A 94,157-nucleotide genomic window follows, 5' to 3' on the forward strand; every position below is an offset into this window, starting at 1 on the left:
GGGGCGCTCTCCCTGCTGTCGGAGGCCGTCATGGACGCCTCCGACGACCCCGAGGCGGTCATCCGCTTCGCGGGCCGGATGCAGATCGAGGCCACCCGGCTGACCAGCCTGGTCCAGGAGATCATCGACCTCTCCCGGGTCCAGGACGACGACCTGCTCGACGACGCCGAGCCGGTGGCCGTGGACGACCTCGTCGCCGAGGCCGTCGACCGCTGCCGTCACCAGGCCAACACCAAACAGATCACCATGGCTACCGGAACCACCCCTGACCTGCACATATGGGGAAACCGGGGCCAGCTCGCCGCCGCCCTCGGCAATCTCGTCGAGAACGCTGTCAACTACAGTCCGGCCCGTACGCGGGTCGGCATTGCGGGGCGCAGGATCAACGCACCCGGCGGGGATCTCATTGAGATCTCCGTCACCGACCAGGGCATCGGCCTCTCCGAGAAGGACCGCGACCGGGTCTTCGAGCGTTTCTACCGGGTCGACCCGGCGCGCTCGCGGGCCACCGGCGGCACCGGGCTCGGGCTGTCCATCGTCAAACACGTGGCCGCCTCGCACGGCGGGGAGGTCACCGTGTGGAGCGCCGAGGGTCAGGGCTCCACCTTCACACTGCGGCTTCCCGAAGCCGGGATCGCCCGCGACCGCGCACTGCCGCCCGGCACCGATCCCGTGGCCGAGGCGGACGCGGACCCCGACTCCGATCCCGACTCCGACCGCGACTCCGATCTCGATTCCGACCAGGAGTCGCTGGACGAGCCGTCGGACGAACAGCTCTTCCGCTCTCTCCCCGAACACATCCCCGCCCCGGAGGTCCTTCCGTGACACGCGTACTCGTCGTCGAGGACGAAGAGTCCTTCAGCGACGCGCTGTCGTACATGCTCCGCAAGGAGGGCTTCGAGGTCGCCATATCCGCGACCGGGCCCGACGCGCTGGACGAGTTCGAGCGCAATGGCGCCGACCTGGTGCTGCTCGACCTCATGCTGCCGGGCCTGCCCGGCACCGAGGTCTGCCGCCAGCTCCGGCTGAAGTCCAATGTCCCGGTCATCATGGTGACCGCCAAGGACAGTGAGATCGACAAGGTCGTCGGCCTGGAGATAGGCGCGGACGACTATGTGACCAAGCCGTTCTCCTCGCGGGAGCTGGTCGCCCGCATCCGCGCGGTGCTCCGCCGCCGCGGCGAGCCCGAGGAGATCTCCCCGGCCGCCCTGGAGGCCGGTCCGGTCCGGATGGACGTCGACCGGCACGTGGTCACCGTCTCCGGCGGCAAGGTCGACCTCCCGCTCAAGGAGTTCGACCTGCTGGAGATGCTGCTGCGCAACGCGGGCCGCGTCCTGACCCGTATGCAGCTCATCGACCGGGTCTGGGGTGCCGACTACGTCGGTGACACCAAGACCCTCGACGTGCACGTCAAGCGGCTGCGCGCCAAGATCGAGCCCGACCCGGGCGCGCCGCGCTATCTGGTGACGGTCCGCGGCCTGGGCTACAAGTTCGAGCCGTAACCCCGGGTCCGGGCCTTGGACCCGGGCCCTGACACAGCGCGCGGACGGCAGAGCGCGTCCCGGATTCGTATACGGGAAAGGCCCGGTGGCGAGCGTGCCACCGGGCCGTTTCAGGTTGTCCGAAAACCGACCTCAGGAGGTCGGGGTGGCGGTGCCCGTCGGGGTCGCGGTGTCCGTCGGCGTGGCCGAGCCGGTGGGCGTGGCAGAACCGGTCGGCGTGGTGCTCGGCGTCGGCGCCTGGGTGGTCGGCAGCGAGCTGGGACCGAACTGCTGGTAGTCGCCGGTGGCCGGGATCACGTTGAGCTGGATCGCGACGGGCCCGGAGGAGCTGAACTCGAACACGGCGTTCTGCACGTCGCCGTCCCGCAGCGCCTCGGTGCCGCTGTCCACGACGGCGGACGGGTTGCCCTTGCCGCCGAGGAGCACGGTGCCGTGGCCGGGGACGCTGACGGTCTGGCCGCCGTCCTTGTCCGCGAGCGTGACCCTGGTCGAGCCGAGCTGGACGGACTGGAGGGTCTGGGCGTCGTCGCCGTTGTTGAACAGGCGCGCGGAGACCGTCGCGGGTCCGTTGCCGGCGCTCTGGGTGAGCACCACGGCGTTCTGTACCTTGATCACGCCGTGGGTCACGGAGTCGCTGTCCGGTTGGACCTTCAGGGTCTGCGCGTCGTTCCCGGCCGCGCAGGCGGCGAGCGGGGCGAGCGAGAGCGCGAAAACGGCGGCGAGGGCGCCGCGACGGAAGCTGCGGACCACGGCGGCGGCATCTCCTAGATCAGGTTCGGAAGATCTTCCAGCGGCCTTAGATTACCGAGCCGTTGACGCGCCCGCGCACCGGGTGGCCCCTGGGAGCCCGGCTCACCCGCGCGGTTCACCCGCCCGGTGGCGGGCCGGGTGCGCGTACCCATTGCATTCCGCATTCCCCCGACGTGATTACCCGACGTCGTTCATGATCGGCGCGGCCGGTTTTCCGCGAGTGTTCCGCCGTTGTTCCACGACTGTGCAAAATTGGATCATCTGCGGGCAGGTTCCCGAACGGAGTAGCGATGATCCACTCGTCCGGGAGCGACAAATAGGGACGTACTGCCCCTTGTTCGGCGGCGGTAGAGCCTGTAACGGCGACGTTTCAGCCTCCCCGTATACCTGCTCCCACCTGCGGATACCTCGCGCGGGAGGCATGCTCCAGCACGTCCCGGGGGCCGTTGTCAAGCCCTGAGATATGCTCTGACCTGCGAAAACGCCATTCAGATGAGGGCGTTCCCGTGTTACCCTGGATAGCCACGGAAGGGGTACCTGTCACATGACGTTCAAGGTTGGCGACACCGTGGTCTATCCCCATCACGGGGCCGCGCTGATCGAGGCAATCGAAATTCGCCAGATCAAAGGCGTGGACAAGACCTACTTGGTGCTCAAGGTCGCCCAGGGCGACTTGACGGTACGTGTGCCCGCGGACAATGCGGAGTTCGTCGGCGTACGCGACGTGGTCGGTCAGGAGGGTCTGGACCGGGTCTTCGAGGTGCTGCGCGCGCCGTACACCGAGGAGCCCACCAACTGGTCCCGGCGATACAAGGCAAATCTGGAGAAGCTCGCTTCCGGCGATGTCATCAAGGTCGCAGAAGTGGTCCGCGACCTGTGGCGTCGTGAGCGCGAGCGCGGCCTGTCGGCCGGCGAGAAGCGCATGCTCGCCAAGGCCCGGCAGATCCTGGTCAGCGAACTCGCTCTGGCGGAGAACACCAACGAGGACAAGGCCGAGGCGCTGCTCGACGAGGTTCTCGCGTCCTAAGATCCTCGCGCGCGCCCACCACGTGCCATCGAGGTTCTCGTTTCTCGTCTCAATCGGCGTGGCCACGCCGACCGTGACGTACGGCGACGCACTGCCCCCGGAAACACCACCCGAGGGAATTACCGCGGCACCCGGTCGGGCATGACGACCGGGTGCTGCGGCATGCTTGTGCCCGCGTACGGAGACATACGGCCGGAGACATACGGCACCGCTCACCAGGCGGTACCGGGCGTGGCACATCCCCGCGGACTTCACGGAAGGGGTCCGCGGTGAGCGCTTGCCCGGCACTGTCCCCAACCTCGGCTGGGGGTACTCCCAGGCGATACCCACCTCATACAAGGACACAAACCTGCGTACCGCAGCAGTCATTCCCGCCGCCGGCCGTGGACTTCGGCTCGGCCCCGGCGCGCCCAAGGCCCTGCGCACCCTCGGCGGGGTGCCCATCCTGGTGCACGCCGTCCGCGCGATGGCCCGCGCCCGCGCCGTCGACGTGATCGTGGTCGTCGCCCCGCCCGAGGGCGTCCCCGAGGTCAGGGCGCTGCTCGACGCCCACGGCCTGCCCGAGTCCACCGACATACGGGTCGTCCCCGGCGGTGACGTACGGCAGGAGTCGGTACGGCTCGGCCTCGCCGCGCTCCCCGACGACGTGGACGTCGTCCTCGTGCACGACGCGGCCCGCCCGCTGGTGCCGGTGGAGACCGTGGACGGCGTGGTCGAGGCGGTACGCGGCGGCGCCCCCGCCGTCGTCCCCGCGCTGCCGCTGGCCGACACCGTCAAGAGCGTCGACGCGGTCACCCATCTGGTCACCGGCACCCCGGAGCGCGCCCTGCTGCGCGCCGTCCAGACCCCGCAGGGCTTCGACCGCGGCACGCTCGCCAAGGCGCACGCCACCGTCACCCGCGATGTCACCGACGACGCGAGCATGGTCGAACAGCTCGGCGTACCGGTGCTGGTCGTGCCGGGCCACGAAGAGGCGTTCAAGGTCACCCGCCCGCTGGACCTCGTACTCGCCGAGGCCGTACTCGCCCGCAGGAGGGCCACCGATGGCTACTGACGGCCCGCTCGGGCACGGGGTGCCGTCCGACCTGCCCGCGTCCGATCTGCCCGGCGGCGATCCGTCCGGTTCCGGTGTGCCCGGCGGCGGCCTGCCCGGGTCCGGCCTGCCGCCCGGCTACGTGCTTCCCCAGGTCGGCATCGGCACCGACATCCACGCCTTCGAGGAAGGGCGCGAGCTGTGGTGCGCCGGACTCCTCTGGGAGGGGGAGGGGCCGGGGCTCGCCGGGCACTCCGACGCCGACGTCGTCGCCCACGCGGCCTGCAACGCCCTGTTCTCCGCCGCCGGGCTCGGTGACCTCGGCGCCCACTTCGGCACCGACCGGCCCGAGTGGGCGGGCGCCTCCGGGACCGCCCTGCTCACCGAGGCCGCCCGGATCGTGCGCGACGCGGGCTTCGTCATCGGCAACGTCGCGGTCCAGGTCGTCGGCAAACGCCCCAAGATCGGCCGCCGCCGCGACGAGGCCCAGAAGGTCCTGACCTCGGCGGTCGGCGCCCCCGTCTCGGTGAGCGCCGCCACCAGCGACGGCCTGGGCTTCCCCGGCCGCGGCGACGGCCTCGCCGCCGTCGCGACGGCACTGGTGGTCCGCGCTCACCCGCACGAGTGAGCGAGGAAAACCCACGGGCGGGTGAGGGAATTCTCCGCCCGTCCGGCACGTTGCGTAGCCGGAAGATCACCGCCCCGGCATGTGAAAGGACCCGCTCATGGCCGCCCTCCCGGACTCCGCCCGCGCCCTGATCGACGGCAAGAATTTCGCGACCATCGCCACCCTCCAGCCCGACGGCCAGGCCCAGTTGTCCGTCGTGTGGGTGACGCGTGACGGTGACGACGTGCTCGTCTCCACCAAGGAGGGCCGTCGCAAGCACCTCAATCTGCTCAAGGACCCCCGCACCACCGTGCTGGTGACCCCGGTCGACAACCCGTACAAGTACCTGGAGATCCGGGGCACGGCGACCCTCACCCGTGAGGGCGGCGACGACCTGATCAACGCGCTGAGCCGGAAGTACACCGGTGAGGAGTACGGCAACGACGAGCCCGGGGACGTGCGTGTCGTCGTACGGGTGAGCGCGGACCGCATCGTCGAGCACGGCTGAGCCGCGCGGGGCCGCCGTCCGTACAGCCGGGCCGCCGTACAGCCGGGCGGGGCCGGGGCGCGGGGGTCGCCGTACAGCCGATTGTCACCGTTGTGTGTGCCCTGTGTCAGACCGCACAAGGCACCCGCTCCGGGCCACTACCCTTGTGGAGTGACTATTCGCCTGTACGACACCAACGCGCGCCAGGTCCGTGACTTCGTCCCGCTCACGCCGGGCTGCGTCTCGATCTACCTGTGTGGCGCCACCGTGCAGGCGGCCCCGCACATCGGGCACATCAGGTCCGGGCTCAACTTCGACATCATCCAGCGCTGGTTCCGCTACCGCGGCTACGACGTCACGTTCATCCGCAATGTGACGGACATCGACGACAAGATCCTCGCCAAGGAGGCCGACCAGGGCCGCCCGTGGTGGGCGATCGGGTACGAGAACGAGCGCGCCTTCACCGCGGGCTACGACGCGCTGGGCTGCCAGCCGCCCACGTACGAGCCGCGCGCCACCGGCCACGTACCGGAGATGATCGAGATGATGCGCGGCCTCATCGAGCGCGGGCACGCGTACGAGGCCGACGGGAACGTGTACTTCGACGTGCGCTCGTTCCCCGAGTACCTGGAGCTGTCCAACCAGGAGCTGGACAATCTGCGCCAGCCCGAGGGCGAGGGCGAGACCGGCAAGCGGGACCAGCGGGACTTCGCGATGTGGAAGTCGACCAAGCCCGGCGAGCCGTCGTGGGAGACCCCGTGGGGCCGCGGCCGTCCCGGCTGGCACCTGGAGTGCTCGGCGATGGCCCACAAGTACCTGGGCAGCGTCTTCGACATCCACGGCGGCGGGATCGACCTGATCTTCCCGCACCACGACAACGAGATCGCGCAGGCCAAGGCGTACGGCGACGAGTTCGCCCGCTACTGGGTGCACAACGCCTGGGTCACCATGAGCGGCGAGAAGATGAGCAAGTCGCTCGGCAACTCGGTGCTGGTCTCCGAGATGGTGCAGCGCTGGCGGCCGATCGTGCTGCGCTACTACCTGGGCACCCCGCACTACCGGTCGATGATCGAGTACAGCGAGGAGGCGCTGCGCGAGGCGGAGTCCGCCTTCGCGCGGATCGAGGGCTTCGTGCAGCGGGTCATCGAGAAAGCCGGGCCGGTCGAGCCCGCCGCCGAGGTGCCGCCCGCCTTCGCCGAGGCGATGGACGACGACCTGGGAGTGCCGCAGGCGCTCGCCGTGATCCACACCACCGTCCGGCAGGGCAACAGCGCGCTGACGGCGGACGACAAGGAGACCGCGGTCGCGCGTCTGGCCGAGGTCCGTGCGATGCTCGGAGTGCTGGGCCTCGACCCGCTCGACGCGCACTGGACGGGCGCCGACCGCGGCGACGACCTGCACGGCGTCGTGGACTCCCTGGTCCGGCTGGTCCTCGAACAGCGGCAGTCGGCCCGCGCCCGCAAGGACTACGCGACCGCCGACGCGATCCGCGACCAGCTCGTACAGGCGGGTCTGGAGATCGAGGACACACCGACGGGTTCGCGCTGGACGCTGCGCGGCTGACCGATCCCGCGGCCGACCGCCTCAGCGGCCGACTGCCTCCGTGGCGGAACGCCTCCTGGCGGATCGCCTCCGCGGCTCCGGTCGACGGGCCCGACCCGTCGACCCGACCCGACCCGTATATCCGTACGCCGGACCCATGTCCGGCGAGCATGACCGAAGCGAAGTGAGAGTGCCCCATGGCCGGGAACAGCCAGCGCAGGAACCGCCGTACATCCAACAAAAAGGGCGCCACGGTCGGCAGCGGCGGGCAGCGGCGCAGGGGCCTTGAGGGCAAAGGCCCGACGCCGCCCGCGGAGGCGCGCAAGGGCCACAAGAAGAACCGCGTCGCCAACGCCGCGGCCAAGCGGGCCGTCTCCTCGCAGTCCCGGCGCCCGTCGGGCCGCGGCTCCAAGTCGACCTCCGAGCTGGTCGTCGGCCGCAATCCGGTGGTGGAGGCGCTGCGCGCCGACATCCCGGCCACAGCTGTGTACGTCCAGCAGTTCATCGAGAACGACGACCGGGTACGGGAGGCGCTGCGGCTGGCCACCGACCGCGGCGTACCGCTGCTCGAAGCCCCGCGCCCCGAGCTCGACCGGCTCACCGCGGGCCTGAACCACCAGGGCCTGGTGCTCCAGATCCCGCCGTACGAGTACGCGCACCCGGACGATCTGGCCGCAGCCGCGCACGACGCGGGCGAGGACCCGCTGATCGTCGCGCTCGACGGTGTCACCGACCCTCGTAACCTCGGCGCCGTCGTCCGCTCGGTGGCGGCCTTCGGCGGGCACGGCGTCGTCGTGCCCGAGCGGCGCGCGGCCGGGATGACGGCCGGTGCGTGGAAGACGTCCGCGGGTACGGCGGCGCGGGTGTCGGTGGCGCGCGCCACCAACCTCACCCGCACCCTGGAGTCGTACCAGAAGGCCGGGCTCACCGTCGTCGGCCTGGCCGCGGACGGCGACCTCGAACTGCACGAGCTGGACGCCCTGTCGGGGCCCGTCGTCATCGTCGCGGGCAGCGAGGGCAAGGGGCTGTCGCGGCTCGTCAGCGAGACGTGCGACCTGCTGGTGCGGATTCCGATGCCGGGCGGCGCGGCGGAGTCGTTGAACGCCGGTGTGGCGGCGGGTGTTGTGCTGTACGAGGCGTCGCGGCGCCGGGCCTGAGCGGTGGTCGTGGCGCAGAGCCTGAGCCGTGGTCGTGGCGCCGGGACTGTGGCGCCGCGTCTGTGGCGGGTCGTGGTGCCGGGTCGTGGCGCCGGGGCTGAAAAGCTTGCGCGGCGCAGGCTCTGAGCCGCCCTGTGACCCTTCCTGAGGCGTTCTCGGACGCGTCTTCGAATCGTCATCGCCGGGGCGCTGACCGGGCGTTGACGGGTCTCGGACATCGTGGGGGCGCGGAGGCAGTGTCCTAAACGTCCGTCACTCGGTTAGATGAGTGTGGACACCAGAACACCCCGCACTCCTACGGGGGGAGGGTTGCCCGGCTTCGACGAGCCCGCTCCGTTGAGCATGGCCAGGGTGCCGAGCGATCCCGCCCAGGTCATCGTCAATCACGCGAGCTTCCGGGTGCAGCTCGGCGCGACCCCGGGCCGTGCCCTCAGCCTCGACGACACCGCGCAGATCCCCGTCGTGACGCAAGCGCGGCCCGGCGCGGCCGGGCGGCGGAAGCTGTCGCCGGTGGTGTGGTCGGGCCGCTCCACGCCGGGCGATCCGGCGGCCGGGGAACTGCTCCAGGCGGTCCGCCGCGCGGGCGTGGCCGGCGGCGCGAACTCCTCCGGCGCGGCCACCCAGGTGCTGCCGCGGATCGACGACACCACGGTGGCGCCCCCCGTGCCGACCGTCGTGGGCCAGCGCGGCGCGCAGTCGCCTACCGGCCTGCTCAGCGGCGTACGCCCGGCGACCGGCGCGTACGACGAGGGCGCGGACGGCGGTTCCGACGAGCAGCGGGTGGGCTACGTCGGCGACTCCTCCTCCGTCGACGGCGCCGAGCGCAGGCCGCGTACCCGCAACGGCGAACCGGCCAAGCACGCCTGGTACCCCGACCGCCGGATGAACCTCGGCATCGTGCTGCTCCCGCTGCGGATCTTCCTCGGCTTCGTGTCGATCTACGCGGGCATGGGCAAGCTCTGCGACCCCGTCTACTTCGACGGCGGCAAGCGCGGCTCGATGGTCACCTGGCTCAACTCCCTGCACCCGTGGGCCCTCGCGGAGCCGCTGCGCGACGCCGCGCTCAACCACCCGGTGGGCGCGGGCCTGAGCATCGCCTTCCTCCAGGTGGTCGTCGGCGTCCTGACCGTCTGCGGTCTGTGGCAGCGTGTCGCGGCCTTCTTCGGCGCGGGGCTGTCGATCGCGCTGCTGGTGACGGTGAGCTGGCGGACCGTCCCGGTGTACGACGCCCCGGACTTCATCTACCTCGCCGCGTGGAGCCCGCTGATCATCGCGGGCGCGCCGGTGTACTCCATCGACGGTCACCTCGCCGGGGACGCCTGGCGGCGGCTCGGCCCGCGCGTCACGGTGTGGGACCTGCGCCGCCGGGTGCTGCGGCGCGGCACGGTGCTCGCCACCGTGATCGCCGGTCTGACGCTGCTGATCGGCTCGGTGCTCGGCGCCGCCGTCCGCGCGTCGAGCACGCACGACGACAGGCCGCAGCGGCCGACGGTCATCCCGACCAACAATCTGCCCGGCTCCCCGCTGCCCGAGGTCTCGGGCGGCAGCGGGCCGCAGGGCGCGTCGCCGAAGCCGTCGGCGTCGCCGAAGTCCAAGAAGAAGGGCGAGGACAAGAAGAAGGCCAAGGGGCAGCCGACGTCCAAGGCGCCGACGTCCTCGTCGTCCACGTCCTCCTCGTCGACCGGCGGCGGCCACTCCGCGGGCTCCCGCCCGACCAGCGGCTCGACGTCCTCCTCCAGCGGCGGTTCCTCCGGCGGGACTTCGCAGGCCCCGCCGCCCGCCCCGCCCTCCCAGCCGGAGGCCCCCGCCCCGTCCGCCCCGGCCCCCAAGCCCACCCAGGGCGCCATCGGCGGCCTCCTCGGCCTCCACGTCCTCGGAGACCCCTCCGCTCCGTCCCCCACCCGCACCTCCTGACCCTCCCCCACCCCCAGGACCGCGCCCCCGCCCCAGAGGACGCGGTCCTCACGCCACGCCGATCCCCCCGGGAAAGGACCTCACGAGACGTCGTCCAGACCATGCTCGGCCACAAGTCCGCGACCCTCACCCTCGACGTCTACGGCCACCTCTTCCCCGACCGCCTGGACGAGGTCTCCAAGAAGATGCATAAACGCCGGGCCATGATCCTCGCCAGAGGACGCGCTACCGGCCTGACAACGGCCGGACTCCCGTTGGATGTCGTCCCCCCGCTTCCGAGCGGGGGCGGCGTCAACGGCTGCACGCCCGGTCACGGGTGAGCGTTCTCATGGCCGGCACTCGTGGTGGCGTCGCTCTGGACGGCCGGGCAGGATGCACGTCCATGAATGCTCCTCTGCGCGTCGTCCTGCCTGGCCAGGCGTGGAACGTCGTGGCCGATGATCCGGCCGGTCTGCTCTTCGTCATCGGCTACGGCGCGAATCCCATGGAGACCGTCCTCACCGCCGTCAGCCAGACGGGACATGTGGAGTGGCAGCGCTCGTTCCCGGGAACCGGTCACCCCTGGGCGCGGGCCACCGGCCGTGGAACCGTCTGGGTGTCCCGCCCTGAATCGACCTGGCGGGTTCTGGATGAGATCGACGCGGACGGCCGGACCGTCAACTCCGTGGTCCCGCCCAGCCGGCCCGGCGAGGACATCGGCACCTTCGCCCTGTTGCCCGACGGCTTCTGCATCCTGTGGACTGCGGCGCGCGGACCCCTTCGCCGCGAGGGGCCCATGAGTGAACCGCGGATCTCCCGCCACCGCGAAGACGGCACCCGCGTATGGTCGACCCCGATCCGCTTCGGCGACATCTCGTATCCCGGAATAGTCGAGATCAGCGAGGACTCCGGCTGGCAGGCGCGGCAGAAACCCGCGTGGGCGCCAGGTGAGGTCAGCGTGGCTTACCACGAGCCGCTGATGATTGCCGGGGACAGCGTGGCCGCGTCTTTCGAAGACCTAAGAAGCGGACTCGGCCGCACGTTCTTTCTCGATCTACGCACGGGCAAGACATCGGCCGCGACGGCAGCCGCGCCCGGCGGGCACAAAGCGATCGACGGGGACCGGGGCTTCCTCATCGGCGCCCAGGGTTACGGAGCCCTGGAGACAACGCGTTGGACCTCCGAAGGCGCCCGCGTCGCCACCTGGCCTAGCCACGGAACGCTCGCGATCGGTGCTGACGGCGTCGTCTCGATTGTCGAAATGGAGAACCGGCTGCCTTCTCACTCCAGATATCAGCGACTTGCGCCGGACGACACCTTGACCAGCGGCCCGAGCCTGCCCGGCTACTACACCGCACCCGCCGCAGTGGACCAGGAAGGAACCACCGTCTACTGGCGCAACGACCAACTGACCGCCATCGACGCCGGCCTGAAGGCCCACACACTTGCAGAACTTCCTGGCACCGGCGTCACCAGCCGCGTCCTCATTCTGGACAACGGCATGGTCGCCCTCACCCTCGGCAAGGAACTGCACCTCGTACCGACACCGCTCGCCCCGCTCGCCGCAAGCACATGGCCCTGCGCCGACCACAACCTCCAAGGCAACCCCGTCGCTCAAGCGGTGTGACCGTGGGGAGTTGCGGGACAGCCTTGAGTCAGTCGTCTCGGCCCAGGAAGGCGTCCAGAGCGTCGGTCGCGCGCCGCTCGGCGGATCTCGTCGGGCGAGCCGCCCAGCTCCTCGATGTCCTCGGCGTTCAGGACGAGCTGACCGCCGTACCCCCGGTACTCCGGCTCCAGTGACGCGCGCACCAGCGTCTCGACCCGGTCCACGAGCTTGTCGTACCGCCGCTTCGCCAGCTCGTCCTTGGGAGGCACCGCCTGCCGCCTCCCCCGCCCCGTCCGGGACGCGATGTGTGCTGAATGTGTGCCGGACAGGAAAGGCCCCACCGCTCACAAGGGCGGCGGGGCGCCTGACCAGCACAAACAGAGAGCCCCCTGTCGGATTCGAACCGACGACCTTCGCTTTACAAGAGCGACGAAAATCATAATCCGGAGTGACAGGCCGTGCCGTGTGGTGCTGTCCTGGCTGGTCAGCGCCACGCGGCAGGTTGCACCGTCCAGCTCTGGATGGCCTGTCTCAGGGCATCCGCTCACGCAATGCTCACGCAATGTCGTGCGGGCTCTCGGGCAGCGCACTGACCCCGAGCGAACCGGGCCCTCCTGCCCGAACGCCTCACCGAGCGCCACGACGCGGCGTTCAGTCGCCGCTCGTCCTGACATGCGCTCCGTGTTCGTTGCGTTCGGAGGTACGCCGAGGTTTCGTCTCGATCTTCCGAGCGACTTCGGAGTCGAGGTCCACACCCTTCGTCTCCGCCCCAGGCCACGATGTATGGCAGCACCTCGGCCAGTATCTTTCCGAAATCCAGATGGACTTGGGGCCCGGCAGCGCAAGCGTCCTACCTCCGCTGAGTCAAGAGTTCCGGCTCATCCTCGTAGCCAGTGGTTAGCGCTTTCGAGTGGAGCCGGATGGAGGCACCAAAACAACGATGCTGTTCGATTGCCTCGTGGGTCGCAGAAGAGCAAAATGGACCCGCGTTGTAGCGCGGCAGCGGGGGCCCTGGCGCGGTCTCAGTAGGGTGGGGGCATGGGCGGTAGCAGTCAGACATTTGGATCATGGCGCTTGCGAGGCGGCCGGTACGAGAAGCCTGGCCTACCAGTCGAGGTCTTGGCCGAGTTTGCGCGGTACGAACGGCTGGTGGTAGATGTCGCTCGGGGCCTCTACAAGCAACGCCATGCATCGCGCCAGCGCGTACCTAGAGGCTTCGCCTCTTCCTTCTCTCTTCGTCTCTCCGATATCCGCCGTGGCAGCGTGGTTCCCGTTTTAGAGCGGACCACTACTGATACTGAAGGACTCTTCGACGACGGCGACGCAGGAATCTTTGACGAGGCACGCATCGTTATTCAGGATGCCCTCAGATCAATCCAAGCAGGATCGGGAATTCCACGGAATTTTCCACCACATGCATTGCGTGAATTCTCCAGCTTCGGAAGAAGTTTGCACGACGGTGAATCTATCGAGTTCGATGGCGGCACTCCTGACGCCGCCTCCTATTCCCAACCCATTCGTCGCCTCATTCAAGAGCAGGCGCGTTTGGAAAGATTCGAGATCGAAACGCTCGTTTATGGCCAAGTAGTTGGGGTTAGCGCAGATAAAGGAATCTTCGAGTTTCGCTTGATTCAAAGCGAAAAGGTGATCCCCGGGCGATTCTCGTCAGATGATGTCGTAGCCGATCTGAAGCCGTATCTTGACCCCTCAACCATGGCCCCTACTGTGGCGATTAATGCGGTAGCGATTCAGTCAATAAATGAAGAGATCATTGAAATTCAAGATCTTCTATCCATTGAACCATTGCTGCCCACGGCTTGGTCAGATCGCCTAGCGGAACTCCACGACCTTCAAGCTGGTTGGCTCGACGGAATAGGGCAACAGGTAAGCCGAAAAGTGCTGCGTGAAGTCGAATCGCTCTTGCTTGAGTTCCTTGACGAGCAGGTACAACGGCCTTACATCTATCCAACGGAAGATGGGGGCGTGCAACTGGAGTGGCCGTACGCTACAGGCGAGGTAGCGCTCACTGTTTCGGCAGATGAGACTGTGCAAGCCTGCTCATTCTCTAAACAAGACGACGGAGAGAACGAGCATACCTTCCACTGGGGACAGTTGAGCGAGATTACACAGTTCGTAGTCGGGGGGATCGCCGAGTATGTCGACTAATGGTTCACACTTTCGTCCAGGAGAAGCCGAAATAACGGACCAAGAAGAGCGCCTATGGCGTCAGGTTAATCCCGCCTGGATACAGGAAGGCCGAGTCACCAGCCAACTTTTCAGCCCAACCCCTAAGGACTCAGGGGAGGTGTCCGTGTCAAGAGCTTCAATCATCTCCGCCGAGGCTTCCCATCGGCATCACACTGAGGTAATGGGCTACAAATCAGCCGGCGTGTATTGCGTGGACGTAGCCGAGGTGCAAGAACTTGGCCTCAAAGCAATAGATGATTCTCGATCCGAGGGCGCCGAGCAGCGGCCCCCAGGTCATGCATTTGTTGATTTCAAGGACGTCCCCAGCGTTGCGCAGCAGAGAAAACGTGCCAGTATGCTTCGCGACAAGGCAGACAAACACGGCTGGCAGTACAGGCCAACTGCTTGAGGATCGACCGCAGTCGGAGTTTTCTGGTTCGTACGATGTTGCGACCCATGAGCGCAGGGCGTCTGCCACTTATCCATGTAAATAGGTCGCTGTCGCACTGAGCCCTCGGCGAGCGATCCGCACTACCTGACCGCTTCTCCTCGTCACCACCCGTCGAGGCTTTCCGCTGGTAGTCGCGGCCACCTCAGACATGGCCCAAAATCTTTATTCGTCATAATGACACGAAGGTTCGTGATCATACGTCAGAGTGCCTCCGACTCTGGCATGCTGGCCCCTGATCGAGAGGGGCCGCGGCGATGCAGTGGAAGATCCATGGGGAACGTCCGATCTACGAAAACCCCTGGGTGAATGTGTGGTTGGTCGATGTCGAGCAGCCGGACGGGCGGCGGTGGGAGCACCATGTGCTCAAGCTCCGGCATCTGGCGGTGGCGGCCGTCGTGAACAGCGAGAAGCAGGTGCTGATGATGTGGCGGCACCGCTTCATCACGGACTCGTGGGCGTGGGAGCTGCCCATGGGGCTGATCGAGCCCGGCGAGAGTGCGGCCGAGGCCGCTGCGCGTGAGGTGTTGGAGGAGACCGGCTGGCGTACCGGCGAGATGAAGCCGCTGATCTACGCCCAGCCGGCCAACGGCATCACCGATTCCGAGCACTTCGTGTTCCGTGCCGACGCGGTGGAGTGCGTGGGGCCGCCGACCGAACTGAACGAGTCGGACCGGTTGGAGTGGATACCGCTGTCCGAGCTGCGCGGCATGATCGACCGTCGCGAGATCGTCAGCAGCGGTTCGCTGGTCGGGGTGTTGTACCTGCTGTTGGACGCGGCCGGACTGTAGTCAGCCTGCCGCCCCCGCCAGTCGGGCGTCCAGTTCCGCGACTGGAAGGAACGAGCGGAACGGCGTGAGCAGGTGGCGGAACTCCTGCAGGTGCGCGGTTACGCGAGGGGAGTCGACGGTCGTGGACAGGTCCAGGGCGTCGCTCGCCGTCCGGCAGGCCGCTTCGATCTGACCGCGCTGCAACTGAGTCCGGGCCAGCCAGAAGGAGTGGAAGGCCCGGCCTCGCAGGTTCGCCTCCGGCTCGGTGCGTAGCGCTTCTGCGATGAGCGGCTCGGCGGCACCCGCGTCCCCGAGCTGACCGAGGGCAATGCCGATGTCCACGGTGAGCTTGGTCCGGTCGAAGTAACTCACCCATGGCGGATCGTCGTCTGCGGGCCCGACGTGCTCGAAGTGACGCTGCGCCTCGGCGATGGCCGTGTGGGTCGCTGGTCGGTCGTGTGCGCTGGCGTGGCCGAATGCTTCGCGGATGGAGAGCATCGCCATCAACCGTGGGGTGCCGCCGTCGTGTCGGGCGACATCCTGTGCGGTTCGCGCGAGCGTGACGGCTTCCTCGGCGCGATCCTGGTAGGTGGCCTGAAGGCTGAGGCATGCTAGGACGTTGGCGACGAAGGCGCGGTCGTCGATGGCGCGAGCCAGGCGTAGGGACTCGGTGAAGTACGTCCTTGCCGTGCTGTACTGGCGGGCGTCGAAGAACGTCCAGCCGGTCAGGCGTGCGAGTTCGGCAGCGATGCCGTGGAGGCTGCGCCGGTAATTCGGGTCCGTGCTGTCGCCCAGTATGCCCATCACATAACGGAGCTGGCCGATCACCGCTGGCCGTAGTGCCTCGCCGCCGTGTTGGTCGTCCCGTCGCCAGTAGTCTTCGATCGAGGTCTGCAGTGACCGGAGGGTGCTCGGGGTGACCTTGGTGGCCGCCGCGATGGCGAGGATGCTGTCCAGATCCTCTGGCGGTGCGGGGAGGAGCCCCGATCCGGCGGCGTTGTGGTCGGGTGGCCGCTGAGGCCGAGTCGGCGCCGGGCCTTGTTGCTCCCAGGCCCGCGGCGCGAGCCCGAGCATGTGGCCGGGGATCCGCAAGCCGTCTGCGACGCGTTCGATCACGCTCATGTTCGTGATCGTCCGGCGGCCGGACATGACCTCACCCACTCGGCTGGGTGTCAACTCGCACCGGCGGGCGATGCGCGAGGCGTGAAACCCGCCCTTGGCCTTTGCTAGGCCGAAGAGCTTGGGGAAGTCCCTCGTCGCGCAGGCCGCGATCATCTCGGGATCGGCCAGCAGACGCGGGGACAGACCGACTTCTGCTCCGGGCTCGGTCACGCCAGGCGCCTCCTCGTACAGGAAGGTGCTCGCTCACCCTCAACACGAGATCACTGCACGCGAGTTTACCCACCGTGGGTATCCACGCTGGCCTTATCCGGCAACGCACCGGCGGGACAGTCTGAGATCCCTCCAGGAGTCAGCCTCCGGAGGAGACAAAGCCGTGCCGCGCCGAACTGACGGATCGCCACGTCATCTACCGCCCCCGGAAAGGTCCTCAGCGATGTCTGACCTCACCTCAGATGCCAATCCCCCTCCGTTCGGCTTCAGGGTGGCACCCTTTCCGGCGGCCGTGTCCGACGCGCGGCGGCGACTCACGGCGGTGGTACGCGGCTGGCAGTCGGGCATCAGCGAGGACGCGCTGCATGACATGGAACTGCTGGCCGACGAGGTCATTGCGAACGCCGTCGAGCACACGGATGCCTCCTGCGCGGTGTACGTGCGCTGGACCGGCCTCCGTGTACGGGTCGAGGTGACCGACATCGCGCGCGGACCGCTCAAACCCTCGGCACCTGATCTCGATGGCGAGGCGGGGCGCGGTCTGATCCTGGTCCAGGCTCTGGCCACCTCCTGGGGAACCGCTCCGGATCCAGCGGGCAAAGTCGTCTGGTTCGAAGTCGGGCCGCCCGACCCGATACCCCCTGCGCCCAGCAGCCGTCTGGTCGCCCACGTTCGCGCCGCATTCACCTTCGCCCCGCCCACGACGCGCCCTGGACGCGCGCGCCGACTCCGCCCGTTCTCCCGCGCCCTCGTGGCGAAGGTAACCGGTCGCTGACCAGCCCCACCCTCCACACCGGCCAAGCGGTAACGGCGTGGGTACCGGGCGGGCAGCAACGCCATTACGGCGCAAGCCCGTACAGCCTCGATGAAGGAGATCGCCATCCCACCGCACCCCGACACCCCCGCCCCGGAATCCCGCAGGCAGCCACCCCCGTGGAGCACACCGGGGAAGTGGACGATCACGACAGAGGTTGGGTCGGTGAACTCCGGCTACCTCCCTGCCTGGGCCGAGGACGACCCGAGCGAGACCAACGTGCCTTTGGATGTGCTGCCCGCTCGACTGGCCAGCGTCGGTCACCGCGCCTTCTTCGAAGGACAGATGGTGCCCCTCGTGCCTGCGGGCGCCAAGGAAGAGGCAGAGGAAGACGCTGTCTTCGAAGGGAGTATCGACTGCAATCCCTATGATCCGGATCCGCGCCAACGCGTACCCGTCGTGAACATCCAAGTCTGCTTGGAGCACTGGATTCTCGGGCTGGACCCGCAGGGGCTCAAGGATGTCGCCTCGAAGTTACGTGCTCAGGCAGACCGCCTCGACAAGGACGTCCTCCCTGCACTCATCGCCGCACGAGAGGACTGGGACGCCCACCACGCGAGCTGACCGCAACTCCTGGTTCTCGGGCGCCCTCGCTCGGGACCAGCCAGTTGCGTACGACTGGCCGATGGACCGTCGTATGCGACAACTTGCTCCGCCGGGGTAAGGACTCCTTACCCCACAACTTGCTGCGCCGGGATAAGCGCTGCTTATCCCACAACTTGCTCCGCCAGGAGCTGCCTGAAGTTTCTTCTCGTTGTGCGTCGCTGAGCGTGGCCTTGGGGGTGGGCAACTCGTCCCACCCGTTGCATGGCTGGTCAGCCAGGTACGGGTGGATCGCGTGATGCGGGTCGACTCGTCACGGGGAAGTGACCCGTACCCGCACTGAGCTGCGCGGGGACGGGTGGTACGGGTCGGAGTGGGTTACCGCCCGGCCTGGGACAACGCCGCTTCGGGCTGCGGGCAGTAGCGGGACCAGGCGTCGGTGAACTGGTTGCGGGTGAAACCCCGGCGCTGGGTGTCGCCGGGGAAGCGGCGGTTGGCCGAGCTGATCCCGTAGTCCTTCAGCAGCAGTTGCAGGCCGCGCGGGGTCAGGCCGCTGGTGCCGTACTCGCGCCACGGCCCCTCCGGGTCCGCGTTCAGGGCGGCCAGGAGGGATTGCGTCGACAGCGCCTCCGGATCGCCCAGCCCGGCGAACACCGCGCGGACGTCGGCCAGGATGCGGGTCTTCAGGCCCGTCTCCTGGTCGTTGCCCTCCTCGTGCGCGGTCATCACCCGGCACGCGTGCCGCGCCCGCCCCGGCCACGGCCCACCGGCAAGGTCGGCGATGGCGACCAAGGGCTCCCATGTGTCCGCTGCCCGGTCCTCCACCGGCATCACCGGCTCCATCGCCGCCGCCGCGTCGGTCAGCGGCACCAGCCACCCGGCCAGCCGGTCCCGCAGGACGTGGAGAACCGGGGTGTCGTAGCGGGAGCGGAACGACCGCACGCTCTCGCCCGGTCCGCGCCTGCGCATCCGGATCACGACCGCCCGGTCCATGATCGTGTCCGGCAGGTCCCCGATCCCGGCCAGCGCCGCCATCGCGAATGTCGCGAACTTCGTCGGCTTGTGCTCCGGTCCGACGACCCGGGTGGTGGGGCGGTTGCGCTGGTGGCCGGAGTTGAGCAAGCCCCGCATCTCCTCGTTCTTCTCCGCGACCTTCACGCTGCCGAAGATGGTGTCCGCCTCGTCCACCAGCAGCGTCGGCGGCTGCTCGGTGATCGACCGGAAGATCGCCGCCGGAGTCGAATTCACCGTGATGAACGGGTCGTGGACCGTGTCGTGCAGTACGTCCAGCAGGCGCGACTTTCCGCACCGCTTTGCCGGACCGACCACTGCCAGGCGCGGCGCGTGCTGCCACGCGGGCTGGAGGTGGGTCGCCGCTATCCACAGAGTGACCGCGTCGAGGGCCTCGCTGGACGGCATGACCACGTACCGGGCGACCGCTGACCTCAGCTCGGTCAGCAGGTCAGCGCCCTGCGGCGCCGGGACAGCGGCCCCCGGACTGACCGGACCGACCGGCTGACCGGGGTCAGTGACCGCCGCCCGGTCAGCCACCCCGGTCACTCGGTCACCGGTCCCGGTCACCTGACCGGCAGTCGCGGTCACCCGGTCACCTGCTTCCGCTGCGCGGTCAGTGGCTGACAAGGCTCGTGCGGTCAGCCGGTCGCCGGAGGACGGCGAACCCGCCTCTCGGATAGGAGGCGCGGCGGTGTGCCGTGCCTGTCCGGGAACCGCGACCGGGGGCCAGGCCGTTTTCGGGGATGCGCCGCTGACGGCGCGGGTCGTAGGCTGCACGGTGAATCTCCTGGGCCCTCGGCGTCGCAAAGCGCCGGGGCCTTCTTCGTCGGCTGGGCACCGCCTGGGGAGGCAGGCCCCCCCGTGCGGCGACCGGGAACATTACGTCCGAGGCCCGCACCAGTCCAGCAACTTGCGTGCGGTGGACACAAAGTCTCGTCGCTAGGCGATCTCCGACTCAGACTCGGCAAGGCCCAGAAGCGTCAGCAGTTCCGCCGTCACCACTCGGTAGGCGTTCCCCAGCCGCAGCACCCGGCACGGATACAGCCCGCGCCGGGCCAACTCGTAGCCCTTGCTGCGGCCGAGCGCGAGCGCCCTGTTGCCGGTCTCCAGATCGATGGCGGCGGGGAGGGCGAGCAGTTCCGCCCTGCTCATCCCCGTCGTACGGCGGCCGGTCCGGTCCTCGTTCATCTGCTGCTCCATCCGTCGCGGCAGTCGTCGGCCGACGCGGGATGGCGCCTGCTCCGGACTACGACGATGAGGATGAACGAAGCTATTGTGTCACCATGACACAAGATGACGTCCCAGAGTGGCATGCACAGGTAGCCGCCACGGTGGCGGCGGAAGTACGGCGACGACGGAAGGAGCTGGGCATGAGCGCGCAGGACTTGGCCGACGCCTGCGAGGAGATCGGCTACCCGGTCCCCCGCAACGTCATCGCCAACATGGAGTCCGGCCGCCGCACCACGCTCCCTCTACCCGACGTCCTGGTCCTGGCCGAAGCCCTCGAAACCCATCCGATCTGCTTGCTCTACCCCGTCGGCTACGTGGAGAAGTCACCGCTGCTGCCCGACCGCGATCCCACGAACACCTGGATGGCACTGAGCTGGTTCACCGGCGAGCAGAACACCGGCGGCGGGGAACCTCTCGGCCTCTACCGGCTCCACCGCTCCGTCGTGGACAGTGCCGAACGCGCCACCGGAAAAGCCCAGCACCATCGCCACCAGGCCGCCGTCACGGACGACCCCGGCGAACGGGCCGAAGCCCTGCGCTCCGCCGAGCAGTACGAGCGACGGGCCGCAGACGACCACGCCTACCTCGGGCGCATCCGCACCGTCCTGCGCGAGGACTCCCTCTTTCCACCGTTGCTGTCCCCCGAACTGGCCTTCATCGACGAGGAATCAGCCAGCCCGCACAACGCCGAGGAGAACCAACGATGAAGGGATCCACCTACCGCCGCTGCTACTGCCGCGACCCGCAGACCGGCAAGCCGCTCGGCAAGTCCTGCCCGAAGCTCACCACCCGCAAGCACGGCACCTACTCCGTCCGCCAGGAGTTGTCGCCGCGCGCCGACGGCTCCCGCCGCGCCTTCAACCGCGCCGGATATCCCACCCTCAAGGACGCCCAGGCCGACCTTGACCGCATACGCGCCCTGCTCGGCGTTCCCGGCGCCGCCGACTCCGACGGCACCGCCCTGATCGCGGACATGCTGGAGCGGATCGCCGACGACAAGGCGCCCCTGCCAGGCGTCGAGGAGACCCGTCGACGCCTCCACACCGGCCAGGAGTTGACCGGACGCCTCACTGTCGGCGAGTGGCTCGACACCTGGCTCAAAGGCAAGAAGGGCCGCCCCAGCGCCATCAGCCGCGACGAGGGCGTCATCCGGCTGCACCTCAAGCCCAGGATCGGTCACCTCCGGCTCGACCGGCTCTGGGTCAGCCACCTCACCGAGATGTTCGAAGCCATCGCCGAGGCCAACGTCGAGATCGCCGAAGCCAACTTGGCCCGCCGCCAAGCGGTTCAGAACCTCGCGGAGATCCCCTGGAAGGGCCGCGAGGAACGTGCCCGCCGCAAGGCCCTGAACGTCGCCATCGCCGCGATGCCCCCCTTCCGCCGGATCGTCGGCCCCGCCTCACGCCAGCGCGTCCGCTCCACGCTCCGCGCTGCCCTGAGCACGGCCATCGCCCAGCAGTTGATCACCTTCAACCCCGCCTCCCACGTCCAGTTGGAAGCGGGCAAACGCCCCAAGGCGCAGATCTGGACCGACCAGGCCGTCGAGCACTGGCAGCGCACCGGAGAGAAGCCGTCTCCCGTCATGGTCTGGACCCCCGAGCAGACAGGCCGGTTCCTCGACCACGCCCAAAGCGACCGCCTGTACGCCCTGTTCCACCTGATCACCTACCGGGGCCTTCGCCGGGGCGAAGCCTGCGGACAGCGCTGGCTCGACACGAACCTCCCCGCAGCCACCATCACCGTGGCCAAGCAACTCGTCGTCAACGGCTGGGAGGTCTACGAGGACGAGCCCAAGACCGACGCCGGTGCCCGCACGATCACCCTCGACTCGCGAACCGTCGCTGTCCTGGAAAGGCACCGCGAGCAGCAGGACGCCGACCGCGATGAGTGGGGCACCGGCTGGGTCGAGACCGGCCGGGTCTTCACCCGGGAGAACGGTGAGTGGCTGCACCCCGCAGCCGTGACCCGCCGCTTCACCGAGCTGTACGAGGAGATCGGCCTGCCGCCGATCCGGCTGCACGACCTGCGGCACGGCACGGCCACCCTGATCCACGCGGCAGGCGGCGACATGAAGGACATCCAGGAGACGCTCGGCCACTCCTCCATCGCCATCAGCGCGGACACCTACACCAGCCTGCTGCCGGAGTTCGACCGCGCCATGGCCGAACGCGCGGCCGGTCTCATCCCGCGCGCCGCCCACCCGGACCAGCCGAAAAGTGCTCCCACGTTGGCCGTCGTGCCGCAGCCGGACGCGGCGTCCGCTCACGCATCGCTCACGCAGAAGGCCCCGGACGAGGGGTCCGAGGCAGACGGCGAAGCCGCCAGACGACCAAAACTGCAGGTCATCCGGGGTGAAAAGAAGAGCCCCCTGTCGGATTCGAACCGACGACCTTCGCTTTACAAGAGCGGTGCTCTGGCCAGCTGAGCTAAGGAGGCGCAGGAGAAGTGTAGCGGGCACGGATCGGGGGGTGGGAGGGAAAGTGGGGGGCGGGGGGCTGGTGACAAGGGGCGGGGGGCAAGGTAGCGTCACGGGAAGGTTCACACAGTGTGGACTGGACCAATCCTTCCTTTACTCGGATCGTCCGGCACGTTCCTGCCGGTGAAGGGACTGTAATCAGTCATGGCAACTGTCACGTTCGACAAGGCGACCCGCATCTACCCCGGTGGCGACAAGCCCGCGGTGGACGGCCTGGAGATCGAGGTCGGGGACGGCGAGTTCCTGGTTCTCGTCGGGCCCTCGGGTTGCGGCAAGTCGACCTCCCTGCGCATGCTCGCGGGTCTCGAGGACGTCAACGCGGGTGCGATCCGGATCGGTGAGCGGGACGTCACGCACCTGCCGCCGAAGGACCGGGACATCGCGATGGTGTTCCAGAACTACGCGCTGTACCCGCACATGACCGTCGCGGACAACATGGGCTTCGCCCTGAAGATCGCGGGCGTCAACAAGGCCGAGATCCGCAAGCGGGTCGAGGAAGCCGCGAAGATCCTGGACCTCACCGAGTACCTGGCGCGCAAGCCGAAGGCGCTCTCCGGCGGTCAGCGCCAGCGTGTCGCGATGGGCCGCGCGATCGTCCGTGAGCCGCAGGTGTTCCTCATGGACGAGCCGCTGTCGAACCTCGACGCCAAGCTCCGCGTCCAGACCCGTACGCAGATCGCGAGCCTCCAGCGCCGTCTGGGCGTCACGACCGTGTACGTGACGCACGACCAGGTCGAGGCCATGACCATGGGTGACCGCGTGGCGGTCCTCAAGGACGGCATCCTCCAGCAGGTCGACAGCCCGCGGAACATGTACGACCGCCCCGCGAACCTCTTCGTGGCCGGCTTCATCGGCTCCCCGGCGATGAACCTCATCGAGGTGCCGATCACCGACGGCGGCGTGAAGTTCGGCAACGCGGTCGTGAACGTCGAGCGCGAAGCGGTGCAGGCCGCGTCGGACAAGGGCGACCGTACGGTCACCGTCGGCGTCCGTCCCGAGCACTTCGACATCGTCTCCGAGAACGACAGCTCCAAGGCGCTGACGAAGGAGGGCCCGGCGGGTCTCGCCGTCACCGTCAACGTCGTCGAGGAGCTGGGCGCCGACGGTTACGTGTACGGCTCGGCCAAGGTCGGCGACGAGGACAAGGACGTCGTCATCCGTGTCGGCGGCCGCGCGATCCCCGAGAAGGGCTCCGTGCTGCACGTCGTGCCGCGCGCCGGTGAGACGCACGTCTTCGCCACCTCCTCCGGCGAGCGCCTGACCGACAACCGCTGATCCACCGGTTCCTCCACGCCGACGGCCCGCCGGTACGTGACTCCTCACGTACCGGCGGGCCGTCGCCGTGTGCCACCAGTACGTGTCCCGCCGGTACGTGTGCCGCCGCTACCTGAGCCGCGCCGCCGCGTCGCCGCCTCGCCCCCACCCCCGCCATCCGTACACGTTGTCGACAAATACATACGCATATCCGGCCTTTCGGGTGTGTTCGTCAACACCCGAACACCCTCTCCGAGATTTTCACTCCCTCGTCAGGGTGACTAAATGTCGCCAAATCATCACCAGTCGCTACGATCCGATGCGTGAACCAGGTAGCTCGCCGTCTCGGCAAGACATTCGCGCTCGTTCTTCCGGTCGTTCTCGTGCTGTCGGGAACGCTCGCCGTCACCCGCGTCCCGTGGGCGGACTCCTCCTCCGACTCGCAGGTGCTCACCGCATCCGCGAAGACGAAGGAGCAGGTTGCCGCGCAGGATGCCTCCAAGGCACCGCAGGAGGTGCTGCGCCGCCGTCTGTTGGACGAACTCCAGGAGAAGGACCCCGGCGCCGCTCTGACCCAGTTGCAGGTCGAGATGGCGCGTCAGCCGTCGCTCGCACGGTACTGCGCGTCGATCGCCCGGTCGCTGGGGCGCGCCGCCGTCGCCAAGTACGACGGCGCCACGCAGCGCGCCCAGGCGTGGTCGCGCCCGGTGTGCGACACCGCCTTCGCGACGGGCGTCGCCTCGGTCGGCTGACATCGCTGTTGACGGCGGCCTCTCCGGCCGCCTCCCACCACCGGCACGCGCGAGGAACCCCTTGCGGCGTACGGCCCGCCCGGTGCGGGACGTACGCCGCCTTCGCATAGGGTGCGCTGCATGACGCGCGCCGACGACCGTTCCCCCTCGACCGCCCACGACGCCTCGCGCGCCGAGGCCACGCACCACGCCGCCGCGCCGGATGACGCCTCGCGCCACGCCGCCGCGCCGGATGACGCCTCGCGCCACGACGCCGCGCCGGTCACCCAGGCCGTGCTCCTGGCCGGCGGCCAGGGCTCGCGGCTGCGGCCGTACACCGACGACCGCCCCAAGCCGATGGTGGAGATCCCCGGCACCGGGACGCCGATCATCGGGCACCAGCTCGCGTGGCTCGCCGCCGAGGGCGTCACCGACGCCGTCGTGTCCTGTGGCCACCTCGCCGAGGTGCTCCAGGAGTGGCTGGACGGCACCCCGCAGCCGCTGAACGTGACCACGGTCGTCGAGCGCGAACCGCTGGGCCGCGGCGGCGGGTTGAAGTACGCGGCGGCCTCGCTGCCCCGGCCCGACGAAGCCTGGTACGCCACCAACGGCGACATCTGGACCCGCTTCTCGCTCCGCGAGATGGCCGCCTTCCACCGTGAGCGCGACGCGATCGCCACCCTCGCGCTGGCCCGCCCCCGTATCCCGTGGGGCGCCGTCGAGACCAACGAGTTCGGCCAGGTGCTGGACTTCATCGAGGCCCCGCCCTCGCCCTTCCTCATCAACGCGGGCGTGTACGTCTTCGCGCCCGGCTTCACCGCCCAGCTCCCGGACCGGGGCGACCACGAGCGCACCACCTTCCCGCGGCTGGCCCGCGAGCGGAGGCTGGCCGGTTTCCCGATCCCTCAGGGCGCCTACTGGCGGGCCATCGACACCGCCAAGGACCTCACGGAGGCGGCCAAGGAACTCAGCGCCCGCCCCGTGCAGCCGCCCGCCGCCGTCTGACCCCCCGCCCCGCCTCCGCCCTGGGCATTGCGGGGTGTGAAGGGTGGTGCCAGGGTGGCGCAATGTCGAAATCACTGTCGCGATCCCTCTCGCGCCGCACGGCGTTAAAAGTGGCCGGTACCGGCCTGCTCGGAGTCGGCGCGGGCGTCGCGCTGAGCGAGTCACTGGCATCGGCCGACGTCCCGGCCTCCCAACGGTTCGACCTGTCGCAACCGTCGTACGAGCGGTTCCGCGGGGTGTCGCTGCACGAGACGCACCACGCGATGCAGGGCATGGCCTACGACAACGTCAACCGGCGTCTGTACATTGCGCAGATCCAGAACGGCAGCGACGGCGACGACCTGTGCGTCAACCAGTTGAGCATCAGCGGCGAGCTGACCGGCCACATGCACGTCAGCAACGCGGGGCACGGTGTGTCGATCGGGGTGGAGCCGGTCGGCACCGCGTCCTACATCTGGATGGAGTGCGACTCCGACCAGCACAGTGACGCCGGTCGCGGCACGGCGCTCGCCCGCTTCAAATTCGTCAACGGCGGCACCCCGTCGTCGGTGAAGAAGTTCCTCACCGGCAGCAAGACGATCTCCTGCGCCACCGACCCGGTCAACAAACGGCTGTTGGTCCGCCGCAGCGAGAGCGGCGGCATGCACTACAGCCTGTTCTCGCTCGCCGACGCCGCCGCGGGCCAGTTCTCCAGCCCGCTGGCGCACTTCGCCCAACCCACCCTCGGCAACGGCTCCGTGACCTTCCAGGGCTACACGTTCCTCGACAACTACCTCTACACGCTGGACGGCACGGGGCACGAGGACCCCGCCGACATCAACTCCTACGTGACGGCCACCGACATGAACACCGGCAAGGTCGTCCAGCGCTCCTTCACCGCGGCAGGCAAGACCCTCTTCTACCGCGAGCCCGAGGGGATGATGGTCTACCGGACCGTCAACGACAACCCGCGCCTGTGCTTCGGCTTCGCCTCCCGCCCCTCCATGACCAGCTCCACCCGCTACGCGAGCGTCTACTACAAGGACGTCCTGATCTGACGTTCCCCACCCGCTGGGGCCGGGCCGCACATCGCGCGGCCCGGACCCGGCGGAGGCTGAGGGACGGACCCGGATCAGTGGGTGAAGGTGAACCAGTTGATGTTGAGGAAGTCGGCGGAGGAGCCGGACGAGAAGACGAGACAGACGTCGTGGGTGCCGGTGACGGAGGCGGTGACGTTGGCGGGGACGGTCTGCCAGTTCTGCCAGCCGCCGTTGTTGCCGAAGTCGATCTCGGCGATCTTGGTCCCGGTGGTGCTGCCGAGGCGGACCTGGAGGGCGCCGCTGACGCCGGGGTCGGCGCCGGAGGCGAGGCGGGCGGTGAACTGCAAGGGCGAGGAGGAACCGAAGTCGAGGGCCGCGTACTTGAGCCAGTCGCCGTTGGAGATGTAGCCGACGTCCTGGCCGCCGCCGGAGTCGGTGCACGCCTCGGTCTGGGTGCCGCTCTGGGCGCTGTAGGACTCCGCCTGGACGGTCGAGTAGGCGCCCGTGCCGCCACCGCCGGGCGGCGGGGTGGTGCCGGAGCCCGCGCCGGGACCGAGCGAGACCGTCCAGGAGGTCGGCGCGCCGTCCTGGATGTGACCGTCGACGGGAGCGGCGCCGGTGGGACCGACGTCGTCGTACGGGAAGGCGTATCCGACGTTGGCGTACTTGTGGACGAGCCGCGCGTAGTGGTTGGTCGTCGCGTCCGTGTAGTACGCGGAGGGCGCGACGCCGTCGGGCTGGTTGTTGCCGCCGCCGACCAGCAGCGAGCTGCGGTTGAGGGCGGCGGCCAGCCGGGCGGCGACCGCGCCGCGGGCGTCGCCGCCGGAGTTGTAGAGCGGGCCGCTGGCGCAGCCGAAGATGTCGACGGCGCTGGGCTTGGTGAACGGCACGCCATTGGTGTTCAGACCCGAGAAGACCAGGGTGTTGCCGGAGACGGTGCCCGAGTACGAGCCGATGCCGCCCTGCCCGTTGATGGTCAGCGTGTGCGACTGGTAGTAACTCCACACGCTGTTAAGGTAGTTGTTCCAGTACCCGCCGAAGTCGGTCGGCGAGTGCGAGGGCGCCAGGATGCGCAGCGCGGCGCCCGAGGAGTCGGTGGCGACCAGCTTGTCCCACGGCGCCCCGTCGGCGGCGTGCTGCGCCTGGAGCCCGGAGGCGATGGAGGCCAGCGCGCCCGAGGGCAGCGGGCTGACCGACTGCGAACCGCCGCTGCCGGTCGTCGCCATGGAGACGGGCAGCGCCACCATGTCGACGTAGCTGATGTTCGCGTACAGGTTGGCGCTGTTGTACGTGAACTCGCAGAAGGTCCAGTTGGTCAGCCAGTTGGGGTCGCTGCTGGTGAAACCGGGCTGTACGAGACCGGGTACGCCGCCGTTGCCGCCGGGCGGGTTGACGTAGAACTGGATCTTCTTGCCGACCGAGAACCAGACCCGGCCGCCGATCACGTAGTCCTGGAGCGTGAAGGTGGTGGCGGCCGAGCCCGAGGCGCCCAACTGGAGGGAGAAGTCGGCGATCGGGGTCAGGACGGACGAGGGGCTGGGCAGCCGCTGGAAGTGCCCGGACGAGGTGACGAAGCCGGGCCAGCCGGAGCTGTCGGAGCCGCTGATGTAGGCGTAGACCGTGCCGTTGCCCGAGTTGTTCTTCAGCGAGACGGGCAGCGACGGACCGGCCGCCGCGGCCCGCGACGTCAGGCCGCGCGCCCACAGCGGGGAACTCGCGGCGGCGGCGCCCGCGCCGACCGCGGTGACGAAGGATCGTCTGGAGACCACGTACTCCTCCTTGGAGGTGGCAGGCGGGCCGCCGCCGTCGGTGCGTCGGGGCGGCGGCTCGCGTGGGGGGACTGCCTGGAAGAACGTCAGGACCTGGGGTCGGGAGTGCCGTAGGCCGTCGGGGCCTCAGGTCGTCAAGAGCTGAAATACCGTCAGGACGGCAGGTGCCAGACCTGGTTGGCCCCGCCCGTGCAGTCCCAGATCTCCACCTGGGTGCCCGCGGTGGTCGACCAACCGGTGTCGTCCAGGCACCTGTTGGACTGCGGGTTGTACAACGACCCGTTGGACTGCGGTATCCACACCTGCGAACCGGTGTTGTTGCAGTCGTAGAGATCGACCAGCGTCCCGTTGGCCGTGCCGCCGCCGTTGACGTCGAGGCACTTGCCCAGGACGTGCAGGGTGCTGCCCGCCTCCACGACGGTCCACTGCTGCGCGGCCGTGCCGTTGCACGTGTAGACCTGGACGGGGTTGTAGTTGGCGGTACTCGACGCGCGGTCGTCCAGGCACAGGCCGCCGTAGCCGGTGATGGCCTTGCCGCCGGACGGCGGCGGGGTCGTACCGCCGCCGGTCGTCGTGTACGCGGCCACGTATCCGACGCTCATCGTCCCGCCGGACGTCGTCGCCGAACTCGGCGAGGTGCAGCCGCAGACGCCGTTGGGGAAACCGCCGCCCATCGCGAGGTCGAAGATGATGTTCAGGTTGTGGTCGTACGCCGCCTGCCAGGTGGCCGCGCCGACCTGGCCCTCGCTGACGCTGAAGTACGAGGCGCCGTCGAGGTAGAAGGTGATCGACTCGTTGGACGTGTTCGTCCGGTCGAGGATCATCGAGTACGTGTGGAAGCCGCTCTGGCAGCCGGAACACGCGCGCAGGCCGCTGCCGATGCCGTTGCCCTCGTTGCAGACACCGCCGGGGTACGTGCCGCAGTGGATCGTGCCCGCCACCTGGGAGAGGGCGTTGACGTCCTCCATGATGTCGATCTCGCCGTTCTCGGGCCACTGGCCGGGGCCGAGCATCCAGAACGCGGGCCAGTAGCCGAGGCCGTTGGCCGGGCTGGGCTGCTGGATCGACGCCGTGACCTGCAACTTGCCGCCCGCCGGGGCGCCCGCGACCGCGGTGGGCGTGTGGATGCGGCCCGACGTCCAGTTGGTGCCGCTGCCGAGCGCGGTGATGTTGAGGTGACCGTTGCCGTCCAGGTGGACGTTGCTGGTCGAGTTGGTCATCGTCTCGATCTCGCCGGTCCCGAAGTTCGCACCGGGGCCGGTGTCGTACGTCCACTTCGACCCGTTCGGCGCGCTGCCCGCCGCGCCGGCGAAGTCGTCGCTGAAGACGGTGGTCCAGCCGGACGGCGCGCCCGGCACGGTGACCGCGTCCGCGGACGGGGTGCCGACGGCGAACACGGCGAGCGCGCCGAGCGCTGTGGCGAGGGCGAGTTGACGCCATGCGCGGAAGGCGCGGAGGGCCCGGAGGGCGCGGAATGCGGCGGGTCCGGAGAAGGCGCGGGCGCGCGAGGCCGACCGCGGGGATCTGCTGTGGGGGGATGAGCGGTGGGTCACGGAGAGCTCCTGACGGTCCGTCAATCGGCGGACAGGAAGAGTTGCCAGGGAACACGCGGAGGGGGGGAGCGGTGCCGCGGACACGGCGGCGGATGCGGTGGTACGGCGGGGTGTGACGAGTGCGGCGGATGCAGCGGGGGTGCAACGGGCGCGACGGTGAACCGGTCGCGGCGCGGAGGCGGGGCGTCCGGTGGTGTAGACAACTGAGCGAAGTTGATTGAACCCGTGTACATGCGCTGCCGTCAAGATGTGGTGAGAGCGCTCTCTGGGCTGCTGCCCGGGGGCGGGGGACCGAGGCCGGCCGCGGTGGCCGGAACGCTGCCCGCGGGGCGGCCCGGCGCCTGGCCGGGCTCCAACGGCCTTGGGAGGGCGGGCTGTTGGCCTCCGGCGGGTCCGTGATCTCGCGGGAGTCCGCGCACCCGGGGGGGGCGACCGAGCGGCAGGGGGTTCACCGACGGCTCGGTCCGCGCCGGGCGGTTCGCGGCACCCGACTCGCGGATACGGCCCGCCCCGGTCGGGCGCTGCTGGTCACCGGGGGTGTGGCTATCGTCGGAGTGTGCGCTTTGTGACGTTTAACGTGCTGCATGGGCAGGCGATGACCGGGGGGCGGCCGGTGGCGTTCGGGGTGGGGGAGGCGGCAGGGGAGCCGTTGGGCGCGGCCGTGGCGGCGCTGGACGCCGACGTCGTGGCACTCCAGGAGGTCGACCGCGCCCAGGAACGGTCCGGGCGGATCGACCAGGCGCGGGTCGCGGCCGACGCGATGGGCGCCGCGCACTGGCGCTTCGCCTCCGCCGTCCACGGCCGGTCCGTCCCGGGCGAGGGATGGGTCCTGGACCCGAAAGCGCCGGACCTCCGGGTCTACGGTCCACCGGGTGCGGGTGCGGGTGCGGGTGCGGGTGCGGGTGCGGGTGCGGATACGGGTACGGATACGGGTGCGGACACGGGCACGGATACGGATACGGACGCGGGCGCGGCTGGCGGGGTGGAGGCGTACGGCGATGCGCCCGCGCACGGGGTCGCCCTGCTCACCCGGCTGCCGGTACGGCACTGGCGGGCCCGGCGGCTCGCACCCGCGCCCTTCGCGCTGCCGCTGCGGGTGGCCGGACGGCCGGGGCTCGTATGGGTACGGGACCAGCCGCGGGCCGTGCTGGCCGCCGTACTGGAGGGCAACGGCGGACCGTTCACGGCCGTCGCCCTGCACCTGTCCTTCGTGCCCGGCTGGAACGCCCGCCAACTCGCCGCCGTACGCCGCTGGATCGCCGACCTGCCCCGCCCCTACCTGCTCCTGGGCGACTTCAACCTGACCGGCGCCGTACCGAGGACCGTCCTCGCCGCCACCGGCCGCGAGCGCTGGCACGACCTCGCCCGCACCCCCACCTACCCCGCCCACCGCCCCCTCGTCCAGTTCGACCACATCCTGGCCCACGGCGTCCCGCCCTCCTCGGTCCGCCCCGCCCTGACCTCGGCGACCGCCCCCCTGACCCCCCTCTCCGACCACCGCCCCCTGGTGGCGGACGTGCAGTGGTGACCCCCGCCTCCTGAAGCGCCCCTGCCGTCCACCCGCGCGGCAACGGGCTGCCGTTCGTTACGGCTGAGGCGCGCTCGCGGCGGCGAGCCGTCCGCAGAACGTCAGCCGTCCATTTGGTGGAAGCGGGACTCGGCGAAGGTGAAGGCCGTGTCGCGGACGCCGAAGGGGTGCTGGAAGGCGTGGTTGAGCTGGGCGGTGAGGCAGATGGCGAAGGCGATGGCGGCGCCCACGAAGCAGAGGGCCACGAGATGGCGGGCGGTGGCGGTGAGGCCGAGGACCGGGGGGAAGGCGATGAGGAAGCCGCCGGCGACCAGCATGGCGAGCCAGGTGATCCGGGGCATGCCCGCTTTGACCTCGGCGGCGCGGTCGGTGCGCGTTTCGTAGACCGTGGCCAGCGCCGTCGTGGCGGCGGACTTCGCCGTCTGGTGGCCGGGCGCGGCGGCGCCGACGGCCGCGCGCACCTGGTCGAGGGCATGCCACGCCTCAGGGCTGGTGTGCCCGTGGGCGAGTTCGGGGAACTCCACGGTCCTGACGTCGGAGGTGTACTGCCGCAGCAGCGCCCGCACCTTGACGCGGTCGGGGCTCGCGAGACCGCCCGCCGCCCAGTACGTGTCACCCAGCGCCCTGGCCTCGTCGTACGTACGGGACCGCGCGGTGCTCAGCGCGGACCAGCTGCCGGCGACCTGGAAACCGGTCAGCAGGATGAAGGAACTGAGCAGGACACCGCCGATGAGCGACAGCGCCTGACCGTTGAACTCGACGCTCGCCAGCCGCTGTTCCTGGCCGAGGAAGTGGCCCAGCAGGACGGCGAAGGCGACACCGCCGAGGACGGACAGCAGCGAGACGACGTACATGGACATACGACTCCTGGGGCTTCGGTGCGGCGGTGCTCAGGTCTCAGGTGGTTCGGTGCGCGCGGGTGCGCGCCTGCTCTGGGCGAGGCGACCTCTGGGCGACGTGACTTCTGGACGAGGTGACCTCTGGGCGAGGTGACCTCTGACGACGCGACCGCTCCGGACGAACCGAGGTCAGCGGCGACGTGCGACGAAGCGCGGCAGGGCCGCGAGGGCGGCGGGCAACAGGACGGCCAGCATCGACAGCAGCCACCAGCGCGACACGCTCTCGTCGGGGCCGGGCGACGGCGGCGGCTGCGCGTCGAAGGGCGGTTCGGCGCCCGTGCCGCGCGGCTTCGCGTCGTCGTCCCCGGCCGGTGACGGCGTCGGTGACAAGGGCGCGGCCGGGCGTACGCCGGGCCCGGCGGCCGTACGGTGCCGGGCGGACGCGGCGTCGGCGGGCGCTGCGGACGGGGGAGGAACGGGCGCGGAGCCCGCGGGGGACGGTGTCGGGCGGCCCGCGCCATTCGTGGGCGGCGTCACGGGCGGCGGTACGGCTACGGGGCCCGAGGCCGTCGGGGCCGCGGTGGGGGTGCACGTGGGGGAGGGGGAGGAGGTGGGGGTCGGGGACGACGTCGGCGTGGGTGTCGGCGAGCCCCCGCCGGACGGCGGCCTGGGGCCGCAGGGTTCACCGACCTTTACGGTGAGGCGGCCCACGGGGAGCCGAAAGGAGACATCCAGATGCAGCAGTCGGCTGATGATCCTGCCGTCGACGCACACCGCCACGGTCACCGGCTGGTGCCCGCCGCTCCCGGCTTCCCCGCCGCTGCCGGTTTCCGTCGCGGCCGACGCCCGGCCCGCCCCGGCCACGATGCCTGCCAAGACAGCGACGGCGAAGACGGCGACGGCGACCGGTGTGACGGCTCGTACCGCCACGGCCGCCGCGCGGCACGCGGAGCCCTCCACCGGCACGGTCAGCACCTCGCTTCCCCAGGAGTCGCCCGGTGGCGCGCAGTGCTGTACCGGTTTCCGCTGGTATCAGCATGAAGATATGGGGACGCGGAGGGTCATGTCATTCGAACAGCCCAATATGGCCAAAAATGGGCACGCGGCATGTGCCGCCCGGCGGCGCGGCCGTCACCAGGCCGCGCACCGCCGGAGGCAGGGGCGCCGGATCACGAACCCGACCGGATCACGAACTCGACCGGACCACGAACCCCGGTCGCGGAAGCCCCCGGTGACGGAGACCCCCGGTCACGCGGGGCCGGTCAGAGGTCGAACTCCGCCGGGTTGAGGCCCACCGCGAAGCACGCCTCGCGCACGACGGCCTGCTCGGTCTTGTCGAAGTCGCCGTCGGCGCCGCCGATGACGATGCCGATCTGGATGACGGCACGCGCCTCCGTCGGCTTCTTCTGCACCTTGGCGATCTCCTGGAGGATCGCCACCTTGCCGAGGGCGAAGTCGGCGGTGAGCTTGGTCAGGTAGTCCTCGAAACGGCGCTGGAGGTCGGGCGCCGGGAAATTCTGCAACACGTCGTTGCTCGCGATCAGCGACGCGACGCGCTGCCGCTCGGACGGGTCGACGGAGCCGTCGGCGGCGGCCACGAGCGCGCACATCGCCATGCTGGCATCGCGGAAGGCCCCGCTCTTCAGGTCGTTCTTCTTCGCGTTGAGCTGGGTCTGCATCGTCTTGGTGGAGTCTTTCAAGCGGTCCCACAGGGCCATGAGCGGGTCTCTCCTCGGGCGGGGTTCGGTACGTGGTCCGTACGCGATCTGAGAACTCTCGGGGAGCGTAAAGGAGTTCCCAAGACGGAAAGACGGCACCCGGCGAGCGCGTGTGCGGGCCGTACGCCGTCCCCCGCCCGAGGGCCCGGCTACGGGATCAGGACGACCTTGCCCATCGTCGCCCGCGACTCCAGCGCCCGGTGCGCCCCGGCGGCGTCCGCGAGCGGGAAACGCTGTACGGCGGGCCGCAGCCGGCCGTCGGCGGCGGCCGCCAACGCCTCGGTCTCCAGCGCGCGCATCCCTTCCGGGGTGCCGGTGAACTTCTGGAGGGCCGGGCCCACGACGACCCGCGAGGTGATGCCGCGCTCGGCGAGTTCGCTGTCGGCGAAACGCAGCGGTTCGCCCGAGGACCAGCCGTAGACGAGGTGCCGGCCGCCGGGCGCCAGCAGGCCGACCGCGGCGCGCGCGAGGCCGCCGCCCACGGAGTCGAGGACGACGGTCGCGCCCGCGCCCCCGAGGAAGGCCCGCACCTCCCGCGTCCATTCCGGCCGCCCGTAGTCGACGGCGAGGCCCGCGCCCAGCGAGCGGACCCGTTCGGTCTTCTCCGCACCGCCCGCCGCGCCGACGACGGTCGCGCCGAGCTGCCGCGCGTACTGCACCACCAGCGTCCCGATGCCGCCCGCGGCGGCCAGCACCACCACGGTGTCGGCCGCCCGCAGTTCCGCCAGCCGCAGGATGCCCACCGTCGTACGGCCCGTGCCGATCATCGCGACGGCCGCGGCGGCGTCCAGGCCGTCGGGGAGCGCGTGCAGCCGGGCGGCGTCGGTGACCGCGGCCCCCGCGTACCCGCCGGGCACCATGCCCAGGTGCGCGACGACGCGGCGGCCGAGCCACGCCGGGTCGGTGCCGTCCCCGAGCGCGTCCACGCTGCCCGCCACCTCCCGGCCCGGAATCGTCGGCAGTTCGGGCGCGGGCATCGGGCCGCCCTCGTACTTCCCGGCCCGCAGTGTGGTGTCCACCAGGTGCACTCCGGCCGCCTCGACCGCGATCCGCACCTGTCCCGCGCCCGGCACGGGGTCCGGCACCTCCTCGTACCGCAGATTCTCCGGAGGGCCGAAGGCGTGCAGTCGTACGGCGTGCATGGCGGGTCTCCTGTCGGGGTACGGGCGCGGTGCGTGCGGACCCCAGCCAACAACCTCAAGCGGACTTGAGGTCAAGCGGCGCCCTCACTTCCGTGACCGCCTCACACCATCCGCTTCACGCCCGTCCTGCATCCGCCTCACACCCGCCTCACACCCGCGGGAAACGGCTCAGCAGATCCCAGATCACCGGATTTCCGTCCAGGCCCTCGTGCATATCCGTGAGGTCGGCCACCACATCGTGCAGGAAATCCCGCGCCTCCCGCCGTAGTTCCGCGTGGTGCAAGGACAACGGCGGCTCGTCCTCGACCCAGTCGGCCGTCACGTCTACATAGCCGAAACGCCGTACGAACCTCAGCCGGTCCGCCGACTCCGTGAAGTCGAACTCCGCATATTGCGGCCGCGCCGCCCTGCTCCCCGCCGGGTCCCGGTCCAGTTCCTCCACGATGTCGCACAACGCCCAGGCGAAGTCCAGCACCGGCACCCATCCCCAGCCTGTGGACAACTCCCGCTCGCCCTCGGCCACATACACATCCCCGCAGAACAGATCGTGCCGCAGGGTCCGCACATCCGCCGTCCGGTAATCCATCTGCGGCGGGTCGGGAAAGCGGCGCGAAAGGGCGTATCCGAGGTCGATCACCCACCGATGGTGTCACCCGCGCGAGCAGGCCCGTACACCCGGACAGGCCGACACCCGCACAGGCGCACACGGGAGAACCTGCGCCCGGACACGCGAACGGCCCCCGGTCCCCGGAAGCGTCCGGGGCGGGGGCCGTGCGGTGGGCGGCTCTGACGGTGACCCGTGTGTTAGAGGGTCACACCGAAGTCGGTCGCGATGCCGACGAGGCCGGAGGCGTAACCCTGGCCGACGGCGCGGAACTTCCACTCGGCGCCGTTGCGGTACAGCTCGCCGAAGACCATGGCGGTCTCGGTGGCCGCGTCCTCGCTCAGGTCGTAGCGGGCGATCTCGGCGCCGCCGGCCTGGTTGACGATGCGGATGTACGCGTTGCGGACCTGGCCGAAGTTCTGGCTGCGGGCCTCGGCGTCGTAGATCGAGACGGGGAAGACGATCTTGTCGATGTCGGCGGGCAGGCCCGCGAGGTTGACGTTGATCGCCTCGTCGTCGCCGTCGCCCTCACCGGTCCGGTTGTCGCCGGTGTGGACGATGGTCTGGTCCGGGGTCTGCTTGTTGTTGAAGAAGACGAAGTGGCCGTCGGAGTAGACCTTGCCGTCCACCTTCACGGCGATGGCGCTGGCGTCGAGGTCGAAGTCGGTGCCGGTGGTCGTCCGCACGTCCCAGCCGAGGCCGACAGTCACGGCCGTCAGGCCGGGCGCCTCTTTGGTCAGTGAGACGTTGCCGCCCTTGGACAGGCTTACAGCCATGAGGAGTCCCCTTTTGTGGTCTGTCATAGGTACTCCGACGAAACTACCGTCATTCCCCAGAACGCGGTCACAGGATCGTACGGTTCAGTAATCCTGCAACTGTGCTGTTGCGCCGCCGCCGAAACTGTTGCGCCGCTGTCGAAAACCCCGTGACGCGCGGGCCCCGGACGCGGGATCATGGGACACATGTCCGGGCCACTTCTCATTCGCGGTTCGGTCTCCGTGCCGGAGGCCGAGCTTCTGTGGCGTTTCTCGCGTTCCTCGGGGCCGGGCGGTCAGCATGTGAACACCTCCGACTCGCAAGTCGAGTTGCGCTTCGACCTCGCGCGGACGGAGTCGCTGCCGCCGGTGTGGAAGGAACGCGCGCTGGAACGGCTCGCGGGACGGCTGACCGGCGGCGTACTGACGGTCAAGGCGTCCGAGCACCGCTCGCAGTGGCGCAACAGGGAGACGGCGCTCACCCGCCTCGCCGCGCTGCTGGCGCAGGCCACGGCGCCGCCGCCCAAGGCGCGCCGCGCCACGAAGATCCCGCGCGGGATCAACGAGCGGCGGCTGCGCGTGAAGAAGCAGCGCAGTCAGACCAAGCGGGGCCGCAGCGGCGGCGGCTGGGACTGAGCGGACCGCCTCGGGTACTCGGGGACCCGTATACCCGGGTATTCGGGTATACGGCGTACGGCTCGGCGCGGTCCGGAGCCCACGGCTCAGCGCAGGTAGCGGTACCGGCCGCGGAAATACGTCAGCGGCCCGCCGTCGGCGCTCGGCGTCCTGGCCGTCAGCACCCGCCCCACCACCAGGGTGTGGTCACCGGCGGGCACCCGCTGCTGCGTCTCGCACTCAAGTATCGCGAGCGCGCCGCCGAGCACGGGAGCGCCGGAGTGTTCGCCCCGGTAGTACGAGATGTCCTCGAAGAGCAGCCGGTCGCTGATCCGGCCGCGCATCGCGAAGCGGCCCGCGATGTGCCGCTGGCTCTCGCTGAGGACCGAGGCGGCCCAGCGCGGCTGCCGCTCCAGCAGGTCGTCCATCCGCGAGCCCTCGCGGACACTCACCATCACCAGCGGCGGTTCCAGCGAGACGGAGAGGAAGGCGGTGGCGGTCATGCCGACGTCCTCGCCGCGCGGCTCGTCCTCCGAGTCGTGTGCGGTGATGAGGACGACGCCCGCCGCCAGGCGGGACATCGCGGCGCGGAAGTCGTCGAGGTCGACGGTCTCGGATAGGCCCATGGTGGTCCCAGGATGCCGTCCGGGTGAAGGTTCAAGCACATCCATCACGTTACGGGGCGGTAGGAATCGCGCGCATCGGGCTCCGGTCGGAGGTGGGCCGTGACCGGTCCTAGGACCAGGGCTCTACGTTGTGTGTTCAACCGCTTACATGATGATGTGACTTGAGTCACAAGGGCGAGGAATTGTTGACCCTGTGTACCTGGGGCACAGCTCGCTGTGATTCAGTGGCCCGTGTAATCCGTTGATTTGAAATTATCAGGAGTTGCTGTCGAGGGCGCGGAGAGAGGCATGGACACCGAGTCGGAGCCGTATGTCCGTCTCGCGACCCTGCGTCAGCTGCACCAGGTCGTCGCGGACCTCAACACGGCGCGGAGTCTCGCGGACACCCTTCAGGCCGTCGCGGAAGGCGTGGTCAAGGGGCTGAACTACGAGCTGGCCGCCGTCAATCTGGTACGCCCCGACGGCGATCTCATCGTGGCCGCCTTCGCGGGCAGCGCCGCGGCCGAGGCCCTCATGGCCGGACGCATCGGCTCGCGCACCTCCTGGGAGCGCCGCCTCACCATGGGCGAGCGCTGGGGCACCCTGCGCTTCATCCCGCACACCGAGGGCTGGGTCCTCATCGACGACGACGTGCCCCAGTGGCACACCGAGGGACCGCTGCCCCGCTTCGCCGACGAATGGCACCCCGGCGACCGCCTCTACGCCCCCATGTACTCCTCGCAGACCGTCGGCAGCGAGCTGATCGGCGTCATATCCGTCGACAAGCCCACCAGCGGCAGGCACCCCGGCCCCTGGGGCTGCGAAGCCCTCCAGATGTACGCGTTCCAGGCCGGCATAGCCATCAGCAACGCCCGGCTGCGCGCCAACATGCAGCGCGCCCTCGTCCGGCTCGAACGCGACCAGCAGGCACTGCGCGCCAGCGAGGAGAGCTTCCGGCAGGCTTTCGAGTACGCCCCCAGCGGCATGGCCATCGCCGAGATGGGCGGCGACCAGCACGGCAAGCTGCTGCGCGCCAACGACGCCCTGTGCCGCCTCCTGGGCCGCTCCGCCTCCACCATGCGCCGCTACTCCTTCTCCGACCTCGTCCACCCCGAGGACGTCGGCCTGCTGCTGCGCACCTCCGCCGAGGGCGGCCGGGCCGAACTGCGGCTCGCGCGGCGCGACGGCAGCTACGTCTGGGCCTCGCTGCGCAATTCGGTCGTCGCCGACACCGCCGACGGGCCGCGCTTCCTGCTCACCCACGTCGAGGACATCGAGGAGCGCAAGGGCCGCGAGCTGCAACTCGCCCACCGCGCCAGCCACGACTCGCTCACCGGCCTGCCCAACAGCGCCGAACTGCGCGCCCGGCTCTCCGCCCGGCTCTGTTCGCGGCCCCAGGACCGCGACGCCCACGACCTCTCCGACGCCCTCGGCGTCCCCGGCGACGGGCCCGACGAGTTCGCCTTCAGCTACGGCTACGGGCCCGAGGAGCTCGCCGCGCCCCTCGGCGCCCTCGGCTACGACTCGCACACCCACGTCACCGCGCCCGACGAGAGCGACCCCGAGAACGCGGGCAAGGGCCTCGCCGTCCTCTTCTGCGACCTCGACGGCTTCAAGTCCATCAACGACCGCTTCGGGCACCACACCGGTGACGCCGTCCTCATCGAGGTCGCCCGCCGCCTCACCGGCGCCGTCCGCGACGGCGACACCGTCGCCCGCCTCGGCGGCGACGAGTTCGTCGTCCTCGCCGACGGGCTGGCGCCCGCCGACGCCGCCGACCTCTCCGTCCGCCTCCGCAACGCCATCATCCCGCCCATCCGCGTCGACGGGCGCGCCGTCCGCGTCGGCGCCAGCTTCGGCATCGGCTGGGCCGGGTGCGGGATGACCGCCGAGGAAGTCCTCCACTCGGCCGACCAGCGCATGTACGTCGAGAAGCGCTCGCGCTCCCGCACGGGCCACCGCCGCGCCGGCTGACCCCTCCCCGCGCGGGTCGTGGCTCTTCGCGGCCCGGCCCCGGGCGGTTCCGTTGCGCCGGGGGAGGAACCGCGCGCTCAGCCACGGTGCTCCCGCAGGTCACCACCGGCCCCGGTGGGGCAGTCCGGTGGTCTGCGGACCACCGGCCGGCGGGGGCCGGCGGCGCGCTCTCCCCGCGCCCCGGACGGGGCGGGCCCTCCCGCGGAGAGGCGGGGTACGGGCGGCGGGACGTAGAGGTGAGTGGGGGAACCCGGCCCGGAGGGTCCACCTTGGGGAGTAGGGGAGATCGCTCCAGCGGCTGACCCCGGCACGGGTTCCGTTGCCTACGCTGGGTTATGTGCAGCGCATCTACGACTTTCTCCGCAGACACCCGACGTGGGTCGACGGCTTCTGGGCCCTCGTCCTGCTCGTGGTCTGCGCTGTGTGGGTGCTGGAAGTCCCCGACCTGAGGTTCCCCGAGCGGCTGCTGGCGGTGCCGCTGTCCGGCGCGCTGGCGGTCGTGGTGGCGCTGCGCCGCCGTGCGCCGGAGAAGATGCTGCTGCTGGCCATCGGGGTCGGCCTGACCCAGTTGGCGCTGGGCGTGCAGACCAATCCCGGCGACGCGGCGATGCTGGCGATCATCTACACGTGCGCGTCCAACGGCGAGCGCTGGTCGTCCCGGCTGGCCCTGCTGGCGGGCCTCGCGGCGGCGCCGCTGTCGATGCTGCGCTGGCCGCCGCACGACGAGTACTCGACGGTCTGGACGACGCTGCTCCAGACCTTCTTCCTGACGGTGATCTTCGCCCTGTCGTGGGTGGTCGGCGACCGCCTCCGTACCCGCCGCGCGTACTACGCGGAGCTGGAGGAGCGGGCGGCCCGGCTGCACCGGGAGCGCGAGGCGCAGTCCAAGGCGGCGGTGGCGGCCGAGCGGGCCCGTATCGCCCGCGAGCTGCACGACGTCGTGGCGCACAACGTCTCGGTGATGGTCGTCCAGGCGGACGGCGCCGCGTATGTGCTGGACGCCGCGCCCGACCAGGCCAAGCAGGCGCTGTCGACCATCTCCACCACCGGCAGACAGGCCCTCGCCGAGATGCGGCGGCTGCTCGGGCTGCTGCGCGCGGGCGACGACGCGGGCGGCGAGTACGTGCCGCAGCCCGGCGTCGACCAGCTCGCCGATCTGATCGACCAGGTGCGCGGCGCGGGCCTGCCGGTCAGATTCGAGGTCGCGGGCGACGCCAGACCGCTGTCCAGCGGCGTCGAGCTGACCGCGTACCGCATCGTGCAGGAGGCGCTGACGAACGTCCGCAAGCACGGCGGGGACGGCGCCAGCGCCAGCGTCATGCTGGGCTTCGGCGACGCGGCGCTCGACCTGCTGATCGAGGACGACGGGCGCGGCGCCCGGCACGAGCTGTACCAGCAGGGCGGCCGGGACGGCCTGGGCCAGGGCCTGATCGGCATGCGGGAGCGGATAGGCATGGTCGGCGGCACGCTGGACGCGGGTCCGCGCCCCGGCGGGGGCTTCCGGATCAGCGCGGTGCTGCCGCTGAGAACCGGTTAGCCGGACGACCACCACGGCCGGGACCGGCGAGGACCGGCGGCCGTGACCACGGAGAACTACCGAGAGGCAGGACACATGGCGATCCGCGTCATGCTCGTCGACGACCAGGTGCTGCTGCGCACCGGGTTCCGGATGGTGCTCGCCGCCCAGCCGGACATGGAGGTCGTGGCCGAGGCGGGCGACGGCGCCGAAGCGCTGGAGGTGCTGCGGCACACGCGGGTCGACGTCGTGCTGATGGACGTCCGCATGCCGCGGATGGACGGGGTCGAGGCGACCCGGCACATCTGCGGGGGCGACCGCGGCGAGGCGGTCCGCCGGGAGGGCGAGGGCCCGCGGGTCCTCATCCTGACCACCTTCGACCTGGACGAGTACGCCTTCGCCGCGCTCAAGGCGGGCGCCAGCGGCTTCATGCTCAAGGACGTGCCGCCGGACGAACTGCTCGGCGCGATCCGGGCCGTGCACAGCGGCGACGCCGTGGTGGCGCCCAGCACCACCCGGCGGCTGCTCGACCGCTTCACCCCGATGCTGCCGTCCGCGGCGGCCGAGGAGCACAAGGAGGTCGACAAGCTGACCGAGCGCGAGCGCGAGGTGCTGCTGCTGGTCGCCCAGGGCCTGTCCAACGGCGAGATCGCCCGCAAGCTGGTCCTGTCGGAGGCCACGGTCAAGACGCACGTCGGCCGCATCCTCACCAAACTGGGCCTGCGCGACCGCGTCCAGGCCGTCGTCCTGGCCTACGAGACGGGCCTGGTGCGGGCCGGCGGCTGAGGCGGCCGGACCCCTGAAGCGGTTACCGGCGGTTCGCGGATACGGGTTCACGCCGGGCCGATCAGGGAAGGTCCGTACCGACCGGTAGGGATCACAGCACGGGGGAGTACGACATGCGCGCCATCGTTTTCGAGCAGTACGGAGGTCCCGAGGTTCTGCGCCTCGCGGACGTGCCGCGGCCCTCGCCGGGCCCCGGCGAGGTCACCGTCGACGTCGCCTGGGCGGGCGTCAACTTCGCCGACGTCAAGGCCAGGGCCGAGGGCTACCGGGTGGAGGCGCTGCCCTTCCGGCCGGGCCTCGAGGTCTCGGGGCTGATCCGCGAGGTCGGCCCGGACGTCACCGACTTCACGCCCGGCCAGGAGGTCGCCGCCTTCCTCGACGGCGGCGGCTACGCCGAGACCGCGCTGGCGCCCGCCGCCACCGTCTTCGCCCTGCCCGCGGGACTCGACCTGCGCACCGGCGCCACCCTCCCCAGCGTGCTGCCCACCGCGTACGCGCTGCTGCACGAGGTCGGGCGGCTGCGCGAGGGCGACACCGTGCTCGTCCAGGGCGCGGCGGGCGGCGTCGGCACGGTCGCGGGACAGCTCGCCCGGCTGGGCGGCGCGGCGGCCGTCTACGGCGTCGTCTCCAGCCTCGACAAGGCCGACCACGCGCTCAAGTCCGGTTACGACGAGGTCTTCACGGCCGCGACCTTCGACACCGACGTCCGGGCGGCGACCGGCGGGCGGGGCGTCGACATCGCCCTCGACCCGGTCGGCGGCGAGACCTTCCGCCGCACCCTCGGCACGCTCGGCCGCTTCGGCCGCCTCGTCTCCTTCGGCAACGCCGGTTCGGAGGAGCCCTGGCGGATCGGGCCCGCCGACACGTATCCGCTGGGGCTGTCCGTCTCGGGCTTCTCCGTCCTCGGCATGGCCGCGCAGGAGCCGCAGCGGCTGCGGCGGATCGCCGACGCCGCCTTCCGTACCGTCACCGACGGCGATGTGGAGTTGCCGGTGAGCGCCGAATTCCCGCTGGAGCGGGCGGCGGAGGCGCACCGGCTGCTGGAGTCGCGCAGGAGCACGGGGAAGCTGCTGCTGCGGGTGGGCGGCTGAGCGGACGGCCTCGGTCCTACGGCCGGGGGAGGCGGCGCGCGAAGGCCGCCGCCGCCTCCCTGACGTCCTGCTCGGTCCATTCGAGCGCCGGGGCCGCGACCGTCACCTCCGTCATGGACAGGCCGGGCACGCCCGGCTCCGCGAAGACGGCGCGGCCGAAGAGGGAGATCCTGGTCTCCTCGGCCTGACGCAGTGACGCCTCACCCAGGACGTCGGCCGGATACGGCAGCCAGAGCTGGAACTGGTGGGTCTGCGGCTCTTCCGGGTGCACCCGCAGCCACGGCACGCCGCCCTCCGTCAGGCCCTCGCGCAGGGCCCGCGCGACCGGCTTGGCGTGCGCCACGAACGACGGGAGCCGCGGCATTACGGTGTCGAGACCGGCCAGCGCCGCCAGCGCGGCGGGGAACTGCTGGAACAGCATGCCGCCGTACCGGTGCCGCCACGCCTTCGCCTCCGCGACGACGTCCGCGGAGGCGGCCAGGGCCGCGCCCGAGATGCCGTCCAGCGACTTGTAGAAGCTCACGTACACGCTGTCCGCGAGGGCCGCGATCTCCGGCAGCGGGCGGCCGAAGTGGGGTGTGCACTCCCACAGGCGGGCGCCGTCGAAGTGCACGACCGCGTCCCGGTCGCGGGCGGCGGCCACCGTCGCCGTCAGCTCGTCCCACGACGGCAGCACGAAACCGGCGTCCCGCAGCGGCAGTTCGAGCATCAGGGTGCCGAACGGCTCCTCGAAGTCGCGGATCTCTTCCGCGGTCGGCAGGCGGGGTTCCGTCGTCGGGTGGACGGTGCGCAGGCCGCTCACCGCGTGCAGCGCGCCGCGTTCGTGCACCTCCGGGTGCGCCATCGGGTGCAGCGCCACCGTCGCGTTGCCCGTGCGGCCCGCCCATGCCCGCAGGGCCACTTGCTGGGCCATCGTGCCCGTCGGGAAGAAGGCCGCGTCCTGCGTGCCGAGGATTTCCGCCACGCGGCGCTCCAGGGCGGCCACGACGCCGTCGCCGTAGATGTCCACCGGTTCCGTCACGTCGTACGCCGTCGCCGCCTCTTCGGCGAGCCGCGCCAGCCGTTCCCCAAGGGTTGCCTTGGGGCCGGACATCAGGACCCTTCCGTCGCACTTCGCGACTGCCGCCGCGACCTTCTCCCGCATCTCGCCGTCATCGCCCATCCCCCGATACTCCCTTCCAGGGCGGTCCCCCGCCACGCCTTATCGCCTCCCGCGCGGGTGCCCGCCCTCCCTCCTTTCCTCGCCCGCCCGCCCACCCGTGCGGGTGCTTTTTCGTCTGCGGGTGCCGCTTGTGCCTGGGTCGGTGCCGGGCCGGGGCACCTCCTCGGGCGACGAACGTGCACCCACTTCGAAAACGTCCAGCCCCTTTCCGTTCGTCCCCCTGCGGGGGCACCCCGGCCCGTCCCCTCCCGGTACGTCGGCGTCCGCCTGTCCGGTGGGGGTGGCCGGGGAAGGGGGGTCCTCCCGGCGAACCGCCCTGCGCCGGTGCGCCCTTCCGCCAGACCTTTCGCCCCCCGGCTGGACGTCGGGTGACGCGGGACGGTTCGCCGAAAGAACCCCCCTCCCGGCAACCCCCACCGGCAGGCGGACGCCGACGAGCGAGGAGGGGACGGGCCGGGGTGCCCCCGCAGAAATGCGGTGACACGAACGGCACCGGATACACAGGTACCAGGTAGCCGCATTTCGAGGAGGTGCCCCGGACCGGCACCGACCCAGGCACAGGCGGCACCCGCAGACGACAAAGCACCCGCACGGGTGGGCGGGTGGGAAAGAACAAGACAAAGAGACGCAGCGGTGTGCTGAAGCTCTCGCAGGGGGCACCCCGCACGGGCTGACCGCCCCGGAGGGGATTCGCGTAGGATTGACGAGAAGGCGTCCGGTACCCCGGTGAGGACTGGAACGGAAGGCTCGGAGCGCGCGTGGACGAGATGGGCAAGGCGGAGGGGCGGCCGGCGCGACTGGCCGTCGGGGTCGTGGGAGCCGGCCGAGTGGGCCCCGCACTGGCGGCGGCGCTGCGCATGGCGGGGCACCGCCCCGTGGCGGCGTCCGGCGTGTCCGAGGCGTCCAAGCGCCGCGCCGCGGCGCTGCTCCCCGGCGTCCCCCTGGTGGAACCGGCAGCGGTGTTCGAACGCGCCGACCTCGTACTGCTGACCGTCCCCGACGACGCCCTGCCCGACCTGGTCAAGGGCCTCGCGGAGACCGGCGCGGTGCGGCCGGGCCAGCTGCTGGTGCACACCTCGGGCCGGTACGGCACGTCCGTGCTCGACCCGGCGCTGCGCGCGGGCGCGCTGCCGCTCGCGCTGCACCCGGTGATGACCTTCTCCGGCACCCCGGTGGACGTGCAGCGCCTGGCGGGCTGCTCCTTCGGCGTGACCGCCCCCGGCGAGCTGCGGCTGGCCGCCGAGGCGCTCGTCATCGAGATGGGCGGCGAGCCCGAGTGGATCGAGGAGGCCGCCCGCCCGCTCTACCACGCGGCACTGGCCATCGGCGCGAACCACCTCGTCACCCTCGTGGCCCAGTCGATGGACCTGCTCAAGGCGTCGGGCGTCGCCGAGCCCGGCCGCATGCTCGGCCCGCTGCTGGGCGCCGCGCTCGACAACGCCCTGCGCTCCGGTGACGCCGCCCTGACCGGGCCGGTCGCCCGCGGCGACGCCGGCACCGTCACCGCGCACCTGGACGAACTGCGCGCGCACGCCCCCGAGACGGTGGCCTCGTACGTGGGAATGGCCCGCGCCACCGCGGACCGCGCTCTGGCCAACGGAATGCTGAAACCGGAGTTCGCGGAGGCGCTGCTCGGCGCCCTCGCCAATGGAGGGACCCCGTGACCGAGCTGGTGCACACCGCGGCGGAACTGCCCCCGGCCGCCGCCGTCGTCATGACGATGGGCGCGCTGCACGAGGGCCACGCCGCCCTGATCCGCGCGGCCCGCGCCTACGCGGGCGACGGCCTCGTCACCGTCACCGTCTTCGTCAACCCCCTCCAGTTCGGGCCGAACGAGGACCTCGACCGCTACCCCCGCACCCTCGAAGCCGACGTCGTGCTGGCGCAGAAGGCCGGCGCCGACCACGTCTTCGCGCCCGCCACCGACGAGGTCTACCCCGGCGGCCGACCGCAGGTCCGTATCACCGCGGGACCCATGGGCGAGCGGTACGAGGGCGCGTCCCGGCCAGGCCACTTCGACGGCATGCTGACCGTCGTCGCCAAGCTGCTGCACCTCACGCGGCCCGCCGCGGCCTTCTTCGGGCAGAAGGACGCCCAGCAGCTCGCCCTGATCCGCCGCATGGTCACCGACCTGAACTTCCCCGTCGAGATCGTCGCCGTACCGACCGTGCGCGAGCCGGACGGCCTGGCGCTGTCCAGCCGCAACCGCTACCTGTCGGAGCGGGACCGCGAGCACGCCCTGGCCCTGTCCCGCGCCCTGTTCGCGGGCCGGGACGCGGCCGGGGGCGGCCCGGACGCCGTACGACGGGCGGCAGGACACGTCCTGGCCACGGCCGACGGCCTCGCCGTCGACTACCTGGCCCTCATCGACCCCGCCGACTTCACCGAAGCCGCGCCGGACCACGCGGGCCCCGCCGTCCTCGCCGTCGCCGCCAAGGCCGGCACCACCCGCCTGATCGACAACCTCCCGCTGGAGTTCGGAGCCGCCGAATGAACGGAACCAGAGCCACAAGCGCGAGTACCGGCATCCGCCTGTACGCCGCCGAGCCCGGCTGGACGCTGACCTCCGACGTGGTCGTGGTCGGCTCGGGCGTCGCGGGCCTCACCGTCGCCCTGCGCTGCGCCGCCGCGGGAGCGAAGGTCACCGTCGTGACCAAGGCGCACCTGGACGACGGCTCGACCCGCTGGGCGCAGGGCGGCATAGCCGCGGCCCTCGGCGAGGGCGACACCCCCGAGCAGCACCTGGCCGACACCCTCGTCGCGGGCGCGGGCGTCTGCGACGAGACGGCCGTCGCCACCCTGGTCACCGAGGGCCCCGCCGCGGTGCGCCGCCTCATCGCGACCGGCGCGCACTTCGACACCGACAAGACCAGCGGCGAGATCCTGCTGACCCGCGAGGGCGGCCACCACCGCCGCCGGATCGTCCACGCGGGCGGCGACGCGACCGGCGCCGAGGTCTCCCGCGCGCTGATCGAGGCGGTCCGCGAAGCCAATATCGACTTCGTCGAGAACGCGCTGGTCCTCGACCTGCTCACCGACGCCGTGGGCCGCACCGCGGGCGTCACCTTGCACGTGATGGGCGCCGGGCAGCGCGACGGCGTCGGAGCCGTACGCGCCCGCGCCGTCGTCCTGGCCACCGGCGGCATGGGCCAGGTGTTCTCGGCGACCACCAACCCGGCGGTGTCGACGGGCGACGGCGTGGCGCTGGCGCTGCGCGCGGGCGCCGAGGTCAGCGACCTGGAATTCGTCCAGTTCCACCCGACCGTGCTGTGGCTGGGCCCGGACGCCGAGGGCCAGCAGCCGCTGGTCTCGGAGGCGGTACGCGGCGAGGGCGCGCACCTGGTGGACGCCGACGGGGTCCGCTTCATGGTCGGCCAGCACGAACTGGCCGAGCTGGCCCCGCGCGACATCGTCGCCAAGGGCATCACGCGGCGGATGCAGGAGACCGGCGCCGAGCACATGTACCTCGACGCCCGGCACTTCGGCGCCACCATGTGGGAGGAGCGTTTCCCCACCATCCTGGCCGCCTGCCGCGCCCACGGCATCGACCCCGTCACCGAGCCGATCCCGGTCGCGCCCGCCGCGCACCACGCGTCCGGCGGCGTCCGTACCGACCTCCTCGGCCGTACGACCGTCCCCGGCCTGTACGCGTGCGGCGAGGTCGCCTGTACGGGCGTGCACGGCGCGAACCGGCTCGCGTCGAACTCGCTCCTCGAAGGGCTGGTCTTCGCCGAGCGGATCGCCGCCGACATCGTCGCCGACCCGACGGTGCCGGGCGAGCCCGTCATCCCGGAGCCCGCGCACACCCCGCTGCTGGCCTCCGAGGCGCGCTACGAGGTGCAGCGGATCATGTCGGCGGGCGCGGGCGTCCTGCGCAGCGCCGACAGCCTGGCCACCGCGGCGGGCGCGCTGGAACGGCTGCACACCGCGGCCGTCGAGGAGTACGACAGGGACGGCAAGACCGCCGAGCCGTGCGTCGAGACCTGGGAGGCGACCAATCTGGGCCTGGTCGCCCGGGTGCTGGTCGCCGCCGCCCGCCGTCGCGAGGAGACCCGCGGCTGCCACTGGCGCGAGGACCGTCCCGACCGCGACGACCAGGCGTGGCGCCGGCATCTCGTCGTACGCCTCACCCCGCACCGCACGCTCGCGGTGCACACCACCGAAGGCACGGACTTCCCGCCGACCGGCGGCGGCACGGGGGACACCCGGGGCGGCGCCCCCGGGACCGCTCCGATCGTGGATGATGGGGCCGCCCCCAACGGCACCGCGCCGGACGCCGCGCCCAGTACCGCGAACCGTCCGCCGCACGCCGCTCGGAATCCGAAGGAGCCCTCGTGACCACCCCCGACCGTCCCCGGCCCGTCGCCCTCCCGCTGCCGCAGATCGGCCCGCCGAGCGAGGTGACCGGCGGCGGCTGCGGTGACGGCTGCGGCTGCGGCGCGGGCGAGGCGTACGACGACGCGTACGGCCTCGACCCGCTGGAGTGCGGCCTCGACCCCGACCTGGCGCAGCTCCTGATGGACGCGGGCCTTGACCCGGTGCAGGTCGAGGACATCGCGCACATGGCGATCGAGGAGGACCTGGACCAGGGCGTGGACGTCACGACCGTGGCGACCGTCCCCGAGGACGCCTTCTCCACCGGCGACTTCACCGCCCGCGAGGCGGGCACCGTGGCGGGCCTGCGGGTCACCGAGGCGGTGCTGTCGGTGGTGTGCACCGACGAGTTCGAGGTCGAGCGGCACGTGGAGGACGGCGACCGGGTCGCGGCCGGGCAGAAGCTGCTCACCGTGCGCACCCGCACCCGCGACCTGCTGACCGCCGAACGCAGCGCGCTCAATCTGCTGTGCAGGCTCTCCGGTATCGCCACCGCCACCCGCGAGTGGGCCGACGTGCTGGAGGGCACCTCCGCGAAGGTCCGCGACACCCGCAAGACGACACCGGGCCTGCGGGCGCTGGAGAAGTACGCGGTCCGCTGCGGCGGCGGCGTCAACCACCGGATGTCGCTGTCGGACGCGGCGCTGGTCAAGGACAACCACGTGGTCGCGGCGGGCGGCGTGGCGCAGGCGTTCAAGCTGGTCCGCGAGGAGTTCCCCGACCTGGCGGTCGAGGTCGAGGTCGACACGATGCACCAGGTGCGCGAGGTGCTGGACGCGGGCGCCGACCTGATCCTGCTGGACAACTTCACCCCGGCCGAGACCGCGGAGGCCGTCGCGCTGGTCGCGGGCCGCGCGGTGCTGGAGTCCTCGGGCCGCCTCACCCTGGACACCGCCCGCGCCTACGCCGAGACCGGCGTGGACTACCTGGCGGTCGGCGGCCTCACCCACTCCTCCCCGATCCTGGACATCGGCCTCGACCTGCGCGCGGACGCCGCGGGCCGGCGAGCGGAAGCGTAGGGGCGCATGCTGCTCACCATCGACGTCGGCAACACCCACACCGTCCTCGGGCTGTTCGACGGGGAGGAGATCGTCGAGCACTGGCGGATCTCCACCGACCCGCGCCGTACCGCCGACGAACTGGCCGTACTGCTCCAGGGCCTGATGGGGATGCACCCGCTGCTCGGCGACCTCGGCGACGGCATCGACGGCATCGCGATCTGCTCGACGGTGCCGTCGGTGCTGCACGAGCTGCGCGAGGTGACCCGCCGCTACTACGGCGACGTCCCGTCGATCCTGGTCGAGCCGGGCGTCAAGACCGGTGTGCCGATCCTGGTCGACCACCCCAAGGAGGTCGGCTCCGACCGGATCATCAACTCGCTGGCCGCCGTGCACCTCTACGGCGGCCCGTGCATCGTCGTGGACTTCGGCACGGCGACCACCTTCGACGCGGTGTCGGCGCGCGGGGAGTACGTGGGCGGCGCCATCGCGCCCGGCATCGAGATCTCGGTGGACGCGCTCGGCATGCGCGGCGCGCAGCTGCGCAAGATCGAGCTGGCCAGGCCGCGCAGCGTCATCGGCAAGAACACGATCGAGGCCATGCAGTCCGGCATCCTCTACGGTTTCGCCGGGCAGGCCGACGGCATCGCCGAGCGGATGGCGCGCGAGCTGGCCGACGACCCGGACGACGTGACCGTGATCGCGACGGGCGGCCTGGCGCCGCTGGTCCTGGGCGAGGCGTCGATCATCGACGAGCACGAGCCCTGGCTGACGCTGATCGGACTGCGGCTGGTGTACGAGCGGAACGTCCAGACGTCGTAGCGCCCGGGGTGTACGCCGTGTTGCCCGGCGTGTCTCGCCGTGTCTCGCCGTGTCGCCCGGCGGTACGGGGCGGCTCCGGGCCGTACGGGGGGCTTGCGGCGGTACGGGGCGGGCGACGCACCCGAGTGCGCGAGGATGCGTGTGATTTGTCCGGTTAAAGACTAATCTTTCGCTATGCCCACGCCACACGGAAACCGAGGCGGGATGGCGTTCAGCGCGGACGAACTGCGCGTGCTGCGCCGAGCCCTGGCGGAAGTCCTGTCCCCTTACGCGGGCCGGACCGACACCGCCGCCGCCGACGCCGTGCTCGCGCCGCGCCCGGCCGAGCACGTACGCCCGGCGGAACAGCTCCGCGGACCCGTACGCCCCGCCGCACAGGCGCGCGTACCGGCGCGGCCCGCCGAGCACGTACAGGAATACCTCCGGCTCGTGCACGCCGTGGACGACGCGGTGGCCGAGGCGGGACGGCTGCGGTCGTTCCTGCTGGACGAGCTGAGCCGGTACCGGCAGGCGCTGCCCGGAAGCGCGGGCGGGTATCTGGAACGGCTCACCGCCGCGCTCGCCGGCGGCTACGTACCCGGCGCGGACGACCTCGCCGCACTGCGCCGCCTGCGGGCCGCACCGAGCGGAACCCCGGAGTACCGGCGGCGCACCGCACTGCTGCGCCGCTGCGAAACCCTCGCAGAGAACGACGTACGACTCCGTCTGGAGGCCCATATGACCACGTCGCGCCGCCTGCTCGCCCTTCCGGGCGCCCGTTCCGCCACCGCCGCGGACCCGGCGGAGAAGAAGCCGTCCCCGGCTCCTTCGCCCCGCCCGAAGTCCCCGGCGCCGTCCCCCTCGCCGGGACCCGGCGAGGGCGCGCCCAAGCGCCCGCCGACGCCCGCCGAGATCTGGCCGCCCGGCCGCAAGCCCGCCGCGCCCAAGCGGGACGACGAGGCCCGCTCGGCCTGACGGGCCCCGCCGCACCCACCCGCCGTCGGCGGCGCGGGAGGCGTGGCTACGCTGGTCGGTATGGACTACGTATCCGCGATCGTGCCGCCGCTGGTGATGGCGATCCTCTTCATCGCCGTCATCGTGACGATCATCAAGAACCAGGGCGGGGCCAACAAGGCCAAGGAGGACGCGGCGGTGGACGCCGCCTTCGCCCGCGCCGAGGCCGCGCGCCAGCCCTCCGCCGAGGACCGCTGACGCCCGCCGCGGCATTTGACGGCCAAGGAAATCAATATCATCTGATACTTGGCCGAAGATCCATGCCCGATCCACGGACCGGTGCGCGGCGCCCGACAAGGCGCCGTGCGCCGGTCCGACCCGTTTGGTCCCGATAAGCGGAACGTCTGCGGCTAGTATCCGGAATGTGCCCCGGCCATTGGGAGACCTCGAAGACGCCGTCATGACGCGAGTGTGGGAGTGGAACCGACCGGTCACGGTTCGTGAGGTCCTGGAGGATCTCTCACGGGATCGATCCATCGCGTACACAACTGTCATGACCGTAATGGACAACCTGCGCCAGAAGGGCTGGCTCCGCCGCGAGGAGGAAGGCCGCGCTTATCGTTATGAGGCCGTTTCGACGCGTGCCGCATACTCTGCCGCACTGATGAACGAAGCGTGGTCCGCGAGCGACAACCCGGCCGCCGCGCTCGTCCACTTCTTCGGCATGATGTCTCCGGAACAGCGTGAAGCGGTCCGTGACGCATTGCGCATCATCCAGTCCGTCGACCCCTCCGGTCCTGCGGATCCCGAAGGGCGATAGCGTCCGCACATGCCCCTCATGTCGAATGACGTCACCATCCGCCGGGCGCGCACCGGCGATGTCGCCGCGGTACGGACGCTGCTCGACTCCTATGTGCGTGACGGCATCCTGCTCGACAAGCCGACAGTGACCCTTTATGAGGACATCCAGGAGTTCTGGGTCGCGGAACGGGACGAGGACGCGAACGTGGTCGCGTGCGGCGCCCTGCACGTGATGTGGGAGGACCTGGCCGAGGTCAGGACGTTGGCGGTGGACCCGACACAGCGCGGCAAGGGTGTCGGCCACCAGTTGCTGGCAAAGTTGCTGCACACCGCACGCTGGCTGGGAGTCCGCCGAATTTTCTGCCTCACCTTCGAAGTGGACTTCTTCGCGAAGCACGGCTTCGTGGAGATCGGGGAGACGCCGGTCGACGGCGATGTCTTCGGCGAGCTCCTCCGTTCCAATGACGAGGGTGTCGCGGAGTTCCTGGACCTGGAGCGAGTGAAACCGAACACCTTGGGCAACAGCCGCATGCTGCTGCAACTCTGACCGTTCCGGTTTGTCCGGATCGCGCTACCTCGCGGGCGCCCGTTCGTGCAAGGGGTTTGTGTTTTTCCCGCAAAGGCGCTTTGCTTTTACCGTTAATCCGTTTTCGATGAAAGGGAAGCCGGTGGCTCAGAAGGTCCAGGTTCTTCTTGTTGACGACCTCGACGGCGGCGAGGCGGACGAGACCGTCACGTTCGCTCTCGACGGTGTGACCTACGAGATCGACCTCACCACCGCGAATGCTGACAAGCTCCGCGGGCTGCTCAACCCGTACACGGACAGTGGCCGTCGTACCGGCGGACGGGCCGGTCGTGGCCGCACCAAGGCGGTCCGCGGAGGCGGCGCTTCCGGTCCCGACACCGCGAAGATCCGTGCGTGGGCCAAGGAGAAGGGTTACGAGGTCAACGACCGCGGTCGTGTTCCGGCCACCATTCGTGAGGCGTACGAGAAGGCCCACGGCTGATCCTGGCTACGCGTCCGCAGCGTGATCCGGTGGCAGGCCGTCGCAAGGGCGGCCACCAGTGCCGTGAGCCCGATGGGTACCCCCGTTCCATCGGCTCCATCCGTGACACGCAGCGCGGGCACCGTGGACTCGACTTCGCACCCCGGTCGGGGAGGCCGCAGCCACACCGGCGCGGACCGGTCGTACGCGGCCTCCCGGCGGCCCCACTCGGGGTGCGCGGGCGCTCGCATCGGAGCGCCGGACCCCAGCGCCGTCAGATCCAGCCGGATACCGCCCCACTCCAGCCACTCCAGCAGCCCCGGCAGCTCCTCGGCGGATCCGGCGGCCACCAGCAGCCGGATCCGGTGGCCGTCCAGCGCCACCGGGCCGAGCTGGCCCGGCCGCGGGAAACGGTTCAGCACCGCCAGACCCGCCTCCGCGGGCACGTCCACCGCGTCGAACCGCACCCCGGTGACCAGACCCGGCGGCAGCGCCCCGGTGGTCGGCCACCCCAGTTCGTGCTCGTACCAGCCCATGCCGTGTGCAACTGCCCGCCGGGGCAGGGGTTACGGCGGCGACCACGTACCGTCGATGGGTGAACACGTTCGGTGTCGGCCGGAAGTGTCCGTAACGGCGCAAGGTTGTTCGCCCTTAGCGCACTCCCCAGCCGCTTTCGGCATGGAGTGTCCTGGGCAGAGGGTAAGAAGTACCTAGTGGGAAGGGCTGGTGTTCGAGCAGGCGAGGGCGTGCGTTCGCCACGGGCGTACTTGATAAAGGGGTATTCGCCTGGCCTGCGGGAACATCGTCTCGCACCATCGAGGTTGTGTGAGTGACGTCAGCCGGTAGCGCAGCTTTCCTCGCGCGAGCGGGGGTGGATACGTGAGCGGCGCCGCTGTGCGGGACTAGCATGCGGAAGGACAGGGAGGGGACCGACCCCTCACTGCCCGACCGCTCTGAGGAGCGATTAACGATGTTCGAGAGGTTCACCGACCGCGCGCGGCGGGTTGTCGTCCTGGCTCAGGAAGAAGCCCGGATGCTCAACCACAACTACATCGGCACCGAGCACATCCTCCTGGGCCTGATCCACGAGGGTGAGGGTGTCGCCGCTAAGGCCCTGGAGAGCCTCGGGATTTCGCTCGAGGCGGTCCGCCAGCAGGTGGAGGAGATCATCGGCCAGGGCCAGCAGGCCCCGTCCGGCCACATCCCCTTCACCCCCCGGGCGAAGAAGGTCCTGGAGCTGTCGCTCCGCGAGGCCCTCCAGCTCGGCCACAACTACATCGGCACCGAGCACATCCTGCTCGGCCTGATCCGCGAGGGCGAGGGCGTCGCAGCCCAGGTCCTGGTGAAGCTGGGCGCCGATCTCAACCGGGTCAGGCAGCAGGTCATCCAGCTCCTGTCCGGCTACTCCGGCGGGAAGGAGTCGGCCACGGCAGGCGGCCCGGCCGAGGGCACCCCCTCGACCTCGCTCGTCCTCGACCAGTTCGGCCGCAACCTGACCCAGGCCGCTCGTGAGACCAAGCTCGACCCGGTGATCGGGCGCGAGAAGGAGATCGAGCGGGTCATGCAGGTGCTGTCCCGCCGCACCAAGAACAACCCCGTGCTCATCGGCGAGCCCGGCGTCGGCAAGACCGCCGTCGTCGAGGGCCTGGCCCAGGCGATCGTCAAGGGCGAGGTGCCCGAGACGCTGAAGGACAAGCAGCTCTACACGCTTGACCTCGGCGCCCTGGTCGCCGGCTCCCGCTACCGCGGTGACTTCGAGGAGCGCCTGAAGAAGGTCCTCAAGGAGATCCGCACCCGCGGCGACATCATCCTGTTCATCGACGAGCTGCACACCCTGGTCGGCGCCGGTGCCGCCGAGGGCGCGATCGATGCCGCCTCCATCCTCAAGCCCATGCTGGCCCGCGGTGAGCTCCAGACCATCGGCGCCACCACGCTGGACGAGTACCGCAAGTACCTGGAGAAGGACGCGGCCCTCGAGCGCCGCTTCCAGCCCATCCAGGTCGCGGAGCCGTCGCTCCAGCACACCATCGAGATCCTCAAGGGCCTGCGCGACCGGTACGAGGCGCACCACCGGGTGTCCATCACGGACTCCGCCCTGGTGGCCGCCGCGACCCTGGCCGACCGGTACATCTCGGACCGCTTCCTGCCGGACAAGGCGATCGACCTGATCGACGAGGCCGGTTCCCGGATGCGTATCCGCCGGATGACCGCGCCGCCGGACCTGCGCGAGTTCGACGAGAAGATCGCCGACGTGCGCCGCGAGAAGGAGTCCGCGATCGACTCGCAGGACTTCGAGAAGGCGGCCTCGCTCCGGGACAACGAGAAGCAGCTCCTCGCCGCGAAGACCAAGCGCGAGAAGGAGTGGAAGGCCGGCGACATGGACGTCGTCGCCGAGGTCGACGACGACCTGATCGCCGAGGTCCTGGCGACCGCCACCGGCATCCCGGTCTTCAAGCTGACCGAGGAGGAGTCCTCCCGCCTGCTGCGCATGGAGGACGAGCTGCACAAGCGCGTCATCGGCCAGCGGGACGCCGTCAAGGCGCTCTCCAAGGCCATCCGACGCACGCGTGCCGGTCTGAAGGACCCTAAGCGTCCCGGCGGCTCGTTCATCTTCGCCGGCCCGTCCGGCGTCGGTAAGACCGAGCTGTCCAAGGCGCTCGCCGAGTTCCTCTTCGGCGACGAGGACGCGCTGATCGCGCTCGACATGTCGGAGTTCAGCGAGAAGCACACCGTCTCGCGGCTCTTCGGCTCGCCTCCCGGCTACGTCGGGTACGAGGAGGGCGGCCAGCTCACCGAGAAGGTGCGCCGCAAGCCGTTCTCCGTCGTCCTCTTCGACGAGGTCGAGAAGGCCCACCCCGACATCTTCAACTCGCTGTTGCAGATCCTGGAGGACGGTCGCCTGACCGACTCCCAGGGCCGGGTCGTGGACTTCAAGAACACGGTGATCATCATGACCACCAACCTCGGCACCCGGGACATCTCCAAGGGCTTCAACCTGGGCTTCGCCGCCCAGGGCGACACGAAGTCCAACTACGAGCGGATGAAGAACAAGGTCAGCGACGAGCTGAAGCAGCACTTCCGCCCGGAGTTCCTGAACCGCGTCGACGATGTCATCGTCTTCCCGCAGCTCACCGAGGAGGACATCCTCCAGATCGTCGACCTCATGATCAGCCGGGTCGACGAGCGGCTGCGCGACCGCGACATGGGCATCGAGCTCAGCCCCGACGCCAAGGTGCTGCTCTCCAAGCGCGGCTACGACCCCGTCCTGGGCGCCCGGCCGCTGCGCCGGACCATCCAGCGCGAGATCGAGGACTCGCTCTCCGAGAAGATCCTCTTCGGCGAGCTGCGCCCCGGTCACATCGTCGTGGTCGACGTCGAGGGCGAGGGCGAGACGGCCAAGTTCACGTTCCGTGGCGAGGAAAAGGTCACGGTCGCGGACGCGCCGCCGGTGGAGACGGCGAGCGGGCCGAATCTGACCAAGGACGCGTAGCGCCTCCGGCGCGGTAGCGTCCGCCGCGACAGCGGCGTAGTAAGGGGCGGGCCCCGGACCAGCGGTAACGGTCCGGGGCCCGCCCCTTTTGTCACCTCGGGGCGTGGACGGTGACCTTCACGCGCGGGATGCGGTCGGCGTCGAGGACGGGGCCGGGGCCGGTGACCGTGACCTTGGTCAGAGCGGGAAGGGCCGCGAGCGGCGCCAGGTCGACCGGGCCGGGGTCCCTGGGGCAACGCGCTTCCATGATGGCGGTCGTGAGCTGCGAACCGAGCCAAAAGAACGACCGCGGCGTCTCCACCGATGGACCACGCCACCTGGACGACGGCCGAGGCTCGTCGCGGCTCAGCCTTTCCGGGCCCGGAAGCAGTTCCAGGACCAGCGGGCCGACGCTCACCAGTCCTTGGACGTCCTCGGCCGTCCGTGGCGGGATGAGCCTCTCCGCACGATGCACCACCTCCGCGCGGACCCTCGGGTCCAGCTCTGTGGCGTGTTCCAGGCACGCCGTCGCCAGCAGGTGCAGCCGGGCTGAGTGGTCCGGCTCCGCGTCGCCGCGCTCGATCAGCTTCCGCAGCAGCCTGGCCCGCTCGGCCGGGCGGCCGTGGGCGACGGCCATGCGGATGACGTCGGCCCACTGGTCGTGGTGGGCGTTGGCGGCCAGCAGGTCGAAGTCGAGGTCTTCGACGGCTGCGCGGGCGGCCAGGAAGTCCTGGAAGGTGCGGTGGATGAAGTCGACCGTGTCCGGCGTGGGCTCGCGCAGCAGCCCGCTGCGGTCGCGCAGGTGGCAGTAGACGGAGGCGCTGTCGCCGAGCGCGGCGGCGGACGGCATCGCGGGCAGGGCGGCTGAGATCAGGCGCATGGCGTCGGAGATGTCCATCTCGGCCTGGCCGTTCTTCACCAGCCAGTACGCCAGCTTCTGGAGGAGCTGGATCTGCGGTTCCTCGGTGAGCGGGGTCGCCAGATCGCGTTCGCGGTCACGGCGGATCAGCAGCATGCCGAGGGCGGCGTCGTACAGCTCCTTGCGGCCGGTGGGGAGGTAGCCGCTGCGGTCGCGGTGCAGGGCGCAGATGAGGCCGCACATGAGCGGGTTCGTGGCGAGCCGGGCCAGGTCCTGCTTGGTGTGGAGGGCGTCGAGGAGGGTGCGCTGGTACGTGTCGAGGCGCGCCCGCTCCTCGGGCTCCTCGTCGGGGACGCTGGCGCGGGCGGCGTCGTGCCAGCGCTCGGTGAAGGCGCGGATGTCGCCCCGGCTCATGGGGGAGAGGGTCAGGTCGGTGAAGCCCTCGTCGGCGAGCCAGGAGTCGGAGACGGCCGTCGGGCGGGACGTGACCAGCCAGCGGTTGCCGGGATACGCGGCGAGCAGGCCGCGCAGCCAGTCGCCGACGCGCTCACGGGACCGTTCGTCGATCTCGTCCAGGCCGTCGATGAGGACCAGCCCGCGCCGTTCGGCCAGGACGTCGCTGCCAGCCGGTCGGGTCGGTGGTCACGACGCCGATCACGACGTCACCCGCGAAGACGGCGGCGCCGGACATGCCCGCCCAGGGGGAGAGGCCGTCAGGGCGCGGCGCGGGCGGGGTGCCGTCGACGGCGAGTACGTCCCGGCCGCCGAGCAGGCCCGAGCCGGGCTTGTACGTACCGGTGAGCTGTTCGGTGTCGAGGCCGCCGCTCGCGTCGCGCTGGGCGTAGGGGAAGCCGATGGCCTGGCAGTCGGGGACGGGGGCGAGGGAGGACAGCATGGCCCACAGGTTGGGGCGACCGCGGGCGAAGGCGCTCTCGTCGGCCAGCGGCCGGGGCGCGACGAGGACGGCCACGTCGGTGCCCGACGTGTTCTCGTACCAGCGGCCCGCGACGCGGCAGCCGGCCTCGCCCGCGCCGCCGAGCACGGTGACCCTGGCCTCGTCCGTGCCCGCCACGAGGTGCGCGGCCGTCAGGACCAGCGTGGGCGTCAGCAGGTAGCCGCTGCCCTGGACGCCTCGGCTGCGGACGACCGTCAGCCGCTCCCGTAAGGGCCCGCTCACCGGGGCGGCCGGGGCGCGTCACCCGGCAGGGTGCCCTCGTCCGGGGCGGCGATCTCCACCGGCCGGCCCGTCGCCGCGTCCTTCGGGCGGAGCGTGAAGGAGACCGTGTGGGTGCGGCCCGTGGTGCGGGCGGTGTCGGCGCCCGCTTCGACGACCACGGCCTTGATCCCGCCGTGGCCGGTGCGGACGCGTTCGAGGGTGACGGCGAATTCCATGTGGATCTCGCCGACCTCGAAGCGGACGGCTTGGCCCGCGCCGCGGGCGGCGCCCGTGACGAGGCCGTGGCGGACGGCTTCGACGGCGTCGGCCAGGTCGATGGCGTCGAGCGGTGTGTGCGGCAGATCCGGCATGGAGCCCCCCTTGTGTCCGGGCCTCACGATAGGGGCGGGAATGTGACCCGCGCCACGAATTCGCGGAAGGGGGCGGGTTCTAAGGGGCGGGGAAGGGGCGGGGAAGTGTCGGCGGAAGTGGCGGCGGTCACAGGTCCTTGGTCCCGGTGGAATTCGCCGAATCGCGTGGCGAGGTGATGTGCCCCATGTGAGCCAGGCCACTTACTAAGCGAAATAGTGGCGGGTTCGCGGGGTGTGCGGAGCCTGTGGATCACGCACAGGCGGGGGACGGGGAAGTGAAGGGGCGGAGCCCTTGATGCCCGTTTTGGTGCGACTTGAGTGCGGGGGCGTACCGGGCATTCGACGTAAAAAGGGTGAAGGGAAGGGCGGAATCCGAGAGGTCGGCACTACGACCGCGCTTAGTAATAGGGGTCCTTGTGGTCCGGCGGAATGCCGCGTTACCAAGGATGGGCAACGAGCCGCAGTCGGATGTTTCGGATCTCCGGACCTGTTGCTCCCCCCTTTCAGTGAGGTTGTTTCTTCATGCGCAAGAACTCGACGATGAACCGTGCCCCGAAGTCCGTCACCCGTGGCCGTGTCGCGGTAGTGACGGGCGGACTGGTCGCGGCGCTCGCCCTGGGCTCGACGGCGGCGATCGCCGCTGACACGCAGCACGAGGGATTCCTCGCCGCCGGGACGGCGAGCAGCATCTCCGACGTGGTGCAGAAGCAGGCCAGCGGCCAGCAGGCCACCGCGGCCAAGGTGAAGGCCGACGCCGCGAAGACCAAGGCCGCCAACGAGGCCAAGGCCAAGGCCGCGGCCGACGCCAAGAAGCGCGCGGACGCCAAGGCCGCCGCCGACCGCAAGGCCCGCAGCGCGTCCTGGGTGACCCCGACCAGCGGTTACGTGATCGGCGCGGGGTACGCGCAGGCCGGTCCGCACTGGGCGCACACCCACTCCGGCCAGGACTTCGTCGTGCCGAGCGGCACGAGCGTGCGGGCCGCGCACACCGGCACCGTCGTGACGGCGGGCTGGGGCGGCGCGTACGGCAACAACATCGTGATCAAGCACGCGGACAACACGTACTCGCAGTACGGCCACCTGTCGCACATCGGCGTGCACGTCGGCCAGAAGGTGGACACCGGCCAGGAGATCGGCAAGTCCGGCTCCACCGGCAACTCGACCGGTCCGCACCTGCACTTCGAGATCCGCAAGACCCCGTACTACGGCTCCTCCGTCGAGCCGCTGCACTTCCTGCGCACGCACGGCGTGCACGTCTGACGTACATCTGACGTACCTCCGACGCACGTCTGATCCCACCAGTCGTACAAGAGATCCAGTCGTGCAAGAGAGACGGCGGCCGTCAACATCCGGCCGCCGTCTCTACCCGTGCGAGGCCCCTCGGAAGGGCCCCTCAGCACCTCGCAAGCTCAGCCCCTCGTAAGCTCAGCCCCCTCAGACCCCCGCCTCGGCCTCCGCCTGGGCGACCAGGTCGAGCGCGACGTCGAGAATGGCGGCGCGCTTGGCGGCCGGATCGCCCTCGATGTCGCGCATCGCGAACATCCCGGCGTGCATGGCGAAGAGCGCGGTCATGCAGCGCACCTGCGCGGGCATCGGCCACTCCGGCTCCCTCAGCAGCCCGCTCAGCGAGCCGATCTTGCCCTTGAAGGACTCGCCGATGCTCAGCTCGCGCACCGTGGCCTGGTTCTCCTGGAAGAACCGGAACAGCGCCTCCGCGCCCCACAGCGCCTCGCTGTAGCGGCGCAGCACCTCCTGCTTGGTGGCCAGCGTGCGCGGCTGCTCATTGCCCCAGGCGATCAGCGCGTCGACCGGTTTCGACAGGTCCTGCGCGATGCTGATGAGGATGTCTTCCTTGGTTTTGAAGTGGTAGTAGAGCGCCGCTTTGGTGACGTCCAGATGCTCGGCGATCTCGCGCAGTGAGGTCTTCTCGTAGCCCTGCTCCGCGAAGAGTTCGAGGGCGACGTCCTGGATGCGGCGGCGGGTGTCGCCGCGGCGGGTCTGCGCTGTGACCATGGCTGTGCACTCCTGCTGCGCTCGCGTCGGGCAGACGGAGCCCGACCGGCTCGACTGGCTGTACGGGGCATGACGGTACGGCCTTGGTCAAACCCTACGCACTTACTTGACGCCCGGCTAGTTACGCCCGTACCTTCATTCCGTACCTAGCTAGCCGGGCGGCAAGTAAGCGGACGGCGAAGTGAGTGTCGCCGGACCCGGAGAACCGCCCTCACCGGGGGAGGACCCACCGCCATGTCCCAGACCGACACCGCCGCCGCCGTCAAGGCGGAGCCGCGACAGCGCAGTGTGCGCGTCGTCATGGCGGGCCTGCTGATCGCGATGATGCTCGCGATGCTCGACAACATGATCATCGGTACCGCGATGCCGACGATCGTCGGCGAACTCGGCGGGCTCAACCACCTGTCGTGGGTCGTCACCGCCTACACGCTGGCCACCGCCGCCTCCACCCCCATCTGGGGCAAGCTCGGCGACATGTACGGCCGCAAGGGCATCTTCCTCACGTCCATCGTGCTGTTCCTGCTCGGCTCCGCGCTCTCCGGCATGTCGCAGACCATGGACCAGCTCATCAGCTTCCGCGCCGTCCAGGGCCTGGGCGCCGGCGGTCTGATGGTCGGCGTGATGGCGATCATCGGCGAGATGATCCCGCCCCGCGAGCGCGGCAAGTACCAGGGCATGATCGCCGGTGTCATGGCCATCGCCATGATCGGCGGCCCGCTCGTCGGCGGCAGCATCACCGACAACTGGGGCTGGCGCTGGAGCTTCTACATCAACCTGCCGATCGGCGTCGTCGCCCTCGCGATGGTCACCATCGTGCTGCACCTGCCGAAGAAGCGGCGCTCGGGCCGTATCGACTACTGGGGCGCGTCGCTGCTCACCGTCGCGATCACCTCGCTGGTCCTGCTCACCACCTGGGGCGGCACGCAGTACGCCTGGGGCTCCGCGCAGATCATCGGCCTGCTCGTGCTCGGCCTCGTCTCGCTCGCGGCCTTCCTCTACGCCGAGACCCGCGCCGCCGAGCCGGTGCTGCCGCTGCGGATCTTCCGCAACAGCAACTTCTCGCTGATCTCGCTGGTCGGCTTCATCGTCGGCTTCACGATGTTCGGCGCGATGACCTTCCTGCCGCTGTACCAGCAGACCGTCCAGGGCGCCTCCGCGACCAACTCGGGACTCCTGCTGCTGCCGCTGCTCAGCGCCATGCTCGTCGTCTCCATGGTCGCCGGACGCATCACCACCTCCACCGGCAAGTACAAGATCTTCCCGCTGGTCGGCGGCGCCTTCATGACCTTCGGCCTGTTCCTGCTCTCCACCATGGACGTCAACACCAGCCGCTTCACCTCCGGCCTCTACATGGCCGTACTGGGCGTCGGCATGGGCTTCGTCATGCAGATCACGATGCTGATCGCGCAGAACAGCGTCGAGATGAAGGACATCGGCGTCGGCTCCTCGTCCTCCACCCTCTTCCGCACGATCGGCGGCTCCTTCGGCGTCTCGCTCTTCGGCGCCCTGTTCACGCACACCGTCTCCCACGGCATGGCCTCCAGCGCCGCCGGAGCCGGTTCCGGGGCCGCTGGAGCCGGTGCCCAGTTCGACCGGGCCACCATCGCCAAGTTCCCGCCGGCCGTGAAGGACGCGTACTTCCACGCGGTCGCCGACGGCACCCACACCGTCTTCCTGTGGGGCGCCGTCATCAGCGTCGTCGGCTTCGTCGCGGCCTGGTTCATCACCGAGACCCCGCTGCGCGCCGCGGCCCCCAAGGCCGCCAGCTCCGAGGACGAACAGCCCCCGGTCCTGGCCGACGCCATCTGATCATCTGACCGTCAAGGCCCCCGGCCCCCCGGCCGCTGGCCACCCGCCCCCCCCGGCTCCTCGGCCGGACCCGCTGCCCCGCGAAGTGCCGGACCCACGGCTACTCGCGGGGCAGCATCAGTTGCGCGACCGCGCCGCCGCCGTCCTCGGCGGGGACGTTGCGGAAGGTGAGGCGGGCGCCGAGGACGCGGGCCTGGCCGGTGGCGATCGTCAGGCCCAGGCCGTGGCCGCCGCCCGAGCGGGCGGCGGAGCCCGTACGGAAGCGGTTGGGGCCGTCGCGCAGGAGGTCCGGGGGGAAGCCGGGCCCGTGGTCGCGGACGCGCAGATAGGGGCCGTCGACCACCACCTCGACGGGGGCGCCGCCGTGCCGGGCGGCGTTGGCGAGCAGATTGCCGAGGATGCGCTCCAGGCGGCGCGGGTCGGTGGGCACGACGGCCTCCTCGGCCACCGTGACCGAGGCGTCCGGCGCCAGTGCCACGACGCGGCGGCGGACGAACTCGCCGAGCGCCAGCTCCTGGAGGTCGGCCTGTTCCGCGGCGCCGTCCAGCCGCGCCACCTCCAGGACGTCCTCGACCAGCGTCCGCAGCGCGTGCACGCGGTCGCGCACCAGCTCCGAGGGGCGGCCGGGCGGCAGCAGCTCGGCGGCGGTGACCAGGCCGGTGACCGGCGTCCGCAGCTCGTGCGCGATATCGGCCGTCACCCGCCGCTCGGCCTCCAGCCGCAGTTGCAGCGCGTCGGCCATCGCGTCCACGGCCCGCGCCAGCTCGTCCGTCTCGTCCCGTACGCGCCGGCCGCCGATCGCCTCGCGCACCCGTACCTCGGTGTCGCCGTCCGCGACCTTGCGGGCCGCGACCGCCGCCTTCCGCAGCCGCCGCGACATCCGGCCGCCGATCAGCACGCCGATCGCCGTACCGCCGACGACGACCGCGAGCGACCCGGCCACCAGCGCCTGGTCGAGGTCGTCCAGCACGGAGTAGCGGTCGGTGAAACCGGTCTTCAGCGACAGCACCCGGCCGTCCGCGGCGGGCGTCTCCGCCCACACCATCGGGTGACCGCCGGTGTCCTGCACATATGTGGCGCGCTGCCCCTTGGCCGCGAACTCCTTCAGCTCGCGCGGCAGCTCCGGGTCGTCGATCTTGGCGTAGAAGACCAGCCGCCCGGTCGTCTCGTAGATCCGCAGCGCCGACTGGACGCGCTCGTCCTGGACGTCACGGGTGCTGTTGATCATGCTGACCCGCGCGGCGTTGTGCACGACCAGGCTCAGCGCGAGCGCGACCAGCGCCGACACCACGGCGATGGCCGCGGCGATCTTCCAGCGCAGACCGGCACGGAACCAGCGCGGGCCGGTACCGAAGCGGCGGGGGCCGGTACGCAAGCGGCGCGGGCCGGTACGCAAGCGGCGCGGGGCTCCGGGGTACGAGGAGGCGGACGGCGAGTCCGCCGGACGGGACGGCACGCGACCTCAGGCCCGCAGCTTGTAGCCGAAACCGCGGACGGTCTCCAGCCGGTCCTGGCCGATCTTGGCGCGCAGCCGCTGCACATGGACGTCCACGACCCGCGTGTCGCCGCCCCACTCGTAGTCCCAGACCCGCTGGAGCAGCCGGTCGCGGGAGAGCACGGTGCCGGGCGCGCCCGCGAATTCCAGCAGCAGCCGCATCTCGGTCGGGGTCAGCGCCAGCCGCTCCCCGGCCCGCGTGACCACCATGCCCTCGGGGTCGATCTCGATGTCCCCGAAGGAGAGCTGCGGCGCGTCGTCCAGCCCGTCGTCACCGCCCGCCGCCCGGAAGCGGCGCAGTACGGCGCGGATGCGCGCCACCAGCACCGCGCCGTCGAACGGCTTGGTCACGTAGTCGTCGGCCCCGGCCTCCAGGCCGAGCACGATGTCGATGGCGTCGGCCCGCGCCGACACCATGATCACCGGCACCGTCGACTCGTCCCTGATCCGGCGGCACAGCGACACGCCGTCCAGGCCCGGCACCATCACGTCGAGCAGCGCGAGGTCCGGCCTGCGGGCGCGGAAGGCTGTGAGCCCTTCCAGCCCGTCGGGCGCGGCCGTGACCTCGAAGCCGTCGCGTTCCAGCGCGAGAGTCGTCGCCTCGCGGATGACATCGTCGTCCTCGACGAACAGGACATGAGTGGCGGCCACCGGGCTATTGTCCCTGGCCGTGCTGGACGGCGTCGCCGTCGGCCGACATCTGCGGGGCCGTCGAACCGGCAGCGGCGGGACTGCTCGGCCTGCCGGACACGCCGGAGGAGGGGGATTTGGCCGGCGCCGGGGTCGTGGTCTCCGCCGCCGGCACGCCGGGATCGACCGGGTCCGACTTGGGCAGCGGCGCCGGGTCGGTCGAGGTCGGCTCGGGCGAGACGGTCGGGGTCCGCGCGCCGAAGTCCGAGAAGTCCCGCGCGACCTCGACGAAGCGCTGCCCGCGCCAGGCGTACGTGATCGACTCCTGCCCGGTCGGATACGTCGCCGGGTCGTCGGTCCTGTACACCTCGTGGATGATCTGGAGCCGCCCGTCCTCGACGCTGCCGTAGACCGGCGGCTGCTCGTCCGCGAACACGTTCTGGTACTTGCCGTTGACCATCCGGTACACGTACGCGGCGATGCCGAGGCCGTCGCCGCACGTCGTCACGTTGATCACCAGGTCGGGGCCGTCGCCCGCCGTGAGGTCGCCCGAGTCGGTGTCCATCGGGTAACCGGCCCCCACGCACGGCGTCAGATCCTCGCGTACGTCCGCGCTGACGCTGTTGTCCTTGCGCACCATCGTGGCCAGCGCCACCTGGTCGGCGACGATCGCCGGGGCGACGGTGGACGGCGTCTTCACCCGGGTGGCGGCCGGCGCCGGGCCTTCACGGCGGGCGCCGGTGGCGGCCGTACCGCAGCCTGCGACCACGACGCACGCGCACGCCAGCGCGCCCGTCGCGAGAGTCGAGGCTACGCGGCCCACACGCCCTCCATGCGTTCCATCGGTTCCCGGCCGAGCGCGGCCGGGTCCAGCGGGTCGGTCGAGCCGGCCGACCCGGTCGAGCCGGCCGTGCCGAGCGGAGCGGCCGCGCCGAGCGGTCCGGTCGCGTCCGTCGAATGAGCCGGGTGCGTCGAGTATGCCGATTCCGGTTGGGACGCGTCACGCCCGGCAGAGTCCCGGTCCACCGCGTCCAGCCGGGAGTAGCCGTAGCGGCCGTGCTCCAGTTCGTACCGCAGCCGGGCCAGCGCCCGGTGCAGGGTGCTCTTCACCGTACCGGTCGACATGCCCAGCGCGCGGGCCGTCTCCTGGGTGGAGAGCTGGCCGTAGTGCCGCAGCATCACGACCTGCCGCTGCTTGGGCGCCAGCACCGTCATCACGTCGAGCAGCATTTCGCGGTCCGCGCGCTGCTCCGAGCCGTCGTCCACGCTCGCGTCCGGCAGCTCGCCCGTGGGCACCTCTTCCAGCTTCCGGTTCCGCCACCACTCGGTACGGGTGTTGATCATGACCCGGCGCATGTACGCGTCGGCCAGCGTCTTGTCGGCGATGCCCTCCCAGCGCGGATACGTCCGCACCAGCGCGGTCTGTACGAGGTCCTGCGCGTCGACCGGATTGGGCACCAGGCGGCGGGCGCTGCGCAGCAGGGCGTCCTGCCGAGTCCGCACGTACTCCTCGAACTCCAGTACCTCGCCGTTCCCCGCCATGGTGTGACTCCGTCCCGTGCCTGCCTGCCGCTGTCGTCGTTCCCTGCCGACATCGAGGACGCTACGGAGCGGATGTTGGGCTTTCGCCACCGCGAGCGCACAGCGGCCTCACAGCAACCCATCGGTTCTGTAACGGGTGGAATGCAAGCCGTGAATGGCTATGAATAGGCGCGTTCTGTGATTAAACGGGCATTTGCGGACCCGAGAAGTCAGGCGTTACAGGGGGCACGGCCCACGAAAGCCGAGGTGGGAGTGGGGACGGGGGCGGGCACGCGGAACCGCCGGGGGAGGGCGCGCGGCACCGCCGGGCCCGGATCATTCGGAGACCGTGCCCGGCGGAGAGCTGTGACGGTTACGGCGCTGTGACGGATGCGGCGCTGAAGCGGATACGGCGCGGTGGCGGATACCGCGCGGTGACAGATGCGGCGCTGCGGCGGATAAGGCGGTGGCGGGTACGCCCTAGACCGGCAGCCGGTACACGCCGTCCGCCAGCGGCTCGACCAGGCCGTCCTCGACCAGGCCGTCCAGCGCCCGGGCCCGCTGCACCGGCTCGTGCCACACGGCGTCGAGCGCGGCCTGCGGTACGGGAGCGGTGGAGGCGCGCAGGACGGCCAGCAGCCGGCCGCGTACCTGCCGGTCGGTCCCGGCGTACGTCTGGCCCCGGCGCGGCGGCCCGTCGTGCGCGGGCGAACCGGCCAGCCGCCAGACGCAGCGCGCGGCGATCGGGCAGCGCCCGCACTCGGGGGAGCGGGCGGTGCACACCAGCGCGCCCAGCTCCATGGTGGCCGCCGCCCACCGCGCCGCGACCGGCTCCTCGGCCGGGAGGAGCGTCTGGGCGGTCCGCCGCTCGGCGGCCGTCGTCGCGTTCGGCGGATACGCGGTGCCGGTCACCGCGCGGGCGAAGACCCGCCGCACATTGGTGTCGAGCACGATGTGCCGCCGCCCGTACGCGAAGGACGCCACGGCCGCCGCCGTGTACTCCCCGACACCGGGCAGGGCCAGCAACTGGCCGTGGTCCTCGGGGACTTCGCCGTTGTGCTGGGCCGCTATGGCGGTGGCCGCCGCGTGCAGCCGCAGCGCGCGGCGCGGATAGCCGAGCCGCCCCCAGGCGCGTACCGCCTCGCCGGGCGACTCCGCCGCGAGGTCGGCCGGGCGGGGCCAGCGGGTCAGCCACTCCTGGTGCACCGGCAGCACCCGGACGACCGGCGTCTGCTGGAGCATGAACTCACTGACCATCACCGACCACGCGCCCGCGTCCGGCCGCCGCCAGGGCAGATCGCGGGCGTGCTCGCCGAACCAGTCGATCACCAGGTCGTGCAGTTCGGTGACGGCGGCCGGGGGAGCCGGGGGGACCGCCGAACCCGCGGGGGCGGCCGGGGACGTGCGGGCTGAGGTGCTGACGGAAGCGTCGCGGATGTCGGTGCTCATGTCCTCCCGATCCTCGCACAGGCCACTGACAGCGACCGGCCGTCCCCTTAAACGTGATGATCGGCAAAGACCGGCCGCCGAGCGGCGGGTGTTGCGGCGAGGCGCGGGTGATCTCCCCTAGAGTTCGGGTGTGGGCTCAATGCGCAATCCCGTCGGACCTCTGCCGTCGACCATCTACTGGCGGCGGCGGGCCGTTGCGCTGTGTGTGCTCGCGCTCGTCGCCCTGCTGATCTTCTGGCTGGTCAACTCGACGGGCGGGGGCGGCGGTAGCGGCAACAACGGCTCCTCGGGCACCCACACGCCGGTCGGCACGATCACGCCGGGCCCCGAGCCGACCGGTACGCACATCACCGGGCGCCCCGGTGGCCGCGACACCTCGGGCGGCGACAGCGGCGGCTCCTCCGGTTCCTCCGCGGGCTCCTCCGGCTCCGACGGCGGCTCCAATGGCGGCTCCAACGGCGGTGCCACGGACGGAAGTTCGGCCGGTGCCGGTTCCTCGGGCGGCAACGACGGCGGTACGTCGGGTACGGCGGGCACCTCATCGTCCGGCGGCGCGGCCTCCGGCGGTGTCGCCACCAGCGGCGGCTCGGGCAACGGCGGCTCGGGCGGTCAACTGCCCGCCGGCTCCACGCTCCCCGACTGCTCGCCCGGCAGCGTCCAGCTCTCGCTGCGCAGCGTCCAGAACTCCTACTCGCCGGACGAGACCCCCGTCTTCGAGCTGCGCGCCGCGAATTCCGGATCCGTCTCCTGCAAGGTCGACTTCGGCCCCGCCAAGGCCGTCTTCACGATCACCTCGACCGCGGGCAACGCCCACACCTGGGCCTCCGACGACTGCCCCACCGCGGGCAGCGGCTCCTACCTCCTCCAGGTGCCCGCCCACGGCTCCACGACGTACACGCTCCGGTGGAACGCCAAGACCAGCTCCCCGAAGTGCGCGACCCCCAAGGGGAGCGCTGCCGCGCCCGGCACCTACCTGATCCAGGCCCGGCTCTCCGGCTACGGCGCCAAGCAGGTCTCCTTCGTCCTCTCCCAGGACTAACCCCGGGGGGCCCGGCCCCCCGGCCGTCCCCGGTCCGCCGCTTCGTGTGGGCGGCGGACGAGGTCGGGGCGCTTCCGGTCCCCGAGGCAGCTGACTCCAGCAGTACGTCTAGACGTACCGCTCCAGGATGGACGACTCGGCGAGGCGGGAGAGGCCCTCGCGGACGGAGCGGGCGCGGGCCTCGCCGACGCCGTCGACCGTCTGGAGGTCGTCGACGCTCGCGGCGAGCAGCTTCTGGAGGCCGCCGAAGTGCTCGACCAGGCGCTCGATGACGGTGTTGGGCAGCCGGGGCACCTTGGCGAGGAGCCGGTAACCGCGCGGCGAGACGGCGGAGTCGAGGGATTCGGGGGAGCCGGTGTAGCCCAGGGCCCGTGCCACGGTGGTGAGTTCGATGAGTTCGCTCTGCGGCAGCGAGTCGAGTTCGGCCATCGCCTCGTTGACCGTACGGCTGCGCTTGGCGGTCGGCTCCGGCACGTAGTCGCGGGCGACCAGTTCGCGCTCGGGCTCGACGCCCGCGATCAACTCGTCCAGTTGCAGGGCGAGAAGCCGTCCGTCAGTGCCCAACTCGATGACGTACTCGGCGATTTCGGTGGCGATCCGGCGGACCATCTCCAGGCGCTGGGCGACGGCGGTGACATCGCGCACCGTCACCAGGTCCTCGATCTCCAGCGCGGACAGCGTGCCCGCGACCTCGTCGAGGCGCAGCTTGTACCGTTCGAGCGTGGCCAGCGCCTGGTTGGCGCGGGAGAGGATCGCGGCGGAGTCCTCCAGGACGCGGCGCTGCCCGTCCACGTAGAGCGCGATCAGCCGCATCGACTGGCTGACCGAGACGACGGGGAAGCCGACCTGCTTGCTGACCCGGTCGGCGGTGCGGTGCCGGGTGCCGGTCTCCTCGGTCGGGATGGTCGGATCGGGGACGAGCTGCACGCCCGCGCGCAGGATCTTCGTCATGTCCTTGTCGAGGACCAGCGCGCCGTCCAGCTTGCACAGCTCGCGCAGCCGGGTCGCGGTGAACTCCACGTCCATCACGAAGCCGCCGGAGCACAGTGACTCCACGGTCTTGTCCATGCCCAGCACGATGAGGCCGCCGGTGTTGCCGCGCAGGATGCGCTCCAGGCCGTCACGGAGCGAGGTGCCGGGTGCGACGGCGCTCAAAGAGGCGCGCATCAGCCCGGCGTCGGCGCCGAAAACCCCGCCGGACCTGCCGGGGGAGTCGCCCGATGCCCTTCGGGCCGGGGGAGGGCCCCCTGCCCGGTCATTGGCTGCCACTCTGCAATCCTCCGGTCGCTACGGATGCCCAATGGGCGAGACCAGGGCAAAGTTTACGGCTTCCGGGGGGCGCGGCGCGGGCCGGACGGCTCCTACCGGGGTCCCGCGACGGTCCTACGGGGGTCCCGCGACGGCGCGCGGGCTCTCCCGGGAGCGCGCGCGAGGCCCCGCACGACCGTGTGCCGGGCCTTCCGTGACTGTACGCCGCGCGCAACCCGAACGGGTGCCGGGTGTTCCCCGGAACCGCGAGCCGGGCGTTCTCCGGGAAGGGGTGCGGGGCCGATCCCCGTGCCCGCGAGCCGGGCGCCAGCGGCCGTGCAGCCGTACGGCCGTGCAGCCGGGCAGCCGTACGGCCGTACGAACGCGGACGTCTGCACAAGCCGTACGGGCACCGGCGTCCGCGGCCGTACCGGCGTACGCCGTGGTGCTACGACCGTGCGGTCCGCTTCGGCAGGGCCCGCAGCGCGTCCCCTATGTCCGCGACCTCCACCACCTTCATGCCCGCCGGGATCTTGCCGGGGTCGGGCGGTACGAGGGCGTGGGTGAAGCCGAGCCGGGCCGCCTCCGACAGGCGGCGCTGCACGCCGGTGACGCGCCTGACCTCACCGGCCAGGCCCACCTCGCCGATCGCCACCAGGTTCTTCGGCAGCGGGGTGTCGATGGCGGCGCTGGCCAGCGCGAGCGCCACCGCGAGGTCGGCGGCGGGCTCGGTGAGCTTCACGCCGCCCACGGTCGCGGTGTAGATGTCCTGCTTGCCGATGGCCTTGATCCGGCCGCGCTGTTCGAGCACCGCGAGCATCATCGACACGCGCGAGTTCTCCAGACCCGAGGTGGTGCGGCGCGGCGAGGGGATCTGGGTGTCGACGGTCAGCGCCTGCACCTCGGCGACCAGCGGGCGGCGGCCCTCCAGGGTCACGGTCAGGCAGGTGCCGGGCACCGGCTCGTCGCGCCGGGTGAGGAAGAGGCCGGACGGATCGGCCAGGCCGGTGATGCCCTCGTCGTGCAGTTCGAAGCAGCCGACCTCGTCTGTGGCGCCGTAACGGTTCTTGATGCCGCGGATCAGCCGCAGCCGCGCGTGCCGGTCGCCCTCGAAGCTGAGCACCACGTCGACCAGGTGCTCCAGCAGCCGCGGGCCCGCGATCGAGCCGTCCTTGGTGACGTGTCCGACCAGGATGGTCGACATCCCGCGGTCCTTCGACGCCCGGATCAGCGCGCCCGCGACCTCGCGGATCTGCGCGGTGCCGCCGGGCGCGCCGTCCAGTTCGGCCGACGCGACGGTCTGCACGGAGTCCAGCACCAGCAGCGCCGGCTTCACGTCGTCCAGGTGACCGAGAACGGCCGAAAGATCCGTCTCCGCGGCCAGATACAGATGGTCGGCGAGCGCGCCGATCCGGTCCGCGCGCAGCCGTACCTGCGAGGCGGACTCCTCACCGGTCACGTACAGCGTCGCGCCCTGCGCGCTGGACGCCTTCGCCGCCACGTCGAGCAGCAGCGTGGACTTGCCGACGCCGGGCTCGCCCGCGAGCAGGACGACGGCGCCGGGCACCAGGCCGCCGCCGAGCACGCGGTCCAGCTCCGGCACGCCCGTGGAGCGCGCGGTCGCCTGCCGCCCGTCGACCTGGCCGATCGGCCGCGCCGCCGTCGTCACCCGGCCGGGAGCGGTGGTCCGTACGGCGGGCGCGGCGCCGAACTCCTCCACCGTCCCCCATGCCTGGCACTCGCCGCAGCGGCCCAGCCACTTCAGCGCCGTCCACCCGCACTCGGTGCAGCGGTAGGAGGGACGGTCCTTCGAGACGGTCTTACGGGCAGCCATGCCGCCCACCGTAGCGGGAGGGTCCGACAAGGCGGCCGGACCGGCTCCTGCGGCTGCCGGGGGCGCTCAAGGGGGCGTGCGGCGCGGACATCGAGCGCGCGCACGTGCGTTCACTCGTAAGAATGACGGAGCTGTCCCCTTTTGGGCAGCATCACTACCCATAAGGATTAATGCACGCCAGGAGAGCTGAACCGGGGGCCGTACCGGGCCTACCGTCGCCCGGTGATGAGCAGGCAGGAGACCCCCACCCAGAACCAGACGACCGGCGCACACCGCAAGCACCGCGCGCCGGCCGGCCGGGCCGCCCGCAAGGACACGCCGGGCGGCGAGGCGCCGCGCACCGAGGCGCCGCGCACCGAGGCGCCGCGTCCGGAGGGAGCGCGCGTGGAGGGAGCGCGCGTGTCCCGCAAGGAGGCCCGCGGCGACGCGCGCAAGGCCGCCCGCAAGGAGCCGTCGCGCAAGGACGGCCGCAAGGACGGCCGCAAGGACGTCCGCCGGGAAGCGACGCACAAGGCGCACGACCGTCAACGCCCGCACGGCACGCTCCCCATGCAGCCGCCCGCGCACTACGAGCCGTATCTGGACGGCCTGTTCACGTACTGCCTGTCGATCCTGTGCGAGCACGACGCGGCGGCCGGGGCGCTCGGCGAGGTGCTGGCGCTCGCCGAACGGCAGCGCGGCCACCTGCGCGACCCGAAGCTGCTCCGCCCCTGGCTGTACGCGCTCGCCCGCTGGACCTGCCTGCGCCGGCTCGCCGCCGGGCCGCCGGAGCCGCCGAGCACGTCGGTCGCCGTCGCCGAGCAGCGGCACGCCCAACTCGCCGCGCTCGCCTGGCCCGAGGCCGCCGGCACCACGCCCGAGCAGCGCGAGGCCCTGGAGTTGGCGGTCCGCCACCAACTCCCGCCGCACGAAGTCGCCGCCGTCCTCGGCATCGACGCCGACACCGCGCGCGGCCTGCTCGCCCGCGCCGCCTGCGAGGTGGAGCGGACCCGCACCGCGCTGTCCGTCGTGGACACCGGCAACTGCGCCGCCCTCGCCCAGATCGCGGGCGAGACCAAGGTGTTGCTCGGTACGGCGCTGCGCACGGAACTCGTCAGGCACGTCGACGACTGCCCGGTGTGCAGGCGTACGGCGGAACGCGTCGTCGCCGCGGGGCCCTGGCCGGGGGCCTCGGGCGTACCGGGCGCTCCGGGGGCCGGGTCCACCGCCGTCCTCGCCCTCATCGAGGCGCCGCGCTCGGCCGCGTACGCCGCCCTGCTGCACGCCATGGACGCCGGGGCCGGGCGCTCCCGCGACGCCACCCCGCGCTTCGACCGGCGCGGCTTCCCCATGGACCTCAAGGACCGCGCCGCCCGCCGCGCGCAGCTCAGGCACCGGGCCGTCACCAGTACGGTCGTCGCGGCCGTCGTCGCCGCGCCCGTACTCGCCCTGTGGGCCGCCTATCACGCGGCGCCGCTCGGCGCCGACGCGCCCGGCACGGACCGCGCCGCCAGCGAGCCCGACGGTCTCAACGGCGACCCGTACCAGGAGGCGGGCAGTTCCCGGCAGGCCCCCGACCCCCAGCACTCCAGCGGTACGGACACCCCGGCGCCGGTCCTCACCACGACCGTCTCGACCGACCCCACGGCCGCCGGCTCGGCGTCCCCCGGCGGCAGTACGCTCACCGTCACCGCCAGCGGCACCACCGTCACCCTGACCGCGCGCGGCGCGGCCCCCGTGCACTGGACGGCCGACACCGCCGCGTTCTGGATCCGGCTCTCCGCGACGTCGGGCGACCTGCGGCCCGGAGAATCGGTCACTCTCACCCTGAGCGTCGACCACGCCCTGGAGCCCTCCGGCTCCTGGACCGCCCGCATCGCCTTCTCCCCGGCGCACGCAACCGTGATCCTGCGCGGCTCCTCCACCCGCAATGTGCCGCCGCCCGCCTCCGACTCCCCGACCACCCCGCCGCCGTCCTCGTCCTCCCCGACGACGCCCCCGCCGACCACGCCTCCGCCGACGACCCCGCCGCCCACCACCCCGCCCCCGACGACACCTCCGCCGACGACCGCGCCGCCCACGACCGACGCCCCCAGCACCGCGCCGGAGTCGCCGAGCCCGGCCGGATAGCCGTACGGCGAAAGGGTGTTACTCCTGAGTAGCCGTACTCATGCCGGGCCGCCCGCGCGGCGGGACGATGAGCGGCATGGGGAAATTCACCGGTACGGTCGTGGTCACCCTCGTCACCGTCGGAACACTCGCCGTCGTCCACGCCGTCGGCGCACCGCTGTCCACCGTCCTCGGCACCGCCGCGGGCCTGCTCGGCCTGCTCTGGCTGCTCCTTCTGCTGACCGTGCCGTGGAACCTCTACTTCCGCGCCCACGCCGTCCTCGCCGAGATCCGGACCAGCCGCGAAAAGGGCCTGAGCGTCTCCCCGGAACGCGACACCGAGGCCGGGCGGATCGCCCGCCTGATGCTGCGCGTCGCCCTCGCGGGACACCTCGTCACGGCCGCCCTCGCGGTCGCCGTCGCCGCGGCGACCGGCCGCGCCGCCGGCTACTGGCTCGCCGGATTCTTCCTGCTGAGCACCGTCTTCCGGCCCGCGGGCGCCTGGTTCGCGGCGCTGCGGCGCCGCCTCGGCACCCTCCTGAAGGACGTCACCTACCCGCGCGACGACGTCCTCGCCCTGCGCGCCACCGTCACCCGCGTCGAGAGCGGCGCCAAGGTCCTGGAGGGCAAGGCCGAGGAGCAGTACCACGCGCTCGGCGAACTCCGGTCCGCGGTCGACGCGTTGGGCCTGTCGGTCTACGCGCGGGCCGACGGGACCGACCGCCGGATCGCCGCGCTGGCGCGGGAGTTCGAGGCGACGGTGAACCGGCTGACCGACAACACCGAGATCATCGCCGGTCTGAAGGCGTTTCTGCGGCTGCTGCGGACGGAGGACGGGGTGCTGCCGTAACGGCCGTGGTCCGTACGGCCGTTGACGCGGGACGTCACGCCCGCCTCAGGCGGCCGTCTCCAGCTCCAGCAGCAGGTGCTTGGCGTCGGCGCCGCCCGCGTACTGCCCGGCCGAACCGTCCGAGCGCACCACCCGGTGGCACGGCACCACCAGCGGCAGCGGGTTGAGCGCGCACGCCGTACCCACCGCGCGGACCGCCCGCGGACTGCCCGCCGCCGCCGCCACCTGCGCGTAACTCGCCGTCCTGCCGTACGCGATGTCGGGCAGGTGCGTCAGCACCTCGCGCCTGAAGCCCTTCGACAGCCGCCAGTCCAGGGGGACTTCGAAGCCGCGGCGCTGCCCGGTGAAGTACTCGTCGAGCTGGCGGCTCACCGCCTCCAGCCGCCGCGGGGCGCGCAGCACCCGCGGGCTGATGGTGTCCGCGAGCTGCTGGAGCACCGCCGCGTGGTCCTGCACGGCGAATGCCACGCGCACCAGGCCCTTCTCGGTCGCCGCCAGCAGCAGCGGGCCCACCGGGCTGTCCAGCGTCCGGTACGCGACGTCCAGCAGCCCGGCTTGCCCGGCTTCCGCCGCCAGGCGCTCGTGGAGCCGGTCCATCGTCGCGTCGTCCTGCGCGGTGAGGGCTTCCAGGAGATGGGCGGCCGAGTCGTTCGTGTCCCGCACGTCCTGCACGTCCTGCACGTCCTGCGTGTCGTTCGTGTCGTTCGTGTCGTTCGCGTCCTTCATGAGGGGTCTCCTCCTCCCGCGGTGTCCCGCGGATAGCTGCGGCGCAGGGCCTTCACCCCGTCGGCGGCGGCCCTGCGCGCCGCGTCCGGGCTGCCGCCCGTCACGGCGGCGATGTCCTTGTACGGCAGGCCCGCCAGGTAGTGGTACGCGACCGTCTGCCGCTGCCGCTCCGGCAGCGCCTTCAGCGCCGTCCACAGATCCGGGTCCCAGTCCTCGGGCCGCCCGGTGCGGCTCGCCCGCTCGGGCAGCTCCGCCAGCGGTGTCGCGCGGCGCGCGTTGCCCCGCGTGATGTCGACGGCCTTGCGGTGCGCGATGGTCACCAGCCACGCCTCGACGTTCGCGTCCGCGGGCAGCTCCGGGTACGCCCGCAGCGCGGCCAGGAAGGTCTCCGACCACGCGTCCTGCGCGTCGTGCGGGCCCACGACGGCCCGGACCACCCGGAGCACCATCGGCCCGTGGTCGGTCACGATCTGTTCGAACAGTGGCTTGCTCACATGGGGTAAACGCGTGGGGGCGCCGAAACGTGAGGTGGCTTTCGCGGGGGGGCTTTTGGACCTGCGGTCCGCTTCGGAACTGCGGTCCGCCGCGGAACTGCGGTTCGCTTCGGAGGTGCGGTTCGCCGCGGAACTGCGGTTCGCTTCAGAAGAGGCGGTCCGCCGAGGCGGCGTCGGGCTCCTCCAGTTCCAGCAGGTACCGCTTGCGGGCGAGGCCGCCCGCGTAGCCGCGCAGGTTTCCGTCGGCCGCCACCACGCGGTGGCACGGGACGATCACCGACAAGGGGTTCAGGCCGTTCGCGGCGCCGACGGCCTGGGAGAGGGAGATGTCGCCGAGCTGGCGGGCGAGGTCGCCGTAGGAGCGGGTTTCTCCGTACGGGATGCGGGTCAGCAGGGTCCAGACGCGGCGCTGGAACTCGTTGCCCTCCGGGGTCAGTTCGAGGTCGAAGGTGTGCCGGGTTCCGGCGAAGTATTCCTTGAGCTGGTGGCGTACGTCGTCGAAGGATTCGTCGGCGCGTTCGCCGAAGGTGGTTTCGTTGGGCCTTCGTTTGTGGCCCTCGAAGTAGAGCCCTACGAGGGCGGGGCCCTCGCGGACCACTGTCAGGTCGCCTACGGGCGAGGCGATCACCGCGTGTGTCCTCATCTTGCTTATTTTTCCCGCCCGCCCACCCCTGCGGGTGCTTTTTCGTCTGCGGGTGCCGCTTGTGCCTGGGTCGGTGCCGGTCCGGGGCACCTCCTCGGGCGACGAACGTGCCCGCACTTCGATGACGTCCAGCCCTTGTCTGTTCGTCCCCCTGCGGGGGCACCCCGGCCCGTCCCCTCCTCGCCCGTCGGCGTCCGCCTGTCCGCTGTGGCTGGGGGGGGAGGGGGTGGGGGGCTTGGGTACGTCGGTGTCCGCCTGTCCGCTGTGGCTGAGGGGGGGAGGGGGTGGGTGGGCTCGGGTACGTCGGCGTCCGACGGTCCGGTGGGGGCGGAGGGGGGTGGGTGGGCTCGGGTGGGGCGGCGTCCGCCTGTCCGGTGGCAGTCGGCGGAAGGGGGGTGGGTGGGCTCGGGTGGGGCGGGGGCTAGCATCCGGGGGCATGGGGACGCGGGGGTGGCGGCTTGGGGCCGTGGTGGGGGTGGCGGTGCTGGCGGGGGTGGGTGCCTCGGGGCCGGAGCGGGCGGAGGCGGTCCGTGCGACGGTGGGGCTTGGGCCGCTTCCGGCGGATCGTTATAACTACACGCCCGAGGACTATCAACGGGAGAAGCGGGCAACGGCGTTGCTGGTCCGGCAGTGCATGGCGAAACGCGGGCACGCGGACTTTCCGCTCGATCCGCGCTACCCCGTCGACCCCACCGCGCTCACCGCGGTCAGCACTGGCTACGGCGCACTCGACCTCGCCAACGCGAGCCGCTGGGGCTACGGATGGGACCCGGCGAAGTCCACTCCCACGCTGCCGCAGGGCCGTCGGATGACCCAGGCCGAGTACGCGGACTTTCCGGCCTGCAACGTGGAGGCGAACCGGCGGCTGATGCGCGGGATCGACGTCAAGCGGGACTGGCTCTACGCGAGCAGGCGCTCGGTCGAGATCGACAAGGCCGTCAAACGCGATCCCCGCTTGCTCGCGGCCTGGGACGCGTGGTCCCGCTGCGTGGCCGGCCAGGGGTTCGCCCGCTACTCCGACCCGCTCGCGGCCTTCGGGGACAAGGCGTGGCATCGCGGCAGCGACGGCAACACCACGCACACCCCGACCGAGCGGCGCACCGCCGTCGCCGACGTCACCTGCCAGCGCCGCCACCACACCGCCCAACTCCTGCACGCCGTACGCGCCCAGCAGCAGACCGCCGACATCGCCGCCCACCAGGACCGCTACACCGCCGGCCTCCACGCCCTCCAGACCTTCCGGTCCACCATCTCCGACACCCTCCGCCACCTCGGCTGACGACACCCCGCAAAGCGCCTCCCCGAACATCGAACACGCCCCCTTTGACCACCGTGTGGGGCGTCAACACCCCGCAGCCGCCGTGCCCGGCCCCATCCACCCCCACGGACCGTTGGGCGCCGACGTACCGGAGGGGACGGTGCGGGGTGCCCCCGCAGATTTGCGTGCCGACAGGGCGTTGACGGATGCGCGGGAGCAGGCCGCACGCAGCTCGAGGAGGTACCCCGTACCGGGACCGACCCCACGCACAAGAGGGCACCCGGACGGTACCCGGACCGAACCCCCAGCCGACCCCACGCACAAGAGGGCCCTAGGAAGCGGGGGCAGCGGGGTCGGCGGGGTGGGGGGCCAGAAGAGGAAGGTGCGGGGTGGACAGGCGGGACTCGCACAGCGCAGCGAGCACGGCGTAGGCGTCGGGACCCATGAGTTCCGTCAGCTCCGGGCGGTACGACACGTAGACCGGGTCACCGGCACCGTGCGCGGACGTCGCCGACGTGCACCACCAGTGCAGGTCGTGGCCCCCCGGCCCCCACCCCCGCCGGTCGTACTCCCCGATCGACACGACCAGCACCCGCGAATCGTCCGGCCGGTCCACCCAGTCGAAAGTCCGCCGGATCGGCAACTGCCAGCACACGTCCGGCTTCGTCTCCAGCGGCTCGCGCCCCTCCCGCAGGGCCAGCGCGTGCAGCGCGCACCCCTGGCCGCCCGCGAACCCGGCCCGGTTGGAGAAGACACACGCCCCGTCCACGACTCGCGTCTGCCGCTCGCCCTCCTCGTTCTCCATCGCCCACGCGCCGTCGGCGCCCTCGGCGTGGAACTGCCACGTCTCCGGCGTGAGCCTGGCCACATGCCCGGCCACCCGCTTCTCGTCGTCGTCGTCCGAGAAGTGCGCGCCCAGTGAACAGCACCCGTCGTCCGCGCGCCCCGCCACGATCCCCTGGCAGCCGCTGCCGAAGACGCACGTCCAGCGCGAGGTGAGCCACGTGAGGTCGCAGCGGAAGACCTGCTCCTCGTCGGCCGGATCGGCGAATTCGACCCAGGCGCGGGCGAAGTCCAGCCCCACCTCGTCGCGGACCGTGCCTGCACTCTTCTTCTTGGCCTTGAGGGCCTTCACCTTCGCCACGCGCCCAAGAGTAAGACCGGAATGCGCCGAATGGTCGCCAACGGGTCGCGGATCGCCCGCGCGCCACCGCCCCGCGGCCCCGTGCGGCCCGCGGAACGGACACCCATGTCGGCGCGCTAGCGTCTTGCCCATGCGACTCGGAGTGCTCGACGTGGGTTCCAACACCGTCCACCTGTTGGTGGTGGACGCGCACCCGGGCGCGCGCCCGCTCCCCGCGTACTCGCACAAGGCGGAGCTGCGCCTGGCCGAACTCCTCGACGAGCACGGCGCGATCAGCGACGCCGGCGTCGACCGCCTGGTCGCCACGATCGCGGACGCGCTGCGCGTGGCGGAGGACAAGGGCGCCGAGGACGTGCTGTCCTTCGCGACCTCCGCGGTGCGGGAGGCGGCGAACGGCGAGGCCGTCCTGGCCCGGGTGGACGCGGAGACGGGCGTACGCCTCACCGTCCTGTCCGGCGAGGACGAGTCGCGGCTGACGTTCCTCGCCGTACGCCGCTGGTTCGGCTGGTCGGCCGGGCGGCTGCTGGTGCTGGACATCGGCGGCGGGTCGCTGGAGGTCGGCTACGGCATGGACGAGTACCCGGACGCGGCCGTGTCCCTGCCGCTCGGCGCGGGACGCCTGACCGGTGCGTGGCTGCCGGGCGACCCGCCGACCGCCCACGACGTACGGTCGCTGCGCAGGCACGTACGCGCCGAGATCGCCCGTACGGTCCCGGACTTCGCCCGCTTCGGCCGGCCCGACCACGCGGTGGGCACGTCCAAGACGTTCAAGCAGCTCGCCAGGCTCGCGGGCGCGGCCCGCTCCGCCGACGGCCTGTACGCCCAGCGCCGGCTGCGGCGCGGCGCGCTGGAGGAGTGGGTGCCGCGGCTCGCGGAGATGACGGCGGCCCAGCGCAGCACCCTGCCGGGCGTCTCGGTCGGCCGGGCCGGGCAGCTCCTGGCGGGCGCCCTGGTCGCGGACGCCGCGATGGACCTCTTCGGCGTCGAGGAGCTGGAGATCTGCCCCTGGGCCCTGCGCGAGGGCGTCATCCTGCGCAAGCTCGACCTGATGGTGAACGACGCCGGACCGGGGGCGGCCCTGGCCCGCTGGGGCGACTGAGCCGGTCCGCCGCCCCCGCCGCGCCCCGCCGTGAGATCGGCGACAGTCCCCCCGCACCCCCCGGCACCTGCCCCTTCCGCCCCGGCCGCCGCCGTACGCTGTTTCCCGTGGCTGAACCAGCGGGTCGGAAGACGGACGGCCGGACGACGGACGCCGCCCTGAGACGCGAATGGCGTACGGGGCAGCGCGCGCAGCACGCGCGGGAACGTCTCGCCCCGACCGCGGGGTCCGCCGCGGGGCCCCGCGGCGGCACGTCGAAGATCGTCCTGTCCACCGCCTCCGTCTACCCGGCCTCCACCGCCACCGCCTTCGAGATCGCCGCCCGCCTCGGCTACGACGGCGTCGAGGTGATGGTGTGGACCGACCCGATCAGCCAGGACGTGGACGCGCTGCGCCGCCTGTCGGACTTCCACCGGATGCCGATCCTGGCCGTCCACGCGCCGTGCCTGCTGATCGCGCAGCGCGTCTGGTCCGCCGACCCGTGGGTCAAGCTCCAGCGGGCCCGCGCGGCGGCCGAGACGCTGGGCGCCTCGACCGTCGTGGTGCACCCGCCGTTCCGCTGGCAGCGCGGCTACGCCAGGGACTTCGTCGCCGGGATCTGGCGGATGGCGGACGAGACGGACGTACGGTTCGCGGTCGAGAACATGTACCCGTGGCGCTACCGGGACCGCGAGATGCAGGCGTACGCGCCCGACTGGGACGTCACCAACGACGACTACCGCCACCTGACCGTGGACTTCTCGCACGCGGCGACCTCCCGTACCGAGCCGTTCGCGCTGATGGCGAGGATGGCCGAGCGGATGGTGCACGTCCACCTCGGCGACAGCACGGGCTCCGCCAAGGACGAGCACCTGGTGCCGGGGCGCGGGAATCTGCCGTGCGCGGAGCTGCTGGCGGCGCTGGCGGCGAGCGACTACGACGGCCATGTGGTGGTCGAGGTGACCACCCGGCGGGCGATGTCGAGGGCCGAGCGCGAGGCCGACCTGGCGGAGGCGCTGGCCTTCACCCGGCTGCACTACGCGACACCGGCGCCGGTCGGCGGTGGTCCGGCGTGAGTACGGCGAAGGCGTCCCCCGGCTCCCCGGAACCCGACGAGCCCCAGGAACCCGAGGGACCCCAGGAGTCCGGCAAGCCGGCCGGCCGCCGCCGCGGCCGTCCCGCGGGCACCAAGGCCGGGACCGCCGAGACCCGTGACCGTATCCTCGCCGCCGCCCGCGAGGAGTTCTCCGCCCGCGGCTACGACAAGACCTCCGTCCGCTCGATCGGCAAGGCGGCGGGCGTCGACTCCGCCCTCGTCCACCACTACTTCGGCACGAAGGAACAGATCTTCGGCGCCGCCATCGAGCTGTCCTTCGCGCCCGCCATGAACATCCCCGACCTCGTCGTGGCGGGCGGCGTCGACGGCATGGGCGAGCGGGTGGCCCGGCTGATGCTGCGGATCTGGGAGAACCCGGTCTCGCGCGAGCCGCTGCTGGCCATCGTCCGGTCCGCGGTCACCAACGAGACGGCCGCCGCGGTCTTCCGCGGCCTGGTCAGCCGCCGCGTCCTGGCCCGCCTCGCGGGCGGCCTCGACGTGCCCGACGCCGAGTTCCGCGTGCAGCTCGCCGCCGCCCAGCTCGTCGGGATCATCATGCTGCGGTACATCGTGCGGGTGGAGCCGATGGCCTCCGCCGACCCCGAGGACATCGTCGCCATGGTCGGCCCGGTCCTCCAGCGCTACCTCACCGCCGCCGACGTTCACCCGTAGGACCCCGCCCCCGTACAGCCCCATGGGACCGCACGTCCCGCATACCGGACCGAACGTCCGGATCCTGGGCGACGGGCGTACCCTCGATGCTCTAGTACGGAGCAGTACGAGCCAAGTGAACCCAAGGGAGTGGACACCGTGCCCGAGCTGAGGTCACGTACGGTCACCCACGGCCGCAACATGGCGGGCGCCCGCGCGCTGATGCGCGCCTCCGGCGTCGCCAACAGCGACATCGGGAAGCCGATCATCGCGGTCGCCAACAGTTTCACCGAGTTCGTACCGGGTCACACGCACCTTCAGCCCGTCGGCCGGATCGTCTCCGAGGCGATCCTCGCGGCGGGCGCGGTGCCGCGCGAGTTCAACACGATCGCCGTGGACGACGGCATCGCGATGGGCCACGGCGGCATGCTCTACAGCCTGCCGTCCCGCGACCTGATCGCCGACTCCGTCGAGTACATGGTCGAGGCGCACTGCGCGGACGCGCTGATCTGCATCTCCAACTGCGACAAGATCACCCCGGGCATGCTGATGGCCGCGCTGCGCCTCAACATCCCGACCGTCTTCGTCTCCGGCGGCCCCATGGAGGCCGGCAAGGCGACGCTGGTCGACGGCACCGTCCGCAAGCTGGACCTGATCAACGCCATCGCGGACGCCGTCAACGAGAACATCTCGGACGAGGACATCCTCCGTATCGAGGAGAACGCCTGCCCGACCTGCGGCTCCTGTTCCGGCATGTTCACCGCCAACTCGATGAACTGCCTCACCGAGGCCATGGGCCTGGCCCTGCCCGGCAACGGCTCGGTCCTGGCCACGCACACCGCCCGCAAGGCGCTGTACGAGAACGCCGGCCGCACCGTCGTGGAGCTGACCAAGCGGCACTACGAGCAGGACGACGCGTCCGTGCTGCCGCGCGCCATCGCCACCCGCGCCGCCTTCGACAACGCCATGGCGCTCGACATCGCCATGGGCGGCTCCACCAACACGATCCTGCACCTGCTGGCCGCCGCCCAGGAAGCCGAGCTCGACTACGGCCTGGACGACATCAACGCCGTCTCGCGCCGCGTCCCCTGCCTGGCCAAGGTCGCGCCGAACGTGGCGCCCGGCGGCACGTACTACATGGAGGACATCCACCGGGCCGGCGGCATCCCCGCCATCCTCGGCGAGCTGTACCGCGGCGGGCTGCTCAACGAGGACGTGCACACCGTCCACTCGCCCTCCATCAAGGAGTGGCTCGACGCCTGGGACGTGCGCGGCGGCTCCGCCTCCGACGAGGCCGTCGAGCTGTGGCACGCGGCGCCCGGCTGCAAGCGCTCCGCCGAGGCGTTCTCGCAGTCCGAGCGGTGGGACACCCTGGACACCGACGCCGCGGGCGGCTGCATCCGCGACGTCGCGCACGCCTACTCCGCCGACGGCGGCCTGGCCGTGCTGCGCGGCAACCTCGCCCTGGACGGCGCGGTCGTGAAGACCGCGGGCGTGGACGAGTCGATCTGGACCTTCGAGGGCCCGGCCGTCGTCTGCGAGTCGCAGGAAGAGGCCGTCGACAAGATCCTCGCCAAGCAGGTCAACCCCGGCGATGTCGTCGTGATCCGCTACGAGGGCCCGCGCGGCGGCCCCGGCATGCAGGAGATGCTCTACCCCACGTCCTTCCTCAAGGGCCGCGGCCTCGGCAAGGTCTGCGCCCTGGTCACCGACGGCCGCTTCTCCGGCGGCACGTCGGGCCTGTCCATCGGCCACGCCTCACCCGAGGCGGCCTCGGGCGGCACCATCGCCCTGGTCGAGGACGGCGACCGCATCCGGATCGACATCCCCAACCGCTCCATGGAACTCCTGGTGTCCGAGGAGGAGCTGGCCGCCCGCCGCGAAGCCCTCGGCGGCGTCTACGCCCCGCGCGACCGCACCCGCAAGGTCTCCACGGCCCTGCGCGCCTACGCGGCCATGGCCACCAGCGCCGACCGCGGCGCCGTCCGCGACATCACCAAGCTGGAGCGCTGACACCGGCAGCGCACGCACGACGCCCCCGCACCGTGACCCGGTGCGGGGGCGTCGTGCGTACGGCCGCGCTGTGCCTGGACGTACGCGTATCCGTGCGGGGACGGGCACATGTTCGTGCACGTTGACGCGCACGCGTACGGGTCGACGTCAGAGGTGGTCGATGCCCGTGAGGTCGACGTTGATGCGGTACGGGACCTGGACGGTCAGCTCCTCGCGGTGCACGCCGGTGAGGGCGTACGAGTGCGAGGCCGGATCCCACTCGTGCACGTAGACCATCGGGCGCTCGGTCTCGGTGTCCTCCTCCACGCGCCACAGGTGCGTGACCCCCGCTTCCTCGTACGGGTGAGGCTCGCTCTCGTCGGCGTCGGCGGGCAGGACTTCCACGGCGAGGACGACAACGTTCTCCGCCTCCGCGCCGACCACGACGATGTCCGGTTCGGCCACCGTGCGCTCGTCCACGACCACCGCCACGTCCCTGCGCACCCGCAGGTGCGCGGGGAGTGTACGGCGGAGGCTGTGCGTCATCAGATACCGCGCCAGCGTGCGGAATCGCTCCTGCCGCGCGGGGTTCTCAGCGGCGTGCGCCGTTAATTTTCCTTCCATGGACAGTAAGTATGACCCCTGGGCAGAGAATGACGCTGGCATATGCCAAATCAGAGGTGCCGGCCGCGCCTCGCCCGGGCGGTCCTGAACACGAGGAAGCCGCCGAGGAGCAGTGATCCGCCGGCGAGTCCCGCCGCCCATCCGACCTCGGCGCCGGTGTGCGGGAGGGTGTCGCCGCCGGGGGTGGTCCAGGTCCCGCTGGGCGTCGGCGGGGGAGTGGTGCCGGCCGTCCCCGACGGGTCCGGAGAGGTGGTGGACGGGGTGGTCGGTGATGTGGTGGGCGGGGTGGTGGAAGGGGTGGTCGGTGGCGTCGTGGGCGGGGTGGTCGGCGAGGTGGTGGGCGGTGGGGTCGTGCCGCCGGTCTCCGGGCCGGTCGGGGTGGGCGTCGTGGGCGTCGTCGTCGCGGTGGTCGGCGGTGTCGTCGTCGGTGGCACCGGCGTCGTCGAGTCGACCGAGTTCGTCGGGGTCGGGGTGGTGGTCTCGCAGGTGACGGCGACGTGGCCGAGGCGGAGGTCGACCAGCGGTCCCGCGTACGCCGGGGCGCCGCTCGTGTCGGTGAACGTGCCGCTGACGGTGATGTCGACGCCCGCGTCCGCGCTGGTGGCGGCGGTCGGGGCGCCGCCGGGCGGGTGCTGGTACGGCTCGTACGTCACGGTGAGCGTGCCGCCGCCGATGCCGGAGGCGCCGATCTCCGCGCCGGTCACGTCGAAGGTGGTCGTCCCGACCGGGACGGTGTGGCCGAGTACGTCGATCACCCCGCCGTCCGTCCGCGCGTACGCGAGCGCGTACGGGCCCACCGGCGGCGGAACGCACTCCGCGTACGCGTCCAGCGACCCGACGCTGACGAAGTCCTTGGAGTTCAGGCCGAGCGTGAAGCCGCCCGCCTGGGCCTGCGCGGAGGTCTTGCCCGGACCCGCGTCCGTACGGGCCGTGACCGCGCCGATCACCGTCAGGTGCGACAGCACGCCGGACGGGTCGGAGAAGTCACCGCCGTCCGGACCGCCGTCCGGGGCGGAGGAGGCGTGGCCGTACCGGCCGTGGAAGGCGCTCAGGCCGAGCGGCGGGGCGGGCGCGAGGGTGAGGTCGACCAGGGAGCTGGTCGCCGCCTCGGCCGCGCGGGGGCCCGCGGCCGTCGCCGCGCCGGACCCGGCGGCCAGGGTGCAGGCGGCGGCGGTGAGGGCGGCGGCGCCCAGGCCGAGGAGGAGGTGGGGGGCGGGGGGACGGCGTCGGAGCCCGGGCGAGGCCGGGGGGACGTCTGACCGGATGTCTGACATATCGTCAGGAAAACGCATCGCATCGTGCGATTCGTCGACCGTCGGCCGAACGGGTGTGTCAGGGAACGTCCCGTTCTGGGTCATAATCGATGGCGTGGATGAGGTGAGCGAAGTGAAGCGGCGGGTTGGCGGGGGCGGTGGCGGAAGCGGCGGGGCGGTTGAGGGGGTGCCGCGGCCGGAGCCGATCCGTTTCTTCGGGACGACGTGGGTCGCGCACGACGGCGGATACGCCTGGCGGCGGGCCGGGCTCGCGGTCGGGTCCCTCGTCGCCATCGCGGCGGGGGCGGCGGTGCTGCGGTTCGGCTTTCAGGGGCTGGCCGACGCCGACGTCGGGCCCTTTGTGACGTTTCTGGCGGTGGCCGGGTTCGCCGTGTGCAGCGCTCTCGCTTTCCAGCGGACGTGGCGGGGGTTTTCGCGGCGGCGGGAGGCGGGGGCCGAGCAGGGGCTTCTGGCGATCGGCTTTCTCGGCGTGCTCCTCGCCTATTTCCTTCGGGGCTTCACCGAAGCGCCGGGGGAGGCGCTGCACCGCGCCGAGCACGCGACCGCCTCGGCACGCCGCCGGTCCTAGGGCCTGTCCGGCCGGGCGGTGGGCGCATATCCCGGTCGTCGCTATGACGTCTCCCTGGCCACCCGGGTGAGTACCGCTTGGCGCAGGCCGGCGGGTTCCACTTCCAGGGCCGCCAGTACCTTGAGGCCGCGGCCTTCTCCCGCCGCCAGCAAGCCGAGCAGGATGTGTTCGGTGCCGATGAAGTCGTGTCCGAGGGCGATGGCCTCGTCCTGGGACAGCGCCACGGCGCGCCTCGCGCGGTCGGTGAAAAACTCGAACACCTCTACTCCTCCTTGCGGGTGCCGCTTGTGCCTGGTCGGTGCCGGGCCGGGGCACCTCCTCGGGCGACGAACGTGCGGGCACCTGCGCCTGCTCCTGGCCTTGTCCGTTCGTCCCCCTGCGGGGGCACCCCGGCCCGTCCCCTCCTCGCCCGTCGGCGTCCGCCTGTCCGTTGTGGCTGAGGGGGGAGGGGGTTACTTGCGCGGGGTCACCCTCGGCGCGTCCACAGGCCGAACCACTGCTCGGCGCCGTACTCCTCGAAGCGTTCGACCTCGGTGAATCCAAGCTTTTCCGCGACGCGCAGCGATGCCGTATTGGCGGTCTGGGTGCAGAGCACCACCGGCTCGCCGGGGAGCGCTTCGGCGGCCCAGTTGAGCGCTGCCGCGCAGGCTTCGGTGGCGTATCCGTGGCCCCACGCCTCGGGCAGGAACATGTAGCCGAGTTCGGGTTCCTCGCCCTCCGGACGGACGTGCCCTTTGCTCCCGGCGCCGTGCCGGTCGATCGTGACGATGCCGATCATCGCTCCGTCGAGGTCGACCACGAAGAGCCCGTGCCGCCGTCTTGGCGTCTCGGGCACCGCCCGCTCCATCTCGTCCCGCTCTCGGGGCCCTCCCACATAGGTCCCTACCTCCGCCGAACAGAACAGCTCAATCACCGCCCCCCGATCCCCCGCCTCCGGCTCCCTCAACCAGAGCCGCCCCGTCCGAATCCCCCCACCCGGCCACCCCTCCACCCACCCCAACTCCCCCATCCCCCCAACCTATCCCCGCCCCACCCACCCCCCCGGATGTCTCTGGCAGGTTCTTCTGGGACCACTGCAGCAGGTAGTTCGGGCTCCAGGTTGTGGCAAGTTGATCCGGCTCCAGCTGCCCCTCGGTGCTCCTGGGCATCGCAGTGTCGGTGGTGCCTCGTACTCTGCGCGGGTGAGCATGAATGGTGAGTACTTGCGTGTAACACCGGCCGAGCTGGCCAGGGCAGTCAAGGACCCGGACTGGGCGTTCGAGTACGTCATGGAGATCATGGAGACAGACGGCATCAATGACGTCGCTCCCTCAGATGCACGGCAGCTATCGACTCACAAGGCGTTCGATGCCATCGCATTCCTCCTCGAACGCGCGAGTTTCCCCGTGGACATCGTTCATGGCGGGCAGACGTTCACCAGCGAGGACTGGGGCTATGGGCCGGCCAAGTACCTGGACGCGGACCAGGTCAAGCTCGCCGCCGGAGTCCTGGCCGGCTTGTCCTTCCAGGACTTGATCCGGGACGTGGATCCCGAGCAGATGACGGCCGCGCAGATCTACCCGCTCCTGTGGGATGAGGCCGACGCCCTGGAATGGGTGCGTGGGTGGTTCGACCCGCTGGTTCCGTTCTTCGGCGCCGCCGCTCAAGCAGGCGAGGCCATGCTGGTCTGGCTCGACTGAGTCGTGCAGCTCCGCCTCGGCAGAGGATTCCTGGCAGCCACTGGCCGGCCGCTCGGCCCTGCGCCTCGCCCGCTTTCGAGTGAATCCAGGTACTTTGTTCGACAGCCGCGCCTGGGTGTGATCCAGTGATCACGGCCTGTCGGGGGCCGTGGCTGCGGTCATGGTTGTGTCGGGAGGCCGAGGTTGGCGCTGTCGCGGGTCGAGCTGTTCGCAAGCATTCGTCGGGACACCGCAAATCGAAGCGGAGGCCCGCGAAGGCCGGGTCCACCAGGACGGGATGGTCCCGCAGATCCACCTGCCGGGCGAGGAAGCCGAGGTGGACTTCGCGGACGTGTGGGTCCGGCTGGCCGGCACCACGGTCAAGTGCCACCTGTTCACGCTGCGGCTCTCGTACTCGAGCAAGGCCGTCCACCGGGTCTTCGCCTTTGAAGCGCAGGAAGCCTTCCTGGAAGGCCACGTCGAAGCTTTCCGCGTGCTGGGAGGGGTGCCGACCAGGCACATCCGCTACGGCAACCTCAAGCTGGCGGTCAACCTGGTCTGCACCGGCCGCAGCCGAGTGGAATCCGAACGCTGGGTGGCCTTCCGCTCCCGCTACGGCTTCGACGCGTTCTACTGCATCCCCGGTCAGGAAGGCGCCCACGAGAGGGCGGGGTGGAACAGGAGGGCGGCCGGTTCCGCCGCACCCACTTGGTCCCCGTTCCCGACGTCGCCTCGCTCGCCGAGCTGAACGAGCGGATCGCCGAGATCGACGCCGCGGAGGACGAGCGGATCCTGCGCGGTCGGCTCACCTCGGTCGGCTTCAACTACCGCTCCGAGGCCGATGAGCTCGCGCCGCTTCCGGGCGAGGACTTCGAGTGTGGGCTGACCCTGACGCCCAAGACGGCGGACCGCCATCCGCAGCCGTGCCGGAGGGGACGGGTACCCACTCACCCCCCTCCGCCCACCGGACGGCGGACTGCCCCGCCCGCCTCCCCCCACCCATGGGGGACCGTCACTCGCAGGCGGGCCGGAGGGGACGGGGCGGGGTGCCCCCGCAGATTTGCGTGCCGACAGGGCGTGGACGAATGGGAAAGGAGCAGGCAGCACGCAGCTCGAGGAGGTGCCCCGGCCCGGGACCGACACCAGGGACAGGGCGGTGGGCAAAGGAAAGGCGCCCGGGGGGAAAGACCCCCCAGGCACCGAGGTGCGCCGACAGTGCGACACGGGCGACGTCAGGCGCTCAAGAAACGTCAAGCGCTCAAAAGACCTGAAGCGCTCAAGACGTCAAAGCCTCAGGCACGCCGCGCAGCCGAAACGGTCCCGACGGCTCCCACGACAGCCGCCACGACAGCCCCGTGCCAGACCCCGGTCCAGAGCGACCCGAAGAACCCCTGACTGGTCAGGACCTCCCGAATAACGAAGTCGCTGACAAGCATGAGCGCCCCGGGCACAGCCGCCACCCGCCACGGATGCTCCCGCGCCCACCTCCGTATCCGGTGATCCCGCCCCCGCGCGCCCCCGGAGTACCCGAGCACCGCCCCCGCCCCGCCCACGCAGTAGAAAAGCAGGGCGCCCACGGACAGCGCCCCGGCCAGAATGCCGAGCCCGAAGTGCCCGTGCACGAGGTGCAGGGCAAGTGACACCCCACCCCCGATCGCACCGACGGCAGCGGCCGGCCGCCAAGGTCCAAGCGTCGCCGAGGCCACGGCCAACTGCCGCTTCTCAACGCGCGATGCAGCAACTTCTCGGGATGAACGCCTCATACCGCAACGATCCTTCGCCCCCACCGCGTACGCCATAGGGGATGACCCTGACCGACCCCGGACCCCCGACCAGGACACCGACCCCCGGCCCAGGAACCCCGGACCCCCGACCAGGACCCCGGCCATCCGGATGAGGACACCGACCCCCCGGCCCAGGAACCCCGGCCCCCCACCGAGCCGCCGCCAGGCCCCCCGAAAACCCACCCCCTCCGGAGGAGCACGGCTTGACGCGCACCCCGTCACGGGTGTTTATTCATCACATGATGAATAAAGCCCCCGGACCCGCCATCGAGGCCGCCGGCCTCCGCGTCGTACGCGGTGGCCGCACCGTGCTCGACAACCTCTCCTTTACCCTCCCGCCCGGCCGAATCACCGGCCTCCTCGGACCGAGCGGCTGCGGAAAATCCACGCTGATGCGAGCGATCGTCGGCTCGCAGGCCCACGTCACCGGCACCCTCAACGTGCTGGACCACCCGGCGGGCCACCGCAGCCTGCGCCCGCGCCTCGGATACGTGACGCAGGCGCCGTCGGTCTACTCCGACCTCACCGCCCGGCAGAATCTCGACTACTACGCCGCCGTCCTCGGCATCGCGCACCGCGACCGCGCCGCCCAGGTCGAACGCGCCCTGACGGACGTCAACCTGATGTCGCACGCCGACAGCCTCGCCGCCAACCTCTCCGGCGGCCAGCGCGGCCGGGTCTCCCTCGCGGTGGCCCTCCTCGGCGAGCCGGAACTGCTCGTGCTGGACGAGCCGACGGTCGGCCTCGACCCGGTGCTCCGCAGGGACCTGTGGGAACTGTTCCACCGGCTGGCCGACGAGCGCGGCGCGACCGTACTCATCTCGTCGCACGTCATGGACGAGGCGGAACGCTGCCACCGCCTGCTGCTGATGCGCGAGGGCCGCATCCTCGCCGACGACACCCCCGACGCACTGCGCGAGCGCACCGGCTCCGACACCGTCGAAGAGGCGTTCCTGCGCCTGGTCGACGCGGCCAACGACGAAGCCAGCGGCGCGAGCGACGCCAAGGGCGGCGACGCCAAGGGCGGCCAGGCCGAGGGCGCGAGCGGCGCCTCTCAGCAGAAGCCCCCCGCACAAGCCAGTGCCAGTGCCAACGAATCCGCCGAGTCCACCCCCACAGAATCGACCGCGCGATGAACCTCGACCGCACCTTCGCCACGGCCCGCCGCGTCCTGCGCCAGCTCAGCCACGACCCGCGCACGATCGCCCTGATGCTCGTCGTCCCGTGCGTGCTGCTGACACTGCTGAAGTACGTCTTCGACGCCAGCCCGCAGACGTACAACTCGGCCGGCGCCTCGCTCCTCGGCATCTTCCCGCTGATCACGATGTTCCTGGTCACGTCGATCGCCACGCTGCGCGAACGCACCTCGGGCACCCTGGAGCGGCTGCTGTCCATGCCGCTGGGCAAGGCCGACCTGCTCGCCGGGTACGCGCTCGCGTTCGGCGCCGTCGCCGTCGTCCAGGCCGCGCTCGCCACCGGCCTGTCCGTCCTCGCGCTCGGCCTCGACGTCACCGGCTCGGCGTGGCTGCTGCTGGTCGCCGCGCTCGCCGACGCCTTCCTCGGCACCGCGCTCGGCCTGTTCGTCAGCGCCTTCGCGTCCAGCGAGTTCCAGGCCGTGCAGTTCCTGCCCGCCGTGCTGCTCCCGCAGATCCTGCTCTGCGGCCTGTTCGTCCCGCGCGGCGACATGCAGCCGGTCCTCAGCGGCCTGTCGAACGTGCTCCCCATGTCGTACGCCGCCGACGCCACCACCCAGATCGTCCACCACACGGGTGTCACCGGCGACTTCGTACGCGATCTGATCATCGTCGCCTGCTGCGCCCTCCTGGCTCTCGGCCTGGGCTCGGCCACCCTGCGCCGCCGCACCACCTGAGCCGCACCACCTGAGCCGAGCCACCCCGGTTGCCCGGACGTACGACCGAAGGGCGGACGCGGCCCGCTTGCCCCGTCCGCCCCTGCGAAGATGACCCCATGACCGCCCAGAAGCAGAAAGTCGCCGTTCTCGGCACCGGCAAAATCGGCGAAGCCCTCCTCTCCGGCATGATCCGCGCCGGATGGGCCCCGGAGGACCTGCTGGTCACCGCCCGCCGCCCCGAACGCGCCGAGGAACTGCGCGCCCGTTACGGCGTCGAGGCCGTCACGAACGCCGAGGCCGCCAAGGCCGCCGACACCCTCATCCTGGCGGCCAAGCCCCAGGACATGGGCGCCCTGCTGGACGAGCTGGCCGCGCACGTACCGGCCGACCGCCTCGTCATCAGCGCCGCCGCCGGCATCCCGACCGCCTTCTTCGAGGAGCGGCTCGCGGACGGCATCGCGGTCGTACGCGTCATGCCGAACACCCCCGTGCTCGTGGACGAGGGCATGTCCGTGATCTCGGCGGGCCGCCACGCCACCGAGGCCCACCTCGCCCGTACCGAGGCCATCTTCAAGCCGGTCGGCAAGACCCTCCGCGTCCCGGAGAAGCAGCAGGACGCCGCGACCGCCCTGTCCGGTTCCGGACCCGCGTACTTCTACTACCTGGTCGAGGCCATGACCGACGCGGGCATCCTGCTCGGCCTCCCGCGCGCCCAGGCCCACGACCTCATCGTCCAGTCCGCGATCGGCGCCGCCGTGATGCTCCGCGACAGCGGCGAGCACCCGGTCAAGCTCCGCGAAGCCGTCACCTCCCCGGCGGGCACCACCATCAACGCCATCCGCGAGCTGGAGAACCACGGCGTACGCGCCGCCCTCCTCGCCGCCCTCGAAGCCGCCCGCGACCGCAGCCGCGAGCTGGCCTCCGGCAATGGATGACCCGGCTCGACGGTTACGGCCGCGGGTAGCGAGGCGGCACGGGTGCAGTACGGATACGGCCGCGGCTACGTGAGCGGCAGCAGCCCCACCGCCCGGTAGGCCGCGTCAACGGTCGGCCGGGCCAGCGCCCGCGCCGCCGCCGCGCCGTCCCGCAGCACCCCGTCCACGTACGACGGATCGGCGCTGAACTCGGCGTGCCGCGCCCGCAACGGCCGCAGCAGCTCCACCACCGCCTCCGCCGTGTCCCGCTTCAGGGCCCCGTACGCCGTGTACTCCCCGGCCAGCGTCTCCGGCTCCTTGCCCGTACAAGCCGCCAGGATGTCCAGCAGATTCGCGACGCCCGGCCGCGCCTCGCGGTCGTACTCCACCTCGCCGGCCCCGCTGTCCGTCACCGCCCGCATCACCTTCTTGGTGATCGCCTCGGGCTCGTCGAGCAGGTAGATGATCCCGGCGGTGGCGTCGTGCGACTTGCCCATCTTGCCGGTGGGGTCCTGGAGGTCCATGACCCGCGCGGCCACGGCGGGCCGTACGGCGCGGGGCACGACGAACGTCCGCCCGTACCGCTGGTTGAACCGCTCCGCCAGCACCCGCGTCAGCTCCACATGCTGCGTCTGGTCCTCGCCGACCGGCACCTCGTCGGCGCCGTACGCCAGGATGTCCGCCGCCATCAGCGCCGGGTACGTGAGCAGCGACAGCCGTACGCTCTGCCCGGCCGCCTGCGCCCGCGCGGACTTCTCCTTGTACTGGATCATGCGCCGCATCTCACCGTCGGTGGCCACGCACTCCATGACGTACGACAGCCGCGCGTGCTCGTCGACGTGGCTCTGCACGAACACCGTGCACACCTGCGGATCGAGCCCGGCCGCGAGCAGCAGGCTCGCCGCCTGCCGGGTGAGCCGTCGCACCCGCGCCGGATCGTGATCGACGGTGAGCGCGTGCAGGTCGACCACGCAGAACAGCGACTCCGCCCGGTGCTGGTCCTCTTCCGCCCACCGCCGGATCGCGCCGAGGTAGTTCCCCAAGGTGAGGTGCCCGGTCGGCTTGACCCCACTGAAAATCCGCGTCATGACTGCTGTCTCCTGGTCCTGGTCGGGTTCGCGGGACCACCGCCCACCGCGGCCGGGACAACAGAAAACGGCCGCCGAGGCGGCGGCCGTTGGATGCATACGTGACTCCTGGCCGCCCTAGGCGGCCCACCACTGAGAGGTGCACGCATGCGATGTCATACGACCCACAGTAGCCCTCCGGCCACCGCCAGGGCACCGAGTTGACACTCTCCGGACCCGTGCGTAACGTTCTCCGGGTTGTCCGAGCGTGAGCGCCGACTCCGGTCGGTCCCCGGACAGCCATTCCGCAGCAAACAAACGAGCGACTACGGCATGCCGTGGCGTTCACTTGTGCGCATTCGGAATGGGGCGGGAACGGAAAGCGGCCGATTTGGTTCGACCGCCGAAGTTCAGCTAATGTCTCACTCGTCGGAACGGCCGAACAGCCGGAAAGACAAGCCCCGCTGACTGGGGGTCAGGCACTGGAAAGCGTCTGATAGAGTCG

The 94,157-nt window shown here is 71.2% G+C and carries 89 protein-coding genes, 2 tRNA genes and 2 pseudogenes (1 of these 93 only partly in view); 54 read left to right on the forward strand and 39 right to left on the reverse strand.

The annotated features are described in order from the left end of the window. A protein-coding gene (gene phoR, locus ACZ37P_RS30710; RefSeq protein WP_355342080.1) for a two-component system sensor histidine kinase PhoR crosses the window boundary here: on the forward strand, positions 1-825 show its 3' portion. It extends 522 nt beyond the left edge of the window; the window shows 825 of its 1,347 coding nt (coding positions 523-1,347); its start codon lies off the left edge, out of view; its stop codon occupies positions 823-825. Then, a complete protein-coding gene (gene phoP / locus ACZ37P_RS30715) occupies positions 822-1,502 on the forward strand; it encodes a two-component system response regulator PhoP (RefSeq protein WP_093716893.1) in 681 nt (226 codons plus the stop codon). The genes phoR and phoP overlap by 4 nt, the downstream gene beginning before the upstream one ends. 132 nt (positions 1,503-1,634) lie before the next feature. On the opposite strand, the gene ACZ37P_RS30720 is transcribed toward phoP, so the two are convergent. Further along, positions 1,635-2,252, reverse strand: coding sequence for a DUF461 domain-containing protein (locus tag ACZ37P_RS30720; RefSeq protein WP_355342083.1), 618 nt, complete (start codon positions 2,250-2,252; stop codon positions 1,635-1,637). A 544-nt stretch (positions 2,253-2,796) separates the two neighbouring features. On the opposite strand from ACZ37P_RS30720, the gene ACZ37P_RS30725 reads away from it, so the two are divergent. The 9 genes from ACZ37P_RS30725 (at position 2,797) to ACZ37P_RS30765 (ending at position 11,625) form a co-directional block, all read left to right on the forward strand. Beyond that, positions 2,797-3,279, forward strand: a complete 483-nt coding sequence (locus ACZ37P_RS30725; RefSeq protein ID WP_033174074.1) for a CarD family transcriptional regulator — start codon at positions 2,797-2,799, stop codon at positions 3,277-3,279. Between the two features lie 322 nt (positions 3,280-3,601). Next, positions 3,602-4,333 (forward strand): 2-C-methyl-D-erythritol 4-phosphate cytidylyltransferase, encoded by a 732-nt coding sequence (gene ispD, locus ACZ37P_RS30730; protein WP_391164090.1) that lies wholly within the window; start codon positions 3,602-3,604, stop codon positions 4,331-4,333. After that, the gene (ispF, locus tag ACZ37P_RS30735) at positions 4,323-4,940 is read left to right on the forward strand and encodes a 2-C-methyl-D-erythritol 2,4-cyclodiphosphate synthase (RefSeq protein ID WP_467349595.1); all 618 of its coding nucleotides are present in this window, start codon (positions 4,323-4,325) and stop codon (positions 4,938-4,940) included. Before ispD ends, ispF begins: the two co-directional genes overlap by 11 nt. Before the next feature lie 97 nt (positions 4,941-5,037). After that, positions 5,038-5,427 carry a PPOX class F420-dependent oxidoreductase gene (locus ACZ37P_RS30740; protein ID WP_355342090.1) on the forward strand — a complete coding sequence of 130 codons (390 nt, stop codon included), beginning with the start codon at positions 5,038-5,040 and terminating at the stop codon, positions 5,425-5,427. Positions 5,428-5,577: 150 nt separating this feature from the next. Then, positions 5,578-6,969, forward strand: a complete 1,392-nt coding sequence (gene cysS / locus ACZ37P_RS30745; RefSeq protein WP_355342093.1) for a cysteine--tRNA ligase — start codon at positions 5,578-5,580, stop codon at positions 6,967-6,969. A 176-nt stretch (positions 6,970-7,145) separates the two neighbouring features. After that, complete coding sequence (gene rlmB / locus ACZ37P_RS30750; RefSeq protein ID WP_355342096.1) at positions 7,146-8,105, forward strand: 23S rRNA (guanosine(2251)-2'-O)-methyltransferase RlmB; 960 nt, start codon at positions 7,146-7,148, stop codon at positions 8,103-8,105. A 342-nt stretch (positions 8,106-8,447) separates the two neighbouring features. Beyond that, positions 8,448-10,019, forward strand: coding sequence for a DoxX family protein (locus ACZ37P_RS30755; RefSeq protein ID WP_401856779.1), 1,572 nt, complete (start codon positions 8,448-8,450; stop codon positions 10,017-10,019). Positions 10,020-10,120: 101 nt separating this feature from the next. Next, entirely contained in the window at positions 10,121-10,339 is a 219-nt protein-coding gene (locus tag ACZ37P_RS30760) for a hypothetical protein (RefSeq protein ID WP_391164057.1), read from the forward strand. A gap of 62 nt (positions 10,340-10,401) precedes the next feature. Further along, positions 10,402-11,625, forward strand: coding sequence for a hypothetical protein (locus ACZ37P_RS30765; RefSeq protein ID WP_467349598.1), 1,224 nt, complete (start codon positions 10,402-10,404; stop codon positions 11,623-11,625). Here ACZ37P_RS30765 and ACZ37P_RS30770 read toward each other — a convergent pair. Further along, the gene (locus ACZ37P_RS30770) at positions 11,613-11,873 is read right to left on the reverse strand and encodes a hypothetical protein (protein ID WP_467349600.1); all 261 of its coding nucleotides are present in this window, start codon (positions 11,871-11,873) and stop codon (positions 11,613-11,615) included. The two genes, ACZ37P_RS30765 and ACZ37P_RS30770, sit on opposite strands and share 13 nt — an antisense overlap. A 114-nt stretch (positions 11,874-11,987) precedes the next feature. Next, positions 11,988-12,085, reverse strand: a tRNA-Thr gene (locus tag ACZ37P_RS30775). 638 nt (positions 12,086-12,723) lie between these two features. Between ACZ37P_RS30775 and ACZ37P_RS30780 the strand changes: the two genes are divergently transcribed. Next, the gene (locus ACZ37P_RS30780; RefSeq protein ID WP_467349602.1) at positions 12,724-13,770 is read left to right on the forward strand and encodes a hypothetical protein; all 1,047 of its coding nucleotides are present in this window, start codon (positions 12,724-12,726) and stop codon (positions 13,768-13,770) included. A gap of 726 nt (positions 13,771-14,496) precedes the next feature. After that, positions 14,497-15,030 (forward strand): NUDIX domain-containing protein, encoded by a 534-nt coding sequence (locus ACZ37P_RS30785; RefSeq protein WP_467349604.1) that lies wholly within the window; start codon positions 14,497-14,499, stop codon positions 15,028-15,030. On the opposite strand, the gene ACZ37P_RS30790 is transcribed toward ACZ37P_RS30785, so the two are convergent. Beyond that, positions 15,031-16,341 carry a hypothetical protein gene (locus tag ACZ37P_RS30790; RefSeq protein WP_467349606.1) on the reverse strand — a complete coding sequence of 437 codons (1,311 nt, stop codon included), beginning with the start codon at positions 16,339-16,341 and terminating at the stop codon, positions 15,031-15,033. A 223-nt stretch (positions 16,342-16,564) separates the two neighbouring features. Here ACZ37P_RS30790 and ACZ37P_RS30795 point away from each other — a divergent pair, with 223 nt between their 5' ends. Together ACZ37P_RS30795 and ACZ37P_RS30800 are read left to right on the forward strand one after the other, a co-directional pair. Then, a complete protein-coding gene (locus ACZ37P_RS30795; protein ID WP_467349608.1) occupies positions 16,565-17,116 on the forward strand; it encodes an ATP-binding protein in 552 nt (183 codons plus the stop codon). A gap of 90 nt (positions 17,117-17,206) precedes the next feature. Beyond that, positions 17,207-17,719: a DUF6907 domain-containing protein gene (locus ACZ37P_RS30800; protein ID WP_467349609.1), complete on the forward strand. Its 513-nt coding sequence runs from the start codon at positions 17,207-17,209 to the stop codon at positions 17,717-17,719. 357 nt (positions 17,720-18,076) lie between these two features. Here the strand turns inward: ACZ37P_RS30800 and ACZ37P_RS30805 are convergent, their stop codons facing one another. Beyond that, on the reverse strand, positions 18,077-19,489 hold the full coding sequence (locus tag ACZ37P_RS30805; protein WP_467349611.1) for a DUF3631 domain-containing protein: 1,413 nt from the start codon (positions 19,487-19,489) through the stop codon (positions 18,077-18,079). Between the two features lie 162 nt (positions 19,490-19,651). Beyond that, positions 19,652-19,900 (reverse strand): hypothetical protein, encoded by a 249-nt coding sequence (locus ACZ37P_RS30810; RefSeq protein ID WP_467349613.1) that lies wholly within the window; start codon positions 19,898-19,900, stop codon positions 19,652-19,654. A 95-nt stretch (positions 19,901-19,995) separates the two neighbouring features. Here ACZ37P_RS30810 and ACZ37P_RS30815 point away from each other — a divergent pair, with 95 nt between their 5' ends. Together ACZ37P_RS30815 and ACZ37P_RS30820 are read left to right on the forward strand one after the other, a co-directional pair. Further along, on the forward strand, positions 19,996-20,649 hold the full coding sequence (locus tag ACZ37P_RS30815) for a helix-turn-helix domain-containing protein (RefSeq protein ID WP_467349615.1): 654 nt from the start codon (positions 19,996-19,998) through the stop codon (positions 20,647-20,649). Next, positions 20,646-22,253: pseudogene (locus ACZ37P_RS30820) on the forward strand (site-specific integrase); the annotation flags it as partial. The gene ACZ37P_RS30815 and the pseudogene ACZ37P_RS30820, both read left to right, overlap by 4 nt. 51 nt (positions 22,254-22,304) lie before the next feature. On the opposite strand, the gene ACZ37P_RS30825 reads toward ACZ37P_RS30820, so the two are convergent. After that, a tRNA-Thr gene (locus ACZ37P_RS30825) sits at positions 22,305-22,378 on the reverse strand. Positions 22,379-22,562: 184 nt separating this feature from the next. Here ACZ37P_RS30825 and ACZ37P_RS30830 point away from each other — a divergent pair. The 4 genes from ACZ37P_RS30830 to ACZ37P_RS30845 all read left to right on the forward strand — a co-directional run bounded on the left by ACZ37P_RS30830 (position 22,563) and on the right by ACZ37P_RS30845 (position 26,445). Continuing rightward, positions 22,563-23,693: an ABC transporter ATP-binding protein gene (locus ACZ37P_RS30830; RefSeq protein ID WP_355342187.1), complete on the forward strand. Its 1,131-nt coding sequence runs from the start codon at positions 22,563-22,565 to the stop codon at positions 23,691-23,693. Between the two features lie 302 nt (positions 23,694-23,995). Beyond that, entirely contained in the window at positions 23,996-24,424 is a 429-nt protein-coding gene (locus ACZ37P_RS30835; protein ID WP_188280613.1) for a hypothetical protein, read from the forward strand. A 120-nt stretch (positions 24,425-24,544) separates the two neighbouring features. Further along, positions 24,545-25,408, forward strand: a complete 864-nt coding sequence (locus tag ACZ37P_RS30840) for a nucleotidyltransferase family protein (protein WP_391049663.1) — start codon at positions 24,545-24,547, stop codon at positions 25,406-25,408. A 110-nt stretch (positions 25,409-25,518) separates the two neighbouring features. Continuing rightward, the gene (locus ACZ37P_RS30845; protein ID WP_467349617.1) at positions 25,519-26,445 is read left to right on the forward strand and encodes a phage baseplate protein; all 927 of its coding nucleotides are present in this window, start codon (positions 25,519-25,521) and stop codon (positions 26,443-26,445) included. 74 nt (positions 26,446-26,519) lie between these two features. Here the strand turns inward: ACZ37P_RS30845 and ACZ37P_RS30850 are convergent, their stop codons facing one another. Together ACZ37P_RS30850 and ACZ37P_RS30855 are read right to left on the reverse strand one after the other, a co-directional pair. Beyond that, positions 26,520-28,196, reverse strand: a complete 1,677-nt coding sequence (locus ACZ37P_RS30850; RefSeq protein WP_467349618.1) for a beta-1,3-glucanase family protein — start codon at positions 28,194-28,196, stop codon at positions 26,520-26,522. Positions 28,197-28,348: 152 nt separating this feature from the next. After that, positions 28,349-29,749 (reverse strand): ricin-type beta-trefoil lectin domain protein, encoded by a 1,401-nt coding sequence (locus ACZ37P_RS30855; RefSeq protein WP_467349620.1) that lies wholly within the window; start codon positions 29,747-29,749, stop codon positions 28,349-28,351. 556 nt (positions 29,750-30,305) lie between these two features. Here ACZ37P_RS30855 and ACZ37P_RS30860 point away from each other — a divergent pair. Beyond that, positions 30,306-31,277, forward strand: a complete 972-nt coding sequence (locus ACZ37P_RS30860) for an endonuclease/exonuclease/phosphatase family protein (RefSeq protein ID WP_467349622.1) — start codon at positions 30,306-30,308, stop codon at positions 31,275-31,277. 101 nt (positions 31,278-31,378) lie between these two features. Here the strand turns inward: ACZ37P_RS30860 and ACZ37P_RS30865 are convergent, their stop codons facing one another. The 6 genes from ACZ37P_RS30865 to ACZ37P_RS30890 all read right to left on the reverse strand — a co-directional run bounded on the left by ACZ37P_RS30865 (position 31,379) and on the right by ACZ37P_RS30890 (position 36,356). Further along, entirely contained in the window at positions 31,379-32,137 is a 759-nt protein-coding gene (locus ACZ37P_RS30865) for a bestrophin-like domain (RefSeq protein WP_355342205.1), read from the reverse strand. 168 nt (positions 32,138-32,305) lie between these two features. Further along, positions 32,306-33,091, reverse strand: a complete 786-nt coding sequence (locus tag ACZ37P_RS30870) for a hypothetical protein (protein ID WP_467349623.1) — start codon at positions 33,089-33,091, stop codon at positions 32,306-32,308. Positions 33,092-33,378: 287 nt separating this feature from the next. Then, positions 33,379-33,834: a tellurite resistance TerB family protein gene (locus tag ACZ37P_RS30875; protein ID WP_355342211.1), complete on the reverse strand. Its 456-nt coding sequence runs from the start codon at positions 33,832-33,834 to the stop codon at positions 33,379-33,381. A 149-nt stretch (positions 33,835-33,983) separates the two neighbouring features. Beyond that, the gene (locus ACZ37P_RS30880; RefSeq protein WP_467349625.1) at positions 33,984-34,976 is read right to left on the reverse strand and encodes a zinc-binding dehydrogenase; all 993 of its coding nucleotides are present in this window, start codon (positions 34,974-34,976) and stop codon (positions 33,984-33,986) included. Positions 34,977-35,124: 148 nt separating this feature from the next. Continuing rightward, the gene (locus tag ACZ37P_RS30885; protein WP_391049648.1) at positions 35,125-35,613 is read right to left on the reverse strand and encodes a hypothetical protein; all 489 of its coding nucleotides are present in this window, start codon (positions 35,611-35,613) and stop codon (positions 35,125-35,127) included. 167 nt (positions 35,614-35,780) lie between these two features. Next, positions 35,781-36,356 carry a TerD family protein gene (locus ACZ37P_RS30890; RefSeq protein ID WP_355342220.1) on the reverse strand — a complete coding sequence of 192 codons (576 nt, stop codon included), beginning with the start codon at positions 36,354-36,356 and terminating at the stop codon, positions 35,781-35,783. Between the two features lie 177 nt (positions 36,357-36,533). Between ACZ37P_RS30890 and arfB the strand changes: the two genes are divergently transcribed. Continuing rightward, the gene (arfB, locus tag ACZ37P_RS30895; RefSeq protein ID WP_355342223.1) at positions 36,534-36,971 is read left to right on the forward strand and encodes an alternative ribosome rescue aminoacyl-tRNA hydrolase ArfB; all 438 of its coding nucleotides are present in this window, start codon (positions 36,534-36,536) and stop codon (positions 36,969-36,971) included. Between the two features lie 86 nt (positions 36,972-37,057). Here arfB and ACZ37P_RS30900 read toward each other — a convergent pair whose 3' ends face one another. Continuing rightward, a complete protein-coding gene (locus ACZ37P_RS30900; protein WP_355342226.1) occupies positions 37,058-37,576 on the reverse strand; it encodes a flavin reductase family protein in 519 nt (172 codons plus the stop codon). Positions 37,577-37,864: 288 nt separating this feature from the next. Here ACZ37P_RS30900 and cdgB point away from each other — a divergent pair, with 288 nt between their 5' ends. The 4 genes from cdgB to ACZ37P_RS30920 all read left to right on the forward strand — a co-directional run bounded on the left by cdgB (position 37,865) and on the right by ACZ37P_RS30920 (position 42,922). After that, positions 37,865-39,529: a diguanylate cyclase CdgB gene (cdgB, locus tag ACZ37P_RS30905; protein WP_401724372.1), complete on the forward strand. Its 1,665-nt coding sequence runs from the start codon at positions 37,865-37,867 to the stop codon at positions 39,527-39,529. A gap of 337 nt (positions 39,530-39,866) precedes the next feature. Continuing rightward, positions 39,867-41,066 (forward strand): sensor histidine kinase, encoded by a 1,200-nt coding sequence (locus ACZ37P_RS30910; protein WP_391049646.1) that lies wholly within the window; start codon positions 39,867-39,869, stop codon positions 41,064-41,066. Positions 41,067-41,141: 75 nt separating this feature from the next. Continuing rightward, entirely contained in the window at positions 41,142-41,831 is a 690-nt protein-coding gene (locus ACZ37P_RS30915; RefSeq protein WP_355342358.1) for a response regulator transcription factor, read from the forward strand. A 113-nt stretch (positions 41,832-41,944) separates the two neighbouring features. Continuing rightward, on the forward strand, positions 41,945-42,922 hold the full coding sequence (locus ACZ37P_RS30920) for a quinone oxidoreductase family protein (RefSeq protein WP_355342235.1): 978 nt from the start codon (positions 41,945-41,947) through the stop codon (positions 42,920-42,922). 16 nt (positions 42,923-42,938) lie between these two features. Here ACZ37P_RS30920 and ACZ37P_RS30925 read toward each other — a convergent pair whose 3' ends face one another. After that, positions 42,939-44,084, reverse strand: coding sequence for a threonine aldolase family protein (locus ACZ37P_RS30925; protein ID WP_467349628.1), 1,146 nt, complete (start codon positions 44,082-44,084; stop codon positions 42,939-42,941). Between the two features lie 767 nt (positions 44,085-44,851). Here ACZ37P_RS30925 and ACZ37P_RS30930 point away from each other — a divergent pair. From ACZ37P_RS30930 to ACZ37P_RS30975, 10 genes are all read left to right on the forward strand, one after another. Beyond that, entirely contained in the window at positions 44,852-45,748 is an 897-nt protein-coding gene (locus ACZ37P_RS30930; RefSeq protein ID WP_355342364.1) for a Rossmann-like and DUF2520 domain-containing protein, read from the forward strand. A gap of 50 nt (positions 45,749-45,798) precedes the next feature. Continuing rightward, positions 45,799-46,578 (forward strand): pantoate--beta-alanine ligase, encoded by a 780-nt coding sequence (gene panC, locus ACZ37P_RS30935; protein WP_391049788.1) that lies wholly within the window; start codon positions 45,799-45,801, stop codon positions 46,576-46,578. Then, on the forward strand, positions 46,575-48,422 hold the full coding sequence (locus ACZ37P_RS30940; RefSeq protein WP_467349630.1) for an L-aspartate oxidase: 1,848 nt from the start codon (positions 46,575-46,577) through the stop codon (positions 48,420-48,422). The genes panC and ACZ37P_RS30940 overlap by 4 nt, the downstream gene beginning before the upstream one ends. Further along, positions 48,419-49,477, forward strand: a complete 1,059-nt coding sequence (gene nadC / locus ACZ37P_RS30945) for a carboxylating nicotinate-nucleotide diphosphorylase (RefSeq protein ID WP_355342244.1) — start codon at positions 48,419-48,421, stop codon at positions 49,475-49,477. The genes ACZ37P_RS30940 and nadC overlap by 4 nt, the downstream gene beginning before the upstream one ends. A 6-nt stretch (positions 49,478-49,483) precedes the next feature. Next, the gene (locus ACZ37P_RS30950) at positions 49,484-50,278 is read left to right on the forward strand and encodes a type III pantothenate kinase (RefSeq protein WP_355342247.1); all 795 of its coding nucleotides are present in this window, start codon (positions 49,484-49,486) and stop codon (positions 50,276-50,278) included. Between the two features lie 174 nt (positions 50,279-50,452). After that, positions 50,453-51,232: a hypothetical protein gene (locus tag ACZ37P_RS30955; RefSeq protein WP_355342249.1), complete on the forward strand. Its 780-nt coding sequence runs from the start codon at positions 50,453-50,455 to the stop codon at positions 51,230-51,232. A 60-nt stretch (positions 51,233-51,292) separates the two neighbouring features. Continuing rightward, complete coding sequence (locus tag ACZ37P_RS30960; protein WP_355342252.1) at positions 51,293-51,469, forward strand: hypothetical protein; 177 nt, start codon at positions 51,293-51,295, stop codon at positions 51,467-51,469. Positions 51,470-51,635: 166 nt separating this feature from the next. Then, positions 51,636-52,031: a BlaI/MecI/CopY family transcriptional regulator gene (locus ACZ37P_RS30965; protein WP_355342255.1), complete on the forward strand. Its 396-nt coding sequence runs from the start codon at positions 51,636-51,638 to the stop codon at positions 52,029-52,031. A gap of 9 nt (positions 52,032-52,040) precedes the next feature. Beyond that, complete coding sequence (locus ACZ37P_RS30970; protein ID WP_355342258.1) at positions 52,041-52,559, forward strand: amino-acid N-acetyltransferase; 519 nt, start codon at positions 52,041-52,043, stop codon at positions 52,557-52,559. A gap of 121 nt (positions 52,560-52,680) precedes the next feature. After that, on the forward strand, positions 52,681-53,019 hold the full coding sequence (locus tag ACZ37P_RS30975; protein ID WP_355342261.1) for a histone-like nucleoid-structuring protein Lsr2: 339 nt from the start codon (positions 52,681-52,683) through the stop codon (positions 53,017-53,019). Here the strand turns inward: ACZ37P_RS30975 and ACZ37P_RS30980 are convergent. Continuing rightward, positions 52,950-53,534 (reverse strand): SCO3374 family protein, encoded by a 585-nt coding sequence (locus ACZ37P_RS30980; RefSeq protein ID WP_401856653.1) that lies wholly within the window; start codon positions 53,532-53,534, stop codon positions 52,950-52,952. The two genes, ACZ37P_RS30975 and ACZ37P_RS30980, sit on opposite strands and share 70 nt — an antisense overlap. Before the next feature lie 434 nt (positions 53,535-53,968). Here ACZ37P_RS30980 and ACZ37P_RS30985 point away from each other — a divergent pair, with 434 nt between their 5' ends. Beyond that, positions 53,969-56,488, forward strand: coding sequence for an ATP-dependent Clp protease ATP-binding subunit (locus ACZ37P_RS30985; RefSeq protein ID WP_355342267.1), 2,520 nt, complete (start codon positions 53,969-53,971; stop codon positions 56,486-56,488). A gap of 91 nt (positions 56,489-56,579) precedes the next feature. Here the strand turns inward: ACZ37P_RS30985 and ACZ37P_RS30990 are convergent, their stop codons facing one another. The 4 genes and pseudogenes from ACZ37P_RS30990 to ACZ37P_RS31005 form a co-directional block, all read right to left on the reverse strand. Further along, positions 56,580-57,740, reverse strand: a complete 1,161-nt coding sequence (locus ACZ37P_RS30990) for an NACHT domain-containing protein (RefSeq protein ID WP_467349633.1) — start codon at positions 57,738-57,740, stop codon at positions 56,580-56,582. Positions 57,741-57,752: 12 nt separating this feature from the next. Next, positions 57,753-57,938: pseudogene (locus ACZ37P_RS30995) on the reverse strand (NACHT domain-containing protein); the annotation flags it as partial. Then, positions 57,874-58,503: a trypsin-like peptidase domain-containing protein gene (locus ACZ37P_RS31000; RefSeq protein ID WP_467349634.1), complete on the reverse strand. Its 630-nt coding sequence runs from the start codon at positions 58,501-58,503 to the stop codon at positions 57,874-57,876. The gene ACZ37P_RS31000 and the pseudogene ACZ37P_RS30995, both read right to left, overlap by 65 nt. Beyond that, positions 58,500-58,853, reverse strand: coding sequence for a trypco2 family protein (locus ACZ37P_RS31005; protein ID WP_391049637.1), 354 nt, complete (start codon positions 58,851-58,853; stop codon positions 58,500-58,502). Before ACZ37P_RS31005 ends, ACZ37P_RS31000 begins: the two co-directional genes overlap by 4 nt. A 522-nt stretch (positions 58,854-59,375) precedes the next feature. Between ACZ37P_RS31005 and ACZ37P_RS31010 the strand changes: the two genes are divergently transcribed. Further along, positions 59,376-60,113, forward strand: coding sequence for a M23 family metallopeptidase (locus tag ACZ37P_RS31010; protein WP_355342273.1), 738 nt, complete (start codon positions 59,376-59,378; stop codon positions 60,111-60,113). 174 nt (positions 60,114-60,287) lie between these two features. Here the strand turns inward: ACZ37P_RS31010 and ACZ37P_RS31015 are convergent, their stop codons facing one another. After that, positions 60,288-60,866 (reverse strand): TetR/AcrR family transcriptional regulator, encoded by a 579-nt coding sequence (locus ACZ37P_RS31015; RefSeq protein ID WP_355342276.1) that lies wholly within the window; start codon positions 60,864-60,866, stop codon positions 60,288-60,290. Positions 60,867-61,100: 234 nt separating this feature from the next. On the opposite strand from ACZ37P_RS31015, the gene ACZ37P_RS31020 reads away from it, so the two are divergent. Then, positions 61,101-62,675, forward strand: coding sequence for an MDR family MFS transporter (locus ACZ37P_RS31020; RefSeq protein ID WP_467349637.1), 1,575 nt, complete (start codon positions 61,101-61,103; stop codon positions 62,673-62,675). Positions 62,676-62,775: 100 nt separating this feature from the next. Here ACZ37P_RS31020 and ACZ37P_RS31025 read toward each other — a convergent pair whose 3' ends face one another. From ACZ37P_RS31025 to ACZ37P_RS31045, 5 genes are all read right to left on the reverse strand, one after another. Beyond that, on the reverse strand, positions 62,776-64,050 hold the full coding sequence (locus ACZ37P_RS31025) for a sensor histidine kinase (RefSeq protein WP_391049787.1): 1,275 nt from the start codon (positions 64,048-64,050) through the stop codon (positions 62,776-62,778). A gap of 87 nt (positions 64,051-64,137) precedes the next feature. Further along, entirely contained in the window at positions 64,138-64,821 is a 684-nt protein-coding gene (cseB, locus tag ACZ37P_RS31030; RefSeq protein WP_355342294.1) for a two-component system response regulator CseB, read from the reverse strand. 4 nt (positions 64,822-64,825) lie between these two features. Continuing rightward, on the reverse strand, positions 64,826-65,623 hold the full coding sequence (locus tag ACZ37P_RS31035) for a hypothetical protein (RefSeq protein ID WP_355342297.1): 798 nt from the start codon (positions 65,621-65,623) through the stop codon (positions 64,826-64,828). Next, complete coding sequence (locus tag ACZ37P_RS31040; RefSeq protein ID WP_391049628.1) at positions 65,611-66,342, reverse strand: SigE family RNA polymerase sigma factor; 732 nt, start codon at positions 66,340-66,342, stop codon at positions 65,611-65,613. Before ACZ37P_RS31040 ends, ACZ37P_RS31035 begins: the two co-directional genes overlap by 13 nt. 459 nt (positions 66,343-66,801) lie before the next feature. Then, positions 66,802-67,770 (reverse strand): HhH-GPD family protein, encoded by a 969-nt coding sequence (locus ACZ37P_RS31045; RefSeq protein ID WP_355342300.1) that lies wholly within the window; start codon positions 67,768-67,770, stop codon positions 66,802-66,804. Positions 67,771-67,909: 139 nt separating this feature from the next. Between ACZ37P_RS31045 and ACZ37P_RS31050 the strand changes: the two genes are divergently transcribed. Then, the gene (locus ACZ37P_RS31050; protein ID WP_391049625.1) at positions 67,910-68,809 is read left to right on the forward strand and encodes a hypothetical protein; all 900 of its coding nucleotides are present in this window, start codon (positions 67,910-67,912) and stop codon (positions 68,807-68,809) included. A gap of 108 nt (positions 68,810-68,917) precedes the next feature. Here ACZ37P_RS31050 and disA read toward each other — a convergent pair whose 3' ends face one another. Continuing rightward, positions 68,918-70,078 carry a DNA integrity scanning diadenylate cyclase DisA gene (gene disA / locus ACZ37P_RS31055; RefSeq protein WP_391049623.1) on the reverse strand — a complete coding sequence of 387 codons (1,161 nt, stop codon included), beginning with the start codon at positions 70,076-70,078 and terminating at the stop codon, positions 68,918-68,920. A 427-nt stretch (positions 70,079-70,505) separates the two neighbouring features. After that, positions 70,506-71,891: a DNA repair protein RadA gene (radA, locus tag ACZ37P_RS31060; protein WP_355342306.1), complete on the reverse strand. Its 1,386-nt coding sequence runs from the start codon at positions 71,889-71,891 to the stop codon at positions 70,506-70,508. Positions 71,892-72,116: 225 nt separating this feature from the next. On the opposite strand from radA, the gene ACZ37P_RS31065 reads away from it, so the two are divergent. Both ACZ37P_RS31065 and ACZ37P_RS31070 read left to right on the forward strand, forming a co-directional pair. Then, on the forward strand, positions 72,117-74,000 hold the full coding sequence (locus ACZ37P_RS31065; RefSeq protein ID WP_467349642.1) for a BACON domain-containing protein: 1,884 nt from the start codon (positions 72,117-72,119) through the stop codon (positions 73,998-74,000). A 76-nt stretch (positions 74,001-74,076) separates the two neighbouring features. Continuing rightward, positions 74,077-74,829: a hypothetical protein gene (locus ACZ37P_RS31070; protein WP_391164075.1), complete on the forward strand. Its 753-nt coding sequence runs from the start codon at positions 74,077-74,079 to the stop codon at positions 74,827-74,829. A gap of 45 nt (positions 74,830-74,874) precedes the next feature. Here the strand turns inward: ACZ37P_RS31070 and ACZ37P_RS31075 are convergent, their stop codons facing one another. The 3 genes from ACZ37P_RS31075 to ACZ37P_RS31085 form a co-directional block, all read right to left on the reverse strand. Beyond that, a complete protein-coding gene (locus ACZ37P_RS31075; RefSeq protein ID WP_467349645.1) occupies positions 74,875-75,555 on the reverse strand; it encodes a methylated-DNA--[protein]-cysteine S-methyltransferase in 681 nt (226 codons plus the stop codon). Continuing rightward, on the reverse strand, positions 75,552-76,049 hold the full coding sequence (locus tag ACZ37P_RS31080; RefSeq protein WP_355342318.1) for an RNA polymerase sigma factor: 498 nt from the start codon (positions 76,047-76,049) through the stop codon (positions 75,552-75,554). The genes ACZ37P_RS31075 and ACZ37P_RS31080 overlap by 4 nt, the downstream gene beginning before the upstream one ends. Before the next feature lie 145 nt (positions 76,050-76,194). Continuing rightward, positions 76,195-76,692 (reverse strand): methylated-DNA--[protein]-cysteine S-methyltransferase, encoded by a 498-nt coding sequence (locus ACZ37P_RS31085; protein WP_401313842.1) that lies wholly within the window; start codon positions 76,690-76,692, stop codon positions 76,195-76,197. A 634-nt stretch (positions 76,693-77,326) separates the two neighbouring features. Between ACZ37P_RS31085 and ACZ37P_RS31090 the strand changes: the two genes are divergently transcribed. Further along, complete coding sequence (locus ACZ37P_RS31090) at positions 77,327-77,971, forward strand: hypothetical protein (RefSeq protein WP_467349647.1); 645 nt, start codon at positions 77,327-77,329, stop codon at positions 77,969-77,971. A 310-nt stretch (positions 77,972-78,281) separates the two neighbouring features. Here the strand turns inward: ACZ37P_RS31090 and ACZ37P_RS31095 are convergent, their stop codons facing one another. Beyond that, positions 78,282-79,094, reverse strand: coding sequence for a DUF3109 family protein (locus tag ACZ37P_RS31095; RefSeq protein ID WP_391164077.1), 813 nt, complete (start codon positions 79,092-79,094; stop codon positions 78,282-78,284). Positions 79,095-79,224: 130 nt separating this feature from the next. On the opposite strand from ACZ37P_RS31095, the gene ACZ37P_RS31100 reads away from it, so the two are divergent. The 4 genes from ACZ37P_RS31100 to ilvD all read left to right on the forward strand — a co-directional run bounded on the left by ACZ37P_RS31100 (position 79,225) and on the right by ilvD (position 83,932). Beyond that, positions 79,225-80,193 carry a Ppx/GppA family phosphatase gene (locus ACZ37P_RS31100; protein ID WP_401313846.1) on the forward strand — a complete coding sequence of 323 codons (969 nt, stop codon included), beginning with the start codon at positions 79,225-79,227 and terminating at the stop codon, positions 80,191-80,193. 260 nt (positions 80,194-80,453) lie between these two features. Then, positions 80,454-81,248: a sugar phosphate isomerase/epimerase family protein gene (locus ACZ37P_RS31105; protein ID WP_355350235.1), complete on the forward strand. Its 795-nt coding sequence runs from the start codon at positions 80,454-80,456 to the stop codon at positions 81,246-81,248. Further along, positions 81,245-81,940, forward strand: coding sequence for a TetR/AcrR family transcriptional regulator (locus ACZ37P_RS31110; RefSeq protein WP_467349649.1), 696 nt, complete (start codon positions 81,245-81,247; stop codon positions 81,938-81,940). Before ACZ37P_RS31105 ends, ACZ37P_RS31110 begins: the two co-directional genes overlap by 4 nt. Before the next feature lie 138 nt (positions 81,941-82,078). Then, the gene (ilvD, locus tag ACZ37P_RS31115; protein ID WP_391049609.1) at positions 82,079-83,932 is read left to right on the forward strand and encodes a dihydroxy-acid dehydratase; all 1,854 of its coding nucleotides are present in this window, start codon (positions 82,079-82,081) and stop codon (positions 83,930-83,932) included. A 147-nt stretch (positions 83,933-84,079) separates the two neighbouring features. On the opposite strand, the gene ACZ37P_RS31120 is transcribed toward ilvD, so the two are convergent. Further along, positions 84,080-84,535, reverse strand: coding sequence for a Uma2 family endonuclease (locus ACZ37P_RS31120; protein ID WP_355350205.1), 456 nt, complete (start codon positions 84,533-84,535; stop codon positions 84,080-84,082). 50 nt (positions 84,536-84,585) lie between these two features. After that, complete coding sequence (locus ACZ37P_RS31125; RefSeq protein WP_467349651.1) at positions 84,586-85,809, reverse strand: LPXTG cell wall anchor domain-containing protein; 1,224 nt, start codon at positions 85,807-85,809, stop codon at positions 84,586-84,588. Positions 85,810-85,903: 94 nt separating this feature from the next. Between ACZ37P_RS31125 and ACZ37P_RS31130 the strand changes: the two genes are divergently transcribed. Then, entirely contained in the window at positions 85,904-86,377 is a 474-nt protein-coding gene (locus ACZ37P_RS31130) for an EamA/RhaT family transporter (protein WP_467349653.1), read from the forward strand. A 41-nt stretch (positions 86,378-86,418) separates the two neighbouring features. Here ACZ37P_RS31130 and ACZ37P_RS31135 read toward each other — a convergent pair whose 3' ends face one another. Together ACZ37P_RS31135 and ACZ37P_RS31140 are read right to left on the reverse strand one after the other, a co-directional pair. Beyond that, positions 86,419-86,637: a Clp protease N-terminal domain-containing protein gene (locus ACZ37P_RS31135; protein ID WP_401724316.1), complete on the reverse strand. Its 219-nt coding sequence runs from the start codon at positions 86,635-86,637 to the stop codon at positions 86,419-86,421. Between the two features lie 206 nt (positions 86,638-86,843). Next, positions 86,844-87,386, reverse strand: a complete 543-nt coding sequence (locus tag ACZ37P_RS31140; protein ID WP_401313855.1) for a GNAT family N-acetyltransferase — start codon at positions 87,384-87,386, stop codon at positions 86,844-86,846. Positions 87,387-87,564: 178 nt separating this feature from the next. Here ACZ37P_RS31140 and ACZ37P_RS31145 point away from each other — a divergent pair, with 178 nt between their 5' ends. From ACZ37P_RS31145 to proC, 5 genes are all read left to right on the forward strand, one after another. Beyond that, positions 87,565-88,056 carry a YfbM family protein gene (locus ACZ37P_RS31145; RefSeq protein ID WP_391049782.1) on the forward strand — a complete coding sequence of 164 codons (492 nt, stop codon included), beginning with the start codon at positions 87,565-87,567 and terminating at the stop codon, positions 88,054-88,056. 277 nt (positions 88,057-88,333) lie between these two features. Next, on the forward strand, positions 88,334-88,783 hold the full coding sequence (locus ACZ37P_RS31150; RefSeq protein WP_467349655.1) for an IS21 family transposase: 450 nt from the start codon (positions 88,334-88,336) through the stop codon (positions 88,781-88,783). A gap of 1,275 nt (positions 88,784-90,058) precedes the next feature. After that, positions 90,059-90,955 (forward strand): ABC transporter ATP-binding protein, encoded by an 897-nt coding sequence (locus ACZ37P_RS31155; RefSeq protein WP_355350223.1) that lies wholly within the window; start codon positions 90,059-90,061, stop codon positions 90,953-90,955. Beyond that, positions 90,952-91,689, forward strand: coding sequence for an ABC transporter permease (locus ACZ37P_RS31160; RefSeq protein ID WP_355350226.1), 738 nt, complete (start codon positions 90,952-90,954; stop codon positions 91,687-91,689). The genes ACZ37P_RS31155 and ACZ37P_RS31160 overlap by 4 nt, the downstream gene beginning before the upstream one ends. Before the next feature lie 98 nt (positions 91,690-91,787). Then, on the forward strand, positions 91,788-92,606 hold the full coding sequence (gene proC, locus ACZ37P_RS31165) for a pyrroline-5-carboxylate reductase (protein ID WP_355350229.1): 819 nt from the start codon (positions 91,788-91,790) through the stop codon (positions 92,604-92,606). A gap of 65 nt (positions 92,607-92,671) precedes the next feature. Here proC and trpS read toward each other — a convergent pair whose 3' ends face one another. Further along, positions 92,672-93,673 carry a tryptophan--tRNA ligase gene (gene trpS, locus ACZ37P_RS31170; RefSeq protein WP_401313863.1) on the reverse strand — a complete coding sequence of 334 codons (1,002 nt, stop codon included), beginning with the start codon at positions 93,671-93,673 and terminating at the stop codon, positions 92,672-92,674. Positions 93,674-94,157 lie beyond the last annotated feature (484 nt).

The organism is Streptomyces sp. NPDC024632, assembly GCF_055559175.1.

Coding starts and splice junctions, on each gene's coding strand:
- ACZ37P_RS31070 (WP_391164075.1), top strand. CDS start 74,077: ATGGGGAAATTCACCGGTACGGTCGTGGTCACCCTCGTCACCGTCGGA.
- ACZ37P_RS30955 (WP_355342249.1), top strand. CDS start 50,453: ATGCCCACGCCACACGGAAACCGAGGCGGGATGGCGTTCAGCGCGGAC.
- ACZ37P_RS30980 (WP_401856653.1), bottom strand. CDS start 53,534: ATGGGCTGGTACGAGCACGAACTGGGGTGGCCGACCACCGGGGCGCTG.
- ACZ37P_RS30915 (WP_355342358.1), top strand. CDS start 41,142: ATGGCGATCCGCGTCATGCTCGTCGACGACCAGGTGCTGCTGCGCACC.
- ACZ37P_RS30765 (WP_467349598.1), top strand. CDS start 10,402: ATGAATGCTCCTCTGCGCGTCGTCCTGCCTGGCCAGGCGTGGAACGTC.
- rlmB (WP_355342096.1), top strand. CDS start 7,146: ATGGCCGGGAACAGCCAGCGCAGGAACCGCCGTACATCCAACAAAAAG.
- ACZ37P_RS30725 (WP_033174074.1), top strand. CDS start 2,797: ATGACGTTCAAGGTTGGCGACACCGTGGTCTATCCCCATCACGGGGCC.
- ACZ37P_RS30760 (WP_391164057.1), top strand. CDS start 10,121: ATGCTCGGCCACAAGTCCGCGACCCTCACCCTCGACGTCTACGGCCAC.
- ACZ37P_RS30875 (WP_355342211.1), bottom strand. CDS start 33,834: ATGGCCCTGTGGGACCGCTTGAAAGACTCCACCAAGACGATGCAGACC.
- trpS (WP_401313863.1), bottom strand. CDS start 93,673: ATGACGCGGATTTTCAGTGGGGTCAAGCCGACCGGGCACCTCACCTTG.
- ACZ37P_RS31155 (WP_355350223.1), top strand. CDS start 90,059: ATGATGAATAAAGCCCCCGGACCCGCCATCGAGGCCGCCGGCCTCCGC.
- ACZ37P_RS31015 (WP_355342276.1), bottom strand. CDS start 60,866: ATGGTCACAGCGCAGACCCGCCGCGGCGACACCCGCCGCCGCATCCAG.
- ACZ37P_RS30795 (WP_467349608.1), top strand. CDS start 16,565: ATGTCTGACCTCACCTCAGATGCCAATCCCCCTCCGTTCGGCTTCAGG.
- ACZ37P_RS30800 (WP_467349609.1), top strand. CDS start 17,207: ATGAAGGAGATCGCCATCCCACCGCACCCCGACACCCCCGCCCCGGAA.
- ACZ37P_RS30950 (WP_355342247.1), top strand. CDS start 49,484: ATGCTGCTCACCATCGACGTCGGCAACACCCACACCGTCCTCGGGCTG.
- ACZ37P_RS31085 (WP_401313842.1), bottom strand. CDS start 76,692: ATGAGGACACACGCGGTGATCGCCTCGCCCGTAGGCGACCTGACAGTG.
- ACZ37P_RS30930 (WP_355342364.1), top strand. CDS start 44,852: ATGGGCAAGGCGGAGGGGCGGCCGGCGCGACTGGCCGTCGGGGTCGTG.
- ACZ37P_RS30920 (WP_355342235.1), top strand. CDS start 41,945: ATGCGCGCCATCGTTTTCGAGCAGTACGGAGGTCCCGAGGTTCTGCGC.
- cdgB (WP_401724372.1), top strand. CDS start 37,865: ATGGACACCGAGTCGGAGCCGTATGTCCGTCTCGCGACCCTGCGTCAG.
- ACZ37P_RS30970 (WP_355342258.1), top strand. CDS start 52,041: ATGCCCCTCATGTCGAATGACGTCACCATCCGCCGGGCGCGCACCGGC.
- ACZ37P_RS31040 (WP_391049628.1), bottom strand. CDS start 66,342: ATGGCGGGGAACGGCGAGGTACTGGAGTTCGAGGAGTACGTGCGGACT.
- ACZ37P_RS30890 (WP_355342220.1), bottom strand. CDS start 36,356: ATGGCTGTAAGCCTGTCCAAGGGCGGCAACGTCTCACTGACCAAAGAG.
- ACZ37P_RS30900 (WP_355342226.1), bottom strand. CDS start 37,576: ATGGGCCTATCCGAGACCGTCGACCTCGACGACTTCCGCGCCGCGATG.
- ACZ37P_RS30785 (WP_467349604.1), top strand. CDS start 14,497: ATGCAGTGGAAGATCCATGGGGAACGTCCGATCTACGAAAACCCCTGG.
- ACZ37P_RS30830 (WP_355342187.1), top strand. CDS start 22,563: ATGGCAACTGTCACGTTCGACAAGGCGACCCGCATCTACCCCGGTGGC.
- ACZ37P_RS30880 (WP_467349625.1), bottom strand. CDS start 34,976: ATGCACGCCGTACGACTGCACGCCTTCGGCCCTCCGGAGAATCTGCGG.
- ispF (WP_467349595.1), top strand. CDS start 4,323: ATGGCTACTGACGGCCCGCTCGGGCACGGGGTGCCGTCCGACCTGCCC.
- ACZ37P_RS31065 (WP_467349642.1), top strand. CDS start 72,117: ATGAGCAGGCAGGAGACCCCCACCCAGAACCAGACGACCGGCGCACAC.
- ACZ37P_RS31020 (WP_467349637.1), top strand. CDS start 61,101: ATGTCCCAGACCGACACCGCCGCCGCCGTCAAGGCGGAGCCGCGACAG.
- ACZ37P_RS30940 (WP_467349630.1), top strand. CDS start 46,575: ATGAACGGAACCAGAGCCACAAGCGCGAGTACCGGCATCCGCCTGTAC.
- ACZ37P_RS31090 (WP_467349647.1), top strand. CDS start 77,327: ATGGCGAAACGCGGGCACGCGGACTTTCCGCTCGATCCGCGCTACCCC.
- ACZ37P_RS30925 (WP_467349628.1), bottom strand. CDS start 44,084: ATGGGCGATGACGGCGAGATGCGGGAGAAGGTCGCGGCGGCAGTCGCG.
- ACZ37P_RS31045 (WP_355342300.1), bottom strand. CDS start 67,770: ATGAGCACCGACATCCGCGACGCTTCCGTCAGCACCTCAGCCCGCACG.
- ACZ37P_RS31160 (WP_355350226.1), top strand. CDS start 90,952: ATGAACCTCGACCGCACCTTCGCCACGGCCCGCCGCGTCCTGCGCCAG.
- radA (WP_355342306.1), bottom strand. CDS start 71,891: ATGGCTGCCCGTAAGACCGTCTCGAAGGACCGTCCCTCCTACCGCTGC.
- arfB (WP_355342223.1), top strand. CDS start 36,534: ATGGGACACATGTCCGGGCCACTTCTCATTCGCGGTTCGGTCTCCGTG.
- ACZ37P_RS31075 (WP_467349645.1), bottom strand. CDS start 75,555: ATGAAGGACGCGAACGACACGAACGACACGAACGACACGCAGGACGTG.
- ACZ37P_RS31100 (WP_401313846.1), top strand. CDS start 79,225: ATGCGACTCGGAGTGCTCGACGTGGGTTCCAACACCGTCCACCTGTTG.
- ACZ37P_RS30840 (WP_391049663.1), top strand. CDS start 24,545: ATGACGCGCGCCGACGACCGTTCCCCCTCGACCGCCCACGACGCCTCG.
- ACZ37P_RS31005 (WP_391049637.1), bottom strand. CDS start 58,853: ATGCCGGATCTGCCGCACACACCGCTCGACGCCATCGACCTGGCCGAC.
- proC (WP_355350229.1), top strand. CDS start 91,788: ATGACCGCCCAGAAGCAGAAAGTCGCCGTTCTCGGCACCGGCAAAATC.
- ACZ37P_RS31125 (WP_467349651.1), bottom strand. CDS start 85,809: ATGTCAGACATCCGGTCAGACGTCCCCCCGGCCTCGCCCGGGCTCCGA.
- ACZ37P_RS30815 (WP_467349615.1), top strand. CDS start 19,996: ATGACACAAGATGACGTCCCAGAGTGGCATGCACAGGTAGCCGCCACG.
- ACZ37P_RS31150 (WP_467349655.1), top strand. CDS start 88,334: ATGGTCCCGCAGATCCACCTGCCGGGCGAGGAAGCCGAGGTGGACTTC.
- panC (WP_391049788.1), top strand. CDS start 45,799: ATGACGATGGGCGCGCTGCACGAGGGCCACGCCGCCCTGATCCGCGCG.
- ACZ37P_RS31145 (WP_391049782.1), top strand. CDS start 87,565: ATGAATGGTGAGTACTTGCGTGTAACACCGGCCGAGCTGGCCAGGGCA.
- ACZ37P_RS30810 (WP_467349613.1), bottom strand. CDS start 19,900: ATGAACGAGGACCGGACCGGCCGCCGTACGACGGGGATGAGCAGGGCG.
- ACZ37P_RS31050 (WP_391049625.1), top strand. CDS start 67,910: ATGCGCAATCCCGTCGGACCTCTGCCGTCGACCATCTACTGGCGGCGG.
- ACZ37P_RS30865 (WP_355342205.1), bottom strand. CDS start 32,137: ATGTCCATGTACGTCGTCTCGCTGCTGTCCGTCCTCGGCGGTGTCGCC.
- ACZ37P_RS30985 (WP_355342267.1), top strand. CDS start 53,969: ATGTTCGAGAGGTTCACCGACCGCGCGCGGCGGGTTGTCGTCCTGGCT.
- ACZ37P_RS30960 (WP_355342252.1), top strand. CDS start 51,293: ATGGACTACGTATCCGCGATCGTGCCGCCGCTGGTGATGGCGATCCTC.
- ACZ37P_RS31010 (WP_355342273.1), top strand. CDS start 59,376: ATGCGCAAGAACTCGACGATGAACCGTGCCCCGAAGTCCGTCACCCGT.
- ACZ37P_RS31140 (WP_401313855.1), bottom strand. CDS start 87,386: ATGGGGGAGTTGGGGTGGGTGGAGGGGTGGCCGGGTGGGGGGATTCGG.
- ACZ37P_RS31120 (WP_355350205.1), bottom strand. CDS start 84,535: ATGGAAGGAAAATTAACGGCGCACGCCGCTGAGAACCCCGCGCGGCAG.
- ACZ37P_RS30740 (WP_355342090.1), top strand. CDS start 5,038: ATGGCCGCCCTCCCGGACTCCGCCCGCGCCCTGATCGACGGCAAGAAT.
- ACZ37P_RS30990 (WP_467349633.1), bottom strand. CDS start 57,740: ATGAGCCGGGGCGACATCCGCGCCTTCACCGAGCGCTGGCACGACGCC.
- ACZ37P_RS30755 (WP_401856779.1), top strand. CDS start 8,448: ATGGCCAGGGTGCCGAGCGATCCCGCCCAGGTCATCGTCAATCACGCG.